Here is a 109,079-nt window from a genome sequence, read left to right as displayed (position 1 = left end):
GCAGCCCGCCCGGCGCCAGCGCCCGCTGCGCTGCCGCGGCCACCACGGCGCGGTCGGCCGGCGGCATGTGCACGAAGACCCAGGCGATCAGGTCGAAACCGGCTTCCGGCCAGTCCCAGCGGGTAAGGTCGGCCACCGCTGTCGTCAGCGGCACGCCCCGCTCGGCGGCGAAGGCGGCGGCGCGGGCCATGCCGGTGGCGGACCAGTCCACGGCGGTGGCGACCAGCCCCTGCTCGGCCAGCCAGACGCCGTTGCGCCCCTCGCCGTCGCCAAGGGCCAGGGCGCGCATCCCCGGCCGCAGCCAGGGCGCGAGACTGTGCAGGTAGCGGTTGGGCGCCTGGCCGAACAGCCAGGCGCCGGCGGCGTAGCGGGCATCCCAGGCGGCGGCCTCGCTCACTGGGAGGGCTCCCAGCCCGGCGGCGCCAGGGTGAAGCCCGCGAAGTCGAAGGCCGGGCTGACGGTGCAGCCCACCAGCGTCCAGGCGCCGAGGCTTTCCGCCGCCTGCCAGCCGCCCGGCGGGACCACGGCGAAGGGCGCCTCGCCGCGGCCGAGGTCCGGGCCGAGCCGGTGCTCGATCCGCCCCCCCGAATCGCCGGCCAGGGAGAGCCGCAGCGAGGCGCCGGCATACCAGTGCCAGGCTTCGGCGGCGTCCACCCGGTGCCAGTGGCTCCGCTCGCCGGCGGCGAGCAGGAAGTAGATCGCCGTGCCCGCCCCGCGCCCGCCATCCGCCGGCCGGTCGCGCCAGATCTCGCGGTAGTGCCCGCCCTCGGGATGCGGGGCGAGGCCGAGCGCCGCGATCACCGCGGCGGCAGGCAGGGAAGGGTCGCGCAGGTCGGGCATGGCTTATGCCGGCGGCGGGGCGGTGCGGCTCAGTGCCGGATGGGCGGAAACCTCCTCATACCACGCCGCCAGCTTCGGATGCGCTTCGCGCCAGGGCTCGTGGCCGAAGCGGAAGTCGAGATAGCCGATGGCGCAGGCCACGGCGACGGCACCGATATCCGCGAGCCCCTTCGGCGGCGCCTTCTCCAGCGCGTCGAGCGAGCGCGCCACGATGTCCTGCTGGCGGGACTGGAAGGCGGTGCGCCCCTCGTCCTGCGCCAGCCCCATGCTCATGCGGCGGGCGACGGCGGCGTCCATGATGCCGTCGGCCAGGGCTTCCATGGTCTTCGCGGCGATCCGCGCAGCGCCCTGGGGATAGAGCGAGGCCGAGTCGCCCAGCCCGTCGAGGTATTCGCAGATCACCGGGCTGTCGAAGATGGCCTGGCCCTCGTCGGTGACGAGGCAGGGCACCTTGGAGAGCGGGTTCATCGCCAGCAGCCCCTCGGGGCTGGTATGCGGGTTGGTGGGGATCAACTCGATCCGGTTCTCCAGCCCCCGCAGCAGCGCGCAGGCCATGACCTTGCGGACGAAGGGGCTGGAAGGCGAGTGGAACAGCTTCATGGCTGGTCTCCCGGGTGGCGGTTCAGCGGAAATTGTCCTTGGCGGTGCGGATGCGCCCGAGCGTCTCGGCAGAGTCGGCGCGGAGGAAGGGATTGGTCTCCAGCTCCTGGCCCAGTGTCACGGGCAGGGTCGGCTGGCCGGCGGCGCGGGCCGCCTCCACCTCGCGGGCGCGCGCCTTGAGCGCGGCATTGCCCGGCTCCACCGTCAGGGCGAAGCGGGCATTGCTGGCGGTGTATTCATGGCCGCAGCAGACCAGCGTGTCAGGCGGCAGGGCCTTCAGCAGGGAGAGCGCGCGGAACATGTCCTCCGCCGTGCCCTCCAGCAGCCGGCCGCAGCCGAGGGAGAACAGCGTGTCGCCGCAGAGCAGCACATGCCCCTCGGGGAAGTGATAGGCGATGTGACCGATGGTGTGGCCGGGGCTGTCGATCACCTGCCCCGCGGCCTCGCCCACCCGCACCGTGTCGCCCGGCGCCACGGCCTGGTCCAGCTTCGGCAGGCGGTGCGCGTCGGCGGCGGCGCCGATCACCTTCGCGCCATAGCGGGCGCGGATCTCCTCGACGCCGTCGATATGATCGGCGTGATGATGGGTGAGCAGGATGATGTCGCAGCGCCCGCCGCCGGCCTCGATCGCCGCGATCGCCGGCTTCGCCTCGCCGGGGTCGCAGATCGCGACGGTTCCACTCGCCGTGTCGCGCAGCAGCCAGGCATAGTTGTCGGACAGGCAGGGCACGGCCTGGACGGTGACGGCCATGGCGGTTCTCCTTCTCGCGGCCCCAAGCAAGGGCGTGTCAGGCTTCGAACAGGGACCTATATCCAGCTTATGAACCCAGAGGTCCACGGGCACCGGGATTTCTATGCCTCCCCCACCGGGCTGGTGGCGGCGCGGCTGCTGCGCGAGCGGCTGCTGAAGCTGTGGCCGGAGCTGCCGGGGCGGGAGATCCTCGGCCTCGGCCATGCCGCGCCCTTCCTGCGGCTGTGGCGGGATGGCGCTGCGCGCATCCTCTGCGCCAGCCTGCCCGAATCCGACGCGGTGCCCTGGCCGCCCGGCGGCCCCGGCCTCAGCCTGCGCGCCGAGGACGACGCGCTGCCCTTTCCGGATCTCAGCTTCGACAATGTCCTGCTGGTGCACGGGCTGGAGCACACGGAGAACGCCCGCCGCATGCTGCGCGAGGTCTGGCGCGTGCTGAAGGATGATGGCCGCCTGCTGGTGGTGGCACCGAACCGGCGCGGCATGTGGGCGCATCTGGAAAGCACCCCCTTCGGCCAGGGCCGCCCCTATTCGCCGGGCCAGCTCGGCCGGCTGCTGGAGCGCAACCTGTTCAGCGTCACGCAGCGCGACAAGGCGCTGTTCATGCCGCCCTTCCAGTCGCGCCTGATGCTGCGCGGCGCCGGCATCTGGGAGGCCGCGGGCCGGGTGGTCGCGCCACGCTTCGCCGGGGTGGTGATCGTGGAGGCGCACAAGGAGCTTTACGGCATCGTGCCCCGGGCTGCGGCGCGGGTACCGGGGCGGCGGGTGCGCGTGGTCGAGGGAGCCTGGGCCACCTGCCGCAACCGATCCGCCAGGGCCGAGGGCATCCAGGAGCGGGAGCCCGCCCGCCCCCCTCCGGCGCAGGGGGCGGGCCGCTAGAGCGGCTTCCGTTCGCCCAGGCTCACTTCAGCCACTCTGGCATTTCTCTTCGAGCATCTTCACCCGTTCCGATGATGCCATCGGAACGGGATCTGCTCTAGCCGATGACCGAGCGCAAGAACCGGACCCGCTCCTCCGCCGCGGCTCTCGGCAGCGGCAGGATCTCGCAGCCCAGGCGGTCAAGGGATGGGTCTCCCTGCCTTTCTGTCCCTGCACCCGGAAGGCGCCTTCACGGCGAAGGGAATGTCGGCGCCTCGGGCCAGGCCGCGCCGGGCGCTGGCCGCGGCGGCATGTGCACGGCGAGCCAGAGCGTCTCCTCCGCCGGCTCCGTCCAGGCGATCCGGTGGCGGCACAGGGCGGGCAGGATGGCGTAGTCTCCTGCCGCCAGCCGGCGCTCGGTACCATCCGGGAAAGCCAGCACGGCGGCACCGGACAGAACGAGCACGAATTCGTCCCACTCCTGTTCGTACCAGAAGCCCGGCGGGCTCGCGGCGCCGCGCGAGAGGATCCGCTCGACCCGGGCGCCACCCGGCGCCGTCAGCAGGTCCTGGAAGCATTCCTCCCCGGGGCCGGGGCGCGGCCCGTGCTCCGCCAGCCGGCCGAAGGAGGGGATCATGGCCGGGTCTCCATCAGCATTGTCTCCCTGCCCGGGCCGTTCCGGCTGGCCGGGGCACCCGGCGATCATCTGGAGGAATGGGTCACCGCCTCGATCTTGTTGCCATCCGGGGCGCGGATGAAGGCGGCATAGTAGTTCGCGTTGTATTCGGGGCGCAGGCCGGGCGCGCCGTCCTCGCTGCCGCCATGGGCCAGGGCGGTGCGGTGGAATTCCTGCACCATCGCCTTGTCCTGTGCCGCGAAGGCGACATGCACCCCATTCCCCGGCGCGGCCGGGCGCCCATCCACCGGGGCGACGAGGCTGAAGAGGATTTCCCCGGTGCCGTAATGCAGGGCGTGCCCGTCCTGCCGGATCAGACGCAGCCCGATGACCGCCAGGACCGGATCATAGAAGGCCCGGGCGCGCTGGACGTCATTGGTGCCCAACGAGATGTGGTGAATCACGAGACGTTCCTTCTGTTGCCATCATCGGGAGGGAGGGCGAGCAGGCTTGGCTCCCCGTCCCCCGTCGGGTCCCTGCCGCCACACGCGCCGATGATTGGCCTTCCCCCGGCAGCCGGCGGCATGGTTCTGCGCGGCTCCGTCCAAGGCGGGGCAGGGAGGAAAGAACATGGACCTGCATCACGTCATGCCGCCCCGGCGTGCCTTCATCGGTGGCGCGCTGGGCACCCTGGTGGCCGCGCCGGCCCTGGCCCAGCGCGATTACGGCCCTGGCATCCCGCCGCAGCGCTACCCCGACCCCGACATCCTCGTGCTCGATCCCAAGCGCTTCAAGGCCAAGCTGGGCAATGCGGCGATCCGCCGCCTGCACACCGGCATGGGCTGGGCCGAGGGACCGGCCTGGCACGCCAATGGCCGCTTCCTCGTCTGGTCGGACATTCCGAACAACACCTGCCTGCGCATGACGGCAGAAGACGAGCATGTCTCGCAGCGCTTCCGCAGCCCCTCCGGTTTCACCAACGGCAACACCTTCGACCGCGAGGGCCGGCAGGTCTCCTGCCGCCACCTGCAGCGGGACGTGGCTCGCTATGAGCCGGACGGGCGGGTGACGGTGCTGGCCGCCAAGGGGCCGGACGGCGAGTTCAATGCGCCGAACGACGTGGTGGTGCACCCGGAGGACGGCAGCATCTGGTTCACCGACCCCGGCTACGGCGCCCTGGTCGAGTACGAGGGCCATCGCTACGACACCGGCAGCCCGCGCCCCTTCATCAAGGAGGCCGTCTACCGGATCGACGGGCAGTCCGGCGAGGTGACCAAAGTGGCGGACCAGCCCTTCAAGCCGAACGGCCTCTGCTTCAGCCCGGATTACCGCATGCTCTACGTGGCGGACACCGGCAGCAGCCACTACCCCGAGGCCCGCAACATCATCTGGGCCTATGACGTGGAGGGCGCCAGTCTGCGCAACCCGCGCACTTTCGCCGACATGACGCTGGACGGGAAATCGGGCCTGGCGGACGGCATCCGCTGCGACACGGAGGGCAATGTCTGGTCCTCGGCCGGCTGGGTGGGGGAGGGGTATGACGGCGTGCACGTCTTCGCCCCGGACGGCACCCGCATCGGGCAGATCCGCCTGCCCGAGATCTGCAGCAACGTCTGCTTCGGCGGCACCCGGCGGAACCACCTGTTCATGACCGCCAGCCAGTCGCTCTACATGGTGCCGGTGGAGGCCCGCGGGGCGCATTTCTGCTGAGGCCGCAGCCCAGGGGGCGCCGCCCCCTGGATCCCCCGCTGGGGTGACAGTGTCACCCCAGACCCCGCCGTCAGTTCAGGCACCCGCGGGTAAAGGGCTGCTGATGTCGGGGTCCGGGGTGGTTCAACCACCCCGGCCGGAGGGGTTCAGGGAGGGCGGAGCCCTCCCTGAAAAAGCCGCCTAGTTGGGGTTCGGGGAGGGCGGAGCCCTCCCTGAAAAAGCCTGCCGAGTTGGGGTTCGGGGAGGCGGAGCCCTCCCCGGGGAGGCGCGGCGTTACGCCGCCTCGACGCACATGGCGACGCCCATGCCGCCGCCGATGCAGAGCGTGGCCAGGCCCTTCTTCGCGCCGCGCGCCTGCATCCCGTAGAGCAGGGTGGTCAGCACGCGCGCGCCGGAGGCGCCGATCGGGTGGCCGAGGGCGATGGCGCCGCCGTTCACGTTCACCTTCGAGGTATCCCAGCCCAGGTCCTTGTTCACCGCGCAGGCCTGGGCGGCGAAGGCCTCGTTGGCCTCGATCAGGTCGAGGTCCTGGACGTTCCAGCCGGCCTTCTGCAACGCCTTGCGGCTGGCCGGGATCGGGCCGGTGCCCATGATCGAGGGGTCCACGCCCGCCGTGGCCCAGGAGGCGATGCGCACCAGCGGCTTCAGCCCGCGCCTGGCGGCCTCGGCGGCGGACATCACCACCAGCGCGGCGGCGCCGTCATTGATGCCGCTGGCATTGCCCGCGGTGACGCTGCCGGTCTTGGAGAAGGCCGGGCGCAGCCTGGCGAGGATCTCGCGCGTCGTGTCGGGCTTCGGGTACTCGTCGTTCTCGACGACGACATCGCCCTTGCGGCCCTTCACCGTGACGGGCGCGATCTCGTCCCTGAAGCGGCCCTCGCGCATCGCCGCGCCGGCCTTGTGCTGCGAGTTGAAGGCGAACTCGTCCTGCTCGTCACGGCTGATCTGGTACTTCTCCGCCACGTTCTCGGCGGTGCTGCCCATGTGATAGCCGTTGAAGGCATCCCACAGCCCGTCGCGGATCATGGTGTCGACCATCTGGAAGTCGCCCATCTTCACGCCGGCGCGGAGCTGCGCGCAGTGCGGCGCCTGGGTCATGCTCTCCTGCCCGCCGGCGACGACGATGCTGGCATCGCCGGTTGCGATCTGCTGCGCCGCCAGCGCCACGGCGCGCAGGCCGGAGCCGCAGAGCTGGTTGATGCCGAAGGCGGTGCGCTCGACCGGGATGCCGGCATTCACCGCGGCCTGGCGGGCCGGGTTCTGCCCGGCGCCGGCGGTGAGGATCTGGCCGAGGATCACCTCATCCACCTCGGCGGCCTCGATCCCGGCGCGGGCGAGGGCGGCCTTGATGGCGGCCTCGCCCAGGGCGTGGGCGGGCAGGTTGGCGAAGGCGCCGTTGAAGGCGCCGACGGGTGTGCGCGCGGCCGATGCGATGACGATGTCGGTCATGAGGCGGGTACTCCCTCGATGTTTCCGCTGCCGGCCTGCTGCCGGGCACCGGCTTGTGCTCAATCCTAATAACTCTGCGCCCTGCGGCGGTCGCCCTACAAGCCCGCCAGCCACCGCCGCAGCGGCTGCCACAGCACCGCCTCGGCGCGGCTGCCGGCCGCCATGCCGACATGCCCGGCGCCCACCATCTCGATATGGCCGGCGGGCAGCCGCTCCGCCAGGGCGAGGGCGGAGGCCGGGGGCACGATGCGGTCGGCGCGCGGCACGGCGGCGAAGGCCGGCACCGCGAGCGTGGCCGGATCCACAATGGCCCCGGCGACGCGCCAGCGTCCCTGACCCGGATCATTGCAGCCATACCAGCCGCCCAGCGTTTCCCGCGCCACCGGGGCAGCGAGCGGGACGCCGTCGTTCAGCCAGTCCTCCAGCGCGACGAAGAGGCGGGCGCGTGGGCTGTCCGGGTCCATCGCGGCGAAGGCGCGGAACTTGGCGGCGATGCCCCAGGGGTCGCGCGCGGCGAACAGCGTCTGGATGACGTCCACCGGCAGGGCGTTGCCGGCCTGCATCAGCGGCTCCAGCCCCGGCAGCAGGGCGGCCAGGGCCTGGGCGCGCGCCGCCTCGCCGGTCTCGCCGGCATGGAAGTCCCAGGGCGTGGCGAGCAGCGCCAGGCCGCGCAGGCGCTCCGGCCGGCGCAGCGCGGCGCCGAGGGCGAGCAGCCCGCCCATGCAGTAGCCGAGCAGCACCACCGGCCCGAGCGGCACCAGGGCAGGGGCGGCCAGCGCCCGCTCCAGCCGCCCGGCGATGTAGTCGGTGAGGGTGAAGCCGCGCTCGGCCTCCTCCGGCCAGCCCCAGTCGAGCAGCAGCACGCGCTGCCCCTGCGCGGCGAGCCAGCGCAGCATCGAATGGTCCGGCAGCAGGTCGAGCACATAAGCGCGGTTGACCAGGGAGGGCACCACCAGCAGCGGCGGGCCATCGCCGCCATAGTCCAGCAGGCGGGAGCCGCCCTCGCGCCAGAGCACCGGCAGATCGGGTGCCGCATGCCGCCAGGGGTGGCGGCGATAGGCGGCGATGCCGGCGATCAGCGCGCGGTCCTGCCGCGCCAGGCGGCGCAGCACGGCGGTGCGGAACTGCTCAGGTGGATGGCCGCCGGCGGCGAGGGCGCTGCTGATCCGGCGCAGCTCCTGCCGCCCGGCCTTCGAGATCGGCCAGGCGTCGCTCCAGCTCGGCAATGCGGCCGAGAAGGACGCCTGCCTCCCCGCCTCCCGGCTCCCCGGTGGGGCTGCCGGCGGCAGGCTCCCCTCTGGCGGCAGGCTCCCCTCTGGCGGCAGGCTCAGGGTCGCGCCCAGGCCGCGCATCAGCGCCAGCCCGAGGTGCAGCGGCAGCGGGCGCGGGCCGCGGCGGAGCGGGGCGCTCACGCGGCGGCTCCGGCTGGGGAAAGGGAGCGCCGAAGCCGGGCCAGGCCGGGGGGCGAACAGGATGCGGCGCGGCCATGGCGCGCATCCAGGCGGCGGCCAGTGCCGCCCAGGCGGACCAGTTCCCGGCCACCTCGCGGTCTGCCGCCAGCGCCGCGATCTCGCTCTGCCACAGTGTGATCCAGTCCTCCGCCAGCCGCTCCAGCGCCTCGGGGCCGCCAGGCGGCTCGTCGGGGCCGTTCCCGGAAGAATTCTCGGGCCCTGCCATTCCATTCCCTGCCATCCGCGCGACGGGCCGCCGCCGGCGCGTGCGGAACATAACGCCCCCTCCGCAGGGGGAAAGGGCCGCCACGCCATCGGCATATTCGCGCCCATGAGGCCATGCTAGCCTCCTTCCATCACGCAGCGGGACGGGAGGGTGCAATGACCGAGCAGGCAGCACAGAAAAAGCTGGACGAACAGCCGAAGCCCACAGTCGTCATCAAAAAATATGCCAACCGCCGTCTCTACAACACGGAAGCCTCATCCTATGTGACTCTCGAGGATCTGGCCGGCATGGTGCGCGAGGGCCGCGACTTCGTGGTCTATGACGCCAAGTCGGGTGACGACATCACGCGCGGCGTGCTGACCCAGATCATCGTCGAGGAGGAGGCCAAGGGGCGCAACCTGCTGCCCATTCCCTTCCTGCGGCAGTTGATCGGGTTCTACGGCGACAGCCTGCAGTCCCTGGTGCCGCGCTATCTGGAATTCACCATGGGCAGCTTCGCGCGCCAGCAGGAGCAGATGCGGCACTCCGTCGAGCAGACGATGGGCAGCTTCAATCCGCTGGTGAGGCTGGAGGAGATGAGCAAGCAGAACATGGCGATGATGGAGCGCGCCATGTCGCTGTTCAGTCCTTTCTCGCGGCGGGATGAGGCCACTTCCACGGCGCCCCAGTCGGCCGAAGCGGAGGAGATTGCTGCCCTGAAAGCAGAAATTCGCCTTCTGCGCGAACAGATGGCAGAAAAGCGCCAAGAACCAAATAGGTGATGTCGTTTCTGTGAGGACTACCGGGATTGCTGTCCCTCACATAGTTTTTAAGAATTTGGAAATGAAATGCGATAAACAGCGTCGCACGGGCTCGTATTTTGGGGTTCGTGCAATTTTTCATCCTGACAGGTAGAGAATGGCCGATACCGACATGGGCGGCGTGCCTCGCGGCGAGGAGCCGGAGGAAACCACTACCCAACGCGCAAGGTTGGCCGACCGTCATGTCGGCGCCCGCATTCGCGAGCGCCGGCTGATGCTCGGCCTGTCGCAACAGCAACTCGCCAGTATGATCGGCGTGACGTATCAGCAGGCGCATAAATACGAACGGGGGCTCAACCGGATTTCGGCCGGGCGCCTGTTCGAGATTGCGCTTGTGCTCGGCGTCCCCGTGTCCTGGTTCTTCGAAGGTCTGCAGGAGACCGGGGCGAGCCAGCCTCTGGGTGTGCGGCAACGCATGTGCCTGGAACTGGCCCGCAACTTCTCCCTGATCAGCAACGAGAAGCATCAGGAGGCGCTGAGCCAGATGGCGCGGGCGCTCGCGGCGCAGTCGCAGGGCCGCACGCTCGACTAGGGGTCCGGCTGCCGCGGGGATCTGCAAAGGCGTGGGACCCCAATGACAGCCGTGCCCTCCTTGCCCCGCTCCGGACCGGGGCCTGCCGGCGTTCCGGGGAATGGCTGTCTGAACCCGCTTGCTGGCGAGCTGCCGCCGGCATTCCGTACCGGCCTGCTCTTCCGGGAGTCGCGTGCGCCAGAAAGGGCGCCCGCCACTCGCGGCGCTTGGTGCTGGGCGCCTGGCGCCCACTGCCCTTCTTCGCCGGACTCATGGAAAGAAGACGGGAGTCCGGGGGAGTTCCTTCCCCCGGTCTTTTTTACGCCGGGTCGCAGGCCTCGATGGCCGGTCCCGCCGCCTCGATGGCGGCGCCCGCCTCCAGCAGCAGGTCTTCGCGATACCGCCCGGCGATCAGCTGCACGCCCACCGGCGCGTCGCCAGCCTGCCCGGTGGTGACGGTCAGCCCCGGTAGCCCCATCAGCGGCAGCCCGACCTGCACGAGCTGCGCCTCGATCACCCGGTCGAAGGCGGCCGGCGACTCGACGTCGAGCTGATCGGGGAAAGGCAGCTCGGCCGAGACCGGCAGCAGCAGCACCGGGTAGTCCTTCAGGAAAAGCTGCCACTGCCGGGTGAAACCGGCGCGGGCCTGCAACGCATCCTGGAAGGCGTTCATGTCCGGGGAGGGGGCCAGCCGCTCCATCTGCGCCAGCACGAAGTTGGCGTCCGGGTCATCCTCCCGTGCGAAGGCGGAGTTCAGGCCGCGGCGCGACTCGCCGAGCCAGAGCAGGGCCTGCAGCCGCGCCGGCTCGCGCAGCGGCGGGCAGGCGGTCTCGATGATGCTCCAGCCCTTCTCCTGCAGCCGCAGCGCCGCGTTGCGCAGCGCCGCCTCCACCTCCGGCCTGGTGTCGAGCCCTTCGGGGCGGACGCAGAGCGCGGCGCGTTTCGGGGCGGGCGGGCCTTCCAGCGGCGCCGGCACCCACCAGGGGTCGCGCAGATCCTCGGCGGCCATGGCCTGCAGCGCCAGCCGCAGATCGGCGATGGAGCGGGCCAGCGGACCGGAGACCGCCATGAGCTGCGCGCCGACCGCCCGCTCCGGGCCGGAGCGGTTCCAGGCCGCCACGCGCCCAAGGGTCGGCCGCAGCCCATGTACGCCGCAGGCATAGGCGGGATAGCGGATCGAGCCGCCGATGTCGGTGCCGTGCGCGATGGCGCCGATGCCCGCCGCCACCGCCGCCGCCGCACCGCCGGAGGAGCCGCCTGGCGTCAGCGCCGGGTTGCGCGGGTTCTTCGTCGCGCCGTGCAGCGAGTTGCGGGTGAACCAGCGCAGCGAGAAGGCCGGCGTGTTGGTGCGCCCGATCACCACCGCGCCGGCGCGCTTCAGGTTGGCCACCACCGGGTTGTCCTCGGTGGCGACGAGGTCCTGCTGGATGCGCAGCCCGTTGGTGGTGGCGAAGCCCTTCTGGTCGGCGTTCACCTTGATGGTGACGGGCACGCCGGCCAGCGGCCCCACCGCCTCGCCGCGCGCCAGGGCGGCATCCACCGCCTCGGCGGCGGCCAGCGCCTGCTCCGGCATCTCCTGCACCACGGCATTGATCGCGGGGTTCACGGCGGCCAGCCGGTCCAGCGCCGCCTGCGTCACCTCCCGCGCCGAAACCTCCCGCGTCGCGACCCGTGCCGCGATCTCGCTGGCCTGCAGTCGCCAAAGCTCGGTCATGCCCTCGTTCTCCGCTCTCCCGTGGAGCGCGGAGTGTCGCGCCGTCCCGCCGCGAAGGGCAACCCACCCGCCGGCCCCGCCGGAGGGACAGCGGCCGCCCAGACCCCGCCGTCAGGTGGCGCTGGTCTCGGGACCGGCGAGGTCGCGCAGCACCGACAGCATGGCCGGGTCATCCCAGGCCGCGGCACCCTCCAACCGGGCCACCTCCTGGCCCTGGCGGTTCACGATGACGCTGGTGGGCAGGCCCCGCGCGCCCAGCGCCCGCGCCGCCGCCCCGCGCGGGTCGAGCCAGACGCCGAGGTTCTTGACCTCGGCGCGGGCGAAGAAGGCCTCCACCACAGGCTTGCCGGCGCGGTCGGAGGAGAGCGCCAGCACCTTCCAGCCCGCCCCGGCCAGCGCCGCCTGGGCGCGGTCCAGCGCCGGCATCTCGGCCACGCAGGGCGGGCACCAGGTGGCCCAGAGATTGATCAGCAGCGGGTGCCCGGCGAAGTCCGCCACCGTCTTCTCGGCGCCCTCGGCGTCGGTGAAGGTGAAGGCCGGCAAGGCCTTCGGGCTGGAGCGGGACAGCTTGCCGAGCCCTTCCGCCACGGGGATGGCCTGCACCCCCCTCGCAATCCCTTGCCGTGCCGGAAGCAGCGTGGTTAGGGTCGCCCCCGCCGCGGAGAGCGAGAGCAGGAAGCGGCGTCCGAGCAACACGAGGCAGATCCTTCCTTGTCCAGTCAGCAGCGAAGCCAGGGCAACCAGCAGTGGGGAGGGCGCTACAGCGCCGGACCCTCGGCGATCATGGAGGCCATCAATGCCTCCATCGGTTTCGACCGCAAGATGTGGCGGCAGGACATCCGCGGAAGCCTCGCCCACGCCGCCATGCTGCGCCATGTGGGGATCATCACCGGCGATGACGAGGCCGCCATCCGGGAGGGCCTGGCCGCCATCGGCGAGGAGATCGAGGAGGGCCGCTTCCCCTTCAGCGAGGCGCTGGAGGACATCCACATGAACATCGAGGCGCGGCTGACCGAGCGCATCGGCGAGGCCGGCAAGCGCCTGCACACCGCGCGCAGCCGCAACGACCAGGTGGCGCTCGACGTCCGCCTCTGGGTGCGCGACGCCATCGACGGGCTGGACGGCCAGATCGCCGACCTGATGCGCGCGCTGACCGACCGCGCCGACGAGCACGCCGCCACGGTCATGCCGGGCTTCACCCACCTGCAGCCGGCGCAGCCCACCACCCTCGGCCACCATCTGCTGGCCTATGTCGAGATGCTCGGGCGCGACCGCTCCCGCCTCGGCGACTGCCGCGCGCGGATGAACGAGAGCCCGCTGGGCGCCGCCGCCCTCTGCGGCACGGGCTTCAGCATCGACCGTCACATGACCGCCGCGGCCCTCGGCTTCGACGGGCCGATGCGCAACAGCCTCGATGCCGTGGCCTCCCGCGACTTCGCGCTGGAGTTCCTCTCGGCGGCCGCCATCTGCGCCACGCATCTCTCCCGCTTCGCCGAGGAGATCGTGCTCTGGACGAACCCGTATTTCGGCTTCGTCGCGCTGTCCGACGCCTATACCACCGGCTCCTCGATCATGCCGCAGAAGCGCAACCCGGACGCCGCCGAGCTGGTGCGCGCCAAGGTGGGCCGCATCTCCGGCGCGCTGATCGGCCTGCTGACGGTGATGAAGGGCCTGCCGCTGACCTATGGCAAGGACATGCAGGAGGACAAGGAGGGCATTTTCGATGCCGCCGAGACCCTGGCCCTGGCGCTGGCCGCCACCGCCGGCATGGTGCGCGACATGAAGCCCGATGTCGGCCGCCTTCGCGAGGCCGCGGGCGCCGGCTTCTCCACCGCCACCGACCTCGCGGACTGGCTGGTGCGCGAGCTGCGCCTGCCCTTCCGCGACGCCCACCACGTCACCGGCCGCCTGGTCGCCAAGGCCGAGGCCAAGGGCGTCGATCTCGCCGCCCTCACGCTGGAGGACATGCAGGCGGAGGAGCCGCGCATCCACTCGGGCGTGTTCCAGGTGCTGAGCGTCGAGGCCTCGGTGGCCTCGCGCACCTCCTATGGCGGCACGGCGCCGGTGAATGTCCGCCGCATGGCCGCCGAGTGGCGGGAGCGGCTGGCATGACGCGCGGCGTCGCGGTCCTGCTGGTCCTGGCGCTGGTGCTGGCCGCCTGCGGGCGGGCCGGCCCGGTGCGGCCGCCCGGCCCGCCGGACCAGGTCACCTATCCCCGCACCTATCCGAGCCGCTGAGCGGGGCGGGAGGGTTTCCCTCCCGCCTCAGGCCTTTCCGTCATCCGCCAGTTCGTCCCGCACCTGGCCATAGGCCAGCAGGGCGAAGAGGGCCGCGCCGCCGATGGTGTTGCCCGCCAGCCAGGGCAGCAGGTGCTGCCCCAGCCCCTCCAGCACCCCGAGGCGCCCCGTGAACATGAGCAGGAACAGCTCCACCGCCCCGGCGATCACGTGGGACAGCTCGAACACGGCGATCAGATAGGTCAGCAGCGCGATCACCCAGAAGCGCGCGGCCTCGGCCAGCGGCAGCAGCCAGACCAGCAGGGCCATCATCCAGCCGGCGAAGATGGCGCGCATGAAGCCGGCTCCCAGCCCGCGCTCGGCCGCATGCGCGGAGACGGCGAGCGCCCCCTCGCGCACGAAGGGCGGCAGGATGCCCTCCAGCGACAGCGCCGCCGCGAAGACCAGGGTGCCGGCCATGTTGGCCAGGAACACCACGGACCAGTTGCGTGCCAGCGCCGCCAGCACCTTGCGCCCCGGCTCGGCCAGGACAGGCAGCACGGCGGTCAGGGTGATCTCGGTGAAGAGCTGCTGCCGGGCCAGGATGACGATCAGGAAGCCGACGGTATAGCCGAGGCTCTCCACCAGCGGCCGCCAGGAGGCGTCGGGCAGCAGGGCGTGGAGCGTTCCCTGCGCGGCGAGCGAAAGGCCGATGGAAAGCCCCGCCGCCAGCCCCGACCACCAGAGGCTGCGCCAGGGGCGGCCCAGCTCCTCCACCCCTTCACGCCGCACCACCTCGTAGATCGCAACCGGGCGGAGCTTTTGGTAGTCCTGGATCTCCTCCTCTTCCTCGGCACTGATCGGGCCGCCGCCGGAATCGAGCTCGTCCTCGATCTTGCCGGTGCCGGCAGGGTCGCGGTGTGGGAAGGAGTGGGAGGGCTGCATGGCTGCTGCAAGCGCCACCTCCCGGTCGCGGTTTCAGCCGCTGAAGCGGAATTGTGCCGCCGCCTCCCAGGGGCCGCCGCGGTAGCGCCAGAGCAGCAGGCTCTCGCCCTGGCCTTCCCAGGGAACGAAGCCCTGCCGCAGCACCTCCAGCAGCGCCCGTGCCGCCTCGGGGGCCACCTTGTTCTGCACCGTCACATGCGGCCGGAAGGGCTGCCGGTCCTGCGCCGAAAGGGTGCCGTGCCAGGCGGCGGCGACAAGGCCCCGCAGCCTGGCGAGGGCGGGGCTTTCCACCGTGAAGGCGGCGCCGCGCCCCAGGCTGCGCAGCCCCTCGAAGCGCAGCGGCAGCGGTGCCGTGCCGGCCGCCAGGGTGGCGAGGTTGGCGGCGACGTCCTCGTATTGCGCGCCGGGCAGCGCATGGAACAGCGTCAGATGCGCCGGCAGGTGGTTCCGCTCGGGCGGGAAATGCGACCGGCGCAGCGCATCCAGCCGGGTGAAGCTGGCGGCGTCCAGGCCGAGGGTCAGGATCAGGGGTGCGGGATCGGGCATGCGCCGGGATATGGCGCCGCCCGCCGTTTCCGCGCCCCTGGTCTCCGGCCTCAGGCTGCCGCGGCCTGCCCGCGCAGCGCCGGCATCACCGATTGCGCCAGGAGCCGCATGCTCTCCTGCTCCCAGGCGCGGTTGGGGCCGCTCCAGTCCATCCCCGCCAGCAACAGGTTGCCGAAGGGGCCGACCCGCTCGCGCAGCGCCACCAGCTTCTCCGTCACGGTGCGCGGGCTGCCATGGATGACGATGCTGTCGATCAGCATTTCCAGCGAGACCTCGGCATCCGGCATCTTCGGGTCCGGCTTCATCGCCACCGAGTAGTTGCCGCGCTGCAGCACCTCCCAGAGATAGCGGAAGTAGTAGTGGGTGCTGCTTTCGGGGCTGAAGGCGCGGTCGCGCGCCTCGGCGTCGGTGGGCGCGATGACGATGTTGCGCGCCACCCGCCAGTTCCGGCCATCCGGCTGGCGCCCGGCGGCCGCGCAACCCTCCAGATACTTCTGCCAGTGGCTGGCCACGCTGTATTCGGGGATGAAATTGGCGCTGATCGGGCTCCAGCCGTGCATCGCGGCGGTCTTCACGCTGCCGGAGAAAGGACTCATCGCCGACATGGCGACCGGCGGGTGCGGCTGCTGCAAGGGCTTGCGCAGGGTGCCGATGCCCAGCTCGGGGATGATCGCCTCGGCGAGCGTGATGTCCCAGTACTTGCCGGCGATGCGGTAGGGCGGGTCCTGCGTCCAGAGCCGCAGGATCATGTCGATGCTTTCCAGCATCTTTTCGCCGCGTGTCTGCGGGTCCTGGTTGCCGAACAGCTCGAAATCGCTGGCCAGGCCGCCCGGGCCGATGCCGAACAGCAGCCGCCCGTTGCTCATGTGGTCGAACATGGCGGCCTCGGAGGCGACGATGGCCGGATGATGGTTCGGCAGGTTCACCACGCCGGTGCCGAGCTTCATCCGCTTCGCCTGCGGCAGCAGGGAGGCCAGGAACATCAGCGGCGAGCAGAGCGGCTCGGTGGTGGCGGAGAAATGCTCGCCCACCCACAGCTCGTCGAAGCCGAGCTGCTCGGCCAGCAGCGCCTTCTCGGTGTTCTCGGCGATGGTGTCCTGCAGGGGCCGGTGCGGCGGATGCAGCGGCATCATGAACAGGCCGAATTCCATGGATCGCTTCCCTCGTGCTGTCACCTCCGGCCGCCGGGGAAGGGGCCGTGGCGTGTCTGACGCGGGCGAGGCTAGGACAGGCCGCGCGCCGATGGCAACGAACGATGAAGAAATTCATTACCGCAAAAAAAATTGCAGAAATGGCGGCACCGCGGCAATTTCCATTGCCGCATGAGCATCCCGCCCGACAGCTTTCCCGCCCTCGCCCTGCGCCTCCAGGAACGCCTGCCCGGCCTCAGCCCGCAGTTCCAGCGCATCGCGCGCTATCTGCTGGCCAATCCGGACGAGGTGGCGCTGGCGCCGCTGCGCGTCCTGGCGGGGCATGTGGCGGCGCACCCTTCCGCGCTGGTGCGCTTCGCCAAGAGCTTCGGCTATGACGGCTTCCGCGAGATGCAGCGGCTGTTCAAGTCGGCCGTCTTCGCCCGTGCCCAGGGCGTCACCGCCGAGGCCTCGCGGCTGCACCGCCGCCTCGCGCCGCATGCGGGCGGGCTGGAAGCCGCCCGCGCCGTGGTGGCGCATGAGATGGCGGGGCTGCGCAGCCTGCTGGACGGGCTGGACGAGGCGGCGCTGCAGGCGGCGGGCCGGCAGCTCGGCCGGGCGCGGCTGGTCTGGATCGGCTGCGACGCCGAAGGCCGCCCGGCGGCCGCGGCCCTGCACCTGCTGCTGGCCCGGCACGGCCGCCCGGCCAGCCTGCTCGACGGCGCCCCGGATTTGGCACGGGCGCAGCTCGGCACCGCGCGGGCGGAGGACGCGCTGCTGCTGATCGGCCTCGGCCCCGCCGCCGCGCGCCAGGGCGAGGCGCTGCCGGGGCAGGCGCGGGCGCTGGGCTGCCCGGTGCTGCTGCTCGGCGCCTGGGGCGGGCTGGCACCGGAGGGAGTGCTGCGCTTCGCGCTGCCGCCGCCGGCGGGCGGGCAGCCGCCGGCCCTCGCGCCGGCCCTGGCCTGGGTGCAGATCCTCGGCGCCTGCCTGGCCGCCGAGGCCGGGCAGGGGGCCGCCCTGGGCGAGCCGCGCTTCGCCGATTTCGACCCGCTCGGCTGGTAGGGCAGGCCCCCCATCCACGCCGCTTTTCTCCGGCCCTCCGGCGCATCACAATAATGCCATGGCCGCTCCGCTCCCCGCCGCCCCTGAGGGCGCCGACCCCACCTTCGCCGACCTCATCGCCGCCCGCCCGGCGCTTTCCGCGCATGCCCTGGACGGGCTGCTGATGGAGGAGGTGCCGCTCGCCCGCATCGCGCGCGAGGTCGGCACGCCGACCTGGGTCTATTCCGCCGGCACCCTGCGCCGCCGCTTCCGCGCGCTGCGCGCCGCGCTCGACGACGCCGGCCTGAAGGCCAGCATCCACTACGCCGCCAAGGCCAATGACAACCAGGCCGTGCTGCGCGTCCTCGCCGCCGAGGGAGCGGGGGCCGACATCGTCAGCGCCGGCGAGTTGCGCGCCACCCTGGCCGCCGGCATCCCGGCCGGGGCCACGGTCTTCTCCGGCGTCGGCAAGCAGCCGGAGGAGATCCGTCTGGCGCTGCGCGAGGGCATCTTCCAGATCAATGCCGAGAGCGCGGAGGAGGTCGAGATGCTCTCCGCCATCGCGGCGGAGATGGGCCTGCGCGCCCCGGTGGCGCTGCGCGTGAACCCCGACGTGGATGCCGGGACGCACGCCAAGATCACCACCGGCAAGGCGGAGAACAAGTTCGGCATCGACTTCGAGGACGCACCCGCCCTCTATGCCCGCATGGCGGTGCTGCCCGGCATCCGGCCGATCGGCATCGCCACGCATATCGGCAGCCAGATCACCGAGGGCGTCGCCGCCTATCGCGCCGCCTATGCCCGGCTGGCCGAGATGGTGCGCGGCCTGCGCGCCGCCGGCCTGCCCATCGAGCGGGTGGATTGCGGCGGCGGCCTCGGCATCCCCTATCGCGACGAGGCGCCGCCCCCGCCCGAGGCGCTGGCCGGCGCCATCAAGGCGACGCTGGGCGAGCTGGGCCTGCCGGTCATGCTGGAGCCGGGCCGCTGGATCGCCGGGCCGGCGGGCGTGCTGCTGGCTTCGGTGGTGCTGCAGAAGCAGGGCCGCGCCCGCCGCTTCGTGGTGGCCGACGCCGCCATGAACGACCTCGTGCGCCCGGCCATGTACGAGGCCTGGCACGGCATCCTGCCGGTCTCGCCCACGGCGCTGGCGGCGCCGTGCTCCCCCGCCGACGTGGTCGGGCCGGTTTGCGAGAGCGGTGACACCTTCGCGCGCGGCCGCGAATTGCCCTCGCTTCCCCCAGGGGAATTGATCGCATTCCTCGACGCAGGTGCTTATGGTGCGGTCATGAGCAGCACCTACAACGCCCGCCCCCTGGCGGCCGAAGTGCTGGTGGATGGCACCCGCTTCGCCGTTGTGCGGCCCCGGCAGACGCCTGAGGACCTGCTGGCGCACCAGCGCCTGCCGGAATGGCTCACCCCGGCCGTCACGGCGGCCCCCCCGGCATGACGGAGCGGCGCGCTCCGCTGGCCCGGCGCCTAGCGCGGGGGCTGCGGCTCGCGCGCCTCGCGCTCGGCTGGGAGGCGCTGTGGCCCCGGCTCTGGCCGGCGCTCGGCGTCATCGGCCTGTTCCTGCTGGCCGCCTGGTCCGGCCTCTTTCTCCATCTGCCGCCCTGGCTGCATCTGGCCCTCCTGGCCGGCTTCGCGCTGGCGCTGGGCGCCGCCCTCTGGCGTGGCTTCCGCGGCTTCGCCTGGCCCGGCGAGGCCGCCGCCGAGCGTCGGCTGGAGACCGCTTCCGGCCTGCGGCATCGTCCGCTCTCCACCCTGCGCGACCAGGCCCTGACCGAGGACCCCGCCACCCTGGCGCTCTGGCGCGCGCACCAGGCGCGGGCGCTGGCCGGCTTGCGCCGGCTGCGCGTCGGCGCGCCCCGGCCCAACCTGGCGGCGCGCGACCCGCGGGCCTTGCGCACCGGCCTGCTGGTCGCGGTCTGCGCCTCCCTTGTCCTCGCCGGCGGCGAGGCGGGCGAGCGGCTGCGCCGCGCCCTCTGGCCCAGCCTGCATGCCGCGCCGCTCGGCGCCGCGCTGAAGCTGGAGGCCTGGGTGACGCCGCCCGCCTATACCGGTGCCGCCCCTCTCTTCCTCGACCTCGCCGGCGGCGCGCTGACCGTGCCGCAGGGCAGCACGCTACAGATCGCCCTCTCCGGCGGCAGCGGCGGCGTGCCCGAACTTCGGGTGGACGAGCACGCCACGCCCTTCCGTGCGCTTGACGCCGGCTCCTTCGCCCTTGAGGCGCCGCTGGCTCGCGGTGCCCGGATCGTGCTGCGCCGCGGCGGCCGCGATCTCGCCGCCTGGACCTTCAGCGTGCAGGCCGACGCTCCGCCGACCGCCGCCTTCACCGAGGCGCCTGCGCCATCGCCGCGCGGGCTGGCGGTACGGCTGCCCTGGCGCGCCGATGACGACTGGGGCGTCAATGCCGCGCAGGCCGAGATCCGCCTCGCCGCCCGGCCGCATGCGGAGCCGCTGCTGCTGGACCTGCCGCTCGCCGGCGGCGAGCCGCGTGCCCGCAAGGGCGTGGCGCAGCCGGACCTTTCGGCGCATCCCTGGGCCGGGTTGCCGGTGCGGGTGCGCGTCCTGGCGCGCGACGGGGCCGGGCAGCAGGGCGCCTCGGAGACGCAGGAGCTGATCCTGCCCGAGCGGCCCTTCACGCACCCGGTGGCACGCATGCTGGTGGAGCTGCGCAAGGCGCTGTCGCTTGACCCGCTGGGGCGCGACGGCGTGCGGCGCGGCCTCGACGAACTCGCCGCGCGCCCGGAGGCCTTCGAGCACGACAGCACCACCTTCCTCGCCCTGCGCGTCGCCCGTTTCCAGCTGATGCGTGACCGCCGCCCCGAGGCCATCGGGGAGGTGCAGAAGCTGATGTGGGACACCGCCGTGGCGCTGGAAGAAGGCCTTGCCGACCGCACCGCCCGCGCCCTGGCGGAAGCCCGCGAGGCGCTGCGCGAGGCCTTGGCCGAGGCCGAGCGCACGCCGCCGGACGCCGGGCAGCGGGCCGAGCTGGAGCGCCGCGTGCAGGAGCTGCGCGAGGCCGTGCAGCGCCACCTGGAGGCCCTGCTGGAGCGCATGCGCCAGCAGGGAATGGAGCCGGCGCCGCTCGACCCGAACCAGCAGGCGATGGAGCAGCGGGAGCTGGAGCGCCGCATGCAGGAGATGCAGGAGACGGCGCGCGAGGGCCGTACCGACCGCCTGCAGCAGGAGTTGGCCCAACTGGAGCAGATGCTGGAGGCGCTGCAGCAGGGCCGCATCGCCGCGCGGCCCGAAGGCGGCCGCAACAGTAGCCAGCAGCAGCAGCAACAGCAGCGCGGCGAGCAGCAGATGGGCGCGGTGCAGGACATGGTGCAGCGGCAGGGCCAACTGCTCGACCGCAGCCATCAGCGCGAGGGTGCGCAGGAGCAGCCGTCCGAGCGGCGCCCGGGCATGCCCCCCGGCCGGCCGCAGCCGGGGGGCCAGCCCTCCGGCCAGCCGCAGGCGGGAAACCCGTCCGGAGAGGAGGCGCGGCGTGATGCGCGCACCCAGCGCGCCCTGCGCCGTGCGCTCGGCGAGCTGATGCAGCAGTTCGGCGACCTGACGGGCGAGATCCCGGAGGCGCTCGGCCGCGCCGATCAGGCGATGCGCCAGGCGCAGGAGGCGCTCGGCCAGGGCGGCGACGCCAGCGGGCACCAGCAGGAGGCGATCCGCGAATTGCAGGAGGGCGGCCGGCAGATGGCGCAGTCCATGCAGCAGCAGTTCGGCCAGGGTCAGGGCGAAGGGCAGGGCGACGGCCAGGGCAATCCTGGCGCGGCGGTGGGCACGCAGGGGGAGGACCGCGTCGCAGGCCAGGGCCAGGGCCGTGATCCGCTGGGCCGCCCGACGCGCGATGCGCCTGGTGCCAGCGACCAGGGCAGCGACACGCAGGTGCCGGAGGAGGCAGAGATGCTGCGCAGCCGCCGCATCCAGGAGGAGCTGCGCCGCCGTGGCGCCGAGCGCGAGCGCCCGCCGAGCGAGCTGGACTACATCGACCGTCTGCTCAAGTCCTACTGACGCGACCGGACGGAAGGAAGGCGAGGGGCCGGAGGAATTCCTTCCTCCGGCCTTTTTCGTTCCGGCCCCTCAGCGCCCCCATTCGATCGCCGGCAGCCGCAGCACGGGAATGCGCGCTGCCGCCAGGGTGCGGTCCTCCAGGGTCACGGGCACCTCGATCTGGGGCGGGCCGCCGGCCGGATCGGGGCGCGCCATCAGCGGCACCAGGCTGCGGGCGAGGCCGGCCGTGCGGGGCGCCAGCAGGCCCGCCCCGGCCAGGGCCTCCAGCCCCTCCGCCGCGCCGGCCACGCGCAGGGTGCCTGCGCCGGTCGGCTGCAGCGCGGCGTCGAGCGCCAGGGTGGCGGCGGCGCTGGCGGCCACCTCGCCCCAGCGCAGCGTCAGGGCGCGCAGTTCCAGCGTGCCGCCGGCATCGCGCCAGGCCGCCGCGCGCCGCGCAGGTTGATATCCGCCCGGCACCGGCTCCATCAGTGCCGCTTCCAGCGAGGCCGTCTCCACCTGCCGGCCGAGCGGCAGGTTCCAGGGCAGCGCCACGCCGTGCAGGGTCAGCGCCAGGGTGAGGGCGGGGCCGTCGCGGCCTTCCAGTTCCGCCTCGGCCTCCGCCACCGTCACCGCGCCCGCCGGAGGGCCCAGGCGAAGCTGCCGGGCCATGATCCGGGCGGAGCCGGGTGACGCGCCCTCGGCGATCGGCAGGGCGGCGGTGAGGTGAGCGGCGGCGAAGGGCAGTTCCTGCGAGTCGGCCACCAGCCGTTGCGGTCCCTGGGCCTCGACGAGCAGCGTTTGCAGATCCGGCGGCACGATGCGCAGGCGCACCGCGGCCGCCTGCCAGGCCAGCCCGCCCAGCGGGCCGCCGGGCGGGGCGGCGATCCGCAGGGCGGGCAGGATGAGGCTGGCGGAGAGCGGCCATCCACCACGGCGCGGCGGGGCATGCGTGACCTGCCAGCCCTGCGCGCGGCGCGCCTCGGCCCAGCGCTCGAAGCCCTGCTCCAGCCGCTCTGTCATGAGGCGCCACAGCATGGTGTGACCGGCGCCGAGCAGCACCAGCAACAGGGCGAGCCCAAGCAGGAGCCGCCCGGGATGAAACCCGCGGCGGCGCGGGGCTTGTGGCTTTCGGGTCATCGTGCTTCAGGATATAGGGTCGATGGCTGCGGGCGGAAACGCTATGCCTTCGCCCCGCGGCCATTCCCGTTCCACCCCTTCCGGACCGGTCGTTCGCCCGATCGCCTTCGCAGGCGGCGGGACAGCGCTGTCCGTTCTCACCGATGGCCCCGCTCCTGCCCCTCAGCCTGCTCGACCCCGACGGAGACCTCTACGTCTTCGGCTACGGCTCCCTGATCTGGAAGCCGGGCTTCGCCTATGCGGCCCGGCATCCGGCCCTGCTGCACGGCTTCCACCGGCGCTTCTGCCTGTGGTCGCGCGAGTATCGCGGCACGCCGGACTGCCCTGGCCTGGTGCTCGGCCTGGACCGCGGCGGCGCCTGCCGTGGCGTCGCCTTCCGTGTGCCGGCCGCCGAGGCTGCCGGGGTGCTGGCCTATCTGGATGCGCGGGAGATGATTGGCGACCACTACCAGCGCCGCCGCCTGCCGGTCCGCCTGCTGGACACGGGCGCGGTGCGGCAGGCCGTCACCTTCGTGGCGAACCGCCGCGGGCAGGCCTATTGCCGCGAGATGACCCCGGAGCGGGCGGCGGTGGCGATCGCGCGGGGCAGCGGCCGGATGGGGCCGAACCGCGATTATCTCCTGAACACCGTGACGCACCTGCGAAGCCTCGGCGTGCGCGACGCGGCGCTGGACCGCATCGCCGCGCTGCTGCCGGCGGCCCTGGCAGGCTGAGGCCGTCGAGTCGCGCCAGCCGTCACAAGGCTCGGGGCTGCTTTTCCGCAGAGTTATCCACAGCTCCCCCTGTGGCCTTCCCGGCACAGGCCAAGCGATTATGCGCTCGGCGCCGCGCAAGCTCTGCAGGCGTTGGGGAAAATCCATGTTTTTCAGGTGATTGAGAGGAATGAGCCGGTCGGGTAACGGAAGCGCCGGCCGCCTCCTGCAGGCGAAATTCAGGTTTGCCAGAGGCTTGCGGGGCGCTACTGGACGCGCTCTGAAGAATGCCCCGCAACTTGTCCCACAGAATTATCCACAGGTGTTGCGCCTGCGCAGGGGTCGCCCGCCGCCGCGACGAGTCGATCCGTTTCGGTTTCGATCGCCGTTTCCAGCTGCTGCAGAAGTTGTGCGCGGGGCAGGCCAGGGGGCAAGGGCGGCAGGATGGCCACGGTGATCAGGCCGGGCTGCTTGGCGAAGGCCCGGCGGCCCCAATACAGGCCACTGTCGGTCGCGGCGGGCACCACGGGGGCGCCGCTGGCCGCCGCCAGCGCCACCACGCCGGGCTGGTAGGGCACGCGGGTGCCGGGGGCCGTGCGGGTGCCCTCGGGGAAGATGACGATCTGGTCGCCCGCCGCCAGCGCCTGGCCCGCCTGCCGCACCATGCCCTTCAGCGCCGCCGCCCCGCCCCGGCGGTCCACCGCCACCGCCCCATAGTGCCGCGCCAGCCAACCCCAGGCAGGAATGCGCAGCAACTCGCGCTTCAGCACATAGACCGGCTCCGGCAGCAGGGCGAACCAGACGATGGTGTCATAGGCCGACTGGTGCTTGGCGGCGATGACCGCGGGCCCGGCCGGCAGGTTCTCCCGCCCCGTCACGCGCAGGCCGATGCCGCAGACCACCCGCAGCAGCCACAGCATCAGCCGTGCCCAGTGCTGCACGTAGCGGCGCAGGACACGACGCGGAAAGGGCAGCAGCAACAGGCCGACGAGGCAGCAGAGGCCGGTCAGCCCGAAGAACAGCAGGTTGAACAGCGCGGAGCGCAACAGGGTCAGGCCCGAGGGCTTCACGAGGGCGGTCTCTCCGAAGTTAGCGCCGACAGGCCGAGCATCGCGCCGATCAGCTTCAGGTACTCACGGGCCAGCAGCGCGAGGCGCGGGCCTTCCGTCTGCACGGGGTGCGGGACCAGCGACACCCCGGGCAGGGTGCGACGCAGCTCCAGCAGGGCACGGGGCATGTGGAAGGCGGCCGTGACGACGCGCAGGGATCTGATCTGCCGCGAGCGGGCCCAATGCGCAATCTCCTTTCCGTTGCCGCGCGTGCTGGTGGCGGCATGGCCCAGGGTGGTGCGCGCCGCCAGCGCCTCGGTCGGCAGTCCGGCGGTGCGCGCCAGGTCCTCCAGGTCCGCCACGGGCGAGACGCCGGAGACGATCAGCCAGCGCGCCTTGCCCTCGGCCAGCAGGCGCATCCCGGCCTCGACGCGCTGCGGCCCGCCGGTCAGCACGGCGACGCCGTCGGTCTGCCGCAGCGGGAATTCGGGGCGGGCGCGGCTCTGCCCGGCGAAGAAGGCGAAGCCGCCCAGCAGCACCAGCAGCAGCGTGGCCGGGGCCAGCCACAGCCGGCTTCTCCGGCCGCGGCGGCTGCCGTCGGGAAGGCTCATGGCAGGCGGCGGAGCCAGCGGCGGACGCTGACCTGGGCGGTTGCCCAGCCGATGCCGCCCGCCACCGGCGGCAGCAGGATCAGGTCCAGCCAGGGCAGGGAGGACCAGGGCTGCACCATGCCGCCGGCCAGCGGCGCGGCGACCCCCGCCAGCGCCGCCAGCGTCGGCACGGCGAGCGCCGCGCCGGCCAGCGCGCCACTGGCCGCCAGCAGCCCGATTCGCCGGGCGAAGCGGCCGGCGATGTAATCCTGCGTGGCGCCGAGGTCGTGCAGGATCTCGATCGCCTGACGGCGGGAGGCGAGGCCGGCGCGCGTCGCCACCGCCACCACCGCGACCCCCACGCCCACGACCAGCAGCAGCACCGCCAGCGCCATGCCCTGCACGCTGCGCGCCAGCGCCGCCAGCCGTGCCACCCAGATGCCGTGCGCCTCGACCTCCGCCCCCGGCACCGCCTCGGCGAGCTGCCGCGCGATCGGCTCGGGATCGATGCCCGGGTTCACCAGCCGCAACTCCAGCACCGAGGGCAGGGGCAGCGGCGGCACCTCGCCCAGCCAGGGGCGCAGCAGCTCGCGCATCCGCTCCGGGCTCACCGCCTCGGCGCTGGCCACTTCGGGCATGCCGCGCAGCAGGGCCAGGGCCTGGTCCATGCGGCCGGACTGCTCGGGCGGGAGCTGCACCGTCACGGCGGCGGCGGCGCCCTGCTGCCAGCGCTCCTTCAGCGCCGCGGCGCCATGCGTGCCGGCCAGCGCCAGCGCCGCGAGCAGCGCCATCGCCGCCACCAGCCCGGGCAGCAGCCGGTCGGAAAGGGCGCGCTTCAGCCCGAGCGGGTCGCGCGCGTAGCGGCTGCGGCGCTCAGCCATGATGCACCACCCGGCCTTCCTCCAGCACCAGCGCGGGGGCGGCGAACTGGGCCACCAGATCCTCGCTGTGGGTCGCCACCACCACGGTGGTGCCGAGCCGGTTCATCTGCGTCAACAGCGCGAGCAGGCGGCGCGCCTGGTACGAATCGAGGTTGCCGGTCGGCTCGTCGGCCACCAGCAGGGCCGGGCGCGTCACCACCGCGCGGGCGATGGCGATGCGCTGCTGCTCGCCCCCCGAGAGCTGCTGCGGCAGCGCCAGCTCCTTTCCCTGCAGCCCCACCCAGCGCAGCATCTCCGTTACGTCCGGCCGCAGGCTGGCCTCCGAGCGGCCGGCGAGACGCAGCGGCAGCGCCACATTGTCGAAGGCGGAAAGGTAGGGCAGCAGCCGGAAGTCCTGGAACACCACGCCGATGCGCCGCCGCAGCGCCGGCAGGGCGGCCCGCCGCTCGCGGCGCACGCGCTCGCCCAGCACCTCCAGCTCGCCGCGCGTCGGCAGCAAAGCGAGGTGCATCAGTCGCAGCAGCGAGGACTTGCCGGCGCCCGAGGCGCCCAGCAGCCAGGTGAAGCTGCCCTCGGGCAGCGTGAAGGTCAGGTCGGCCAGGGCCTCCGGGCCTGTCGCCCCGTCGGGCGAGGGATAGCGCAGGCCGACCGCGGTGAAGCGCACCATGCGGCAGGGGAATGCCACGCTCCGCCGCCGCCCGCCACCCGGGAGGTGTGACGAAGGCTTGCAGCGCGAGCTTTGCCCCGGCATAGCGGGGCCATGCGCATCGAATGTCCGGGCTGCGCCGCCGCCTACGAGGTGCGGGAGGAGTTGCTCCCGCCTGGCCGCGAGGTTCGCTGTGCGCGCTGCGGGCAGGCCTGGGTGCCGCTTGCCCCGGCGGCCGCGCCGCTGCCCGCCGAGGAAAGGCTGGCCTCGCCCTCCGCGGCCCCGCCGGGACGCAGGCCCATGCCGCTGCGCGTGCGGCCGCGGCTGGGCGCGCCCGCCGCACCGCCAGAGCCACCCCCCCGCGCCCTGCCTCCCCCTGAGGAACCGCCCGAGCCGCCGCCCGGCCTGGCCGCGCCGTTGATCGCCTGGGCGGTATCGATCCTGGTGGTGGCGGGGGCGCTCGCGGCGCTCTGGGTGTGGCGGGCCGAGGTCATCCTCCTCTGGCCGCCCGCCGCACGGCTGCTCCAGGGAGATGGCGGCTGACGCCCAGGACGGGCCGGGCTAGCCGTAGAAGACCCCGTCAGAGCGGCCTTCCGCGTAGCCGTGCTCGATGAAGTGCCGGGCTGCCGCCGTCGTGTCTGCCCCCAGCCAGGCCGACAGGTCGGCATAGCGGGCGAGGTAGGCCTGCGCGTCGAAATGGACGGGGTCACGCTGCTCCATGACGCCATGGTGAAAGAAGTGCGACAGCCCGGCGGCCGCATCGACGCCGATGCCCTGAATGAGATCCGGGTAGCCGGCGATGTAGACCAGCCCGTCCAGTTTCCACTGCACGGCCGGATCATGGAAGGCGTCCACATAGGCCTGCCCGGTCTGCGGTTCGGTGCCGTCGGAAAGCAGGCCGGAATAGTTGTCGTCGGAATCCCAGCGTGACTGGAAAGCGACATTGTGCGTGTCGAACCAGTACTTCATGGCATTGATGTAAGGCTCGGCGTTGTTGGTCATCACGCCCCATTCCGAATAGGCCGCAGGCTTGTTGTGGGCGGCGGCGAAGTTCACGTGCCACTGCAGCCCGTACTGCTCGTTCAGCACCAGGTCCCAGGCATGATAGGGATCGTCGCCGAAGAATTCGGTCTTCCAGTAGGCGTCCATGCCGATGACATCGACATAGTTGTCGCCGGGATAGGCGCTGGCGGGGTCCATGGAGCCCTCCCAGGCCTCGTTCACGTTCCACTCGAAGACGAAACGGTCGGAGACGCTGCGGAAGGTATCCACGAACTGCCGGAAGGCGCCGATATAGTCCTGCTGGTGATCGATGGCGGACCAGGGGAACCAGCCGCCGTTGAACTCCCAGCCCACCCGGACATTGAGGGGCTGGCCGGGCAGGCCGCTGTCCTTCATGGCCTCGGCAGCCTGGCGGTAGTAGTCGTTGTAGGCGCCGGTGGCGGCCTCGGCGAGGGTGGCGCCGTTGACGATCAGCGGCACTGACCAGGCGAGGTCGTGCTGCCCATCGCTCCATGCATCGCTGGCGCCCCAACGCGCGCCTGAGAGGAAATCCTCCCAGCTCTGATAGCCGATGACCGTGTGCACGTTGTCGGCGGGCCGGCCCAGCCAGTTCTCGAAGCGTTCGAGATTCTCCCAGTAGTTGCCAACATAAACTCCGACTTGGGCCATCTGGATTTTTCCTTCAAAAATGTTCGGCCGGGAGAGGTCTCCTCTTCTTTAATGGATGCGCCACAGGTGAAAGAAGATTCTTCACTCTCCTGGGCCACGTCTTTGGGAGTTGTGGTTTGGTGCCATTCTGACGTGAAAGTTGCGCATGCACGTCACACGACAATATTTCTGAGCAACCACGCTCTCAGCCGAGATCCGGCAGCAAATCCAGCAGCCAGACGGCACCGATGCCGGCGAGGATCGAGGCGCTGAGATGGCCGGTGCGCCACTGCACCAGCACCACCACGACGGTGCCGAGCAGGCCGGCGGGGCCGGTGCGCGTCAGGGCGAGGGCCACATAGGCCATGAAGATCGGCCCGGGCAGGTTGCGCAGCATGGCGTCCAGGAAGGGCGGCGGTCGCTTCGCCCGCATGATGGCGTAGCCGCCCGCGCGGCACAGGTAGGTCACGGCGGCCATCCCCAGGATGGTCAGCAGAACGTCGCTTCTCATCGGGCGGCGCGGGTTTCCTGCCAGGCCGCCAGCGCCGCGCCGGCCAGCGCGGCGCCGAGCAGCGGCAGCGGCTGCGGCAGGCCGAGCCAGTGCAGTGCCACCGCCAGCGCCGCGGCCAGCGCCCAGGCCATCAGATCCTGCCGCGCCCCGCGCCAGAGCGGCACCAGCAGCGCGGCGAAGGCGGCAATGCCGCCGAAGAACAGGGGATGCCCTGGCGGCAGCCGCACCGCGCCCCCGAGCACATGCCCCGCGCCCACCGAGATGATCCAGCCGACATAGAGCACCAGGGAGGTGCCCAGCAGGAAGCCGGCATCGCGCCCGCCGGAACGGATCTCGGCCATGCTCATGGCGAAGGAATGGTCCACCAGCGTTGCCAGCGTGCCCCAGAGGCGCAGGCCGCGCAGCCGGTCCAGCCAGGGGGCCAGCGCCGCGCCCATCGGCGCCATGCGGATGTTCACCACTGCCGCCGCCAGGGTCGCCGCCAGGACCGGCGCGGGGTCGGCCCAGAGCTCCAGCGCCAGCAACTGCGCCGAACCGGCATAGACCAGGGCCGACATGGCCAGCGCCTCGGCGAGCGAGAGGCCCCGCCCGACCGAGACCACGCCCACCACCAGGCCGAAGGGCAACAGGCCGAGCAGCATCGGCGCGGCCCGGAGCGCGCCGCGCCGGATGCCGTCGCGGGTGAAGCGGACCGGGCCGGCTCTTGTCTCCGCCGCTTGGACCTCAGCCACGACGGGCCGCCAGCAGGCGCTCCTCCGCCTCGGCCGGGTCCATCTCCAGGGCGCGCTCGGCCAGGTCGCGCGCGAAGCCGCCGCGGGCGAGGGCGGCCAGCGCCTTCAACCGTGCCTCGGGCGAGGGCGGCTGCTCCGGCGCGAAGGGGCCGGCGCGGCGGCGGCGCAGATGGCTGAGCGCGGCGATCAGCTCGTCCGGCGGCGCCTCCTCCAGCACGGCGGCGGCCGTTTCCGCACCCACGCCCTTGGCGGCCAGATGCGCGGCGATGGCCCGCTGCGAGCGGCCGGCGCGGTTCAGCCGCCGGGCGCGGGCGGCGGCGAAGGCGGCGTCGTCCACCGCGCCCGAGGTGGCGAGGCGGCGCGCGACCTCGGCTGCGGCGGCCCGGCCGGCGATGACGGTGGCGACGATCTGGTCGGTGGGCTGGCCCTCCGCCTCGGCGCGGCGCGCCCAGCGGTCGATCCGCCGGTGCAGCACGCGCAGCAGCCCGGTCTCGGTGGCGGCGAAGCGCGCCAGATGCGCCAGCGCGGCCTCGTGCAGCCGTGCCGCATCCGGCGCCTTGCCCGCGGCCGGCCGCGCATCCTCCCGCTTTCGCTCCATTCCCTTATTCTGCCATGGGGGGAGCGGGCTGCCCATCCCGCCCTCGACGGCGGCGGGCGCGCGGCGCAAAATACCGGTCCCCCCATGCCCTTCGCGGAGGACCCATGCCGGTTGAAACCTGGATCGCGTTCCTCGCCGCGGCCTCGGTGATGTTGCTGATCCCGGGGCCGACCGTCCTGCTGGTCATCGGCCAGTCGCTGGGCGGCGGGCGCCGGGCGGCGCTGCCGCTGGTGGCCGGCGTTGCGGCGGGAGACCTGGTGGCCATGAGCCTCTCGCTGGCCGGCCTCGGTGCGCTGCTCTCGGCCTCGGCGGCATTGTTCACCGCGCTGAAATGGGCGGGTGCTGCCTATCTGGTCTATCTTGGCCTGCGGCTGTGGCGGGCGCCGGTGGCGGCGGCGGGGGCGGCTCCTGTCGCCGCGCGCGACGCCTGGCGGCAGGCCTTCCTCGTCACCGCGCTGAACCCGAAGTCGATCGCCTTTTTCGTCGCCTTCGTGCCGCAGTTCCTCGATGCCGGCCGGCCCTTCCTGCCGCAGGCGGCCATCCTGGTGGCCAGCTTCGTCGTGCTGGCGGCGCTCAACGCGCTGTTCTATGCGCTGGCCGCCGGGCGCCTCTCCGGCGCGGTGCGGCGGCCCGGCCTGCGGCGGGCGCTGAACCGGCTGGGCGGCGGCGTGCTGATCGGCGCCGGGCTGGCCACGGCCACGCTGCGGCGCGCGGGGTGAGCGCCATGGCCCATTCCCCCGTCTTCACCGCCACGACGCATGGCATCCGCGTCTCGGTCCGGGCCTTCTATCTGGCTGACCAGTCGCAGCCCGAGCAGTCGCATTTCGTCTGGGCCTACCGCGTCACCATCGAGAACCTGAGCGCCCGCACCGTGCAACTGCTGAAGCGGAGCTGGCAGATCACCGACGGGCTGGGCCGCGAGCAGCGCGTGCATGGCCCCGGCGTGGTGGGCGAGCAGCCCGTGCTGGAAGCGGGCGAGAGCTTCGAGTACACCTCCGGCACGCCGCTCTCGACGCCCTCCGGCTTCATGCGCGGCACCTACCACATGGTTGAGCGCGACAGCGGCGAAGCCTTTGACGTCGCCATTCCTGCCTTCAGCCTTGATAGCCCGCACCAGGCCGGCATGGTGCATTGACAGGACGTCGCCCGAGCCCTGCGCAATCGGGCATTGCAACGCCGCACGCGCAGGCACAAGTGGTGCCGCATCAGACGCGCGGACCATGGAGCGGAAGGCCAGAGTGAACATCACCATCCCGCCGGCGAAGAAGCAGGCCGAGTCCAGCCTTTCCGAGGGCCGCCCGAGCCGTGCCGAAGCCGAGGCCGCCGTCCGTACCCTGTTGCTCTGGGCGGGGGACGACCCGGAGCGCGAGGGCCTGCTCGACACGCCCGCCCGCGTCGTTCGCGCCTATGAGGAGTTCTTCGCCGGCTACCGGGAGGACCCTGTCCAGATCCTCGCCCGCTCCTTCGAGGAGACCGAGGGCTATGACGAGATGGTGGTGCTGCGCGACATCCGCCTGGAGAGCCATTGCGAGCACCACATGGTGCCGATCATCGGCCGGGCGCATGTGGCCTACCTGCCCGCCGGCCGGGTGGTCGGCATCTCCAAGCTGGCCCGGGTGGTGGAGGCCTATGCCCGCCGCCTGCAGATCCAGGAGAAGCTGACGGCACAGATCGCCAACAGCATCGACGAGGTGCTGAAGCCGCGCGGCGTCGCGGTGGTGATCGAGGCCAGCCACCAGTGCATGACCACCCGCGGCGTGCACCAGCCCGGCGTCAGCATGATCACCAGCCGGATGCTGGGTGAGTTCCGCACCGATTCCGGGTTGCGGCGGGAGTTCCTCGCCATGACCAGGAGCAGCGCGCCCGTTCCTGAGGCGTGAAAAGGCTGAGGGAATGAATTCCCCCAGACCCCCATCTTTTTTCTGCCAGTTTCGGGCCCCGCCTGTGGCGGCCCCAGTCGCCGGGGCTGCTCCAGCCCCGGCGTGAGCGCATTCAGTCAGTCCCGCCAAAACTGATGAAAAAAAGAAGAGGGGGGTCCGGGGGAGAATTCATTCTCCCCCGGCTCTGCCGCGTCAGGCGATCGCCTCTGCCTCGACTTCCAGCACGAAGCGGGGGTCGGCCAGTCCGGCCACGATCATCAGCGAGCTGCAGGGGGCGTGCTCGCCGAAGACGGCGTCCCGCTCGGTGCGCCAGACCGGCAGCAGGGCGCGGTCGGTCAGCAGGACCAGCACCTTCACGACGTTCTCCGGGCGCATCCCATGGGCCGCCAGCACGGCCACGAGATTGCCCAGGGCCTGCCGCACCTGCGCCTCCGGCGCTTCCGGCACCGTGCCGTCCGGCGCCACACCGATCTGGCCGCTGATGATCAGGCGGCGCCCGGCGCCCTCCACCAGCCCGGCCTGGGAATAGCGCGCCGCCGGGCGATGCACGCCGGGCGGGTTGGAGAAGGTGACCTGCGCCATGGCTCAGCCCGCCGGCTGGCTCAGGTTTTCCTGCTGCACCGGGCCGGGCAGCGGGGCGGTCGGCGTGCCGGACATGATCCAGTCGCGCAGGTTGCGGCGGAGCTGGAACTCGAACTCCACGTTCAGGTCGTCCATCGCCTGCCGCACGATCTGGTCGGCCGCGCGGGCCTGGCTGGCGGCGCCTTCATCGACGACGGTGGCGTTGCGGCGCACCTCGGCCTCGGAGAAGCCGACGCGCCGGCCGTCATCGCCCAGGATCTCCACCCGCACGCGGATATAGACCGCCAGCCGCTCCGTGCGCTGGCTGAACATGCCGCCGGGCTGCGCCACCTCGCGCGTCAGGCTGGCGGCATCCACCAGGAAGCGGGCATGGCCGCTGGTGCCGACCGCCACCAGCCGGTCCCGCCCCATGCGCAGCGCCTGGGTGAGCGGGGAGAGCGGGGCCGGGGGGTCCACCCGGAAGGCCGGGCCGGGCGGTGGCTCCAACGCCTCGACATCCAGCACGTTCAGCCGCAGGGGCGTGAGATGGGTGTAGCCCGGGGGCGGCCGCAGGGGCGGCTGGGCATCGCCGCCGGCGCAGGCCGCCGCCAGCAGCGGCAGCAGCAGGATCGCGCCACGGCGCGTGGTCGGCATCATTCCTCGCTGTTCTCCCCTTCGAGCGGTCCCATCGGACTGGAAACCGTCAGATGGGCGAAGATGCTCGCAAAACAAAGACCGGCCCAGCCCTCTCCGCCGGGGGATGGCCAAAAGCCGCTCAGTCCGCCGCCTGCACCTCGGAACGCCCGAAGCGGAAGGCGACGTTGCAGAACTCGCAGGTCATGGTGATGGTGCCGTCCTCGGCCATGTGGTCGAGGTCGTCGGTGCCGAAGCCGGAGAGCACGGAAGCCAGCCGGGACCGCGAGCAGCGGCAGCCATAGGAAAGCGGCCGCGGCTTGCCGAGCGCAAGGCCCTCGGCATGAAAGAGGCGATAGAGCAGCCGCTCGGGCGGGAGGCCGTCGTCCAGCATCTCCGACTCGGTGAGGGTGGCGGCGAGGGCGAGGGCGGTCTCCCAGGCGTCGTCCTGCGCGGCCTTGTCCAGCTCGGGGTCGATGCCGCCCTCGCCGGCGATGCGCTCCAGGATCAGCGCGGTGGCGCGCCAGCCGGCGGGGGTCTGGCCGGCCGCCAGCCAGACGCGGCTGTCGAGCTGCTCGGACGTGGCGAAGTAGTGGCCCGTCATCTCCGCGAGCGTGCTGCCTTCGATGGCAACGATGCCCTGGTAGCGGTCCATCTCCGGCCCCTGGTCGCAGGTGAAGGCCAGATAGCCCTTGCCGAGCAGCGTGTCGGCGCCGGGCCTCTCCTCCGCCGGCAGCTTCCCGCTATCGGCGCGGATGTAGCCGCGCAGGCCGCCGGCGTCGGTGCAGTCGGCCAGCAGCATGCTCACAGGGCCTTCACCCTTGGCCTGCAGGCTGAAGCTGCCCTGGAACTTGAGCGCCGTCGCCAGCCCCGCGGTGAGCGCCAGCGCCTGCCCGAGCAGGGCGGTGACGGCGGGCGGGTTGTCGTGCCGGGTCAGCAGCGCGTCGGCCAGGGGGCCGAGCCGCACCAGCCGCCCGCGCACCGGCTTCTGGGCGAGGTGGAAGGGCTGCACGCCCCGCGGCACGGTGAGGTGCGGCACGGGCGGGCGGTCATGGTTGAGGAAGTCGGGGGTGGCGGAGGGTTCGGTCGGATCGGTCACGCGACAGGCCTGAAATGCTGCAAAACGCCTAGATAGGGCGCCGCACCCCGCTCTGCGACCGCTGGAGCCCTGTGCCCCGGGAATGGCGGGGTCTGGGGTAACACTGTTACCCCAGCGGTGGGGGGCGGGGGAGGCGGCGCCTCCCCCGGATCAGGCGCCCTGGGTCTCCATGAGATGCCCGACGATGCGCTGCTGCACCGGCCGGAGGTGGTTCCCCAGCCGCAGCGCGGCGTTGCGCAGCAGCCGCGCCGGGAGCGTCGCCTCGGCATAGATCAGCGCCGTGGCGTTGGTGGCGAGGTAGAGCGCGCGGGTCGCCTGCCGGTGCGCATGGGCATAGCGCCGGAGCACGGCGGGGGCGGCGAATTCCGCCCCGCGGCCCAGCGCCGCGCGGATCTCGCGCGCCAGCACCGCCTGTCCGCGCAGGCCGAAGTTGAAGCCGTGGGCGGTGACGGGGTGCATCCCCACCGCCGCATCGCCCAGCAGCACCGCGCGGGTGGTGGCGAAGCGCTCGGCATAGACGGAGACCAGCGGATAGGTGTGACGGGTGCTGACCAGCTCCATGGCGCCGAGGCGCTGGCGGTAGCGGCGGGCGATCTCCGGCCCGACCTCGGCCTCCGGCATGGCCTCCAGCGCCGCCATCGCCTCCGGTTCCAGAGTGATGACGGCGGAGGACATGTCGCCGTTCAGCGGCAGCATGGCGATGGTCTGGCCGTAGTCGAACCACTCGGTGGCGACGCCGTGATGGGGCGCGGCGTGGCGCAGGCGGCAGACCATCATGCGCTTGCCGAAGTCCCGCGTCTCGGCGCCGATACCGAGCGCCTTGCGCAGGCCGGAGAAGCGGCTGTCGGCGGCGACGAGCAGCTTCGCCTCCAGCGTCTCGCCGTCGGCGAGGCGCAGGCGGGCGCCGTCCACGTCGGTCCGCGCCTCATCCACGCCGGTGCCGGCCAGCAGCCGGACATCCGGGCAGGCGGCGGCGACGCGGTAGAGCGCGCGGCGGATGCAGTGGTTGGAGACCAGCCGGCCCAGCTCCGCCTCCGGCCGCCCGCGCGTGTCGAAGCGCAGGGCATAGGCGGAGCCGCCGTTCAGCACACGGGCCTCGCGCAGCGGGGCGATGGCCTCGGGCGGCAGGTGCTCCCAGGCGCCGAGCTCCCGCAGGATGGCCTGGGAGGCGTGGGTGAGGGCGATCTCGCGCCCGTCGAAGGGGGCTTCAGCCAGCAGGGCTTCCGGCTGGCGCTCCACCACAACGATTTTCAGGCCGGTGCCGGAGAGGGAAGTGGCGAGGGCGAGCCCCGCCGGGCCGCCTCCCACGATCGCGACGTCACACTGCATGCTGGCTGCCTGCCTCCTGCATCCTGACAGGTAGGTAGGGCCGATCGGGGCTTTGGCAAAGCGGCGGCAGCAGGAATCCGCCGCCGCCCTGCCCTCAGACGGCGCGCAGCCGGGCCACCACCTCGGAAAGCGCCTGCTGCAGCGCCTGGCCCTGCCGCGCCACCGCGCCAGTGCCGGCGCGCAGGCTTTCCAACGCCGAGGAGGCCTGGTCCACATGGCCGCCGAGCGCCTTGCTCTCCTCCGCCACGCCCCGCGTGCCGGCGGCGGCCGCGGCGGCGTTGCGGGCGATCTCCCGCGTCGCCGCGCTCTGCTGCTCCACGGCGGCGGCGATGGCGGTCGTCACGCCGTCCATCCGCGCCACGGTGGCGGCGATGCCCTGGACCGTCCGCACAGCCTCCTGGGTGGCGTTGCGCATGGCGCCGATCTGGGTGCTGATCTCCTCCGTCGCCCTGGCGGTCTGCGAGGCCAGCGTCTTCACCTCGGAGGCCACCACGGCGAAGCCCTTCCCGGCCTCCCCGGCCCGCGCCGCCTCGATGGTGGCGTTCAGCGCCAGCAGGTTGGTCTGCCCGGCGATGTCGGCGATCAGCTTCACCACGTCGCCGATGCGGTCGGCCGCCTCGGAGAGCCCGGCCACCGAGCCGTCGGAAGCCTGCGCGGCGGCCACCGCGTCGCGCGCGGCAACGGCGCCCTCGGCGACCCGGCGGTTGATCTCGTTGATGCTGGCGGCCAGTTCCTCGGCGGCGGCGGCCACCGCCTCCACGTTGCCGGTGGCGCTGAGGCTGCGCTCCTGCGCCTGGCCCGCCTCGCGCTCGGCCGCGCCCATGCCCTTGCCGGCGCTCGCGGCGGCGGCGTTAAGCCGCTCCACCTCCTCCGCCAGGCCCCGGGCGGTGCTGCCCACGGCCTGCTCCACCGCCTCGGCCAGGCCAAGCTGCATCTGGCGGCGCTCGGCACCGGCCCGCTCGCGGCCGCGCTCGGCCTCGGCCTGCAGCGCCTGCGCCTGACGGGCACTCTCGGCCAGGCTCTCCACGGCACGGCCGATCTCGCCAAGCGGGTCGCGGCGGTCGGTGCAGGGGATGTGCACGTCGAACCGGCCGCCGGCGAGCGCGCGGACCACCTCGGCGAGCCGGCGCAGCGGCCGCATGGAAAGGCCGACCAGCAGCCAGGCCAGCAGGCCGACCGCAAGGGTGGCGGCGCCGGCGACCAGCAGGGCGCGGGTCTGCATCTCCTGCAGCACGGCATTGACGGCGGTGAGCGGCAGGCCGACGAAGAGCAGGCCGATCACCTTGCCGCCCGCATCACGGATCGGCTCATAGATGGTCAGGTGCTCGCGGCCGAGGATGGTGTTCGCGCCGCGATAGGCCACGCCCTGCCGGAAGACGGCCTCGAAGGCCGGGCCGGGGGCGAGGCGGGTGCCGACGGCCCGCGTGCCGTCGGGCTTCGCCACGTTGGTGGCGATGCGGAGATCCCCGGCGAAGATGGTGGCGACGCCGCCGGCCACGGACTTCACCGTATCCACCTCGTCGAAGCGCCCGTTCAGCGGGGTATCGCCCAGCAGGAGCTGATCGCCTTCCAGGCGCCAGGCCTGGCCCCGCTGCGCCAGCAGGGCCTTCAGCATGCCGAGGCTGATGTCGAGGTCCGTCTGCGACTGCTGCATCACGTGCCGGCGGCTTTCCGCCAGCAGCACCTGCGAGACGGCGCCGCCCGTCACCAGGACGGCGGCCAGGGTCAGCAGCACCAGGGCCGGGACGATGCCGAGGCGACGGGGGAGCGCGTGGAGGATATTCAGGGCAGCGGACAAGGAAACCCCCTTACTCCCGAATCACAATTGCGGGAGGGGAGGGTGCGGCAGCGTCGCTGAATGCGGGGTTAAGGCCGGGGCGGCGAAAGCCCCCCGGCCCGCGCTCAGAGCCCCGCGAGCGCCCAGAGCAGCACGCCCTTCTGGGCGTGCAGGCGGTTCTCGGCCTCGTCGAAGACCACGCTCTGCGGCCCCTCGATCACCTCCTCGGTGATCTCCTCGCCGCGATGCGCGGGCAGGCAGTGCATCACCACCGCGTCCGGCGCCGCGTGCTTCAGCAGCGCCGCGTTGAGCTGGTAGGGGGCAAGCAGGTTGTGCCGGGCGCTCGGTCCGCCATCCTTCTCGTCCGACATGCTGACCCAGGTGTCGGTGACGACGCAGGCCGCGTCCTTCACGGCCGCCACAGGGTCGGAGGTCAGCTCGATCTTCGCCCCCTCGCGCCGCGCCCAGTCCACCAGCTGGGCGGGCGGGGCCAGCTCCGGCGGGGTGGCGAGGCGCAGCGTGAAGCCGAAGCGCGCGGCGGCCTGGATGAAGCTCTGCGCCACGTTGTTGCCGTCGCCCGTCCAGGCCACGACCTTGCCGGCGATCGGGCCGCGATGCTCCTCGAAGGTGAGGATGTCGGCCATCAGCTGGCAGGGGTGGGAGACGTCGGTCAGGCCGTTGATCACCGGCACGGTGGCGTGCTGCGCCAGCTCGCGCAGCTTCGCGACGCTGTCGGTGCGCAGCATGATGGCGTCCACGTAGCGCGACAGCACGCGCGCCGTGTCGGCGGCGGACTCGCCGCGGCCGAGCTGCATGTCCTTGGCCGAGAGCACCACCGCATGGCCGCCGAGCTGGCGGATGCCGACCTCGAAGGAGACACGGGTGCGCGTCGAGGGCTTCTCGAAGATCAGCGCGATCGACTTGCCGGCCAGCGGCTGGCCCTCGACCTTGCCGCCCTTGGCCTGGGCGGCGAGGTCGAGCATGCGCCGCAGGGTCGGCGCGTCGAAGTCCGAGAGTTCGAGGAAGTGGCGGGGGGCATTGGCCGCCCCGCCCGCCGGCCTGAGGGCGGCGCTCACTTCGCCGCCACCTTGGCATTCGCCGGGGTCATGCGCAGCGCCGCGCGGTCGAGCATGGCCAGCGCCTGGTCCACCTCGGCCTCGGTGACGATCAGCGGCGGCGCCAGGCGCAGCACGTTCTGCCCGGCGGCGACCGTCAGCAGCCCCTCCGCCACGGCGGCGGCCTGCATCTCGGCGTTCGAGACTTCCGGCGTCAGTTGCAGGCCGAGCAGCAGCCCGGCGCCGCGCACGCCGGTCGCCACCGTGGGGTGGCGGGCGGCGAGCTCCTGCATGCCCTTCCAGAGGTGGCGCGCCACGCGGTCCACCTGCTCCAGGAAGCCCGGCGCCAGGATCACGTCCAGCACGGCATTGCCGGCGGCGCAGGCCAGCGGGTTGCCGCCATAGGTGGTGCCATGGGTGCCCGGCTTCAGGTACTGGGCCACCTTCTCCTTGGCCAGGATGGCGCCCAGCGGAAAGCCGCCGCCGATGCCCTTGGCGGAGGACATCACGTCCGGCTCGATGCCGGCCCACTGGTGCGCCCAGAGCTTGCCGGTGCGGCCCATGCCGGTCTGCACCTCGTCGAGCGCCAGCAGCAGCCCGTACTCGTCGCAGACGGCGCGCAGCTCCTTGAGGAAGCGCAGGTCCGCCGGGCGGACGCCGCCCTCGCCCTGGATCGGCTCGATCATGATGGCGGCGGTGTTCGGGCCGATGGCGTCGCGCACCGCGTTCATGTTGCCGAAGGGCACGTGGTCGAAGCCCTCGACCACCGGGCCGAAGCCGGCGAGATACTTCTCGTTGCCGGTGGCGGCGAGCGTCGCCAGGGTGCGGCCGTGGAAGGCGCCCTCGAAGCAGATGAGGCGGAACTTCTCGGGGTGGCCGGTCTCGGCATGGTACTTGCGGACGGCCTTGATCATGCCCTCGTTCGCCTCGGCGCCCGAGTTGCAGAAGAAGACGCTGTCGGCGAAGGAGTTCTCGACCAGCCGGGCGGCGAGGCGCTCGGCCTGCGGCACGCGGTACAGGTTGGAGGTGTGCATCACCTTCGCCGCCTGCTCCGCGATGGTCTTCACCAGGTGCGGATGGGCGTGGCCGATGGAGGTGGTGGCGATGCCGCTGCCGAAGTCCAGGAATCGTCGTCCGTCCACCGTCCACAGCCAGGCGCCCTCGCCCCGCTCGAAAGCGAGGTCGGCGCGGTTGTAGGTCGGCATCAGGGCGGGGATCACGCTGATCATTCTCCGTGGGTTCCGCGGGCCGCGCCCTTCGCGCGGCCTTCGGCGGAAGGGACGACAGTGCCGCAAAGGAGCCGCGCGGTCAAAGGCGCAGGCGGGCAAATCCGCGGGCAAATCCGCCGCCCCCGCGCGATGGCGGCCTTTCCTGCACCGCAACCGCGGCGATGCAGGGCGGTTCCTTCCGGCAAGCGGCGCGCAGGGCGCGCCCTGGAGCATCCGGAGGAGAAAGCCATGTCCCGCTCATCGACCGCTCGCCTGCTGCCGCTGGCGGCTGCCGGGCTCCTGACCTGCGCCACCGGCGCCCTCGCCCAGGGGCAGCCGACCACCCGGCCGCAGCATGATGGATCGCAAAGCCAGCAGACGCTGCAGAACAATGAGGCGACCCGTGCGCTGGACCGCGCCGCCGGCAGCAACGTCTCCGGCGCCTATCCGAGCCAGGGCGATGGCACGCCCGGCAACCCGCCCGGCACCGCGGCCACGCGGGCGCTGGACCGCGCGGCGGGCACGAATGTCTCGGGCGCCTATCCCGGCAACGAGAAGGGTGAGGGCAAGGCCGGGGACCCGCCGGGCACCGAGGCGACCCGTTCCCTGGACCGCGCGGCCGGTACCAACCAGTCCGGCGCCTATCCCGGCCAGAGCGACGGCACGCCCGGAAACCCGCCCGGCACGGCTGCCGGCCGCGCCACGGACCGCGCCACGGAAGGCACCGCGCCCGAGGCCAGGCCGGAGCCGCGCCGGCCGGACCAGCGCTCCGACAGCGGCCGGCTGCTGCTGGCGCAGAACGCGCTCGGCACCGAGCCGGGCGTGACCGACCGCGGCGCGACGCTGAAGGGCCCCGAGGCGCAGGGCGGGACCGGCAACAACAGCGGCCGCATTCCGGGCCCGCGGACGGGCACGGCCGGCAATGGCGCCAGCGTGCCGGAAGGCCAGGGGCGGCAGATTTCCCCGGGCTCGCCCACGGGGAACGTCACCGAGGCGCCTTCCCTCGGCACCCGGCAGGTGGCGCCGCCGACTACCAGCCCCAGCCTGCAGGAGCGCCCGAGCAGCGCCAGGTGAGCAGGGCGGGCCGGTCCGCAGCCGCACTGCCCGGAAGCCTCAGGAGGAAGAAAGCCATGAACCGTTGGACCCGTATCCACCTGCTGCCGCTGGCCGCCGTTGCCCTTCTTGCCGGCAGTGGCGCCGCGCTGGCGCAGAACCCGCTGGGCACGACGCCCGGCCTGAGCGACGGCGAGGCCCTGCGCGGGCCCGAGGCGCAGGGCGGCGTGGCCAACAATGCCGGCCGCATGGACGCACCGCGCACCGGCACCGCCGGCAATGCCGCCACCCAGCCGGCCCGCCCTGGCAGCCAGCCGGCCACACCCTCGGGCACCACCACCGAGGCGCCGACGCTCGGCCTGCGCGAGGTGCAGCCGCCGACCACGGATCCGAGCCTGAAGCAGCGGCCGAGCAGCGCCAACTGAGCCGGGCCAGCGGAAAACGGGCAGAAAAAAGAAGGGGGGTCCGGGGGAATTCCTTCCCCTGGGCTTTTCTCCCGCCGCGTCAGAGCCCGCGCAGCCGGGCGGCGAGGTAGGCGGCGTAGTTGTCGGTCATGCCGGCGACGAAATCGACCGCGCAGCGGATCGTCTCGCTGGCCGTGTAGCCCTGCTTCGGGTGGTAGTCCTGCATGAGGGAGAGGGCCTGGCGCGGCCGCAGTTCCGCCCCGGCCGCGCCACCGCTGCGGGCGTAGGCGAGGCAGGCTTCGAGGAAGACCGTGAGGGTCTTCTCCAGCACGTCCCGCGCGCCGATCTCGAACTCGATCTTGCGGCTGTGGAAATAGAGCGCGTCGTGGTTCTTGCGCTGCACGGCGGCGAAGGCGGTGCGCAGCGCCGGGTCGCAGAGCCGGATCAGCGACTGGCCGGCCGGCAGCGCGCCGGCCATGATCGCCGCATGATGGTCGCAAAAGGCCTTGGCGACCCCCTCGATCAGCCGCCCGATGGCGCGGGAGCGCAGCAGCGCCACCTTCTGCACCTCGGTATCCTCGCGCGCCAGCCGCTCGGCGGTGGCGCCGGCCAGGGGCGCCACCAGCGCCTCGTAGGTCGCGTAGGGCACCATCTCCAGCTCGACGGCGTCCTCCAGGTCGGCCAGGCCGTAGGTGATGTCGTCCGCCGCCTCCATCAGCCAGACGGCCGGGTGGCGCGGGTGCTCGCCTGCAAGGCCACAGGCCGCTTTCACCTGGGCGAAGGCCGCGGATTCGGTGGCGAAGTGGTTGAACTTGACGCCTGGCCGCCCGTCGCGGACGGCGCGCGGGTCGGCGCCGCCCCAGGGATACTTCACGAAGGCGCCGAGGCTGGCATAGGTCAGCTTGAGGCCGCCCCGCTCGCGGTAGCCGTCGGCCCGCGTCAGGATGCGGAAGCCCTGGGCATTGCCGTCGAAGTGGCGCAGGTCGTCATCGAGGTCGAGCCCGCTGGCGCGCCCCACCGTGTCCAGCCAATGCCCCATGAAGGTGGCGATCACCTCCTCGCCGGCATGGCCGAAGGGCGGGTTGCCGATGTCATGCGCCAGGCAGACCGCCTGCACGAGGTAGCCGAGGTCGTCCGGCGTGTGCTCCGCCGCGCGCAGTTCCTCGGCCAGCAGCGTGCCGACGCTGTAGCCCAGCGAGCGGCCGACCGAGGCCACCTCCAGCGTGTGCAGCAGGCGGTTGCGGATATGCGCGTTGAAGGGGAGGGGATGGACCTGCGTCTTCTGCTGCAGCCGGCGGAAGGGGCGGCTGAAGACGATGCGATCCTGGTCGATCTGGTAGGCGTTGCGGTTGAGCGCCTGCTTCGGCCGCTCGTCGAGGAAACGCCGCGTCTCGAACAGCGTCTCCCAGCGCATCATCCGGCTCAGCCCCGCAGCCGCGCCACGGTGGCGGTGGTGGAATTGCCGGGCAGCAGCTCGGCCAGCTTCACCACGCCGCCCCATTCCTGCAGCAGGTCGGCGCCCACCACCTGGTCCACCGTGTAATCGGCGCCCTTCACCAGCACGTCGGGACGGAGCAGGCGGATCAGCTCGACCGGGGTGTCCTCCTCGAAGATCGTCACCAGGTCCACGGTGGCGAGGGAGGCCAGCACGGCGGCGCGCGCCGCCTCGGGCTGGATCGGCCGCGTCGGGCCCTTCAGCCGGGCGACCGAGGAATCGGCGTTCACCCCCACCACCAGCCGGTCGCACCAGGTGCGCGCCTGCTCCAGCAGGTGCACATGGCCGGGGTGCAGCAGGTCGAAGCAGCCATTGGTGAAGCCGACGCGGTAGCCGCGCTGGCGCCAGCGCTCCACCTGCTCGGCCGCGGCGGCGCGGCGCACCACCTTGCGCAGGGCGCCGCGCTCGGGGGTCAGGGCCTCCAGCAGGTCCGCCTCGCGGGCGACCGCCGTACCGACCTTGCCGACCACGATGCCGGCGGCGATGTTGGAGAGCCGCGCGGCGAGCGGCAGCGGCAGCCCGGCGGCATAGCCGGCCGCCAGCACCGCGACCACCGTGTCCCCGGCGCCGGAGACGTCATGCACCTCCGGCGCCTCGGCCGGGAAGTGGTGCAGATCGTCGCCCTCGAGGAGGGTCATGCCGTCCTCGCTGCGGGTGACCAGCACGGCGCCGAAGCCGTGCCGCTGCTGCAGGGCGCGGGCGGCGGCGGCGATGTCCGCCTCGGTCTCCACCGGCATGCCGCTGGCGAGCGCCAGCTCGGCGCGGTTCGGCGTGATGACGTCGGCGCCGGCATAGCGGGAGAAATCGCGCCCCTTCGGGTCCACCAGGACCCGGCGGCCGGCCGCCTTGGCGGCGGCGATCAGCCGCTCCGGCGTGTCGCCGGCCAGCACGCCCTTCCGGTAGTCGGAGAGCACCATGACGCTGGTGGCCGCCACCGTGTCGGTGGCGATGCGCACCAGCCGGTCGGCCAGCCGCTGGTGGATGGGGCGGATGATCTCGTGGTCCGCCCGCAGCATCTGCTGGCCGCTGGCGATGAAGCGCGTCTTGGTGGTGGTGGCGCGGCCACCCTGCACCAGCAGCCAGGGCTCCACGCCGGGCTGGCCGCCGATCAGGCCGGTCAGGTCGCTCCCGGCCTGGTCGTCCCCCACCACCGAGAGGAAGGCGACCGCCGTGCCGAGCGCCGTGAGGTTGCGCACCACATTGCCGGCGCCGCCCGGCATGGCCAGCTCGCGCTCCACCGCCAGCACCGGCACCGGCGCCTCGGGGCTGATCCGGTTGACATGGCCATAGACGTAGCGGTCGAGCATGGCGTCGCCGACCACCAGGACCGTGCCGCGCTTGAGCTGCCGGACGCCCTCGATCAGGTCGGGGTTGATGGCCGGCGGCGTGGCGGCATGCGAGGTGGCGCCCCCGGCCGGCGGGCCGCTGGCGGGAGAAGCGTCGGAGGGGCTGGCGGGAGCCGCCGAGGGGGGCACGGGGCCTTGCATCGGCAAGGTGCCTAGCGCAGCCTTGCCAGGACGCGCAAGGCGCCCTGCTCGCCGGGCGCCGCTCAGGCGTGCAGGAAGCGCAGCTGCTTCCCCTCCAGCACGAGGCAGGTGAGCGGCCCGCCGGCGACCGCGCCGGTGTCGATGCCGATGCGGTTGCTGCGCAGCTCAGGCACACGGCAAGGGGTGTGGCCATGCACCACGATCATCGGCAGCGGGCGCGGCCAGGAGAGGAAGGGCTCCCGGATCCAGAGCAGGTCCTGGCTGCGCTGGGCCTCCAGCGGACGGCGCGGGTCGATGCCCGCATGCACGAAGAAGTAGCTGCCGGCCTGCCAGGTGAGCGCGGTCCGCTCCAGCAGGGCCCGATGCGCGGCGGGCGGGGTGAAGCCGGCGTCCTTCGCGCCGTAGCTGGCCAGGGTGGCGTCGCCGCCGTTCCACAGCCAGAGGTCCTCCGCCGCGGTGCCGGGGCCGGCGGCCAGGCTGCCCATCATCATGGCCTCGTGGTTGCCGCGCAGGAGCACCATCTCCGCACCCGGCATCGGGCCGGGGCCGCAGAGCCGCTCCAGGACGGCGGCACTGCCCGGGCCACGGTCCACGTAGTCGCCGAGATGCACGACGGCACAGCGCGCAGCCGGCCGCGCCGCCCAGTCGGCCGCGATGGCCGCGTGCAGGGCGCCGAGTCGCGGCGCGCAGCCATGCACGTCACCGATCGCATAGACCCTGAGCCCGCTCGGCAACTGACCTGGTGCCGGTATCTGCATGCCGACGGAACCTCCGGCCGGGCCTGCCATGCGACAGCCGCGCGACAGCCTGGCAACCATTCTACAACGTGGCGCCAAGCCATGCGATGCGCGGGGCGATGCGCGGACTGGGCCGGATCAGGGCGCGTCACCCCCCCGTGATGGATGCGCCGCCCGGCAACCGCCTGCGCCGCGCGGGCGTTTCCTCGTTGGGCCGACCAAGCCCGAAACTGCGCAGGAGATGCCGCATGAAGCGTTGGAACAAGCCGCGAATGGTCGAGATCTGCACGGGCATGGAAATCAACTCCTACGCCAGCGCCGAGTGATCGTGGCGGGGGATGCGGTTCATCGTCCTGGGAGCGGCGGCAGGTGGCGGATTCCCGCAATGGAACTGCGCATGTGGCAACTGCCGCCTCGTCCGGGAGGGTGATCCGCGCCTGCGGCCGCGCACCCAGTCCTCCCTCGCGGTGGAACTGGCGAATGGCGAATGGCTGCTGATCAATGCCTCGCCGGACATCTTGCGGCAGATCGCCGCGACGCCCGCCCTGCACCCCCGCCGCGGCCCGCGCGACAGCCCCATCATGGCGGTGCTGCTGACCAGCGGGGAGGTGGATCACGTGGGCGGCCTGCTGTCGCTCCGTGAGCGCCAGCCGCTGGCCCTGCGCGCCACGCCGCGCGTGCTGCGTGTCCTGGACCGCAACAGCATCTTCGGCGCGCTGGACCGGCGCCATGTCCGCCGCGAGGCCCTGCATCTGGAGGAGGAATGGAGCCTGCCCGGCCTGCGGCTGCGCCTCTTCGCCGTGCCCGGCAAGGCGCCGCTCTACCTGGAGCACGAGGCGGGGGCGGCGGAGGATACGGTGGCCGTCGAACTCACCAGCCCCGAGGGGCGGCGCGCCTACTACATCCCCGGCTGCCATCAGGTGACGCCGGAACTGCGCAGCCGGATCGAGGGCGCGGCGCTGCTGCTCTTCGACGGCACCGTCTGGACCGATGACGAGTTGTGCGAGGCCGGCGTCGGCGAGAAGACCGGGCGCCGCATGGGCCACCAGCCGCTCTCCGGCACCGATGGCTCGCTGGCCGCGTTGGCATGGCTCGGCGTGGAGCGCCGGGTGCTCGTGCACATCAACAACACCAACCCGCTGCTGATGGACGGCTCGGAGGCGCGGCAGCATGCCGAGGCCGCCGGCTGGGAGGTGGCCGAGGATGGCCTGGAACTGACATGGTGAGCCGCCTGCTTTCGCCCGACGAACTCGAAGCCGCGCTGCGCCGGATCGGCGCCGAGCGCTACCACAACCTGCACCCCTTCCATCGCCTGCTGCATGACGGGCAGCTCAACCGCGGCCAGGTGCAGGCCTGGGCGCTGAACCGCTACTACTACCAGAGCCGCATCCCGCTGAAGGACGCCGCCTTCATGTCCCGCGTGGAGGACCCGGCGCTGCGCCGCGAATGGCGCCGCCGCCTGGAGGACCATGACGGCACGGAGCCCGGTGCCGGCGGCATCGCCCGCTGGCTGGTGCTGACCGACGGACTCGGCCTCGACCGCGCCGATGTCGAGGCCGGGCGCGGCATCCTGCCGGCCACCCGCTTCGCCGTGGACGCCTATGTCCGCTACGTCCGCGACATGCCGCTGCTGCAGGCCGTCGCCTCCTCGCTGACCGAGCTGTTCTCGCCGAACATCATCTCCGAGCGGGTGGAGGGCATGCTGCGGCACTACGACTTCATCAGCCCGCGGACGCTGCAGTATTTCAGCCATCGGCTGGAACAGGCGCCGCGCGATTCCGACTTCGCGCTGGACTTCGTCAAGCGCGAGGCGCGCACCCCGGAGCAGCAGGAGCAGGTGCTCGAGGCGCTGCGCTTCAAATGCGACGTGCTCTGGGCGCAGCTCGACGCACTGCACCACGCCTATGTCGCGCCCGGGCTGATCCCGCCGGGCGGCTTCCGCCCGGAATGAGCGCGGTGCCCAGCCTCGCCCCGCAGGTGCGCCTGCGGCACGACGCGGCGCGCGGCCAGTGGGTGCTGCTGGCGCCTGAGCGGGTCGTCGTGCTGGACGAGATCGCCCATGCCATCCTCAGCCGCCTGGACGGCCGCACCGGCATCGACGAGATCGCCACCGCGCTGGCGCGGGAATACGAGGCGCCGGTGGCGGAGATCGCCGCCGATGTGCGGGAGGCGCTGGAAGACCTGCAGCGCAAGGGACTGGTGCGGTTGTGAGCGCCATCCCGCCGCCGATCGGCCTCCTGGCGGAGCTGACGCACCGCTGCCCGCTCGGCTGCCCCTATTGCTCCAACCCCGTGGCGCTGGAGAAGCGCGCCGGCGAGCTGGACACCGCCACCTGGCAGCGGGTGATGCGCGAGGCGGCGGCGCTCGGCGTGCTGCAACTCCACCTCTCCGGCGGCGAGCCCGCCGCGCGGCGCGATCTCGAGGAAATCCTCGCCACGGCGGCGGAGGAGGGGCTCTATACGAACCTCATCACCTCGGGCGTGCTGCTGGACCGCGCACGGCTGGACGCCCTGGCGGCGGCGGGGCTGAACCATGTCCAGCTCAGCATCCAGCACGCCGAGGCCGAGGCCGCCGACCGCATCGCGCATTTCCAGGGCGCCCATGCCCGCAAGCTCGCCCTCGCCGGGCAGGTGCGCGAGGCCGGGCTGGCGCTCACCCTCAATGCTGTGCTGCACCGGGGCAACCTGGACGCGGTGGCGGAGATGATCGCGCTTGCCGAGCAGCTTGGCGCCGGTCGGCTGGAGATCGCGCACACACAATATCACGGCTGGGCGCTGCGCAACCGTGCGGCGCTGATGCCGGCGCCGGCACAGGTGGAGGAGTCCCGCCGCATCGTCGCCCAGGCCCGGCAAAGGCTGGAAGGCCGCATGGTGATCGACTTCGTGGCGCCCGACTATCACGCCACCCGCCCCAAGGCCTGCATGGGCGGCTGGGGGCGGCGCTTCCTCAACGTCTCGCCCAGCGGCGTCGTGCTGCCCTGCCACGCCGCCGAGACCATCCCGGGAATGCGCTTCGAGCGCGTCACGGAACATAGCCTTTCCGACATCTGGTACGGTTCCCAGGCCTTCAACCGCTTCCGCGGCACCGGCTGGATGCCTGAGCCCTGCCGGAGTTGCGACCGCCGCGAGATCGACTGGGGCGGCTGCCGCTGCCAGGCCCTGGCACTGACCGGGGATGCGGCGCGCACCGATCCGGTCTGCGCGCTTTCACCGGATCATGCGGCGGTGGCTGCGGCCATCGTGGAACCGTCGGGTGAGGTGCTCGCCTGGCGGCGGTGAAAGGCCAGGGGCGCCGCCCCTGGAACCCCGCTGGGGGGACAGTGTCCCCCCAGATCCCGCCATCAGTGGCCTGAGCCTGCACGGCCCTTCGCCGCGCGCGTTCAGGCGGGACGGAGCGAGGGAGAGAGAGGATGAAGGGTCATTGGTTGGCGTTTGGCATCGGCCTCGTGGCCGGGATGCGCAGCATGACGGCTGGCGCCGCGCTGAGCTGGGCTGCCGCGCGCGGGCAAACGCGATCCGGCTGGATTCCGGCCGGCACCGGGGGGCGGGCCATCGCCACGGCGGCGGCGCTGGCCGAGATGGCGGGCGACAAGATGCCCTTCGCGCCTGACCGCCGGATCGTGCCCTCCTTCCTGGGCCGCCTCGCCATCGGCGCCCTTGGCGGCGTGGCGCTGGCCGGGCGGGATCGCCCGCTGCTGGAGGGCGCCTTGCCCGGGGCCGCGGGCGCCGTGCTGGGCACCCTGCTGGGCCGCGCGGCGCGGGGAGCGACGACGCGCTCCGGCGCCGACTGGGCACGCGCCCTGACGGAGGACGCGGCGGCGGCCGGCCTGGCCGCAGCCCTGCTATGCTGGGCGGGTCATGCTTCCGAACGGCGGGGTCCGGGGTGACACTGTCACCCCGGCGGGAGGGCTGCAGGGAGGGCGGCGCCCTCCCTGACCCCGGCTGGGCCTGATCAGACCCGTTCCAGCACCATGGCGATGCCCTGCCCGACGCCGATGCACATCGTGACAAGGGCGTAGCGCGCCTCCCGGTGATGCAGCTCGGCCACGGCCGTTTGCACCAGTCGGGCGCCCGACATGCCGAGCGGGTGACCGAGGGCGATGGCGCCGCCGTTCGGGTTCACGTGCTCGGCGTCGTCGGGCAGGCCGAGGTCGCGGGTCACGGCGAGGGCCTGGGCGGCGAAGGCCTCGTTCAGTTCGATGACGTCGATGTCGTCGAGGCTGAGGCCGGCCTTGTCCAGCACCTTGCGGGTGGCCGGCGCCGGGCCGAAGCCCATGATGCGCGGCGGCACGCCGGCGGTGGCGGTGGCCAGCACCCGGGCGCGCGGTGTCAGGCCGTGGCGCGCCGCGGCTTCCTCGCTGGCCAGGATGATGGCGCAGGCGCCGTCATTGACGCCGGAGGCATTGCCGGCGGTGACGCTGCCGCCCTCCTTGCGGAAGGGGGTGGGCAGGCGGCCGAGGGCTTCCAGCGTGGTCTCCGGGCGCGGGTGCTCGTCCTGCGTGACGATGATCGGGTCGCCCTTGCGGCGGCGGATCTCGACGGGGACGATCTCCTCAGCGAAGCGGCCGTTCTCCATCGCCTGCTGCGCGCGCTGCTGCGAGCGCCAGGCGAAGGCGTCCTGGTCGGCGCGCGAGATCTGGAAGTCGGCGGCGACGTTCTCCGCCGTCTCGGGCATCGAATCGACGCCGTACTGCGCCTTCATCAGCGGGTTGACGAAGCGCCAGCCGATGGTGGTGTCGAAGATCTCGGCCTTGCGGCCGAAGGCCTCCGCGCTCTTGCCCATGACGAAGGGCGCGCGGGTCATGCTCTCGACGCCGCCGGCCAGCATCAGCTCGGCCTCGCCGGACTTGATGGCGCGGGCGGCGATGCCGGTGGCGTCCATGCCGGAGCCGCAGAGGCGGTTCACCGTGGCGCCGGGGATGCCGTCCGGCAGGCCGGCGAGCAGCGCGGCCATGCGGGCGACGTTGCGGTTGTCCTCGCCGGCCTGGTTGGCGCAGCCGAGGATGACGTCGTCCAGCGCGCCCCAGTCGAGCCGGGGGTGGCGGGCCATCAGGGCGCGGATCGGCACCGCCGCGAGGTCGTCGGCGCGGACGGCGGCGAGGGCGCCGGCATAGCGGCCGATCGGCGTGCGGGCGGCGTCGCAGATGAAGGCGTCGCGCATCAGGCGGGCTCCGCCATGCGCAGCCTGGCGCCGGTCTTCGCCTGGAGCTCATCGAAGCCGAGGCCAGGGGCCATCTCGACCACCTCGAAGCCGCGCGGGGTGACGTCGATCACCGCCATGTTGGTGTAGATGCGGCGCACCGAGCGCATCGCCGTCAGCGGATAGGAGCAGGACTCCACCAGCCGCGGGCGGCCGTCCTTGGTGACATGCTCCATCACCACCCAGAGGCGCTTGGCGCCGGCGGCGAGGTCCATCGCGCCGCCGACGGCGGGGGCGGTGTCATTGGCCGAGGTCGCCCAGTTAGCGATGTCGCCGTTCTCCGCCACCTCGAAGGCACCGAGCACGCAGAGGTCCAGATGGCCGCCGCGGATCATCGCGAAGCTGTCGGCGTGGTGGACATAGGCGCCGCCGCGCCGCAGCGTCACCAGCTGCTTGCCGGCATTGATCAGCCAGGGGTCGGCGTCGTCCGGTCCGGGGGCGGGGCCCATGCCCAGCACGCCGTTCTCGGAATGGAACACCACCTCGCGCTCCAGCGGCACGTAGTCGGCCACCATGGTGGGGATGCCAATGCCGAGATTGACGTACCAGCCCTCGGGGATGTCCTGCGCCACGCGGCGCGCCATGTCCTTGCGCGACAGCGGGGTGAAGCTCGTCTCGCTCATGCGGATGTCCTCCTTCAGCCCGCGGCCAGCGGCACGCGGATGACGCGGCTCACGAAGATGCCCGGCGTCACGACGGCCTCCGGGTCCAGCGTGCCGAGCGGCTCCACCTCGTCCACCTGGGCAATGGCGAGCTTGGCGGCCATGGCCATCACCGGGTTGAAGTTGCGGCCGCTGCGGCGATAGGTGAGGTTGCCCCAGCGGTCGGCATGGTGCGCCTGGATCAGCGCCACATCGCCCGGGAGGGCCTTCTCCAGCACGCAGGGGGTGCCGTCGAACTCGGCGGTCGGCTTGCCCTCGGTCAGCAGGGTGCCGTAGCCGGTCGGCGTGTAGAAGGCCGGGACGCCGGCGCCGGCGGCGCGCATCCGCTCGGCGAGCGTGCCCTGCGGCACGATCTCCAGCTCCAGCTTGCCGGCCTTGTACAGTTCCTCGAAGACCACCGAGCCGGCCGAGCGGGGGAAGGAGCAGATGATCTTGCGGACCCGGCCCAGTTCCATCAGCTTGGCCAGGCCGACGCGGCCGGTGCCGGCATTGTTGGCGACCACCGTCAGATCCGTGGCGCCCTGCTCGATCAGCCCCTCGATCAGCGCGTCCGGCTGGCCGACCGAGCCGAAGCCGCCCACCAGCACGGTGGAGCCGTCGGCAATGCCCTGCATGGCCTCCGCCATATCCCGGACGATCTTGTTGATCATGCCGCCTGTCCCTGCTCGGGCATGGGTTCCTCCGTCATTTGCATGCGCCTCCCCTGGATGGCTCCCGGAGGCAGGGCGCCACAGTAGGTCGTGCGGGGCGGGGGCCGCAATGGCGGGCGCCGCAACAGCGCCAGGGCTGGGGCGTTACCTCGGCGGGCGCCGGAGCGGCGCGCCGCCTGGCTTTCCGGCCGGGCCCGGCCATCGCATGGAGAGCACCCCGACATGGCATCCCCTCCATCCACCCCGCCGCGTGGCACGCGGACCCTGGTGAAGGCCATCCTGGCGGCGCTGGAGGCCGTTCCCGAGGTGAACCGCAAGGCCGCCTTCCGCCATGCCAGCATGGCGGTGCGGGAGAAGCTGATCGCGCAGTCCGAGAAGGCCAAGGCCGCCTCCCGCCAAGCCCCGGCCGTGCCGGGTGCCAAGCGGCGGGCCGCCGTGGCGGCGATCCGCGGCAGCAGCAGCCTGAAGCGCCCGACCCGCGCCAAGGCGGCGCCCGAGGCGCCCGCGGGACGCGCCCGCCGCTCGTCCGTGCTGCTGCCCGGCGGCACGTGAGAACAGCCCCGGATGGCCCCACGAAGACGCGGTTCCCTACTCCTGCAGTTTCGAAGTTTCTTTGCGGATGAAGAACAATTTGGAATTCGTGATCTGGTGGTGGGGAACGTTCAGGCGGGTTCATCTGTTTTCCGGCCAGGCACACAGCCAAGAAAGAAGGAGAAGCGCCAATGGCGGTGATCGTGGGTTCCGAAGTTGCTGACCGTATGGTCGCGCCTGACGACCGCGCGGACGACATCATCTATTCTCTCAGCGGAGACGACTTCGTCGAGGCGCGCGGAGGCACCGACCTGATTGCCCCGGGGCCCGGCAACGACCGGATCGAGGGCGGTGACAGCCGCGACACCATCCTGCTGTCCGGCAGCCTGGGCGACTACCAGCTCTTCCGCCACGACAACGAAGCCATCATCCGCGGCCCCGAGGGTGTCGACCAGTTGCTCGACGTCGAGGCCGTGCGGACCGACATCAGCGGCACGCGCGACCTCAGCGACGTGCCTGAGTTTTCCAGCTACGCCTACCTTGCCTCATACCCCGACCTCGCCGAAGCCTACGGCGCAACGCAACTCGGCTTGCCCTTCAGCATCAACGAAGAAGGGGCCTGGGCCCATTTCTACCTGCACGGAGCGTATGAGGGCCGGAGCGTCACCTTCGACGAGTACAACTACGTCGCCGCCAATACCGACCTGATCGGCAGCTCGATGTATGGCCTCTCCGTGGAGAACGGGCCGGCGCTGCACTACCTGACGCATGGCCGCGCGGAAGGCCGCACGACGGACTTCGACGGCGTGGCCTACATCGCCAGCTATGTCGACCTGATCAACGGCTACGGCAATGCGGGCGACGCGGCCGCCGTGGACGCCGCCGGCGCGCAGCACTTCGCGCAGTTCGGCTTTCAGGAAGGCCGGCAGACCGACCTCTTCAACGAGGCGGCTTATTCCGCACAGAACCCGGATCTCGCGGCGGGCGGGCTGATGACGGAGGAGCAGCTTGCGCTCCACTGGGTCCAGCACGGGATCTTCGAAGGCCGCACCGGCGCCTACGATCCCGTGATCGCCTGACGGCAAGGCGCTTCCGGTGCGGTTCCGGACGGGGAGGGCCTTGGCCCTCCCCGTCGCCGTTTGAGGGTGGCCCGACGCTTCGCGCTGCCGCGCAACCGTGAAGCTGCCGCTCCCTGTGCGCTGGCTGACGGCGGTGCTAAGCCCGTGGAAACGCAGCAAAGGGGGAATGGCTATGTCTGCCACCGCTACAGGGTCGCAGCCGCCCGACGATACCAGCCTCGCGGGCTTCTTCCGCGGCATGACGCCGCCCGAGCGCAAGACCTTCTGGGCCTGCTTCTTCGGCTGGGCGCTCGATGCGATGGATTTCATGATCTACCCGCTGGTGATCGGCACGATCATCGCGCTCTGGCAGGTGGATCGCGGCATGGCCGGCCTTGCCGTGACGGTGACGCTGCTCTTCTCCGCGGTGGGCGGCTGGATCGCGGGCTACATCTCGGACCGGCTCGGCCGGGTGCGCACGCTGCAGATCACCATCATCTGGTTCTCGGTCTTCACGCTGCTCTGCGCCTTCGCTCAGGATTTCACGCAGCTCATCATCCTGCGCGCGCTGCTCGGCCTCGGCTTCGGCGGCGAATGGGCGGCGGGCGCGATCCTGATCGGCGAGACCATCCGCGCGAACTACCGCGGCCGCGCCGTGGGCTCGGTGCAGTCCGGCTGGGCCTTCGGCTGGGGTGTCGCGGTGCTGCTGCAGGCCGTCACCTTCAGCCTCGCGCCGCCGGAAACCGCCTGGCGCATCATGTTCGCGCTTGGCGCGGTGCCGGCGCTGCTGGTCTTCTTCCTCCGCCGGCATGTGAAGGAGCCGGATGTCGCGGCGCGCGCGCGCGCGAACACCTCCGGCGATCATCCCAGCATCTGGGAGATCTTCTCGCCCGGCATCCTCCGCACCACCATCCTCGCCGCCATGCTCGGCACCGGCGCGCAGGGCGGCTACTACGCCGTCACCACCTGGCTGCCGACCTATCTGCGCGTGGACCGTGGCCTCACGGTGCTGAACTCGACCAGCTACCTCGCGGTGCTGATCGTCGGCAGCTTCACCGGCTATATCGTCGGCGCCTGGCTGGCCGACCGGATCGGCCGGCGGAAGCTGTTCATCTCCTTCGCCATCCTCGCCTCGCTGCTGGTGCTGGCCTATACGGAGCTGCCCATCTCGGACAGCGTGATGCTGGTGCTGGGCTTCCCGCTCGGCTTCTGTGCCTCGGCCTATTTCTCCGGCCTGGGTGCCTTCTTCACCGAGCTGTTCCCGACGCGGCTGCGCGGCTCCGGCCAGGGCTTCGCCTATAATTTCGGCCGCGGCATCGGCGCGCTGTTCCCCACGCTGGTCGGCTATCTCTCGGCCTCGATGTCGCTGGCCACCGCGATCGCCATCTTCGCCATCCTGGCCTATGGCCTCATGCTCCTGGCGGCGCTGCTGCTGCCGGAAACCCGTGGAAGGGTGCTCGACGCCAATGACTGATCCCTCCGTCGGCCCCCGCGACGCCAGCGCGCTCTGCCCGGCCCCCGACCCCAAGCCGCACGGCCCCAGCCGCTTCGCCGTGCCGGCGGGCGCGGTGGACACGCATGCGCATGTCATCGGCCTGCCGCCGGACTGGCCGCTGGTGCCGAACCGCAGCTACACGCCGCCCGCCGCGCCGCCCGAGGCCTATCTCGCCATGCTGGACGCCACCGGCATGACCTATGGCGTGCTGGTGCAGGTCAGTGTGCACGGCACCGACAACCGGCTGATGGTGCAGACGCTGCGTGCCGACCCGCAGCGGCTGCGCGGCGTTGCGGTGGTCGCGCTCGGCCGCCCTGACAGCGAGTACCGCGCGCTGAAGGAGGCGGGCGTTGCCGGCCTGCGCGTGAATGTGCTGTTCGGCGGCGGCGTCAGCATGGACGATCTCGAATCCTACGGCGCCCTCTGCCGCGAATACGGCTGGCACCTGCAGTTCCTGCTCGATGCGCGGGAGCTGCCGCAACTGGCGCCGCGCTTCGCGCGCCTGCCGGTGCCCTTCGTGGTGGACCACATGGGGCATTTCCCCGCCGCCGAAGGCGTGGGCCACCCTGGCTTCCAGACGCTGCTCGGCATGGTGCGGGACGGCGCCTGGGTGAAGCTCTCCGGCGCCTACCGGCTCAGCGACGCGGCACCCGCCTATGCGGAGGCCACACCCCTGGCGCGCGCGCTGCTGGCGGCGGCGCCGGACCGCTGCGTCTGGGGCTCGGACTGGCCGCATGTGGCGAACTGGGGCGCGATGCCGAATGTCGGCGATCTGCTCGACCTGCTGGCCGACTGGGCGCCCGATGAAGCCACCCGCCACCGCGTGCTGGTGGAGAACCCGGCGCGGCTCTACGGCTTCCCGCCCGTCGCGGGCTGAGGGCAAGCACCGGGGGAGAATGAATTCTCCCCCGGGCCCCCTCTTCTTCTTTCTGTCCGTTCCCGGTTCTTGCGGAGAGCGCCCGCGCCATCGGCGGAGCCGGAAACGAACAGAAGAAGGAGGGGGTTCGGGGGAGTTCATCTCCCCCAACTTGCCTTCCTGCCTTCTGGGCAAACGGCCCGCCGCCCCCTAATCCTGCGGCATGACCCCCGATGCGGCGATCCAGGCCGAGGGCCTGACCAAGCGCTACGGCGAGACCACCGCCGTGGATTCGCTGAGCTTCACCCTGCCGCGCGGCGCCACCTGGGGGCTCCTGGGCGGCAACGGCGCGGGCAAGAGCACCACCATCGCCATGCTGCTCGGCATCCTGGTGCCCACTGAGGGCCGGGTGCGGGTGCTGGGCCACGACATGGCGCGGGACCGCTTCGCCGCGCTGGCGCGGATGAACTTCTCCTCGCCCTATGTGGCGCTGCCGCAGCGCCTGACGGTGGCGGAGAACCTGCGCGTCTACGCCCATCTCTACGACGTGCCGCAGGCCGAGGCGCGCATCGCCGAGTTGGCCGAGGCCCTGCAGCTGGAGGATATCCTGAACCGCCCCGCCGGCCAGCTCTCGGCCGGGCAGAAGACGCGGGTGGCGCTGGCCAAGGCGCTGGTGAACCGCCCGGACCTGCTGCTGCTGGACGAGCCCACCGCCAGCCTCGACCCCGACACCGGCGACTGGGTGCGCTCCTGGCTGGAGCGCTACCGCGAGGAAAGCGGCTGCGCCATCCTGCTGGCCAGCCACAACATGGCCGAGGTGGAGCGGCTCTGCGGCCATGTGCTGATGATGAAGCGCGGCCGGCTGGTGGCCGAGGGGGCCCCGGCCGAACTGGTGTCCCGCTTCGGGCGGGACAATCTGGAGGACGTGTTCCTCGACATCGCGCGGGATCGGAGGGTAGGCGCATGAGGGCCTCGCTGCGGCGCATCTGGGGGCTGGTCTACCGGCACCTCGCGCTCTACCGCCGCTCCTGGCCGCGGCTGCTGGAGCTGATGTACTGGCCGGTGCTGCAGATGCTGGTCTGGGGCTTCGTCACCGCCTACCTGGCGGGGGTGCAGCAGAACACCGCCAGCGTGGCGGCGGGCGTGCTGCTCGGCGGCGTGCTGCTCTGGGAGGTGGCGCTGCGCAGCCAGATGGGCTTCGCCATCACCTTCCTGGAGGAGATCTGGAGCCGCAATCTCGGCCATATCTTCGTCAGCCCGCTGCGGCCGGGCGAACTGGTCGCCGGGCTGGTGGTGATGGCGACGCTGCGCATGCTGGTCGGCGTGCTGCCGGCGGTCGGGCTGGCCTGGCTGCTCTATGGCTTCGGCCTGTTCGCGCTTGGCCCGGTGGTGGTGCTGTTCTTCGCGGCGCTGATGATGATGGGCTGGGCGGTGGCGCTCGGCGTCACCGCGATGATCCTGCGCCACGGCGCGGGGGCGGAGCCGCTGGCCTGGTCGGTGCTGTTCGGCCTGACGCCCTTCGCCTGCGTGTTCTACCCGCTCAGCACCCTGCCGGCGGCGCTGCAATGGGTGGCGCAGGCGATCCCCGCGGCGCATGTCTTCGAGGGAATGCGGGCGGCGCTGCTGCAGGGCCGGGTCGACCTCTGGCATCTCGGCGCCGCCTTCGTGCTGGACCTGCTCTGGCTGGCGCTGCTGGGCCGGGTCTTCCTCGGGCAGTTCGAGGCGGCCCGGCGCAGCGGCGCCCTGCTCAGCATCGGCGAATAGGCCGCTCAGCCGTACCAGATGGCGTCCGGGTCGGGGGCGCTGCGCCGCAGGGCCAGCGCCAGGGCCAGCGCGACATCCTCCTGCGCGGCGGGAGGGGGCAGCTCCTCCGCCGCCTGCAGGGCGGGCTCGAAGACAGGGGCGCCATGATCGAGGCCGATGCCGTGCGGTTCGTGCAGCCTGAGCTGCAGGGCGACATCGGCCGCCAGCCGCAGCAGCGTCTCAGGCGCGGGGGCCTCCCGCCATTCCGGCAGGCGTGTGGAGAAGGCGAGGCGGCTGGCGAATTCCAGCAGCCCCTGCGCATCGCCGATCCAGGGGGGAGGGGCGGCGCTCTCGGAAGGCAGGGCGTAGGCGGACGGCATGCTCGGGCTTTCCTGCGCCCCATCCTGGGGCAGTGCGAGGGACAACCACGCGCGGCCGGCCGGGAGGCAGGTTCCGCCGCGCGGTCGGCAGCATCGGCCGGGCGCCTTGAACAAAGCGTGAAAATCGTCGGCTGCACCCGGAGAATTTCGCTCCGGCCGGAAAGGCGCTACAGCAGTCCGGGTGAACCCGACCCGTTTTTTCCTGATCCGCCACGCTATCGTCGAGCCTTCGGCGCGCGTGATGATGTATGGCGACATGGATGTCGCCGTCTGTGCCATGGCCATGACGCAGGAGACCGCCGCCTATCGCTGGCTGGCCCAGCGGCTGCCCCGCGAGGCACGCTGGTTCCACACGCCGCTCAGCCGCACCCGCTCGACCGCCGCCGCGATCGTCGCGGCCGGCTACCCGGAGCCGGAGATGGCGGTGGAGCCGCGCTTCGCCGAGCAGCATCTCGGCGAATGGCAGGGTGTCAGCTACGAGACCTTGACCGAACTGCTGCGGGACCCGCCGCATCCCTTCTGGCCGCATGGTGCCTTCGAGCGCCCGCCTGGCGGCGAGAGCCTGGAGGACGTGATCGGCCGCATCGGCCCCACGCTGGACGAGATGGCCGAGCAGCGGGCCGGGGAGAACCTGGTGATCGTGGCGCATGGTGGCTCCATCCGCGCGGCCGTGGCCCATGCCCTGAAGCTCGATCCGCACCAGGCCTTCCAGCTCTCGGTGAAGAACCTGTCGCTGACGCGGCTGGAGAATCATGATGGCCACTGGCGCGTCGCCTCGATCAACGAGGAGCCGCCCTCGGCCAGCAGCGCCTGAAGCCGGGGCGGGGAGGCGCGCCGCGCGGCCGGGCTTTTTTCCGGCCCGGCGGGGGCGCGGAAGCCACGGAAAAGCCGCGGCATCGGGCGGCATCGCTGGCGCTGTCCGGGCGAACTCCCCGCAAGTTGGGCTTGCCAGGGCGCGGCCATGAGGTCATTCCTTCGCAAAGGCTTGGCGGAGGACCCTCATGCGGCAATTCATCTTCGCTGCGATGCTCTTCGCCACGGCAGCCCTGGGCGCGGTCGCCACCGCGCGCCCTGCCGTGGCCCAGGTCGAGCAGCAGGCCCTGGTGGATCGCTCCACCCTGGCCATGCAGGAGATGCTCGGCGCCGCCGGCGGCGCCAACGCCGCGCATTTCAACGACGCCATCACCCTGCTGCGCCGGGCGCGCGCGGTGATGATCTGCCCCCGCGTGTTCCGCGCCGGCTTCATCTTCGGCGGCCAGGGCGGCTCCTGCGTGCTGCTGGCGCGGGACGGTGCCGGCTCCTGGTCCTCGCCGGCCTTCTACGGCATGGGCAGCGGCAGCATCGGCTTCCAGATCGGCGTGCAGGACGCCATGGTCATGATGGTGATCCTGACCGACAAGGGCCTCTCCGCCCTGATGGACAGCCAGTTCAAGATCGGCGCCGACGCCTCCATCGCGGTGGCGACCATCGGCGGCGGCATTGCCGGCTCCACCACGGCGGCGGTGGGCGCCGACATCGTCACCTTCGCCAAGACGCGTGGCCTCTTCGCCGGCATCGCACTGGACGGCTCGCTGCTGAGCGGCCGCAGCGACTGGAACCGCGCCTACTACGGCCAGAGCTACGGCGCGCGACAGATCGTGGTGGACATGGCCGCGCACAATCCGGGCGCCGACCCGCTGCGCGCGGTGCTGATGCGCTTCGGCTCACCCAACCCCCAGGCGGCGCCGCAGCAGAGCTATGCGCCCCAGCAGGGCTACCAGCCACCGCCGGGCGGCGGAGTGCAGGCCGAGCCGCTGCGCTGAAGCCAGGGGACGTTGAAGCCAGGGGGCGCTGCCCCCTGGACCCCCGCCGGGGTGGTTGAACCACCCCGGACCCCGACTTGCTGGGCCGAAGGAATGTGGAGGCAGCGTTCCTCCGGGCGTCGGCCGGGAGAGGAGCCCCACCCCTATACCCCCGCCGCCAGCCCGGCGCGCAGCCGTCGGCCCTCGGTGCTGGCAGCGTCGACCAGCCCTTCGCGCAGAAACAGGTCGATCAGAACCAGGTTCACGTTGAACTTGAAGTCCTCGCCGTCACGCACCGCCTCCAGCACGCGCTGCGCCGGCCAGAGTTCGAAATGCTCCACCTCGTCGTCATGCGGAACGGGGGTGAAGTCCTCGGGCAGTTCCAGGTCGAAGACGTGCAGCACGTCACGCCGCAGCCCCTCGTCGTTCCGCATGATGTAGGAAACGCGCCCCGCCGGCCGCGCCTGCCCGGCCAGCTCGGGCGGCAGGCCGGCCTCCTCGCTGCCTTCCTTGATCAGCGTCTCCTGCGGCGTCAGCCCGGCGGGGCAGCCGCCGGCCACCATGTTGTCCCATTGGCCGGGCGCCACCGCCTTGTCCCGCGCCCGCTTGCCCAGCCAGATGTGCAGCCCATCCGCCCGGCGCACCAGCCCGTTCAGATGCGCCCCCTGGGAGATGATGCCGAAGGGCGGGATGGCAGCCCGGTCCAGCCGGGCCAGCACGGCGCCTTCCGGCGTCGCGCGCACGTCGAACAGCTCGTCCCGCAACGTCAGGAAACCGGCTTTCTCCAGCCCCTTCGCCGCATCGGCCAGCACCCGCTCGCGCGCCGCCGCGCCACGCAGCCCGGCAGGGAGCGAAACGCCCTGGCCGTCGAAATGGAAGTCGCGCGGGCGGAAGGCCAGCCAGCGGGCCAGTTCCGGGCCGAGCCAGCCGACCTGCTCCGCCCCGATGCGGAACGGCACCAGCCCGGCGGGGGAGGGGACGTTGTTGCAGGCGGCGATGTGGCGGGCGAGGTCCTTCATGCCCTTTTCTTGCCGCCGCGCCGCGCGGCCGGCAATGGCCGATGCGGGCTTTTGCCACCCGCCGCGTTGTCAGCCGGGGCCGCCGCCGTCATCTAACCGGTGACCCTGTGGAGAGACGCCTCTTGCCCCCCGCTTCCGATCCAGCCGCGCCGCCTCGCCAGCGCGGCCATTTCCAGACCCTGCTGACGCTCGCCCCCTATCTCTGGCCGCGCGGCGAAACCGGGTTGCGCATCCGCGTCGTCATCGCCCTGATCTTCATGGTGCTGGCCAAGGGGGCCAACGTGCTGGTGCCGATCGCCTATGCGCGCGCCGTGGATGCCCTTGGGCCGCAGGAGGGCGCGGCGGCGCTGATGACGGCGCCGGTGGCGCTGGTGCTGGGCTACGGCCTGTTGCGCGTCACCAGCGCCTGGTTCGGCGAGCTGCGCGACGCGGTCTTCACCCGCGTGCAGGCGCGGGCGGGCCGGGTGATCGCGCTGCAGGTGTTCCGCCACCTGCACACCCTCTCGCTGCGCTTCCACCTGGACCGGCAGACCGGCGGCATGTCCCGCGTCATCGAGCGCGGCACGCGGGGGATCAACTTCGTCCTCGACTTCATGCTGTTCAACATCATCCCCACGCTGATCGAGATCCTGCTGGTGGCCGGCATCCTGTGGGGAATGTTCAACATCTCCTTCGCCGCGGTGACGCTGCTGACCATCGGCCTCTACATCGCCTTCACGCTGATCTTCACCGACTGGCGCCTGCGCTTCCGCCGCGCGATGAACGCGATGGACCAGGAGGCCAACACCAAGGCCATCGACAGCCTGCTGAACTACGAGACGGTCAAGTATTTCGGCAATGAGGGCCACGAGGAGCGGCGCTACGATTCCACCCTGGCGCGCTACGAGCACGCCTATACCCGCTCCGAGGTGACGCTGAACTACCTCAACATGGGGCAGTCGGCGATCATCGCCATCGGCCTGACGGCAGTGATGCTGATGGCGGCCTATGGCGTCTCCGACGGGCGCATGACGGTGGGCGACTTCGTGCTGGTGAACACCTATCTCATCCAGCTCTATCTGCCGCTGAACTTCCTGGGTTTCGTCTATCGCGAGATGAAGCAGGGCCTGGTGGACATGGAGGCCATGTTCACCCTGATGCGTGAGCATCAGGAAGTGGCCGACGCGCCGGATGCGAAGCCGCTCGCCGCCGGTCCGGGCGCGCTGGCCTTCCAGGATGTCCGCTTCGGCTACCGGCCCAACCGCACCATCCTGAAGGGCGTCTCCTTCGAGGTGCCGGCGGGGCGGACGCTGGCCATCGTCGGGCCGACGGGGGCCGGCAAGTCCACCATCTCCCGCCTGCTGTTCCGCTTCTACGACGTGCAGTCCGGCCGCATCCTGCTCGACGGGCAGGACATCCGGCAGGTGACCCAGGCCAGCCTGCGCGCCGCCATCGGCGTGGTGCCGCAGGATACCGTGCTGTTCAACGACACCATCCGCTACAACATCGCCTATGGCCGCCCGGATGCCTCGGAAGCCGAGGTTGTCGAGGCGGCGAAGCTGGCCCAGGTGCATGACTTCGTGATGCGGCTGCCGGAGGGCTACGACACGCGGGTGGGCGAGCGCGGGCTGAAGCTCTCGGGCGGCGAGAAGCAGCGCGTGGCGATCGCGCGGACCATCCTGAAGGACCCGCGCGTGCTGATCCTGGACGAGGCGACCAGCGCGCTCGACACCCGCACCGAGCAGGAGATCCAGGCGGCGCTGCGCGGCGTCTCGGCCGGGCGCACCACGCTGGTGATCGCGCACCGCCTTTCCACCGTGGTGGAGGCGGACGAGATCCTGGTGCTGCAGGAGGGCCAGGTGGCCGAGCGCGGCAATCACAGCGTGCTGCTGGCGCAGGACGGGCTCTATGCCCAGATGTGGCGGCGGCAGTCCGAGGCGGTGGCCGCTGCCGAGGCCGCCGCGGCGGCGGCGCAGGCCGCCATCGCCGCCGGCGTGGCGGCGGATGAGGGCCGGCGCCAACCCGCGCATGACCCGCGCGACTGATCCGTGCGCCGGGGGCCTTTCGCCGGGTCGCCGGCGTGACTATGTGACCGAACCGTAGCAGGAGGGCACCAGATGCAACTCGATCCGCAGGGGGTGGCCCCGGAAGATCTCAGCCACGCGGGTTCCGTGGTGGACAAGGCCATCGAGTACATGATCGAGCAGAAGATCGCGCCGATCTCGGTCGCCTCCGCCCTGCTCGGCGGTGCGCTGGGGCTGATGGCCCGCAGCATGGAGGACCGCGCCATCGCCAATGTGCTGCGCAGCGCGCTGATGTCGGTCGAAGCCGGCGAGCTGCGCGAGATGCGGCACGGTCCGGCCTCGGACCGCGAGGGGCTCTGAGGAAGCAAGGCTGGGGGAGATGAATTCCCCCAGACCCCCTTCTTCTGTCTTCGAGTTTCCCGCCCTGGCGGCGGGCGCAACACCAAAACTGACAAAAGGAAGATGGGGGTTCGGGGGAATTCATTCCCCCGACCTTTTCCGTGCGGGGGGGGGGAATCCTTGACTCTCGCCGGATGGCGGGCCATACGCCCCGTCTGATTTTCACTCTGGGTGTGCGGTCGCTGCCGCGGCCCCGGTTCCATCTTGAAGGGTAGCACCATGGCTCGCCGTTGCGGCATCACCGGCAAGGGCGTGTTGACGGGCAACAACGTCAGCCACGCCAACAACAAGACGCGTCGCCGGTTCCTCCCGAACCTGCAGGAGACCTCGTTCTTCTCCGACGTGCTCGGCACCTCCGTGCAGATCCGCCTCTCCACCAACGGCATCCGCACCGTGGAGCACAATGGCGGGCTCGACTCCTTCCTGCTCGGCACGGCCGACCGGAAGCTTCCGGAAGAGGCGCTGGTTCTGAAGCGCCGCATCCGGAAGGCCCAGGCGAAGCGGGCCGCGGCGGCAGCGGTGGCTGCCTGAACTGCCCGCCCGCGCCAAGCGGGCAGGATTGTAAAAAATGAGACGCGTCGTGCTTTGCACGGCGCGTTTTTTACGTCTGGATAAGCTCCGTCGCGCAGCATGAGCGCATGGCAAACTCCATGCTCCTTCTTGCGCTGACGAACGCCTGTACTGCGGCGGGGCTCATCTTCTGCCTGCTGGCCTGCTCGCGCCGGCGGCGGGCGGAGCGCCGCGCCGCCGGGCTGGCGGTGGAACTGGCCGCCCGCAACCGGCAGCTCGACCTCTTCGCCTCCGAGCTCCAGTCCCTCGGCCTCACCATGATGGGCCAGGCGGCGGCCATGCCCGCCAGCGGGGTGGAGGGGCATGGCCGCGCCGTGCTGTGCCTGGCCGCCGACGTGCATGACGCTGCCGCCCTGGCGGCCGGGCCGCGCGTGCTGAAGGAAGAGGCGCTGCAGCTTGGCTCCGTGCTGCAGGAGGCGCTGGAGCAGGTGACGCTGGCGCTGTCGCCAAGCCGGCGGCACTGGTGCGTGGCGCCCGAACTGCACATGGTCACCATCCTGGCCGACCGCCGTGCGCTGCGCGGCGCCCTGGCCCAGGTGCTCACGCGCGCCGTCCGCCATACCCGGAACGGCGATCCGATCGAGCTGCGGCTGGTCCGTGCCGACGAGACCGTGGCCATCGTCGTGGAGGACGAAGGAGCGGGGCTGGCCGCCGAGGACCTCACCGGCGCCAGCACTGGCACGCGCGGCCTCGGGCTGGGGCTGATGGTGGCCCGGCAACTGCTGCACGCGCATGATGGCGAGCTGACGGTGGAGGCGGTGAAGGGCATCGGCGCCCGCACCTGGCTGACCCTGCCGCGGCGCCGGCTGCTGGAGGCTGCGCCGACGTCTAGCGCAGCGTGAACAGCAGCAGCAGGCCGCGCTGAAAGAACATCTCGTTGTCGTCCGCCATGAGGGCCACCCAGAGGCGGCCGGCATGGCGGAAGCAGGAGACGCCCTCCCAGTTCTCATGCGGCAGGTCCAGCAGCAGCGGCTCCGGCTCCAGGACGTTCTCCGGCGCCGGATGGGCGAGCTGCGCCGCCGGGATGCGCAGCAGCCGCCCGCTGAACCCGCCTTCCCGGAGCTTGAAGCGCCGCTCCACCACCAGGGCGCCGCCCTCGGGCAGCGCGCAGAGGTCGGTCGGGACGAAGCCGGGGGAGGGGCGGTAGCGCAACGGCGTCCAGCGGCCCGGCTCCCCGATCCAGCCGCGCCGCAGCGGCCCCGCGCCGGCGAGCAGCCCCTCGGTGATCGCCAGCCAGCGTCCGTCGGGCAGCACGGTCAGGCTCTCCAGCCCTCCGTTGACGGGGGCCTGGCTGAGGCCGGGCGGCGGCGCGGCCAGCACTTCGCAGGGCTCGTCCAGCCGGCGGTAGAGGCAGATATGGTGCCAGCGCTCGAAGCCGACGAGCCAGGTGCCGTCCGGCAGCCGCGCCAGCGACTCCGCGTCGCGCCGCAGCGGCGCCGGGGGAGGAAGGACGAAGCCGCTGCGCAGCCGGCCGGTGCGGATGGCCTCCAGCGTCCGGGGCTGCGCCGTGGCATCCAGCACCAGCCGGGCCTGCAGCCAGTAGCCGAGATCGCTGATGGCCGTCAGCGTCAGGTCGTCGGCGATATGCAGCCCGGAGAGGCCGCCGAAGCCGATGGCATGACGGTTGAGCAGCAGGCCGCCCCGCGACTCCAGCCCGGCATCGGGCGGCAGGGAAAGGGGGGGCTGCGGCAGGGCGGGATCGGTGCCGAAGCGCAGCGCGGCGCAGGCGCCCAGCCCCGCCAGCGCCAGCCCGCCCGCCAGCAGGGCGCGCCGGCGGGAGCCGATCACGCCACCAGCGGCGCCCGTTCCGTGGCGGCGCGCTGGAAGGCGGCAGCGGCGTCTTCGTCGAACAGCTCGGCGAGCTTCTTCATCATGGTGCCGCCCAGCTCCTCGGCATCCACGATCGTCACGGCGCGGCGGTAGTAGCGGGTGACGTCATGGCCGATGCCGATGGCGATCAGCTCCACCAGGTCGCGCTGCTCGATGTCATGGATCACCTTGCGCAGGTGGCGCTCCAGGTAGTTGCCGGGATTCACCGAGAGCGTGCTGTCATCCACCGGCGCGCCGTCGGAGATCACCATGAGGATGCGCCGCCGCTCCGGGCGTGCCATCAGGCGGCGGTACGCCCATTCCAGCGCCTCGCCGTCGATGTTCTCCTTCAGCAGCCCCTCGCGCAGCATCAGGCCCAGGTTCTTGCGGGCGCGGCGCCAGGGCGCGTCGGCGGGCTTGTAGATGACGTGGCGCAGGTCGTTCAGGCGGCCGGGGTTGCGCGGCTTGCCCTCCTGCACCCAGCGCTCGCGGCTCTGGCCGCCCTTCCAGGCGCGGGTGGTGAAGCCGAGGATCTCGACCTTCACCGAGCAGCGCTCCAGCGTGCGCGCCAGGATGTCGGAGCACATGGCGGCCACCGAGATCGGGCGCCCGCGCATGGAGCCCGAGTTGTCGATCAGCAGGGTGACGACGGTGTCGCGGAAATCCGCCTCCCGCTCGCGCTTGTAGGAGAGCGAGAGCAGCGGGTTGACGACGATGCGGGCCAGGCGCGCGGCATCGAGCGTGCCTTCCTCCAGGTCGAACTCCCAGGCGCGCTGCTGCTGCGCCAGCAGGCGGCGCTGCAGCCGGTTGGCCAGCTTGGAGACGACGCCCTGCAGATGGGAAAGCTGCTGGTCGAGTTGCTGGCGCAGGCGCGTCAGCTCCTCGGCGTCGCAAAGGTCCTCGGCGAGGATCTCCTCGTCGAACTGCTTGGTGAAGGCGCGATAGAGGCTGGAATCGTCGGCCGGCGGCACCTCGCGGCGCTGCTGCGGGCCGCCCGGGCGGTCCTCGCCCTCGGCGGCGACGCCCTCCTCCTCCTCCTGGCCCTCGCCCTCGTCCTCGGCGGCCTCGCCCTGCATGCTCTCGGGCTGGGCGCCCAGCGTCTGGTCGGACTCGCGCGACTGCGCCTCGCCCTCCGCCGAGTTGTCCTGCTGGCTGCTGGTCTCGGTGCCCTCGTCGCCGGCCTCATCCTCCTCCGCCTCGGCCTCCACCTCGGCCTCGGCGAGGTCGAGGGCGGAAAGCAGCTTGCGGGCCGCGCGGGCGAAGCGATCCTGGTCGGCCTGGGTCTCGGCCATCTCGAGCAGGGCGGCCTCGGCCTTCTCGCCAAGGGAGTCACGCCAGAGGTCCAGCACGCGCTGCGCGGCGGCGGGGGCGGGCTGGCCGGAGAGCCGCTCGCGCGCCAGCAGGGAGAGCGCCGCGGGGAGCGGCAGCTGGTCCTTGCGGGTCATGCGATCATAGCCCTCGGCCTCGCAGGTCTCGGCGAGGCGGGCCTCCAGATTGGCGGCCACGCCGGGCATATGCGCGCTGCCCACCACCTCGACGCGGGCCTGCTCCAGCGCGTCGAACACCTCCTTGGCCTCGCGGCGGGCGGGGGTGCGGGCGGCATGGGCGGCCTCGTCATGGTGGCGCAGGCGCAGCGCGATGGAATCCGCGGCGCCGCGCAGCCGCGCCATCTCGGCCGGCGGCAGGGCGCGGGTCGGCATCGGCAGGCGGGCGCGCTTGCCGGCCAGGCCGGAGGGGCCGGGCTGGTAGGCCACCTGCACCTCGGCATTGCGCGCAATGGCGCGCAGCGTCCCGGCGGTGGCCCGCTTGAACTCTTCCTGGCGCGTCTGGTCCTTGTTGCCGCTCATCCGCTCCGGCTCCCCGCGAAAGAATGGGGGCGCTGCCCCCATGCCCCCGCCGGGGAGACAGTGTCTCCCCGGACCCCGCCGTCAGCTTATGGCGGGGTCCGGGGTGGCACGGCCACCCCGGCGGAGGGGTCCAGGGGAGGCGGCGCCTCCCCTGGCCAAGGTCTCAGGCCTTCCGGACCATCAGGCCGGTCGGCACTTCCTCGTTGAAGCAGCGCTGGTAGTACTCGGCCACCGTCGAGCGCTCCGCCTCGTCGCACTTGTTGAGGAAGGAGAGGCGGAAGGCGAAGCCGACATCGCCGAAGATGCGCGCGTTCTCCGCCCAGGTGATGACCGTGCGCGGCGACATGACGGTGGAGATGTCGCCCGCGATGAAGCCGGCGCGGGTCAGGTCGGCCAGCGCCACCATGGCCTCGATCCGCTTCTTCGCCGCGGCGTCCTTCGGGTCGATGCCAAGCTTGGCGGCGACGATGCTGCTCTCCTGCGCATGCGGCAGGTAGTTCAGCGTGGCCACGATGTTCCAGCGATCCATCTGGCCCTGATTGATCTGCTGGGTGCCGTGGTAGAGGCCGGTGGTGTCGCCCAGGCCGACGGTATTCGCCGTGGCGAAGAGGCGGAAGGCCGGGTGCGGGCGGATCACGCGGTTCTGGTCCAGCAGCGTCAGCTTGCCCTCGACCTCCAGCACGCGCTGGATGACGAACATCACGTCCGGCCGGCCGGCGTCGTACTCGTCGAAGACCAGCGCGCAGGGGTGCTGCAGCGCCCAGGGGAGGATTCCCTCGCGGAACTCCGTGACCTGCTTGCCGTCCTTCAGGACGATGGCGTCCTTGCCGATCAGGTCGATGCGGCTGATGTGGCTGTCCAGGTTGATGCGGATGCAGGGCCAGTTCAGCCGCGCCGCCACCTGCTCGATATGGGTGGACTTGCCGGTGCCGTGATAGCCCTGGACCATGACGCGGCGGTTGAAGGCGAAGCCGGCCAGGATGGCGAGGGTGGTGTCGCGGTCGAACTTGTAGGTGTCGTCGGCCTCGGGCACGTGCTCGGTGCGGACCGAGAAGGCGGGCACCTCCAGATCGCTGTCGATGCCGAACACCTCGCGCGCGTTCACTGTGATGTCGGGCAGGTCAATGGCGCTGGTGCTGCGGGGTTCGGTAAGGGTAGCGACCTTGCTCATCGGGCTCTCTCTGCTGTCGGCACTCGTGTCGCGGTAAGTCTGAAGGCTGCCCCATCAGGCTCAAGTGGGGGCTCAAGCGGGCGAGGCTCAAGCGGCCCGGCTGGAGGAGGCGGAAGGCTTCGCCGGGGCGTGCTCCGCCGCCATGACGGCCAGCCGCTTGCGCAGCAGACTGTAGGCGCGGTTGATATCCTTCAGACGGTCCTCGGCGGACTTGTCGCCGCCGTTCGAATCCGGATGGTAGCGCTTGGCCAGCTCCTTGTAACGGGCGCGCAGCGCGTCTTCCTCCAGCGGCCAGCCCAGCCCCATCACGTCAAGTGCGGCGCGCAGCTCGGGCGGCGCCTCCTTGGCGCTCTTGCGCGGGGTCGGCGGTGCCTGGCCGAAGAGGCCGAGCGGATCGCGGAAGATCTCGGGATTGAGCTTGGTGTTGCCAAGCCGGCCGAGCGGCCAGGTCGGCCGCTGCCAGCCACTGTCTTCCCGGAGATTCTGCTCGATCTCGTCGGTGCTCATGCCCTTGTAGTAGTCCCAGGCCTGATTGTAGGCGCGGACATGCTCAAGGCAGAAATGATAGTAGTCACGCAGCCGCGAGCGGTCGCGCGGTGCGCGGAATTCTCCCGCGGCCTCGCAGCCGGGCGCGTCGCACGGCTGGCTGGGGGAGGTGCTGTCGGATCGGAGACGGTCGCCGCGACGGGCCATTTGTCGGTTTATGGGCGCGGATCGCGGGGGCCGCAAGCCGCCAGATGCCAAACCTTTCGCTTGGCAGGCTGCCAGCGACATGGAAAACCTCCTTGCATGTCGATACGCGCGGAACGCATGCGGAATGTCCTGATTTCGGCCTTCGCCCCGGCGGAGGTCGCCATCCTGGATGAGAGCCATCGTCATGCCGGCCATGCGGGGGCGGCACCGGGCGGCGAGACGCACTATGCCGTGCAGGTGATCAGCCCCGCCTTCGCCGGCCAGAGCCGCGTGGCACGCTCGCGCGCCGTGCATGCGGCACTGGCGGGCGAGTTCAGCTCCGGGCTACACGCGCTCTCGCTGCGGCTGCTCACGCCCGACGAGGCGGCCAGCGCAGCCTGAACCAGGCAGCCCGCACGACAATGAAGCACGCGATCCTGTATGAGGACGAACATTTGGTGGTGGTGCATCACCCCGCCAAGGGTTCCCCCACCCTCATCACCTTTGCCGACCTCACCTTCCGCCCGCAGGAGACGCGGATCTGGGGCGAGGAGGTGGCGGCCAAGCTCGGCGTCAACGCCATCGGCTTCGTGGCGCGGCGAGAGAACTGGTACCCGACGGCCTCCGTCGCCGCGGCGGCGCCCGCCGTGCGCGCGGCGCTGCGGGGGCCGGCCATCACCTATGGCTACAGCATGGGCGGCTATGCGGCGCTGAAGCACGCGGCGCGGCTCGGCGCCGCCTTCGCCTTCGCGGTCTGCCCGCAAAGCTCCATCGCCCCCGCCGACGTGCCCTGGGACACCCGCTTCCACCGCTACTACCGGCCCGAGCAGCACCCCGGCATGCCGGTCCGCGCCGGCGAGGCCGGGCAGTTCAGCGTGCTGCTGGCCGATCCCTACATGCCGGAGGATCGCGGCCACGCCGAGCGGCTGGTGTCCGAGGCCAGTGTGCACTGGCTGCGCACCCCCTTCATGGATCACGCCTCGATCTGGCTGCTGGTGGACAGCGCCTTCCTGGCGCAGGTGCTGCAGCACATCCAGGCGCGTGACCTGGTGGGGCTGACCCAGCTCATGCGCGGCCGGCGCCACACCAGCCCGCACTGGTTCCGCCACGCCGGCAATGCCGCCTTCCGCCACGGGCATGTGGCGATGGCCAACCGGCTGTGGCAGCGCGCGCTGGAGCTTGGCCTGCCGCCCATCGTGCTGGAGCAGGATATCGGCCATCTGCTGCCGCAGCGGATGAACGAGCTGCGGCAGGCCGGCCGGCTGCAGGTGGCGCGCGAGCTGGCGCTGCAGCAGGCGGCGCTGCGGCCCGGCGACTTCGTCAGTCAGGCCAATGCCGGCCACGCGCTGCTCGCCATGAACGAGTCCGAGGCGGCAGAGGAGCCGTTCCGCGCCGCCCTGGCGCTGCGGCAGGATGTCGGCCATGTCTATCAGGGGCTGAGCCTGGTGCTCGCCAACCTGGGCCGGCTGCCGGAGGCGGTGCATCTCTGCCAGCGCGGCGTCAAGACGGTGCCGGGCGACCTCGGCCTGCAGATGCACTACGGCCATCTGCTGCTCAATGCCGCCAAGGTGAACGAGGCGGAGGCGCAGTTCCGCGCCGTGCTGGAGAAGGAGCCCGCCAGCCGGCAGGCCCTGCTCGGCCTCAGCCACACCCTCGCCGCCCGCGGCGACCGCACCGAGGCCATCGCGGCGGCCCGTCAGGTGATCGCGGAGGGCGAGACCGATATCGGCGCCTTCCTGTGGCTGGGCCAGCTCCTGCTCTATGTCGGCGAGCCGGCCGAGGCGGAGCCGGTGTTCCGCGACGCGCTGGCTGCGGGGCCCGAGATCGGCGCCGCGCATATCGGCCTGGCCCGCGCGCTGGAGCGCACCGGGCGGCTGGAGGAGGCGCGGCGCGTCGCCGCCGAGGCGGCCCGGCTGCTGCCGCAGGACGAGAAGGTGCAGGCGATCGCCAGCCGGCTGGGCCCACCCCATGAGGTGACGCCGGAGGAGGAGGCTGTTCAGGCCTCGCCGATGCGGCGCTGGCTGCACGCCTTTTTCAGCCGCGACGACGACTGAGGCCGGAAAAGGCCGGGGGAAGGAATTCCCCCGGACCCCCATCTTTTTTCTTCGGGTTTGCGCCCTGGCGGCGGGCGCAGCCTGAAGCCGGCAAAAAGATAAGAGGCAGGTTCGGGGGAATCCCTTCCCCCGGTGTTTTCTACTCTGCCGCCCGCGCCGGCTTGGCGTAGTCCGGCCAGCGCTGCGCCACGATCGGGCTTTCCTCGCCATAGGCGAGGCAGGTGTTGAGCAGGGCGGGCGGCTTGCGCGGCCCCTCGGCCGCCGCCTCCTTCCTCCGGCGCTCCTGGCGGGCGGAATAGGTGGTCTGGAAGGCGACGGTGGCCATTTGCGCCAGCATCTCGCGCAGATGCGTGCAGCCCACCGGCCCGCCGACCCGCTCCTGCACCGCACGGTTGAAACCCGGCCCGATGCGCAGCCCGGCCAGCCGGGCAAAGTTCGGCGCGGCCTGCGGGCAGATGCTGTAGGGGCTGAAATCGGTGCTGGCCTCGCATTCCTGGATCACCAGGTCGGCATCCACCGTCAGCCGGATCCACATGCCGTGCAGCGCATCGCCGGGCGCGACATGCCGGTTCTCGGTCTCGAAGCCGTAGCTCTTGGTGTCGACGAGATGCCCCTCGATGTCGAACAGCCCGTCCTCCCGCTGAAAGCCCTGCATGTCGAGGACACGGCGGTGCAGCGGCTCACGGGCGGCGGGCGCGGAGAGGGGCATGGGCAGGTCTCCCGGCATGGTGCGGTGCGGCAGCAACCTTCCGCATATGGCACGAGGGCGCCAGGGCCAAAAGCCCGGGCATGGCTGCCATCCCCCCGCCGGGAGGCCGCTCAGCCCTCGCAGCCGGCCTCGCGCAGCAGCGCCTCGACCTCGGCAGGCCCGACATCGCCCTTGGTGAAGGCCTGGCCGGCGCCGTGCAGCAGCACGAAGCGCAGACGGCCGTCGCGCACCTTCTTGTCCTTGCGCATCCGCCCCATCAGCGCCTCGACCGTGAAGCGGCGGGGCAGGTCGGTGAGGCGCGCCGGCAGCCCGACCGCCGCCAGATGCGCCTCCACCCGGCCGGGAAGCGCGGCATCGCAGAGGCCGAGCCGGGCGGAAAGCCGGGCGGCAAGGCCGAGCCCGAGCGCCACCGCCTCGCCATGCAGCAGCGTGCCGTCATAGCCGCACTCGGCCTCCACGGCGTGGCCGAAGGTATGGCCGAGGTTGAGCAGGGCGCGACCGCCCTCGGCGCTCTCCTCCCGCTCGTCGGCGGCGACCACGGCGGATTTCAGCCGGCAGCTCTCCAGCACGGCGTGGCGCAGCGCCGCGGCATCCCCCGCCACGGCCCGGGCGCCCTCGGCCTCGCACCAGTTCCAGAGCGGCCCTTGCAGCAGGCCGTGCTTGGCCACCTCGGCATAGCCGGCGCGCAGCTCACGGGCGGGGAGGGTGGCCAGCACGCCGGTATCTGCCAGCACGATGCGCGGCTGGTGGAAGGCGCCGGCCAGGTTCTTGCCGGCCTTGAGGTTGATCCCGGTCTTGCCGCCGACGGAGGAATCGACCTGCGCCAGCAGCGTGGTCGGCACCTGCACGAAGGGCAGGCCGCGCATCGCCGTGGCGGCGACGAAGCCGGCGAGGTCGCCAACCACGCCGCCGCCGAGCGCGACGACGGCGGTGTTGCGGTCGATCCCGGCCGCCAGCAACTCCTCCATCACCACGCCATAGGTGGCGAGGCTCTTGCTGCCCTCGCCGGGCGGCACGGTCAGGCTGGCGCGGATCTCGATCCCGGCATCCTCCAGCCCGGCGCGCAGGCTGGGCAGGTGCAGCGCGGCGACGCTGGCATCGCTGACCACCGCCACGCGGCGCGCCGGCAGGGCCGGGGCGATCAGCCCGCCCGCCCGTTCCAGCAGGCCTTGGCCGATCACCACGTCATAGCCGCGCCCGGCCAGCGCCACCGGCAGGCGGGCGGGGGCGGTGAAGGCGCTGATCGCGTCCTGCACGCGGTCGGTGGTCGCTTCGGGGGCTTCGTCCATGCAGTTCACCACGAGGTCGGCTTCGGCGTAGAGGGGATGGCGGGTGGTCATCAGCCGCTGCAGCACCGCGGCCGGGTCCTGGTTCAGGAACATCGGCCGGGTGTCGCGCCCGGCGACGCGCGGCAGCAGCACGGGAATGCCGACCCGCAGCCACACCGTCAGCGCGCCCGAGGCGCGGATGGCCTCGCGGGTCTGCGCGTCGGCATAGGCGCCGCCGCCGGTGGCCAGCACCATCGGCGGCCCGGCCAGCAGGCGGGCGATGACGCGCCGCTCGCCCTCGCGGAAATGCGGCTCGCCATAGCGGGCGAAGATCTCGGTGATGGGCTGGCCGGCCGCCGCCTCGATCTCGGTATCCGCGTCGCGGAAGGGCACGCCGAGGCGCTGCGCCAGCCGGCGCCCGATCGAGGACTTGCCGGCGCCAGGCAGGCCGATCAGCACGATGGAGCGCAGGGCGGCCTGCGGGGCGGCCTGCGGGGCGGAGCGGGGCGGCGATGGTGTGGCGGGCGGAATGATGGTGAGGCCGAGGTTGCGTGTCACAGGGGCGGAAGGTAGCACATCAGGCTCCGCGCGCGAGGATACCCCCGGTTATCATGTTCCGCCGTCCATTGTTTCTCCTGATCCTGGTTCTGATTGTCGCCGCCCTGGGCGGGCTGCTGGTGATGGCCGCCTTCCCGCCGAAGGTGACGCCGCAGGCGGTCGAGCGCACCCTGCCGAACGACCGCTTCGGCACGCGCTGATCCCGACTCCGGGAGGAGGGGGGATGGACCGCCATCTCGAGGCCTTCCTGGAGATGCTGGCTGCCGAGCGCGGCGCGGCGCGCAACACGCTCGCCGCCTATGAGGCGGACCTCGCCGACCTCGCCGGCTCCCTGCGCGGCCGCGGCGTCCGGCTGGCCGAGGCGCCGCCCGCGCTGCTGCGCGCCTATCTGGCGGGGCTGACGGATGCCGGCCTCTCGCCGCGCACCGCCGCACGGCGGCTGGCGGCGCTGCGGCAGTTCTACCGCTTCCTGGCGCGTGAAGGGGTGCGCGCCGACGACCCGACCGAGTTGCTGGACAGCCCCCGCCTGCCGAAATCCTTGCCGAAGGCGCTGCGCCCGGCGGAGGTGACGGCGCTGCTGGAGGCAGCCGCCCGCCTGCCTGGCCGGCGCGGCCCGCTGGCGGTGGCGCTGCTGGAACTGCTCTACTGCTCCGGCCTGCGTGCCAGCGAGCTGGTCGGCCTGCCCGCCACCGCCCTGGCGGATGGCAGCCCGCTGATCCTGGTGCGCGGCAAGGGCAACAAGGAGCGGCTGGTGCCGATCTCGGCCCGCGCCCGCGCCGCCGCGGGCGCCCTGCAGGACCCGGCAAAGCCCTCCAGGTGGCTGTTCCCCTCGCGCGGCGCCTCCGGCCACCTGACGCGGCAGAGCCTGGTCCTGCTGGTGAAGGAGGCGGCGCTGGCGGCCGGGCTCGACCCCGCGCGCGTCAGCCCGCATGTGCTGCGGCACTCCTTCGCCAGCCACCTGCTGGAAGGGGGCGCCGACCTCCGCGCCCTGCAGATGCTGCTCGGCCATGCCGACATCGCCACCACCCAGATCTACACCCGGGTGATGGAGGAGCGGCTGCGCCAGCTCGTCGAAACGCACCACCCGCTTGCCGCGGCGCCCGCGCCGGAGGGCCGGGCCGGCTGAGGGGAAGGGGGCGCGGCCGGGGAAACCCCGCCGCCGGTCCGCCGGGTTCGGCGTGCCGCGGGCGCGCCCCCTGGCCACGGCGCCCGGCTTGCGCTAGGCCAGCGCCGCGCCGCCTGCTCTCTTCCTGGCGCGAGCCACGATACGGAATCGCGATGCGTCACTTCCTGGAATTCGAGAAGCCGCTTGCCGAACTGGAAGGCAAGATCGAGGAGCTGCGCCGGACCACGGATGCGGGCGGAATCGATGTGGCCGAGGAGGTCGGGCGCCTGTCCGACAAGGCCGAGAAGCTGCTCGCCGCCACCTACGCGAAGCTGACGCCGTGGCAGAAGGCGCAGGTGGCGCGCCATCCGGACCGGCCCAAATGCCTCACCTACATCGAGGCGCTGATCGAGGAGTTCACGCCGCTGGCCGGCGACCGCGCCTTCGCCGACGACGCGGCGGTGGTGGGCGGCCTCGGCCGCTTCCGCGGCCAGGCCGTGATGGTGCTGGGCACCGAGAAGGGCACCGATACCGACAGCCGCATCAAGCACAACTTCGGCAGCGCCCGGCCGGAGGGCTACCGGAAGGCGCGCCGGCTGATCGAGCTGGCCGGGCGGTTCGGCCTGCCCATCCTCTCCTTCGTGGACACCGCCGGCGCCTTTCCGGGCATCGAGGCCGAGGCGCGCGGGCAGGCGGAGGCCATCGCCCGCTCCATCGAGGCCTGCCTGGACGCGCCGGTGCCCTTCGTCGCCACCATCATCGGCGAGGGCGGCTCGGGCGGCGCCATCGCGCTGGCCGCCGCCGACCGCGTGCTGATGCTGGAGCACTCGATCTATTCGGTGATCAGCCCCGAGGGCTGCGCCAGCATCCTCTGGCGCGACGCCGCCCAGGCCAGCACCGCCGCCGACGCGCTGAAGCTGACGGCGCAGGATCTGAGCCGGCTGGCACTGATCGACGCCGTGGTGCCGGAGCCGCTCGGCGGCGCGCACCGGGATGCCGGGGCGGCCGTCCGTGCGGTGGGCGACAAGGTCTGGGAATGCCTGGAGCCGCTGCTGGCGCTCGACGGCGGGACGCTGCGGGCGCGCCGGCGCGAGAAGTTCCTGGAGATGGGCCGGCACGGCGTGGCCTGAGCCGCGCCCTCACTCCGGCGGGGCTTGCTCCAGCGGGAAGGTCAGGCGGCTGACGGTGCCCTGCGGCGCCGCCTGCATTTCGAACCGGCCGCCGACCTGCTGCGCCAGCGCCGCGACGATCTTCAGGCCAAGGCTCTCGCTGCGCGCCGGGTCGAAGTCCTCGCGCAGCGGCGCGCCATCATTGGCGACGGTCAGCCGGGCCATGCCGCCCTCCGCCTCCCGCGTCAGGGCAAGGTGGATGCGTCCGGGCCGCTGGCCCTCGGCAAAGCCGTGCTCCAGCGCGTTGGACACCAGCTCCGTCACGATCAGCGCCACCGGCACGGTCTGCTCGGGCGACAGGACCAGCGGCTCGGCCGCGACCGCGACCTGCACCCGCGTGGCGCCGGCCGCCTGCAGGACGTCGTCGCAGAGGCTCTCCAGGAACAGCCCGAAGGCGATGCGCTGACCCGAGGGGTCGTGCAGCCGGCGATGGATGCGGCCGAGCAACTCCAGCCGCTCCGTCGCCTGGTCCAGGATGCGCTGCGCCGCCACGTCGCGCACCGCGCCGCGGCGCAGCGTCATCAGCGCCGCCAGAACCTGCAGGTTGTTGGAGATGCGGTGCTGCAGCTCCTTGAACATCACCTCCCGGCTGGCGGCCAGCTGCTGGCTCAGCTCCCGCTCGCGGGACTGGCGCGCCGATTCCGCCCGCAGGCGGCGCAGCGCCAGGTGCATGATGTGGATCAGCAGGATGTCCACTGCCACGATGACGCTGAAGAAGCCCAGGGCCAGTATCGTCGCGCCGGTCACCACGAAGGTGTGGACCGGCTCCATGAAGAAGTACCAGGAAGCCAGGCCCGAGGCGATCGCCACCGCCACGCCCGGCGCCACCCCGTAGATGAAGGTCGTGACGATGACCGCCGGAAAGAAGGTGAGATAGGGAAAGCCGGGTGGCAGCATGTCGTCCACCGCCAGGCGCACGCCCAGCGCGACGGCGAAAGCCAGCAGGGCGAAGCCCCAGCGCAGGGCCAGGGAATGCTCCTCGATGCCGAAGTCCAGCAGGCGTCTCATGCGGGTCAGCATCGGCGGCCGGGGCGGTCCTTCCTCCAGAATGGCGCGCCTGGCGCCACTGCCTTGCACAAAGTCTGGATCGCCTCGGAGCCGGTAGGCCCGCGCCCGGCAGATATAGGACAGGACCGGCCTGCCATGCCGGCAGGCCTTTCTCTCCGAAATGATTGCGGTGCGACCCGTTGCCGTCAATATAGCCGCGCATCAGGTTGCAGGTCCATGCGGCAGCCTCGCCTCCGCAGGGGTTGCTGTCCATCACGGCTGCCCGGGCCTGTTCGCCCCTGTGCGATGGAGGCTTGCGGTCTCCCGCAGCGGGCGGCCATTCAGGCCATCGCCAAGATCGAAGCCCGACTTGGCGAGACGTTACGCATCCGGGGCGTGATGCCGTTTCTCCCCGCAATGATCCTGCGCCTGCCTGCTGATCATCCCTTCCCGCGGATCGCGCTCCTCATCCCCGAGCCATGCGGGACTGAACTGCATGCACCGACCGGCCCCGGGGGAGGCGGGCAAGCCTGGGCCATGGCCGGGTGACGGTGCGACCTGCGCCGCCGGCCGGCCATGCTCCAGCTGGCCGGCTCAGGACCGGTAGGACCCGTTGATGTCGATGTAGCCGTGCGTCAGGTCGCAGGTCCATGCGGTGGCCTTGCCGCGGCCGAGGCCGATATCCACCGCGATCTCGATCTCGCGGCCCTTCATGTGGGCGACGACCGGCGCCTCGTCATAGCCCGGCACCACGCCGCCTTCCCGGGCCATCCAGACACCACCGACGGCGACGGAAAGCAGGTCCCGGTCCGCCGGCTCGCCCGCCTTGCCCACCGCCATGACGATGCGGCCCCAGTTGGCGTCCTCGCCGGCAATGGCGGTCTTGACCAGCGGCGAGTTGGCGATCGCCATGGCGATCTTCTGCGCCGAGCGGGTGGTGGTGGCACCGGTGACGTCCACCCGGATCAGCTTCTGCGCCCCTTCGCCGTCGCGCACCACCTGCAGGGCCAGGTCGAGCAGCAGCTCGTTCAGCGCCTTGGCGAAACCGCGGAGCATGGTTCCGCCCTCGGCCGGCACGCGCGGGTGCTTCACCTGACCGGTGGCGAAGAGCAGCACCGTGTCGCTGGTGGAGGTGTCGGAATCGACCGTGGTGCGGTTGAAGCTGGCATCCACCCCCTTCTTCAGCAGCGCCTGCAGCGCGGCGGCAGGGATCTTGGCGTCGGTGGCGATGAAGCTGAGCATGGTCGCCATATCCGGCGCGATCATGCCGCTGCCCTTGGCGATGCCCGCGATGGTCACCTCGACGCCGCCGATCTCGGCCTTGCGCAGGCAGGCCTTGGGGAAGGTGTCGGTGGTCATGATGCCACGCGCCGCCTCGGCCCAGCCATTCTCCGAGAGCTTGCCATGCAGGGCGGGCAGGGCGGCGGTCAGCTTCTCATGCGGCAGCGTCTCGCCGATGACGCCGGTGGAGGCCAGGAAGACCTCGCGCGGCTTGCAGCCGACCAGGGCGGCGGCGGCCTCGGCGCTGGCCTTCACGGCGTCGCGGCCCGGCTTGCCGGTGAAGACATTGGCATTGCCGGCATTCACCACCAGCGCCCGCGCCTTGCCGCCCTTCAGCGCCGCACGGCACCAGTCCACCGGGGCGCCCGGGCACTTGTTGCGGGTGAACACGCCGGCCACGGTGGTGCCGGGCGCGAACTCCATGAAGGTGAGATCGTTGCGGCCCTTGTAGCGGATGCCGGCGGCCGCGACGCCGAGGCGCACGCCGGCGATGGGCGGCACCTCCGGCAGGGGAACGGCGAGAGGGGAGACGGGCAGGTCCTTACCGGCCATTGGGCGACGTCCTTCCACTGGAGCGCGGAAGCGTTACCGCAAAGGCCGCGCCGGTTGAAGCGGGCCGGGGAAGAAGATGCCGCGCCGACCCTCCCCTGGCCCCTCCGGCTCAGCGCCTGGGCTGGGCGGGCGGCGGGGTGGCGCCCTCCAGCAGCGAGGGGGTGGAGGAGCCGGCCGGGCGCGGCGAGCCGTCCATGTTGAAGCGCTCGACCTTGGCGGCGCTCTGGTATTTCTCGACGGCGCCGCTCACCGCCTCCTCGAAGGCGGCCTGGCGCAGCGACTCCGCGCTCTCCTCGAAGCTCGGCACCGGCGCGGTGCGGCGCTCCACCACCTTGATGACGTGCCAGCCGAAGGGGGTCTTCACCGGCTCCTGGCTGATCTCGCCCGCCTTCAGGTCGAAGGCTGCCTCGGCGAATTCGGGCACCATGTCGGACTTCTTGAAGAAGCCGAGATCGCCGCCCTGCTTGGCGGAGGGGCCGGTGGAGAGGCGCTTCGCCAGGGCCGCGAAGTCGGCGCCCGGCTTGCGGGCCTCGGCCAGGGCGGCGCGCGCCTCGGCCTCGCTGCCGACCAGGATGTGCTGCGCGTGCACCTCATCCTCGCCCGGCTTGCCGGCGATCTCCTTCTGGTAGCGCTCGCGCAGCGCCTCCTCGGTGAGGGCAGGGGCGATCTCGCGGCGCAGCAGGGCCTGCTGAAGCTGCTCCTCCTCGGCGCGCTCGATGGCCGCCTGCACCGCCGGCTCCTTGTCGATCCCCTGTGCGCGGGCAGCCGTCACCAGCGCCTTCTGGGCGATCAACTGGTCGAGGATCAGCGGGAACAGCATCGGCAACGGCGCGCCGCGCATGTCGGGGGGCAGCTGGGTGATGGCGGCCTGCACGTCGGTGAGGTGCAGCGCCTCGCCATCCACGCGGGCGACCACCGGATTGGCCGCCTCGGGCGCGGCCGCCGGGGGCTGGGCCGGCGCCGGGGCAGGTGTCGGGGCGCCTGGGGCCTGGGCCATGGCGGTCGAGGCCACGAGGAGGGCGGAAAGGGTGAGGACGGTAAAACGCATTCGCGGGATTTGCCTTTGCGGCTGGACGGTTCAAGATGCCTGATCGACCATCACCCTACAATTCCGCGGGGGTGACGGAGTGTGACCGCCTGCGCGCCCCTTTGGCCGTCCCTTCTGTCGGGCTCCGCCGGGAGGCTTTCCGGCCTGTCATGCCGGGTTTCGTTGACCCTGGCGCGGCCCCCGCCTATCTGTGCGCGTGACGCAGCCTGTTGCCTGCCATCCGCCCGGTCCGCCGGATGACCCCGGCCGCCGCCGACCCCGGCGCCACCCCGGTCGGGCGCCGGTGCAAGGGCGGCCCACGGAGAATATCGCAGCCCCATGTTCGCTCGCCTCGCCCGCGCCGTATTCGGCACCTCGAACGACCGCGTGCTGAAGCAGTTCAGCGCCCGGCTGCCCGCCATCGCGGCCCTGGAGCCGAAGGTGCAGGCCCTGTCGGACGAGGAGCTGCGGGGCCAGACCGCCCGCTTCCGCGAGCGCCTGGCGCAGGGGGAGAGCCTGGACGACCTGCTCCCCGAGGCCTTCGCCACCGTGCGCGAGGCCTCCAAGCGGGTGCTCGGCATGCGTCACTTCGACGTGCAGATGATCGGCGGCATGGTGCTGCATTCCGGCCGCATCGCCGAGATGAAGACCGGCGAGGGCAAGACGCTGGTCGCCACGCTCCCGGTCTACCTGAACGCGCTCGCCGGCAAGGGCGTGCATGTCATCACCGTGAATGACTACCTGGCCAGCCGCGACAGCGCCCAGATGGGCCGACTGTACAACTTCCTCGGCCTCAGCTGCGGCTGCATCGTGCATGGCCTGACCGATGGCGAGCGGCGGGACGCCTATGCGCGCGACATCACCTACGGCACCAACAACGAGTTCGGCTTCGACTACCTGCGCGACAACATGAAGTACCGCCTGGACGAGATGGTCCAGCGCGACTTCAACTATGCCATCGTCGATGAGGTGGACAGCATCCTCATCGACGAGGCGCGCACGCCGCTGATCATCTCCGGCCCCGCCGAGGACAGTTCTGACCTCTACCGCAAGGTTGACGTCGTCGTCGCCGAGCTGGTGAAGGACAAGGAGACCTACGAGAAGGACGAGAAGCTTCGCACCGTCGCCCTCACCGAACAGGGCGCCGAGACGGTGGAGCAGATGCTGCGCGACGCCACGCTGCTGGAGGAGGGCGACCTCTACGACTTCCACAACGTCGCGCTCGTCCATCACGTCAACCAGAGCCTGCGCGCGCACACGCTCTTCGCCCGTGACGTGGACTACATCGTCAACCGCGAGGGCAAGGTCGTCATCATCGACGAGTTCACCGGTCGAATGATGGAAGGCCGGCGCTACTCCGAGGGCCTCCACCAGGCGCTGGAGGCGAAGGAGCATGTCGAGATCCAGCCCGAGAACCAGACGCTGGCCTCGATCACCTTCCAGAACTACTTCCGCCTCTACCCGAAGCTGTCGGGCATGACCGGCACCGCCGCCACCGAGGCGGACGAGTTCGCCGAGATCTACAAGCTCGAAGTGGTCGAGATCCCGACCAACGTGCCGGTCATCCGCCAGGACAGCGATGACGAGGTGTACCGCTCCGCCGAGGAGAAGTATGCCGCCGTGGCGGGGCTGGTGAAGGAGGCGCAGGCACGCAATCAACCGCTGCTGGTCGGCACCACCAGCATCGAGAAGTCCGAGCTGCTCAGCACGCTGCTGAAGAAGGAGGGCGTGCCGCACAAGGTGCTGAACGCGCGCTACCATGAGCAGGAGGCGGGCATCATCGCCCAGGCCGGCCGCCCTGGCGCCGTCACCATCGCCACCAACATGGCCGGCCGCGGCACCGACATCAAACTCGGCGGCAATGCCGAGATGCTGGCCGAGGCGAGCTTCCCCGGCCCGCATGAGGGGCCGGAATACGAAGCGCATCTGGTGCAGATCCGCGAGCAGGTGAAGCGCGACGAGGAGATCGTGAAGCAGGCCGGCGGCCTCTTCGTGATCGGCACCGAGCGCCATGAATCGCGCCGCATTGACAACCAGCTGCGCGGCCGTTCCGGCCGTCAGGGCGATCCGGGCGCATCCCGCTTCTTCCTCAGCCTCGAAGACGACCTGATGCGCATCTTCGGCAGCGACCGCATGGGCGGGATGCTGCAGAAGCTCGGCCTCAAGGAAGGCGAGGCCATCATCCACCCCTGGATCAACCGGGCGCTGGAGAAGGCGCAGAAGAAGGTCGAGGCGCGCAACTTCGACACGCGCAAGAACCTGCTCAAGTACGACGACGTCATGAACGACCAGCGCAAGGAGGTGTATGCGCAGCGGCGCACCTTCATGCAGGCGGCGGACGTCTCGGAGACCGTCGAGGAGATGCGGCGCGAGACCATCGCCGCGATGGTGGCGAAGGCCATCCCCGAGAATGCCTATCCCGAGCAGTGGGATCTCACCGGCCTGCAGCAGCAGGTGCAGGAAACGCTCGGCCTCGACCTGCCGATCGAGGCCTGGGGCAAGGAGGAGGGCATCGACGAGGTGGCGGTGCGCGAGCGCATCGAGTCCGAGGCCGACCGTGCCGCCGCCGTCCGCGCCGCCGATATCGGGCCCGAGTTCATGCGCGCCGTCGAGAAGTCGGTGCTGCTGCAGGTCTTCGACGCGGTGTGGAAGGAGCACCTGCTGAACCTGGACCATCTGCGCCAGGGCATCGGCCTGCGCGCCTATGGCCAGCGCGACCCGCTGAACGAGTACAAGAGCGAGGCCTTCAACCTCTTCAACACGATGCTCGACGAGTTGCGCGAGCGCGTGACCTCGCTGCTGCTGCGCATCCAGATCAGCCCGGCTTCGCCGCTGCCGGAGCCCGAACCGGTGATGGTGACGGACATGCGCCACCCCGAGCCGGACATGGCCGGCGCCGCCGGCGACCCCTGGACCCATGCCCCGGCGGATGCCGCCTTCGCGCCAGCCACGGCGCGCGCGGTGGACGGCGTGGACCCGCAGGATCCCTCGACCTGGTACCGCACGCCCCGCAACGCTGCCTGCCCCTGCGGCTCGGGCAAGAAGTACAAGCACTGCCACGGCCGGCAGGCCTGACGGGAAAAAGATCGGGGGAAGGAATTCCCCCGAACCCCCATCTTTTTCTGCCAGTTTTCGGCGACGCCCATGGCGGTTCCCCACCACCGTCGCCGGGGCTGCTTCAGCCCTGTCGTGCGCGCGCTTCGCCAGCACTCCAAGGCGGATAGAAAAAAGAAGAGGGGGTCCGGGGGAGAATTCATTCTCCCCTGGTTTCGCCAACAGGCCGAAATCCTCCGGCCTCTTTTGTGTCAGCCGCTGCTGATCAGCCCCGCCTGATGCCGCGCCAGCCAGCCGTTGACGGCGAGCGCCAGGGCCTTGGCCACCTGGGCGCGATGGGCGGGCCGTTTCAGGGCCGCCTCGTCGCGCCGGTCGCTGAGGAAGCCCATTTCCACCAGCACGCTCGGCACGTCCGGCGCCTTCAGCACGGCGAAGGCGGCCTGCCGGTGGGTATTGGGCAGCAGCGGCACGCTTTCCCCCAGCGATTCGACCACGAACTGCGCCAGCCGGGCGGAGCCGACCTTGGTCTCCTGCCGCACCAGGGAATAGAGGATGCGCTCCACCTCGGGGGAGACCTCCGGCAGGTGCAGCCCGCCCTTGGCGTCGGCCTGGTTCTGGCTCTGCGCCAGCCGGGCGGAGAAGGTGTCCGAGGCGCGGTCGGAGAGGGTATAGACGCTGGCGCCGCGCGCTCCTGGCGCCGAATCGGCATGCAGCGAGATGAACAGCGTCGCCTGCCGCTTGCGGGCGAACTCCACCCGGCCGGCCAGCGGGATGAAGACGTCGCGCGAGCGGGTCAGCGCCACGCGGCAGCGGCCGCCGGCTTCGATCTGCCGCTTCAGCTCCAGCGCCGCCGGCAGGGTGATGCGCTTCTCATAGGTGCCCGTGGCGCCGATGGTGCCGGGGTCCTTGCCGCCATGGCCGGGGTCGATCACCACCAGCGGCAGGGGGCGGGAGGCCGTGGCCGCCCCGCCGGCGCGGCCCTGCGCAATGGTGCCGCGCGCCAGGCGGGCGAAGCCGGCGGCGGTGCCGGGCGCGACCTCCAGGACCAGCCCGTCCCCCTGGGCGGCGGCGCGAACGACCGAGACGGGACCGCTGAGGTCCAGCAGCAGGCGGCGGTTCGGCGCATCCCAGCGGGCCTGCCGCACGGGCCCTGCGCCGGCCAGCCGCAGCGGTCCGCGCCAGGCGGTGCCGGGCAGGTGCAGGATCAGCCGGGCCGGGCGCGCCTGCGCCGTCAGCCGCCAGCTGGCGGCGGCGCTGAGGTCGAGCGTCAGCCTTGCGTGGCGCTCCGCCCGCTGCAGCCGGACGGCGGTGACGGCAGCCTCGGCCAGCGTGGGCGCGAGGCCCGACAGGCCCGCCAGCAGCCCGAGCGTCATCTGCAGCAACTGCCGCCTTTGGGGTGCGAGAGACATGGTGCGACTTCCCCCCGTACATCGCGGTGGCCCGGTGCCCGCGGCGATTTCCCCCTGCCGCGGGGCACCCTTGGCGTGGCCGGCCGGTGGCCGCGCCGCCATTGCCGGGAAGGACCGCTGTCCGGCCCGCCGCACCGTCCCCACGGCGCGGCCTTCCCTGGCAGGCGGGCTTTATCATGGCCGCCCGGCGCGATCACGGCATTACTTCATGTAACATCGCGACGCGGCAATGGCTTGTGGAAGACGTGGGGGGCGCCTATGGTGCCTTGCCCCGGCGGCGAACGCTGCCGGTGGAGGTTCCGGGCGCGGCCGCCCGGCCTTGTGCTGGCCTTTCCGCTGTGCGGTGGGCCGGAGTTCGGCGCGGCCCGAAGGACCTGGCAAGGGATCGCCCCCATTGATGGGGGCCACGTGCATCCCGGCTGCGCCAGGACCCTGCAGCCCGCTCCACCGGTGCGGAGATCACGGCGCGGAAGGGTGGCCCCGGCATCATCGCCTGCCATTCCGGCCCGCGCCTGCCGCTGGCCCGTTCGTGCCCGATGGATGTCGCATTGCGATGCCGGGGGTGCGCTTCCGGGGCCTGCGCGCGGCGCGCTCAACAAGGGCCCCCCTTCGGGGCGCGGCCCGCCGAGACGAGAGGTCGAGACCAGAGCCGCATGGCACGCCATACGCCACGCCGCCTGCGCGCGACCCCGCTGCCTCGGGCCTGCCCACTTATTGCCGCCGCCGGCAGCGCGATCGCGCCGGTGGCCCGGAGCATCCCGATTCATGACCAAGCGCATGCTGATCGATGCATCCCACGCCGAAGAGACGCGGGTGGTGGTGCTGGACGGCAACCGGATCGATGAGTTCGACATCGAGACCGAGAACAAGCGGCCCCTGAAGGGCAACATCTACCTGGCCAAGGTGGTCCGGGTCGAACCCAGCCTGCAGGCCGCCTTCGTCGAATACGGCGGCAACCGCCACGGCTTCCTCGCCTTCAGCGAGATCCATCCCGACTACTACCAGATCCCCGTCGCGGACCGGGAGCGGCTGCTGGCCATGCAGGCGCAGGAGGCCGCCGAGGACGAGGATGACGAGGATGAGGTGAGCGACGCCGAGGCGGAGGCCGTCGCCGCCGCCATCGAGCAGGTGGCCGACGCCGACGAGCGTGCCCAGGCCGCGCCTCCCTCCAGCTTCAGCGAATCCCACGAGCCGGAGCACCCGCGCGAGGTCGAGCCCGGCCAGGTGACGCCGCGCTCCCAGCCGATGGCGATGCGCGGCGAGCGCCGCTCCGCCAGGCCGGAGGACCTGATGGCCGCCGAGGCCGCCGCCGCCGAGGCCACCGTGCCGCATGAGGGCATGCCGGTGGAGGAGGAGGGCCCGGCGCCCGAGACGCTGGGCGGTCGCGACAAGGACGAGGCCGAGGATGTGCGCGGCGAGCGCCGCATCCCGCCGCGCTTCCTGCGCCACTACAAGATCCAGGAAGTGATCCGCCGCCGGCAGATCATGCTGGTGCAGGTCGTCAAGGAGGAGCGCGGCAACAAGGGCGCGGCGCTGACCACCTATATCAGCCTCGCCGGCCGCTTCTCCGTGCTGATGCCGAACTCCCCGCGGGCGGGCGGCATCTCCCGCAAGATCACCTCGATCGCCGATCGCAAGCGGCTGCGCGAGGTGATCCAGGAGCTCGGCATGCCGCGCGGCATGAGCCTGATCGTCCGCACCGCCGGCGCCGGCCGCCCCAAGCCCGAGATCCTGCGCGACTGCGAGTATCTGCTGCGCCTGTGGGACGACATCCGCGAGCGCACGCTGGAATCCGTGGCGCCGGCGCTGATCTACCAGGAAGCCGACCTCATCAAGCGCTCGATCCGCGACGTCTTCGGCCGTGACATCGAGGACATCCAGATCGAGGGCGAGGACGCCTACCGCCAGGTGCGCGACTTCATGCGGATGCTGATGCCGCAGAACGAGCGCAAGATCCGCCTCTACCGCGACGGCAGCGTGCCGCTCTTCGCGCGCCACGGCGTCGAGGCGCAGCTCGACGCGATGATGTCGCCCACCGTGCAGCTTCGCTCCGGCGGCTATATCGTCATCAACCAGACCGAGGCGCTGGTCGCCATCGACGTGAACTCGGGCCGCAACACGCGCGACCGGCACATCGAGGACACCGCGCTGCGCACCAACATGGAGGCGGCGGAGGAGATCGCCCGCCAGCTGCGGCTGCGCGACCTCGCCGGCCTCATCGTCATCGACTTCATCGACATGGAGTCCTCGCGCAACGACGCGCAGGTGGAGCGCCGCCTGAAGGAGGCGCTGAAGAGCGACCGCGCCCGCATCCAGGTCGGCCGCATCAGCCATTTCGGCCTGCTGGAGATGAGCCGGCAGCGGCTGCGCCCCTCCGTCACCGAGCACTCCTTCATCACCTGCCCGCACTGCCAGGGCCTCGGCATCGTCCGCAGCGCCGAGAGCGCCGCGCTGCAGGTGCTCAGGCAGATCGAGGAGGAGGGCGCCAGGCGCCGCGCCGCCGAGATCTGCGTGCGCATCGCGCCGGACATCGCCATCCACCTGCTGAACCGCCGCCGCGACCGCCTCTCGGAAATCGAGGCGCGTTACAACATGGCGGTGGTCTTCGAGCCGGATGCGCAGCTCAGCGGCCCGGCCATCCAGATCGAGCGCACGCGCGCGCCGATCGTCGCCGAACCGGCCGCCGCACCCGCCGCGCTGCGCATGGACTATGCGCCGGAGGCGGAGGTGGAGGCGGAGGCCGAGCCGGTGGTCGCGGTGCCCGAGGCGCCGGCTGCCGCCGCGCCGGCCGAGGTCAGCGGCGAGGCGCCGTCCGGCCCCGCCGAGGAGGATCGTGGCAACGGCAATGGTGAGCGCCGCCGCCGCCGCCGCCGCCGCCGCCGGGGCGGGCGCCGTGAGGAGATGAACGGCGCGCCGGGTGCCGAGGCCGCCGAGGCGGATGCGACCGAGGCCGAGGACGAAGGCGAGGAGGATGAGGCTGAAGGCACCGCGCCGGCCGCCGCCGAGCCGGAGGCTGCCCCCGAGGCCACGCCGGAGTCCGAGGAGGACCGGCGCCTGCCGCGCCGCCGAGGCCGCCGTGGTGGCCGTCGCCGGCCGGGCGAAGGGACGGCGGAGCCGCGTCCGGTCTATGCCGGCCCGACCCCGGCAGATCCCTTCGCGGGCACGCTCGACGACATCTTCGACGCCATGGCGGCGGCGGAGGAGGCAGCCCAGCAGGGTCCCGTGCCCAGGCAGCCGCCGGCCTTGCCGGCCGTCGATGCCGAGGTGGCGCCCGTCGCCTCCGCAACCCCCGAGTCGGCGCCGGTGACCGAGCCGGGGCCGGTGGTCGAGCCGGAACCGGTGGCCGAGGCGGAGCCGGAGGCCCCCGCGGAGGCGCCGCAGCCGGAAGCTGCGCCGCAGGACAAGGTGGCGCAGGCCGCCGGGCTCGCCCCGGAGCAGACCGCTGCCGAGGCGCCGGCCACGGGGCCAGCCACGGGGGAGATGCCCGCTGCGGAGACGCCGGCCAAGCCGCGCCGCACCCGTGCCAGCCGGGCCAAGGCCGCCGCCACTGAGGCGTCCACCACCGAGGCGCCCGCCGCCGAGGCACCCCCCACCGAGGAGGTGGCCCCGGCCAAGCCGCGCCGCACCCGCCGGACCAAGGCCGCCGAGGCGGCGGCCACCGAGGCGGTGCCTGCTGCGGAGACGCCGGCCAAGCCGCGCCGCACCCGCCGGACCAAGGCCGCCGAGGCGCCGGCCACGGAGGCCCCGGCGACCGAGCCTGCGGCTCCGGAGGCCCCTGCCGCCGCGGCGCCGGATGAGGAGCCGCAGGCCGCGCCGCCGGTGCAGCCGGTGCTGGTGGACCTCGCGCCGGAAGCCCCGCGGAAGCGTGGCTGGTGGAAGCGCTGAAACCCGTGACCCCGTGGCGTGCCGCGCCACGGGGTCCGGACAGCCCCGCATGACGGCCGAATTCGCTCCTCTCCGGACCGAGCGCCTGACGCTCCGCCTGCTGCAGCCCGAAGACGCCCCGGACCTGCACCGGCTGATCAATGACTGGGATGTGGTGCGCTGGCTCAGCCGCGTGCCCTTCCCCTATCCCCGCGAGCTGGCGGATGAGTGGATCGCCTCCACCCATCGTCAGCTTGCGGAGGGCGCTGCCTGGCATCTCGCCATCGTCGGGCAGGATGGCGATGCCGAGGTGCTGGTTGGCTGCGTCGGCCTGACCCGCCAGCCGGAGACCCGGCGCGCGGAGCTGGGCTACTGGGTGGGCCGCCGCTTCTGGGGCTTCGGCGTCGCCGCCGAGGCCGCCGGGCGACTGGCCCGCTGGGGCCTCGCCCATCTCGACCTGGACCGCATCTTCGCGCATGTGCTGGAGGAGAATGCCCGCTCCGCCGCCGTGCTGCGACGCATCGGGCTGGTCGAGAGCGGACGGGGCGAGGCGCAGTTCCTGGCGCGCGGCGCCAAGCTGCCCGTGCTGCTGTTCGAGGGCGGCCGCGAGGACCTGACGGCGCCCGTCCCCGTGCCTGACCCGCCCGCGCTGGCCGAGCCGCCGCCCGGCGCCAAGCCCATGCTGCTGGTTGCCGCCTGTGCGCTGGTCGACAGCGATGGCCGCGTGCTGCTCGCCCGCCGGCCCGAAGGCAAGCCGATGGCGGGGCTGTGGGAGTTCCCCGGCGGCAAGCTCGACCCCGGCGAGACGCCGGAGGCTGCGCTGATCCGCGAGCTGAAGGAGGAGCTGGGCATCGACGTCTCGGCGGCCTGTCTGGCGCCCTTCACCTTCGCCAGCCATGATGCGGGGCGCTTCCACCTGCTGATGCCGCTCTATCTCTGCCGGCGCTGGGAGGGCACCGTCACCGCGCGGGAAGGGCAGGCGCTGGCCTGGGTACGGCCGGGCAAGCTGTCCGACTATGCCATGCCGCCCGCCGACAAGCCCCTGGTGGCGCTGCTGCGCGACTTTCTCTGAGGCGGCCGGGGGGACTCCGCCGCCGGCCCCCCCGGTCTCAGGTCCGCAGCAGGTGCCAGATGGCGATCGCCGCCTGGCAGGAAACCACCAGCGTCACCATCCCGAGCACGGCCCGGTGCGGCAGGATGCGCAGCAGGTAGCCCGCCAGCGGCGCCGCCAGCGCGCCGCCGAGGATCAGCCCCAGCACCACGCGGCCGAGCTGGCTGATGTCCAGATGCAGCACCAGCGTCACCGAGACCGCCACGGTGACGAAGAACTCGGCGCAGTTCACCGTACCGATCGCGCGGCGCGGGTCGCTGCCGCTGGCGAGCAGGGTGGAGGTGACGATCGGCCCCCATCCGCCGCCGCCGATGGCGTCGAGAAAGCCGCCGCTGGCCCCGAGCAGCATCACCGGAGGGGGGCGGGTGGAGCGGATATGCCCCAGCGCGCGCCCCAGGATCAGCAGCGCCATGCAGACGAGATAGACGGCGACGAAGCCGCGAACGGCGCGCTCCGGAAGGCCGATCAGCAGGAAGGCGCCCGCCACCCCGCCGAGGACGCCCGCCACGGCCAGCCGCAGAAACAGCCGCTTCTCCACATTGCGGTGGTAGAGGTGCGACAGGCCGGAGAGCCCTGTCGTCACCACTTCGGCGGTGTGGACGGCGGCGCTGGCCACGGCCGGCGTCAGGCCGAAGGCCAGCAGGCTGGACGAGCAGATGATGCCGAAGGCCATGCCGAGCGCGCCATCCACGAGCTGCGCCAGGAAGCCGATGGCCGCGAAATACAGGAGATCCGTTCCCATGGCGGCTCCGTGCCGGGCCAGGGCCTGACTCCAGCATGGGCGCCCCCTGAAGAGAAAGGCAAATATCGGCCGCCGCGCGGCACCCTTCCCGCCAGCGTGGCGCCGGGGGATGATGGGGCTGACCGCTCCCGCCCGCCGGCGCGAGCCGAGCCCTGCGAGGAGCCTGCCCGTGACGAATCCCACCGCCTGCCTGCTCATCATCGGCAACGAGGTGCTCTCGGGCCGCACCCAGGACGCCAATCTGAAGTTCCTGGCGACGCGGCTCGGCGAGATCGGCATCCCGCTGCGCGAGGTGCGCGTCATTCCCGATGTGCGGGAGACCATCATCGCCACCGTCAACGAGGTGCGGGCGAAGTTCGACTACGTCTTCACCACGGGCGGCATCGGCCCGACGCATGACGACATCACCGCCGAGTGCATCGCCGCCGCCTTCGGGGTGCCCTGGGAACCGCACCCCGAGGCCTGGGAGCGGCTGGCGGCCCACTACGCCCGCCAGACCCCGCCCGGCGACTTCAACGCCGCCCGCCAGCGCATGGCCACCATGCCGCGCGGCGCCACGCTGATCGACAACCCCGTCTCGGTGGCGCCGGGCTTCATCATCGGCAACGTGCACGTGATGGCCGGTGTGCCGCGCATCATGCAGGCGATGTTCGAGGGGCTGGCGCCGAAGCTGCAGGGCGGTGCGCCGGTCGTCTCGCGCGCGCTGCACGCCCATGGGCTGATGGAAGGACAACTCGCCGAGGGGCTCGGGCGCATTCAGGCCGATTTCCCGGAGATCGATATCGGCTCCTATCCCTATTACCGGCCCACCGGCAACGGCGTGGCGCTCGTCGCCAAGGGCGTGGACGCGGCGCGGGTGGAGCAGGCCATCGCCGCTATCGGCGACTTCATGAAGTCGCTGGGCTTCCCGCCGATCGAGGGCGAGCCGGTGTGAGGAAAAGATCGGGGGAAGGAATTCCCCCGAACCCCCATCTTTTCTTTGTCAGTTTGGCGGTCGCTGCGAGAGGGCGCGGGAACTGACAGAAGAAAGAAGGGGGTTCGGGGGAATTCATTCCCCCAGCCTTGTTTCACGCGAGTCCCGAAAGTTCCGCCACCAGCTCGCCCAGCGCGGCCGAGTCCTTTCCGCCGCGCCCGCTGTTGACCAGCGCCTCCAGCATCTGTGCCGCCATGGCGGTGCCGGGCGCGAAAACGCCGTGGTCCCTTACGGCGCCGAGGGCCAGGCGCATGTCCTTGCGCATCAGCTCGGCGCGGAAGCCCGGCTGGGTGGCACCGTCGATGTAGCGCTTGGCATGGGCCTCCAGCACCGCCGAGCGCGCGGAGCCGCCGAGCAGCGCCTGCCGCATCGCCTCCGGATCGAGCCCCGCCTTGCGGCCGAGGGCCAGCGCCTCGAACACCATCTGCATCGTGCCGCTGATGATGAGCTGGTTGGCCGACTTGCAGACCTGCCCGGCGCCGGGCGAGCCGAGATGCGTCACGCTGCGCCCGACCGCGGCGAAGACGGCCTGCGCGGCGGCGAAGGCCTCCGCCTCGCCGCCGACCATGCAGGTCAGGGTGCCGTCCCGTGCCCCGGCCGGGCCGCCGGAGACCGGGCTGTCCAGCAGGAAGGCGCCGCGCTCCTCCCGCAGGCGGCGGGCGAAGCCGGCGGTGGCGCTGGCGGCGATGCTGGAGAAGTCCACCACCACCATGCCAGGGGCGAGAGCCTCCGCCACGCCCTGGGGGCCGAACAGGACGGCTTCCACATCCGGCGTGTCGGGCAGGCAGAGGGCGACGGCGGCGGCCCCGCGTGCGGCTTCGGCGGGGCTGCCGGCCCAGACGGCGCCGGCCTGCTCCAGCGTCGCTGCCTTGCCGCGGCTGCGGTTGTGCACCGTGAGTTCAAAGCCGGCGCGCCGCAGGTTGGCGGCCATGGAAGCGCCCATGACGCCGAGGCCGACGAAGGCAAGGCGGGCAGGAGGCGTGATCGGCTGCATCGCGTGTTCCCTTTCAGGCCGGGCGTGCGGCACCGGGCAGGTCCTCCAGCAGGTACTCGGCGCCGCAGCGGGCGCAGATGTCGCGCACATGCCGCGCCAGGCTCTCCGGCACCGGAATGCCCCCGGCGCTGCGCGCGGCATGCTCCATTCGCTCCGGGTCGCCGGGAATCAGCACCGGCCGGTCCGGCCGGGCGGGCGGCGTCTGGCGCAAGGTGTCCAGCAACGCGCCGAGGTCCTGGTGGAATTCCTCGGGCGGGCGGAAGGCGGCCGGGTCGATGGCCAGGAAGAAATGGCCGATATTGTCCGGCGCTCCGGGCGGCGCCGTGCGGTTGCGCAGGAAGGAGAAGGCGCCGCCGGTCAGCGTGCCGGCCAGGATCTGCACCATCACACCGAGGCCGTAACCCTTGTGCCCGCCGGTCTCGACGGTGCCGCCGAGTGGCGTCAGCCCGCCCTCGGCGCGCTTGTACAGATAGGCCATGCCCTCCGCGGCATCGGTGACGGGGCGGCCCTCGCCATCCATCACCCAGCCCTCCGGCATCGGCTTGCCGTTGAGGTCGTAGACCTTGACCTTGTTGCCGGCGACGGTGGTGCTCGACATGTCCAGCACGAAGGCCGGCTCGCCATCGGCATCCGGCGCGGCCAGGGCGATGGGGTTGGTGCCGAGCATTGGCGCCGCACCACGCGCCGGCACCGCCATCACGCTGCGCGCGGTGGTCATCACCATGCCCAGCACGCCGCGCCGCGCGGCGATCCGCGCGTAATGGCCGGCGGCGCCGAAATGGTGCGAGTTGCAGACGCCCACGGCGCCGATGCCGGCGGCCAGCGCCTTCTCCACCGCCAGTTCCATGGCCATGGTGGCGACAGGATGGCCCAGCCCGGCGCCGCCATCCACCAGCGCCGTGCAGGCGTTCTGCCGCAGCACGCGCGGGCGGGCCTGGAGGTGGAGTTGGCCGCCGTCCCGCAGCTTCTCGTACATCATCAGCATCGACAGGCCGTGCGAGTCGATGCCCATGAGGTCGGTCTGCACCATGGCCTCGGCCGTGGTGGCGGCGAGGTCCGGGTCCATGCCCCAGGCCAGCAGGATGCCGATGATCTGCCGGCGGACGCTCTCGGCGGTGGCGCGCATGGCGGATCTTCCTTCCGGCGTGGTCAGCGGGTGACCGCGCACCCCTTGGCGGCCAGCGTCTCCTCGACCCAGCCGCGCTCCCAGCCCGCGCCACGGATGGCGGCGGTGATGGCGCCCTCCTTGGCCGCATGGGCCTCGGCGGCGGCGACCACCGACTCGGCGGCGGCCAGCGGCACCACCACCACGCCATCCTCATCGGCCACGATCAGGTCGCCGGGGCTGACCACCAGCCCGCCACAGGCGAGCGGATAGCCGATCTCGCCGGGACCCTCCTTGTACGGACCGGCCGGGGTGGCGCCACGCGCCCAGACGCCGAGCTGCATCGCCGCCAGTTCCCTGATGTCGCGCACCGCGCCATCGATCACCAGCGCGGCGATGCCCCGGGCGGCGGCGTGGCTGCACATCAGGTCGCCGGCGACGGCGATGGAGAGGTCGCCGCCGCCGTCGCAGACCACCACATCGCCGGGCTGGGCCAGGTCGATCGCCCGGTGCAGCATCAGGTTGTCGCCGGGGCGGACGCGCACGGTCAGCGCCGGGCCGGCGACGGCGCGGCGGCCGCCATAGGCGAGGAAGCCGCCGCGCATGGCCTGCATGCGGTTCATGACGTCGCCGATATTGGCCACCGGCAGCTTCGCGGCGCGCTCCGCCAGCGCCGGTGAGACACGATCCTGCCGTTCGGCGATGCGCAGCCCGATGGTCATTCCTGTCCGCTCCCTCGATGCGCCGTTCCGGCGCCGTGGCCTCAGGCTGCCTCATATGTCAACTGTCTGCAATCGTCCCTCCGCACCCTGCGGCGCCGGGGCGGCTCAGATCTCGCCCGGCGACAGGAAGCGGGCCAGCCGCACGGCGGTATGGCCGCGCATGGTGCGCGGACTCGGCATCACCAGCAGGCAGTCGTCATGCGGGGTGCGGATCTCGGTCTCGCCATCCAGCGCCAGCAGCGTGTTGCGGACGGGGACCACGGTGCCGCCGCGGAAGGGCTGCACGAAGGCGAAGCCATGCGTGCGCGCCACCACCGTGCGCGTCACTTGCGCGAGGCGTGGCGGCGCTGCGAGCGGAGGGGGCGGCAGGTCCAGGCAGCCGCTTTCGCGCAGCAGGGCGGTGGCGCAGCCCTCCAGCGTCTCCAGCGTCGCCGGCGCCCAGTGCTGGCCGCCCTCCACCAGCAGCGCCGTGCGGTTGCCGGCAGGGTCGGCGAAGCCGGGGCGGTCGATCAGCCGCAGCCCGGTGCTGTGCCCCTCATCCGCCACCACCAGCGGCGGGATGCCGAGCCGCGCCCCCATGCGCAGCGCGTGGTGCGGCGTGCCGGTGATGATCAGCGGGTCGGAGGGCCAGAGCATGCTGTGCAGATCGAGCAGCAGGTCGGCGCTGTCGAGCACCGGGCAGAGCTCGCGCGCGCGGTCCAGCTCCCGGCTGCGGCGGTGGCCCTGCAGCACACGGTCGCTCCAGACGCGGTTCATGTCCTCGTCGAGGAAGCGGCTGAGGGTGGGGTCGGCGGGGTTGAAGCGGGCGAAGGCGGCGAAGTTGGCGAAAACCAGCGTCAGGCGCCCCCGCAGGGGCCGCAGCCCCTGCTCCAGCCAGCGCGACAGCAGCAGGGCGCCGGCGAACTCGTTGCCATGGATCAGGCTGACCAGCACGACATGCGGTCCGGGCGCGGCGGCCGTGAAGCTCCAGACGCCTTCCATCAGGTTGCCGCGCAGCCAGGGCCGAAGATCCGGAACCGGAAGCTGCACCGGAAAATGCGGCAGGAAGTCCGGCGCCGCCGCCTCGCTCACCTCTGGAGCCCCCCGCGACCGGGCAGCGGTGCATGGCCCGCCCCCGGAAGCGCATTCCTCTGCGCCGCCACGGCCATCTCCCCGTTGTCTCCCGTGGCACTCTTATACACGGGGGCGGGATGGGCAACCGCACGGCGGCGCGAGGCTCAGCCGGGCTTCGCCGCCTGGCGCGCCTCCGCGACGAGCTGCCGCAGCGTCGGCAGGTCCACCGCGCCCGGCACCAGCCTGCCGCCGATGACGAGCGCCGGCGTGCCCTCGATGCCGAGCGCGCGGGCCAGTGCCACATGGTCCTGCAGACGGGCCTTCAGCGCCGGGTCCTGCATGTCGCGTTGCAGGCGCGGCCAGTCGAGCCCGGCGCGCTGCGCCTCGGCCTGCAGCGCCGCCTCGGTCGGCTCACCCTTCAGCCGCATCAGCGCGTCCTGCAGGGCCGCGTACTTGCCCTGGCGCTGCGCCGCCAGCAGGGCGCGGCTGGCGAGCACGCTGTTCGGGCCGAGGATCGGCAGGTCCTTCAGCACCAGCCGCACCTGCGGGTCCTCGCGCAGCAGCGCCTCCATGGTGGGATGCAGCGCCTTGCAGTAGCCGCAGCGGACGTCGAAGAACTCGACGATGGTCACGTCGCCGCGCGGGTTGCCCTTCACCGGGTCCGCCGGGTCGCGCAGCAGCAATTCCTCATGCGCCGCGATGGCGGCGCGCTGGCCGGCGCTGCGGTCCTCCTGCTCGGCCTGCTGCAGCGCCATGAGCGCGTCGCGCAGGATGGAGGGGTCGCTGCGCAGCGCGTCCCGCACGATGCCGACCACCTCCTCCCGCTGCTGTGGGGAGAGCGCCTGGGCGGCAAGTGGCGGCGCCATGCCGAGCAGCAGGGCCGCACCGAGGGCGAATCTCGCCGCCATGAACCGGATTCTCGTCACGTCGTCATCGTCTCCGTCGTTGGGCCTGTTCGGCCTCGCGCTGCTCCGGCGTCATGTTCTCCGGCCGCGCGGCGTTGCGCAGGTCCTGCGCCCGCAGCCGGGCGGGTCCGGGAGGGAGGGCTTCCGCGGCCCGGCGGGCCAGGAAGCGGGCATCGGGGAAGTTCTCCTTCAGCATGGCCTCCTCCGCCAGGGCCAGGTCGGCCATCGGCAGGTTGCCGAACCGGCCCTGCGCCACCCCGAGCTGGTGCCAGGCGAAGCCAGCCTCGCGGTCGAGCGCCAGGCTGGCCTCCAGCTCCCGCACCGCGGCGCGCAATAGCGCGGGTGTGCCGAGCTCGATCATCACATGCGCATGCGCGGTGCGGATCAGCGGCTCGCCGGGGGCCAGGCGCGCCGCCTCGGCATAGGCGGGCAGCGCCGCCTGCGGGCGATGGCCCTCGAACAGGATCTGCCCCTTCATTTCGTGCAGCCAGGGGCTGCCCGGCTGCTCCCGCAGCAGTTCCTCCATCAGGGCGACCGCCTCGGCGATCCGCCCGCTGCGGTACAGGGCGATGCTCCGGGCATAGCGGGCCGGGGCCGAGCCGTCACGCTCCGGGTAGAGCCGGCGCAGCGCCTGCGGGCTGCCGAGGAAGCCGTTCAGCTTCGCCCTCACCATGGCGAAACGGGCCTCGAAGTCGGGCGGCAGCGCCGTGTGCTCCGCCCCGGCGCGGGCGATGCGCTCCTGCACGAAGGCCACCCGGTCCTGCGAGAGCGGATGGGTGCGGAAATACGGGTCCTGCCGCCCGACCGCGAGAAGCTCCTGGTCCAGCAGGCGGCGCAGCAGCCGTTCCAGCCCTTCCGCCGGCCAGCGCCGGATGGCGAGATAGCTGAGGGCGGCCTGGTCCGCCGCCTGCTCCTGGCCGCGGCTGAAGGCGTAGAATTCGCCCATCGCGCTGGCCTGCCCGCCCATGGCGATGGCGCCCAGCGCCTCGCCATGCCCCGTGGCCGCCGCCGCGGCGCCGCCGGCCAGCAGGGCGGCGACGGCGCGCAGCATGGCGAGGTGCATCTGCTCCGGCAGCTGCGCCAGGTGGCCGCCGGCGATGTGGCCGGTCTCATGCGCCAGCACGCCGACCAGTTCCGCCGCCGAATCGGCCTGCTGGATCAGGCCGGTGTGGATGAAGAGGCGGTTGCCGGTGGTGACGAAGGCGTTTATGGCCCGGTCCTGGATCAGTGTGATGCGCACCAGCGCCGGATCGACCCCTGCGGCCCGGAACAGGGGATGCGCGAAGTCGCGGATCATGCTTTCCGTCTCGGCGTCCCGGATCAGCACGACGCCGCGGCCGCCCTGGTTCCCGGCCTGGGCCTGCACGGCCCCGGCGAGCAGCAACGGAGTGAAGAACGCCAGCATGAGCAGCAGCGCGCGGAACGGGGCCGACAGGCTTCGCATGGGCGGCAGCCTAGCCCGGGGTGGGCGGAAGCGGCCAGCATCCTGGCCCGCTTTGCTGGCGGCGGCCGGATTCCTCGGCCTCTCCGGCTGCGGCACCGTCGGCAGCGCGGTGAACAGCGTGGTCGGCGACAACACGCCGCCCGAAGGGCAGCCCGGCCATGTCCGCGGCTTCCTCGGCGGCGTGGTGGCGGACGAGCCCCGCGCCGCGCTGGTGGGGCGGGAGGTGCTCTCCGCCGGCGGCACGGCGGTGGATGCGGCGGTGGCGGCCGGATTCGCGATGGCGGTGACGCTGCCTTCCCGCACCGGGCTGGGCGGCGGCGGCGCCTGCCTCGTTTTCAATCGGGAGCGCGGCAACACCGAGGCGGTGCTGTTCCCCGCCACGGCGCCGGCGCCGCAGGGCCCGGTGGGCGACCGCCCGGCGGCGGTGCCGATGCTGGCGCGCGGCCTCTTCGCCCTGCACACGCGCCTGCCGCGCCGACCCTTCAACGAGCTGATCGCGCCCGCCGAGCAGCTCGCCCGCTTCGGCGCCACCACGTCCCGCGCCCTGGCGCAGGACCTCGCGGCCGTGGCCGGGCCGCTGCTGGCCGACCCGCAGGCGCGCGCCGCCTTCACCGGTCCCGACGGCCAACCGCTGACCGAGGGCGCGCAGCTGGTGCAGCCCGACCTCGGCGGCACGCTTTCGGCGCTGCGCGTCGCCGGCGTGGGCGACCTCTACCAGGGCGCCATGGCCCGGCGCCTCGTGGAGTTTTCGGCCCGGGCCGGCGGCCCGCTGACGCTTGAGGACCTGCGCCCGGCCGTGCCGGTCGTGGCGAAGCCGCTGGAGATGCGGATCGGTTCCGACCTGCTCGCCTTCCTGCCGCCGCCGGCCGATGGCGGCCTGGCCGGCGCCGCCGCCTTCCAGGCGCTGCAATCCGGTGCAGGGGTGGACGCCGCCTCGCAGCGCGGCCTCGCCGTCTCGCGGGTCTGGCGCGAGCGGGGCGGCGACCCGGCCAGCCTGCTCGCCAGCCCGCTGCCGCTGGAGGGGCCGGTGCCGGCGCTGCCGGCCTCGGCGAGCCTCGTGACGCTGGACCGGGAGGGCAACGCCGTCTCCTGCGCCTTCACGCTGAACAACCTGTTCGGCACCGGGCGCGTGGTGCCGCAGCTCGGCTTCGTTATGGCCGCCGCGCCCAACCGGGGCCGCGTGGAGCCGCCGCTGCTCGCCGCCACCCTGGCCTACAACGCCAACCTGCGCGCCTTCCGCTATGCCGGGGCGGCGACCGGCCAGGGCGCGGCGCCGATCGCCCTGGCGCTGCCGGCGGCGCGCGTGCTGCTGAACGGCTCGCCGGTGAACGAGGCGGTGGCGGCCGTCCCGGCGCCGGGAAGTGCCAACGCCATCAGCTGCCCGCGCTATCTGCCGGGCCGCGAGGACCGCTGCGCCGCCGCCGCCGACCCACGTGGCTTCGGGCTGGCGCTGATCGGCGGCCAGTAAAAAAGTCCGGGGGAAGGAATTCCCCCGGACCCCCATCTTTTTTCTTCGGGTTTCCTGGGCGAGCCGCAAGCGCAGCCCAAAACTGACAAAAAGAAGAAGGGGGGTCGGGGGAATTCATTCCCCCGACCTTGGTTTCTTCGGGAAGGCCTCATGCTCAAGACCGGACGAGGCGCCGAGGCGCCGCCCTTCCTGGTGATGGACGTCATCGCCGCCGCCAATGCGGCCGCGCTCAGCCTGCCGCCCGGCGCCCCCGGCGTGCTGCGCATGGAGGTGGGCCAGCCCTCCACCGGAGCGCCGCGCGGCGCCGCCGAGGCGGCGATCCGTGCCCTCCAGGCCGGTGCGCCGATGGGCTACACGGAGGCTTTCGGCCTGCGCTCCCTGCGCGAGCGCATCGCCCGGCATTATGCGGAGAAGTACGGTGCAGCCGTCGCTGCGGAGCGCGTGGCGGTGACGGTGGGCGCCTCCGGGGCCTTCCCGCTGGCCTTTCTCGCCGCCTTCGACCCGGGTGACCGCGTCGCCATGGCCGCGCCCTACTATCCGCCCTATGCGAATATCCTGACCGCCCTCGGCATGGTGCCGCAACTGCTGCCCTGTGACGCCACGACCCGCTTCCAGCCGACCATCGCCATGCTGGAGGCGCTGGACCCGCGGCCCGACGGGCTGATCGTCGCCTCGCCCTGCAACCCGGCCGGCACCATGCTGGCGCCCGAGGAACTGGCGGCGATCGCCCGCTGGTGCCACGCGAACGGGGTGCGGCTGATCTCCGACGAGATCTACCACGGCCTCTCCTACGGCATGTCCGAGAGCACCGCCGCCGCCTTCAGTCCCAGCGCGGTGGTGGTGAACAGCTTCTCCAAGTACTTCTCGATGACGGGCTGGCGCATCGGTTGGCTGGTGCTGCCGGAGGATCTGGTCCGGCCGGTGGAGTGCCTGGCGCAGAACCTGTTCATCAGCGCGCCGCATGTCTCCCAGGTGGCGGCGGAGGCGGCCTTCGACTGCACGGCGGAGCTGGAGGCCAACAAGGCCGCCTATGGCCGCAACCGCGATGCGCTGCTGGCCGGCCTGCCCGCCGCCGGCTTCGACCGGCTCGCCGAGGCAGATGGTGCCTTCTACCTCTGGGCCGATGTCAGCCAGTTGACCAATGACAGCGTGGAGTTCGCCGCCCGCATGCTGGCCGAGGCCGGCATCGCCGCGACGCCCGGGGTGGACTTCGACCGCGCGCGGGGCCAGCGCTTCCTGCGCTTTTCCTATTGCGGGGCGGAGGCGGCCATCGCCGAGGCGCCGGAGCGGCTGCGCCGCTGGCTGCGGCGCTGACAGGGCGGCGGGCCGGCCTGACGGTCCTGGTCCGCAACCCTCGACCTGTCCGTTTGTTCACCTCGCCGGAGGCGGCGCATGGCCGCCCCATGCCAGCCGGGGAGATGCATGATGACCATGGGCAGCCGCAGTCCGCAGCCCCTGCCGGGCTTCCTCACACGCCGCATCTTCCTGCGGCACTCCGGCGGCGGCGTGGCGGCGGGCGCCCTGACGGTCGCTTCCCGGCCCGTGGGCGCGCAGCCCGGCGCCGGCCAGCCCTCCGCGCCAGACGACCGGCCGGACCGCGCTACTGCGGCGAAAAGAAGTAGTGTTGCAGGCGCTGGATCATCTCGCGCAGGTTGAAGGCCGGCGGGGGGGTGTCCGCCTGCTCCGGGGGCACCTCGGCACGGAAGGCGGCCAGCGCCTCCGGCGTCTGCGAGAGCGGCAATTCGTGTGGTGCGGATTCGGCGGTCGCGCTGCCGAAGCCGAGCACGCGCACCAGCACCTGGTCCGCTTTCGGCAGTTCCTCGGCGGCGCGGGCGGCGTCCTCAGGGCGCGGGGCGCAGACGACGGAGCGGCCCTCCAGCCCGCAGGGCATCTCGAACAGCGGATTGGGCGGGAAGCGGAGCTGCGCCGTGCCGGTCAATGCCAGCAGGCCGCGCAGGGCGCCTTCCAGGTTGAGGTCCCGTGCCGTCACCACCGGCACCAGCCGGCCCCGCCGCGGCGCGATTTCCAGCGCCAGGGCGGGCATGTGCTCGGTTGCGGGCTCCACCGGCTGGGCATGGGTCATGCGGCAGGTGGACTGGTCGGTCATCGGGTCGGTGGAGCAGTTCAGGATCCAGGATCCGAACTGGTCGGGTGCCGCATGCGCCGGCAGGGCGGCCAGCAGCACGAGGGCGGCGATCGGCGGCAGGGTGGCGGTTGGGCGCATGTGGCGCAAGATAGGGACGGCATCGGGAGCTTGCCATGAACACTGTCACCTTTCCGGATGAAACCAGCGTTCCCGCCCTCGGGCAGGGGACCTGGAAGATGGGCGAGCGGGGCTCCGACCGTGCCGCCGAGGCGCGCACCCTCCGACTCGGGCTGGACCTGGGCCTCACCCTGATCGACACCGCCGAGATGTATGGCGAGGGCGGCGCGGAGGAGGTGGTGGCCGAGGCCATCGCCGGGCGGCGGGACGAGGTGTTCCTCGTCACCAAGGCCTATCCGCAGAACGCCTCCCGCAGCCGCCTGCCGGAAGCCTGCGCGCGCAGCCTGAAGCGGCTGAAGACGGACGTGATCGACCTCTATCTGCTCCACTGGCGCGGTAGCGTGCCGCTGGCGGAGACGGTGGAGGCGATGGAAAAACTGGTGCGGGAAGGCAAGATCCGTCGCTGGGGCGTCTCCAACCTCGACGTCGCCGACCTGGAGGAACTCGGCCCGGCGCTGTCCGGCTGTGCCACCGATCAGGTGCTCTACAACCTGGAGGCACGCGGGGTGGAGTTCGACCTGCTGCCCTATGCGGCGCGGATGAAGATGCCGGTGATGGCCTATTCGCCGGTGGGGCAGGGCGGCGCGCTGCTGCGGCACCCGGCACTGAAGCATATCGCGGCGCGGCAGGGCATCTCGCCCGCTCAGGTGGCGCTGGCCTGGACGCTGCGCGGCGGCAACGTCATCAGCATTCCCAAGGCGGCAGGCGAGGCGCATCTGCGCGAGAACGCGGATGTCTGGAAAGTGGTGCTGACGCCGGAGGACCTGGCGGAACTCGATTCCGCCTTCCCGCCGCCGAAGCGCAAGCAGCCGCTGGAGATGCTCTGAAAAGGTCGGGGGGAATGAATTCCCCCCAAGCCCCCCATCTTTTTTCTGTTCATCGCAGGCCGTGCGCGCCTGAACCCGAAGAAAAAAGATGGGGGTCCGGGGGAATTCCTTCCCCCGGTCTTTTCCCGCCAGCCTCCGCCAGGAAAGTGGCCCGCCGGATTGCGGCTTCCGGCCCGGCGGGCCTCTGCCTATCCTCACCACCGTGACCGTGGCCCTCGCCTTTCTCCTGCTCGGCCTCCTGCTGCTGGCGCCGCTGGGCGCGCTTGCCGGGAGAGGCGCGCGGCTGGTGCATGGGGGCGGGATCGCCGCCTCAGCCGGCTTCGTGCTGCTGGCGGTCGCCGGGCTGGCCCTTGGCGATGGCGCCGTGCTGCTGCTCCCCGTCGGCCCGCCCTGGGCGCCGCTGACCCTGGCGCTGGACGGGCTCTCCGCCTGGTTCCTGCTGCTGCTCGGCCTGGTGGGCGTCGCCTGCGGCCTCTACGCCTGGGTGCATGAGGCGGCCGCGCCACCGCGCCGGCTGGTGCCTTATCCGCTGTTCCTTGCCGGCATGGCGCTGACCCTGCTGGCCGCCGACGGCTTCACCCTGCTGCTCGGCTTCGAGGCCATGTCGCTCGCCTCCTGGGCGCTGCTCGCCGCGCAGCAGGGCGAGGCGGAGCGTGCGGCGGCGCGGCTCTATCTGGGTTTCGCGCTGTTCGGCGCCGCCTGCCTGATCCCCGCGGTCGGGCTGCTGGCCGGCCTCACCGGGGATCTTTCCTTCGCCGGGATGCGCGCCACCCCGCCGCAGGGCTGGGTGGCGGGCGTGGTGATGGCGCTGGTGCTGCTCGGCGCCGGCTCCAAGGCGGGGCTGGTGCCGCTGCATGGCTGGCTGCCGATCGCGCATCCGGTGGCGCCGAGCCATGTCTCGGCCCTGATGTCGGGCGCCATGACCAAGGTGGCGCTCTATGTCGTCGCCCGGCTGGCGCTGGACCTCGGCGGCCCGGCGCAGCCGCTCGCCTGGGGCGTGCCGCTGCTGCTGCTGGGCACGGCCTCGGCCCTGCTCGGCGCCCTGCGCGCCACCCAGGAGACCGACAGCAAGACGCTGCTGGCCTGCTCCACCATCGAGAATATCGGCTTCATCGCCATGGGCTTCGGCCTCTCGGCGGTGCTGCGCGCGGCCGATCTCGGGCCGCTGGCGGCGCTGGCGGCGGGGGCGGGGCTGCTGCACGCGCTGGGCCACGCGCTGTTCAAGACGCTGCTCTTCCTGGCGGCCGGTGAGGTGCAGCACAGCGCCGGATCGCGCCGCCTGGACCGGCTGGGCGGGCTGATCCACGCCATGCCGCTGGTCGCGCTCTGCGCCCTGGCCGGCGCCGCCGCGGCCGCGGCCCTGCCGCCGCTGGCGGGCTTCGCCGGCGAGTGGCTGCTGCTGCAGGCGCTGCTCTCCGCCTGGCGGGTGGGGTCGCTCGGCCTGCAGGTGCTGGTGGCGGCCTGCACGGCGGTGGCGGCGCTCTCGGCCGCGCTCGGGGCGGCGGCAATGCTGCGCCTCTGGGGGCTTACCTTCCTCGGCCGCCCGCGCACCCCGCGCACCATGGGCGCGCAGGACGCCGATCCGGTCTGCCGTGCGGCGCTGCTGGGGCTGGCGGCGCTGGTGACGGCCGTTGGGCTGCTGCCGGGCGCGCTGCTGGCGCTCGGCGCGCCGGCGGTGGCGCGGATCAGCGGGCATGACGGGGTGGCGGAGGCCTCCTTCTGGCTGGTTGGCCCCTCGGCCTCCGGCTCCGGCTACCGGCCGCTGGCCCTGGTGATCGTGGCGGCGCTGCTGCTGATCGGGCTGGTGGCGCTGGTGCGGCACCTCTCGCCGCGCCCGGCGGCACGCGGTCCGGTCTGGGATGGCGGCTTCATCGCCCCGCCGGCGCACCTGCCCTTCGGCGACCCGGCCACGCAGGCCAGCGCCGCCGGCTTCGCCCAGCCGCTGCGCCGGATGCTCGGCGGGCCGCTGCTGGCGGCGCGCGAGGCGGTGGAGCGGCCGCCGCCCGGCAGCCCGGACCCCGCCCGGCTGGAAAGCGGCTTCCATGATCCCCTCTTGCCGGCATTGCTGCGCCCGTTGCTGCGGCTGCGCGACAGGCTGGCGGTCGCGGCGGAACGGCTGCGCGACCTCACCATCCGCCAGTTCCTCGGCCTCAGCTTCGGCATGCTGGTGCTGCTGCTGGTGCTGCTGGCCTGGCTCGGCGCGGGGGGAGCGCCGTGACGCTGCTGCCCGCCATCCTTTCCCAGCTCCTGCATCTCGCGCTGATGCTGGCCGCGGCGCCCCTGCTGGTGGGGGTGGTGCGCTGGCTGAAGGCGCGGCTGATGGGGCGGCAGGGGCCGAACCCGCTGCAGCCCTGGCGGGACCTGCGCAAGCTGGTGCGCAAGCAGCCCCTGCTGGCGGAGAACGCCTCGGTGGTCTCGCTCGCCGCGCCCTATGCCGCGCTCGGGGCCACGGCGGCGGCGGCGGCGCTGGTGCCGGGCTTCGCGCATGGCATGCTGCTGGCGCCGATGGCCGACCTGATCCTGGTGGCGGGGCTGCTGGCGCTCGCGCGCTTCGCCCTGGCGCTGGCGGCGATGGATGTCGGCACCGCCTTCGGCGATCTCGGCGCCGCGCGCGAGATGAGCTTCGCCGCCTTCGCCGAACCGGCTTTCGTGCTGGCGGTGCTCGCCTTCGCCATCCTGGCCGGCACCACCAATCTCGACGCCATCGGCACCCTGCTGCAGGAGGGCATGGTGGGGCTGCGCGTCACGCTCGGCCTGGCATTGCTGGCGCTGCTGGCGGTGGCGCTGGCCGAGAATGGACGCCTGCCGGTGGACAACCCCGCCACCCATCTGGAACTGACCATGGTGCACGAGGCGATGCTGCTGGAATCCTCCGGCCGGCAACTCGCGCTGTGGGAGATGCAGGGCGCCCTGCGGCTGACCCTCTGGCTGACGCTGCTGGCGGCGCTTTTCTTCCCCTTCGGCACGGCGGGGGCGGATGCCGGGCCGCTGGGGTGGCTGCTCGGCCTGCTGGCCTGGGCCATCAAGCTCGGCGTGCTGGCGGTGGCGCTGGCGGTCTTCGAGAGCGCCATCGCCAAGATGCGCGTCTTTCGCGTGCCGGAATTCCTCGGCGCGGCGCTGCTGCTGGCGCTGCTGGGGGCGGTTTTCCTGTTCCTCTCCACCGGATTGGCCTGAGGAGGGGCGCGGGATGGGCTTTGGGCAGCTTCCTTACGACGTGGCGCATCTGCTGGGCGGCGCGGTGCTGCTGCTCTCCTTCGTGCTGCTCTACCAGCGGCGCATGGCGGCGGTGATCAACGCCTTCGCCACCCAGGGGGCGCTGCTGGCGCTCGCCGTGGCCTGGCAGGGCTGGGCGCAGGGGGCGCCGGGGCTCTACGTGACGGCGCTGGTCGCCGCCGCCGCCAAGGCGGTGCTGATCCCGCTGGCGCTGCGCGCGCTGGTGCGCCGCTTCGGCCTGCACCGCAGCGCGGAGCCGGCGCTGGGTATCGGGGCGGGGCTGATCGCCGGGGTGGCGCTGGTGGCGCTGGCCATCCTGGTGGTGCTGCCGGCCACCACCGGCGCCGGCGCCCTGGCGCGGGAGGATCTGGCGATGGCGCTCTCGGTCGTGCTGCTGGGAATGCTGATGATGATCACCCGCCGGCAGGCGATCAGCCAGGTGATCGGCTTGCTGAGCCTGGAGAACGGGCTGGTGCTGGCCGCCGCCGGGGTGCGCGGCCTGCCGCTGGTGGTGGAGCTCTCCACGGCCGCCCTGGTGCTGGTGCTGGCGGGGGTGGCGGGCTTCTTCGCCTTCCATCTGCGCGCCCGCTTCGAGAGCCTGGACCTCTCCCTGCTGCACCGCCACCGCGGCGAGCGTGCCGAGGCGGAGCAGCCATGAGCGTGGGGATGCCGCTGAGCCTCGGCCTGCCCCTGCTGCTGGTGGCGCTGCCCTTCCTGGGCGGTGTGGTGCTGGCGGTCCTCCCCTCGCTGCGGGTTGCGGCGCTGCTGAACATCGCCCTGGCGCTGGCCGGCTTCCTGCTGGCGCTCGGCCTGCTGGCGCTGCCGCGCGGCGGCGAGGAGGCCGTCTGGCTGCTGCACCTCGACGCGCTGAACCTGCCGCTGCTGCTGCTCGGCGCCTTTGTCGGGCTCACCACCGCCTGCTTCTCCGCCGCCACGGTGGGCGGGGAGGGCTTCAGCCCACGCGCCGGGCGCGCCTACCACGCCGCCTTCCAGGTCTTCCTCGGCGCCAACCACCTGGCGCTGCTGGCCGACAATCTCGGGCTGATGTGGGTGGCCATCGAGCTGGCCACCTTCGCCACGGTGCTGATGGTGGCGCTGCACCGCACGCCCGCGGCGCTGGAGGCGGCCTGGAAGTTCCTGATCCTCTGCGGCGTCGGCATCGCCCTGGCGCTGTTCGGCACCATCCTGCTGGCGATGGCGGCGCTGCCCTTCGCCGGGGACGGGGGGGCGGCGCTCTCCTTCGCGGTGCTGCTGCGGGTGGGGCGGGAGGCCGATCCCAGCCTGCTGACGCTGGCCTTCATCTTCCTGCTGGTCGGCTACGGCACCAAGGCCGGGCTGGTGCCGCTGCATTCCTGGCTGCCCGACGCCCATGCCGAGGGGCCGATGGCGATTTCCGCCGTGCTCTCCGGCCTGCTGCTGAACGCCGCGCTGCACGCCGTGCTGCGCGCCAAGGCGGTGGTGGCGCTGAATCCCGGCCCGCTGCCGCCTGGCGCGCTGATGATGGCGATGGGGCTGGCCTCGCTGCTGCTGGCGGCCTTCGCGCTCTGGCGGCGGCGCGATGCGCGGCGCTTCTTCGCCTGGAGCAGCATCGAGCATATGGGCCTCGCCGCCTTCGCCTTCGGGCTGGGCGGGCCGGCGGCGCTGGCCGGGATGCTGCACCTGCTCGGCCACTCCCTGGTGAAAAGCGCCATCTTCTTCGGCCTGGGGCGCGCGACGATGCTGCGCGGCAGCCAGAGCCTCGCGGGGCTGGGTGGGCTGGTGAAGTCGCATCCGCGCCTGGGCTGGTCGCTGATGCTGGCGATGCTGGCGATCGCCGGGCTGCCGCCCTTCTCGCTCTTCGCCAGCGAGTTCCTGCTGGTGCAGCAGACGGTGGCGCGGCTGCCCTGGCTGACCCTGCCGCTGGGCATCGGCCTGCTGGTCGCGGCGCTGGCGATGGCGCAGGCGATGCAGGCGCTGGGTCTTGGCCCGGCGCCGGCCGCCGTGCCGCTCCGCGCGGTGCCCTCGCTGCTCGGCCCGCGGCTGGACGCCTGGGCGGCGCTGGCGCCGCTGCACCTCCATCTGCTGCTGGCCCTGCTGCTCGGGCTGGCCTTGCCGGCGCCGATCCTGGCGGTGCTGCTGGATGCCGCGAGGATCGCCGGATGAGCGGTCCTGCCACCCGCCTGATCCTCGCCGGCGCGGAACGCGCGCCCTCCCGGCGCGAACTGACCCCCGCCGCCTGGGCCGACCTGCCCGGGGCGCTGCGCCAGGAGGCGGAGCTGGAGCTGCTGGCCCTCTGGGCCGGGATCGGCGCCGTGCATGCCGCCTTCCGCCCTGCCGGGGGTGGCGCGCTGCTGCTCGCCAGCACGGCGGCCGAGGAGAGCTATCCCGCGCTTTCGCCGGCTCGCCCGGCGGCGGCCTGGTTCGAGCGTGCCATCGCCGACCTCTGGGGCCTGCGGGCCGAGGGCGGGGTGGATGGGCGGCCCTGGCTGGACCATGGGCGCTGGGGCTTCACCGCACCGCTTTCCGGCCGCGCCGTCGCACAGGCGAGCGAGCCGCCGCAGCCGGAGTTCCTGCCGGCCGAAGGGGAGGGGGTGCACCAGATCCCGGTGGGGCCGATCCATGCCGGGGTGATCGAGCCCGGCCATTTCCGCTTCCACGTGCAGGGCGAGACCATCGTCCGGCTGGAAACGCGGCTGGGCTATGCACACAAGGGAACGCTGGGGTTGATGCGCGGCAAGTCGCCACGGGCGGCGGCGCGGCTGGCGGCGCGGCTCTCCGGCGACTCGACGGTGGCGCATGCCTGGGCCTTCGCGCGAGCGGCCGAGGCGGCGCTCGGCGTGGCGGTGCCGCCCCGCGCCACGCTGCTGCGCGGGCTGATGGCGGAGCTGGAACGGGTCGCCAACCACCTGAGCGACTGGGGCTTCATCTGCAACGATGCCGCCTTCGCCTGGCCGCATGCGCGCTGCGGCGCGCTGCGCGAGGTGGTGCTGCGGGCCAACGAGGCCGCCTTCGGCCACCGGCTGCTGATGGACCGCGTGGTGCCGGGCGGGGTCTCGATCGACATCGCTTCTTCCGGCATGGCGGCGATCCGCGAGGCGCTGGCGCTGGTCGCGGCGGAGATGCCGGCGCTGCGGCGGGTGACGGAGGACCATGCCAGCCTGCAGGACCGGCTGGCCGGCACCGGCGCGCTGCGTCCGGCCTGGGCGGCGCTGTTCGCGGCGGGCGGCTTCGTCGGCCGTGCCTCGGGGCGCGACTTCGACGCCCGGCGGGACCTGCCCTATGCGCCCTATGACGCGCTGCCCTTCGCCGTGCCGCTGCTGCAGGCGGGCGATGTGGAGGCGCGGCTGACGATCCGCATGGAGGAACTGGCGCAGAGCCTGGCGCTCGCCGCCGCGCTGCTGGACCGACTGGAGCCGGGCGAGACGCTGGTCTCGCTGCCCATCCGTGGCGGCGAGGGGCTGGGCGTGGTGGAGGGCTTCCGCGGCGAGGTGCTGTGCTGGATGGCGCTGGCGGAGGACGGGCTGATCCGCGGCGCCTTCCTGCGCGATCCGTCCTGGCTGCAATGGCCGCTGCTGGAGGTGGCGGTGGAGGACAACATCGTCGCCGACTTCCCGCTCTGCAACAAGTCGTTCAACTGCTCCTACAGCGGGGTGGACCTGTGAGCGTTCCACCGCGCCGAAACCTGACGGAAAAAAGATGGGGGTCCTGGGGAATTCCTTCCCCCGGCCTGTTCTCCTGCTCCGGGGAGGTGCCCTGATGCTCTGGCCGAGCCTGGCCCGCGGCCTGTTCCGCCGACCGCTCACCGAACCCTCGACGCCCCCACCCCCGACCACCGTCGCCGCCCTGGCCGAGCGCCTGGAAGCGGCCGCGCAGGCGCGGCTGGGCCGCAGTCTGGCCATCCGGCACGTCGATTCCGGCTCCTGCAACGGCTGCGAGCTGGAGGTGAACGCGCTTTCCGGCGTGGTCTACGACCTGGAGCGGTTCGGGCTGCGCTTCGTCGCCTCGCCGCGCCATGCCGACGTGCTGCTGGTCACCGGCCCGGCCTGCCACAACATGACGGAGGCGGTGCAGCGGGCCTTCCTCTGCACGCCGGACCCGAAATGGGTGGTGGCGGTGGGCGACTGCGCGCTGGATGGCGGCGTGTTCCGCGACAGCTATGCCGTGGCGGGCGGCGTGGAGCGCGTGCTGCCGGTTGACCTGGTGATTCCGGGCTGCCCGCCCAGCCCGACGATGCTGCTGGAAGGGCTGCTCTCGCTGCTGGCGGTGCAGGAGGAGGGTGCGGCGGAGGACCCGCCGCCGCCGGCGGCGGCGGGCGGCTGAAACGGAATCGGGCCGGCAGGACCATCCTGCCGGCCCGAAACGCCGGGCTCCCATGGAGCCGGCGGACCGGACGACGTCCTGCCGGGAAAAAGGCCGTCGCCCGGTATCCTCAGCCGACCGGGCGATGCGCGCGGCGGGCGCGGACGGCATGCCGCGCGCGCGTGGGGCGCTTCACATGCGCATGGCGGCGATGACGCGGGTGCTGTGCCGCGGCATGCTGCGCCGGCCGGGCGGTCTGGTGCTGCGGGGAGGCGGCCTCCGCGGTGCCGGAGAGGCCGGCGAGGGCAAGCGGCGCGGCCAGCGCGAAGGCGGCGAGCAGAAGGCGGAACGACCGGAGCATGTCCATGGATTTCCTGATGCGGGGAGCCGCGAACCCGCGCCCCTCAGGATCAGCATGGCGGCCGGCGGCTCTCGCCCGCATGGGCCAGAGCTAAAATCGCCGTTAACCGGACGGGGAAACGGAGAACCTCAGAGCAGCGCC

The 109,079-nt window shown here is 72.3% G+C and carries 110 protein-coding genes (2 of these 110 only partly in view); 52 read left to right on the top strand and 58 right to left on the bottom strand.

The window, feature by feature from the left end; genetic code table 11:
* The 4 genes in view from QMO56_RS01070 to gloB are tightly spaced (at most 22 nt apart) and all read right to left on the bottom strand, a layout consistent with a single transcriptional unit that may run on beyond the window.
* A protein-coding gene (locus QMO56_RS01070) for a bifunctional 2-polyprenyl-6-hydroxyphenol methylase/3-demethylubiquinol 3-O-methyltransferase UbiG (protein WP_283523168.1) crosses the window boundary here: on the bottom strand, positions 1-397 show its 5' portion. It extends 212 nt beyond the left edge of the window; only the first 397 of its 609 coding nucleotides appear in the window; the start codon lies at positions 395-397; its stop codon lies off the left edge, out of view.
* Entirely contained in the window at positions 394-840 is a 447-nt protein-coding gene (locus QMO56_RS01065; RefSeq protein WP_283523167.1) for a cupin domain-containing protein, read from the bottom strand. The genes QMO56_RS01070 and QMO56_RS01065 overlap by 4 nt, the downstream gene beginning before the upstream one ends.
* Positions 841-843: 3 nt before the next feature.
* A complete protein-coding gene (locus tag QMO56_RS01060; RefSeq protein ID WP_283523166.1) occupies positions 844-1,440 on the bottom strand; it encodes a glutathione S-transferase N-terminal domain-containing protein in 597 nt (198 codons plus the stop codon).
* Positions 1,441-1,462: 22 nt separating this feature from the next.
* Complete coding sequence (gloB, locus tag QMO56_RS01055) at positions 1,463-2,191, bottom strand: hydroxyacylglutathione hydrolase (RefSeq protein WP_283523165.1); 729 nt, start codon at positions 2,189-2,191, stop codon at positions 1,463-1,465.
* 69 nt (positions 2,192-2,260) lie between these two features.
* On the opposite strand from gloB, the gene QMO56_RS01050 reads away from it, so the two are divergent.
* A complete protein-coding gene (locus QMO56_RS01050) occupies positions 2,261-3,067 on the top strand; it encodes a class I SAM-dependent methyltransferase (RefSeq protein WP_283523164.1) in 807 nt (268 codons plus the stop codon).
* A 229-nt stretch (positions 3,068-3,296) separates the two neighbouring features.
* On the opposite strand, the gene QMO56_RS01045 is transcribed toward QMO56_RS01050, so the two are convergent.
* Positions 3,297-3,683, bottom strand: a complete 387-nt coding sequence (locus tag QMO56_RS01045) for a cupin domain-containing protein (protein WP_283523163.1) — start codon at positions 3,681-3,683, stop codon at positions 3,297-3,299.
* Positions 3,684-3,748: 65 nt separating this feature from the next.
* Entirely contained in the window at positions 3,749-4,126 is a 378-nt protein-coding gene (locus QMO56_RS01040; protein WP_283523162.1) for a VOC family protein, read from the bottom strand.
* A 166-nt stretch (positions 4,127-4,292) separates the two neighbouring features.
* Here QMO56_RS01040 and QMO56_RS01035 point away from each other — a divergent pair, with 166 nt between their 5' ends.
* A complete protein-coding gene (locus QMO56_RS01035; protein ID WP_283523161.1) occupies positions 4,293-5,372 on the top strand; it encodes an SMP-30/gluconolactonase/LRE family protein in 1,080 nt (359 codons plus the stop codon).
* A 273-nt stretch (positions 5,373-5,645) separates the two neighbouring features.
* On the opposite strand, the gene QMO56_RS01030 is transcribed toward QMO56_RS01035, so the two are convergent.
* Both QMO56_RS01030 and QMO56_RS01025 read right to left on the bottom strand, forming a co-directional pair.
* Complete coding sequence (locus QMO56_RS01030) at positions 5,646-6,821, bottom strand: acetyl-CoA C-acetyltransferase (RefSeq protein WP_283523160.1); 1,176 nt, start codon at positions 6,819-6,821, stop codon at positions 5,646-5,648.
* 95 nt (positions 6,822-6,916) lie between these two features.
* Positions 6,917-8,233 (bottom strand): alpha/beta fold hydrolase, encoded by a 1,317-nt coding sequence (locus QMO56_RS01025; RefSeq protein WP_283523159.1) that lies wholly within the window; start codon positions 8,231-8,233, stop codon positions 6,917-6,919.
* Positions 8,234-8,653: 420 nt separating this feature from the next.
* On the opposite strand from QMO56_RS01025, the gene phaR reads away from it, so the two are divergent.
* Both phaR and QMO56_RS01015 read left to right on the top strand, forming a co-directional pair.
* Positions 8,654-9,259: a polyhydroxyalkanoate synthesis repressor PhaR gene (gene phaR / locus QMO56_RS01020; RefSeq protein WP_283523158.1), complete on the top strand. Its 606-nt coding sequence runs from the start codon at positions 8,654-8,656 to the stop codon at positions 9,257-9,259.
* A 136-nt stretch (positions 9,260-9,395) separates the two neighbouring features.
* Positions 9,396-9,830, top strand: coding sequence for a helix-turn-helix domain-containing protein (locus tag QMO56_RS01015; protein WP_408906491.1), 435 nt, complete (start codon positions 9,396-9,398; stop codon positions 9,828-9,830).
* 298 nt (positions 9,831-10,128) lie between these two features.
* On the opposite strand, the gene QMO56_RS01010 is transcribed toward QMO56_RS01015, so the two are convergent.
* Together QMO56_RS01010 and QMO56_RS01005 are read right to left on the bottom strand one after the other, a co-directional pair.
* Complete coding sequence (locus tag QMO56_RS01010) at positions 10,129-11,523, bottom strand: amidase family protein (RefSeq protein ID WP_283523157.1); 1,395 nt, start codon at positions 11,521-11,523, stop codon at positions 10,129-10,131.
* 111 nt (positions 11,524-11,634) lie between these two features.
* Positions 11,635-12,219, bottom strand: coding sequence for a TlpA disulfide reductase family protein (locus QMO56_RS01005; protein ID WP_283523156.1), 585 nt, complete (start codon positions 12,217-12,219; stop codon positions 11,635-11,637).
* 15 nt (positions 12,220-12,234) lie between these two features.
* On the opposite strand from QMO56_RS01005, the gene argH reads away from it, so the two are divergent.
* Together argH and lptM are read left to right on the top strand one after the other, a co-directional pair.
* Positions 12,235-13,635, top strand: a complete 1,401-nt coding sequence (argH, locus tag QMO56_RS01000) for an argininosuccinate lyase (protein WP_283523155.1) — start codon at positions 12,235-12,237, stop codon at positions 13,633-13,635.
* Positions 13,632-13,760, top strand: a complete 129-nt coding sequence (gene lptM / locus QMO56_RS00995) for an LPS translocon maturation chaperone LptM (RefSeq protein WP_283523154.1) — start codon at positions 13,632-13,634, stop codon at positions 13,758-13,760. The genes argH and lptM overlap by 4 nt, the downstream gene beginning before the upstream one ends.
* Before the next feature lie 27 nt (positions 13,761-13,787).
* Here the strand turns inward: lptM and QMO56_RS00990 are convergent, their stop codons facing one another.
* The 3 genes from QMO56_RS00990 to QMO56_RS00980 are packed head-to-tail and all read right to left on the bottom strand — an operon-like array spanning position 13,788 to position 16,381.
* Entirely contained in the window at positions 13,788-14,684 is an 897-nt protein-coding gene (locus tag QMO56_RS00990; RefSeq protein ID WP_283523153.1) for a formate/nitrite transporter family protein, read from the bottom strand.
* Positions 14,685-14,717: 33 nt separating this feature from the next.
* Complete coding sequence (locus tag QMO56_RS00985) at positions 14,718-15,230, bottom strand: 2'-5' RNA ligase family protein (RefSeq protein WP_283523151.1); 513 nt, start codon at positions 15,228-15,230, stop codon at positions 14,718-14,720.
* Positions 15,231-15,280: 50 nt separating this feature from the next.
* Positions 15,281-16,381, bottom strand: a complete 1,101-nt coding sequence (locus QMO56_RS00980) for an LLM class flavin-dependent oxidoreductase (protein WP_283523150.1) — start codon at positions 16,379-16,381, stop codon at positions 15,281-15,283.
* Positions 16,382-16,552: 171 nt separating this feature from the next.
* On the opposite strand from QMO56_RS00980, the gene QMO56_RS00975 reads away from it, so the two are divergent.
* From QMO56_RS00975 to QMO56_RS00965, 3 genes are read left to right on the top strand one after another with little or no spacing between them, the layout of a single operon-like run.
* Positions 16,553-17,422: a MurR/RpiR family transcriptional regulator gene (locus tag QMO56_RS00975; RefSeq protein ID WP_283523149.1), complete on the top strand. Its 870-nt coding sequence runs from the start codon at positions 16,553-16,555 to the stop codon at positions 17,420-17,422.
* Between the two features lie 58 nt (positions 17,423-17,480).
* Positions 17,481-18,848, top strand: a complete 1,368-nt coding sequence (lysA, locus tag QMO56_RS00970) for a diaminopimelate decarboxylase (protein ID WP_283523148.1) — start codon at positions 17,481-17,483, stop codon at positions 18,846-18,848.
* Complete coding sequence (locus QMO56_RS00965; RefSeq protein ID WP_283523147.1) at positions 18,845-21,415, top strand: TIGR02302 family protein; 2,571 nt, start codon at positions 18,845-18,847, stop codon at positions 21,413-21,415. The genes lysA and QMO56_RS00965 overlap by 4 nt, the downstream gene beginning before the upstream one ends.
* A gap of 69 nt (positions 21,416-21,484) precedes the next feature.
* On the opposite strand, the gene QMO56_RS00960 is transcribed toward QMO56_RS00965, so the two are convergent.
* Positions 21,485-22,531 (bottom strand): DUF2125 domain-containing protein, encoded by a 1,047-nt coding sequence (locus tag QMO56_RS00960; protein WP_283523146.1) that lies wholly within the window; start codon positions 22,529-22,531, stop codon positions 21,485-21,487.
* Between the two features lie 143 nt (positions 22,532-22,674).
* On the opposite strand from QMO56_RS00960, the gene QMO56_RS00955 reads away from it, so the two are divergent.
* On the top strand, positions 22,675-23,244 hold the full coding sequence (locus tag QMO56_RS00955) for a gamma-glutamylcyclotransferase (protein WP_283523145.1): 570 nt from the start codon (positions 22,675-22,677) through the stop codon (positions 23,242-23,244).
* Positions 23,245-23,489: 245 nt separating this feature from the next.
* Here QMO56_RS00955 and QMO56_RS00950 read toward each other — a convergent pair whose 3' ends face one another.
* Genes QMO56_RS00950 through QMO56_RS00935 form a run of 4 tightly spaced genes read right to left on the bottom strand, consistent with a single transcriptional unit; the run spans position 23,490 to position 26,410 of the window.
* Complete coding sequence (locus QMO56_RS00950) at positions 23,490-24,278, bottom strand: 1-acyl-sn-glycerol-3-phosphate acyltransferase (RefSeq protein ID WP_283523438.1); 789 nt, start codon at positions 24,276-24,278, stop codon at positions 23,490-23,492.
* Positions 24,279-24,289: 11 nt separating this feature from the next.
* Complete coding sequence (locus tag QMO56_RS00945) at positions 24,290-24,883, bottom strand: YdcF family protein (RefSeq protein WP_283523144.1); 594 nt, start codon at positions 24,881-24,883, stop codon at positions 24,290-24,292.
* On the bottom strand, positions 24,880-25,743 hold the full coding sequence (locus QMO56_RS00940; RefSeq protein ID WP_283523143.1) for an ABC transporter permease: 864 nt from the start codon (positions 25,741-25,743) through the stop codon (positions 24,880-24,882). Before QMO56_RS00940 ends, QMO56_RS00945 begins: the two co-directional genes overlap by 4 nt.
* The gene (locus tag QMO56_RS00935) at positions 25,736-26,410 is read right to left on the bottom strand and encodes a cell division ATP-binding protein FtsE (RefSeq protein WP_283523437.1); all 675 of its coding nucleotides are present in this window, start codon (positions 26,408-26,410) and stop codon (positions 25,736-25,738) included. Before QMO56_RS00935 ends, QMO56_RS00940 begins: the two co-directional genes overlap by 8 nt.
* A 93-nt stretch (positions 26,411-26,503) precedes the next feature.
* On the opposite strand from QMO56_RS00935, the gene QMO56_RS00930 reads away from it, so the two are divergent.
* Positions 26,504-26,932 (top strand): zinc-ribbon domain-containing protein, encoded by a 429-nt coding sequence (locus QMO56_RS00930; RefSeq protein WP_283523142.1) that lies wholly within the window; start codon positions 26,504-26,506, stop codon positions 26,930-26,932.
* Positions 26,933-26,950: 18 nt separating this feature from the next.
* Here the strand turns inward: QMO56_RS00930 and QMO56_RS00925 are convergent, their stop codons facing one another.
* From QMO56_RS00925 to QMO56_RS00910, 4 genes are all read right to left on the bottom strand, one after another.
* Positions 26,951-28,060: a glycosyl hydrolase gene (locus tag QMO56_RS00925; RefSeq protein WP_283523141.1), complete on the bottom strand. Its 1,110-nt coding sequence runs from the start codon at positions 28,058-28,060 to the stop codon at positions 26,951-26,953.
* Between the two features lie 184 nt (positions 28,061-28,244).
* Positions 28,245-28,550, bottom strand: a complete 306-nt coding sequence (locus QMO56_RS00920) for an AzlD family protein (protein ID WP_283523140.1) — start codon at positions 28,548-28,550, stop codon at positions 28,245-28,247.
* Positions 28,547-29,281, bottom strand: coding sequence for an AzlC family ABC transporter permease (locus QMO56_RS00915; protein ID WP_283523139.1), 735 nt, complete (start codon positions 29,279-29,281; stop codon positions 28,547-28,549). Before QMO56_RS00915 ends, QMO56_RS00920 begins: the two co-directional genes overlap by 4 nt.
* The gene (locus QMO56_RS00910; RefSeq protein WP_283523138.1) at positions 29,274-29,879 is read right to left on the bottom strand and encodes a RecX family transcriptional regulator; all 606 of its coding nucleotides are present in this window, start codon (positions 29,877-29,879) and stop codon (positions 29,274-29,276) included. The genes QMO56_RS00915 and QMO56_RS00910 overlap by 8 nt, the downstream gene beginning before the upstream one ends.
* Before the next feature lie 104 nt (positions 29,880-29,983).
* Between QMO56_RS00910 and QMO56_RS00905 the strand changes: the two genes are divergently transcribed.
* The 3 genes from QMO56_RS00905 to folE all read left to right on the top strand — a co-directional run bounded on the left by QMO56_RS00905 (position 29,984) and on the right by folE (position 31,759).
* The gene (locus QMO56_RS00905) at positions 29,984-30,598 is read left to right on the top strand and encodes a LysE family translocator (RefSeq protein ID WP_283523137.1); all 615 of its coding nucleotides are present in this window, start codon (positions 29,984-29,986) and stop codon (positions 30,596-30,598) included.
* Positions 30,599-30,603: 5 nt separating this feature from the next.
* Entirely contained in the window at positions 30,604-31,014 is a 411-nt protein-coding gene (apaG, locus tag QMO56_RS00900) for a Co2+/Mg2+ efflux protein ApaG (protein WP_283523136.1), read from the top strand.
* A 103-nt stretch (positions 31,015-31,117) separates the two neighbouring features.
* Positions 31,118-31,759 (top strand): GTP cyclohydrolase I FolE, encoded by a 642-nt coding sequence (gene folE, locus QMO56_RS00895; protein ID WP_283523135.1) that lies wholly within the window; start codon positions 31,118-31,120, stop codon positions 31,757-31,759.
* Between the two features lie 192 nt (positions 31,760-31,951).
* On the opposite strand, the gene QMO56_RS00890 is transcribed toward folE, so the two are convergent.
* The 7 genes from QMO56_RS00890 to QMO56_RS00860 form a co-directional block, all read right to left on the bottom strand.
* Positions 31,952-32,341, bottom strand: a complete 390-nt coding sequence (locus QMO56_RS00890; protein ID WP_283523134.1) for a RidA family protein — start codon at positions 32,339-32,341, stop codon at positions 31,952-31,954.
* 3 nt (positions 32,342-32,344) lie between these two features.
* A complete protein-coding gene (locus QMO56_RS00885) occupies positions 32,345-32,977 on the bottom strand; it encodes a hypothetical protein (RefSeq protein ID WP_283523133.1) in 633 nt (210 codons plus the stop codon).
* A 118-nt stretch (positions 32,978-33,095) separates the two neighbouring features.
* Positions 33,096-34,052, bottom strand: coding sequence for an Hsp33 family molecular chaperone HslO (locus QMO56_RS00880; RefSeq protein WP_283523132.1), 957 nt, complete (start codon positions 34,050-34,052; stop codon positions 33,096-33,098).
* 150 nt (positions 34,053-34,202) lie between these two features.
* Entirely contained in the window at positions 34,203-35,381 is a 1,179-nt protein-coding gene (ubiM, locus tag QMO56_RS00875; protein WP_283523131.1) for a 5-demethoxyubiquinol-8 5-hydroxylase UbiM, read from the bottom strand.
* Positions 35,382-35,475: 94 nt separating this feature from the next.
* Positions 35,476-37,179, bottom strand: a complete 1,704-nt coding sequence (locus QMO56_RS00870) for a methyl-accepting chemotaxis protein (RefSeq protein ID WP_283523130.1) — start codon at positions 37,177-37,179, stop codon at positions 35,476-35,478.
* Between the two features lie 104 nt (positions 37,180-37,283).
* Positions 37,284-38,234 carry an ornithine carbamoyltransferase gene (gene argF / locus QMO56_RS00865; protein ID WP_283523129.1) on the bottom strand — a complete coding sequence of 317 codons (951 nt, stop codon included), beginning with the start codon at positions 38,232-38,234 and terminating at the stop codon, positions 37,284-37,286.
* Positions 38,231-39,433, bottom strand: coding sequence for an aspartate aminotransferase family protein (locus QMO56_RS00860; RefSeq protein ID WP_283523436.1), 1,203 nt, complete (start codon positions 39,431-39,433; stop codon positions 38,231-38,233). The genes argF and QMO56_RS00860 overlap by 4 nt, the downstream gene beginning before the upstream one ends.
* A gap of 237 nt (positions 39,434-39,670) precedes the next feature.
* On the opposite strand from QMO56_RS00860, the gene QMO56_RS00855 reads away from it, so the two are divergent.
* Together QMO56_RS00855 and QMO56_RS00850 are read left to right on the top strand one after the other, a co-directional pair.
* Positions 39,671-40,495, top strand: a complete 825-nt coding sequence (locus tag QMO56_RS00855) for a hypothetical protein (protein WP_283523128.1) — start codon at positions 39,671-39,673, stop codon at positions 40,493-40,495.
* Between the two features lie 56 nt (positions 40,496-40,551).
* The gene (locus QMO56_RS00850) at positions 40,552-40,899 is read left to right on the top strand and encodes a hypothetical protein (protein ID WP_283523127.1); all 348 of its coding nucleotides are present in this window, start codon (positions 40,552-40,554) and stop codon (positions 40,897-40,899) included.
* A gap of 79 nt (positions 40,900-40,978) precedes the next feature.
* On the opposite strand, the gene dgt is transcribed toward QMO56_RS00850, so the two are convergent.
* From dgt to QMO56_RS00830, 4 genes are all read right to left on the bottom strand, one after another.
* The gene (gene dgt, locus QMO56_RS00845; RefSeq protein ID WP_283523126.1) at positions 40,979-42,295 is read right to left on the bottom strand and encodes a dGTP triphosphohydrolase; all 1,317 of its coding nucleotides are present in this window, start codon (positions 42,293-42,295) and stop codon (positions 40,979-40,981) included.
* A 5-nt stretch (positions 42,296-42,300) separates the two neighbouring features.
* The gene (gene rfaE1, locus QMO56_RS00840; protein ID WP_283523125.1) at positions 42,301-43,860 is read right to left on the bottom strand and encodes a D-glycero-beta-D-manno-heptose-7-phosphate kinase; all 1,560 of its coding nucleotides are present in this window, start codon (positions 43,858-43,860) and stop codon (positions 42,301-42,303) included.
* 62 nt (positions 43,861-43,922) lie between these two features.
* A complete protein-coding gene (locus tag QMO56_RS00835; RefSeq protein WP_283523124.1) occupies positions 43,923-44,618 on the bottom strand; it encodes a metallophosphoesterase in 696 nt (231 codons plus the stop codon).
* A gap of 127 nt (positions 44,619-44,745) precedes the next feature.
* Positions 44,746-44,892 carry a hypothetical protein gene (locus QMO56_RS00830; protein WP_283523123.1) on the bottom strand — a complete coding sequence of 49 codons (147 nt, stop codon included), beginning with the start codon at positions 44,890-44,892 and terminating at the stop codon, positions 44,746-44,748.
* Here QMO56_RS00830 and pqqA point away from each other — a divergent pair.
* The 6 genes from pqqA to QMO56_RS00805 all read left to right on the top strand — a co-directional run bounded on the left by pqqA (position 44,870) and on the right by QMO56_RS00805 (position 48,483).
* On the top strand, positions 44,870-44,923 hold the full coding sequence (gene pqqA, locus QMO56_RS26950; RefSeq protein WP_367614491.1) for a pyrroloquinoline quinone precursor peptide PqqA: 54 nt from the start codon (positions 44,870-44,872) through the stop codon (positions 44,921-44,923). The two genes, QMO56_RS00830 and pqqA, sit on opposite strands and share 23 nt — an antisense overlap.
* 12 nt (positions 44,924-44,935) lie before the next feature.
* Positions 44,936-45,823 (top strand): pyrroloquinoline quinone biosynthesis protein PqqB, encoded by an 888-nt coding sequence (gene pqqB, locus QMO56_RS00825; protein ID WP_283523122.1) that lies wholly within the window; start codon positions 44,936-44,938, stop codon positions 45,821-45,823.
* Positions 45,817-46,548: a pyrroloquinoline-quinone synthase PqqC gene (gene pqqC, locus QMO56_RS00820; RefSeq protein WP_283523121.1), complete on the top strand. Its 732-nt coding sequence runs from the start codon at positions 45,817-45,819 to the stop codon at positions 46,546-46,548. The genes pqqB and pqqC overlap by 7 nt, the downstream gene beginning before the upstream one ends.
* A complete protein-coding gene (gene pqqD, locus QMO56_RS00815; RefSeq protein WP_283523120.1) occupies positions 46,545-46,808 on the top strand; it encodes a pyrroloquinoline quinone biosynthesis peptide chaperone PqqD in 264 nt (87 codons plus the stop codon). Before pqqC ends, pqqD begins: the two co-directional genes overlap by 4 nt.
* Positions 46,805-47,875: a pyrroloquinoline quinone biosynthesis protein PqqE gene (gene pqqE, locus QMO56_RS00810; RefSeq protein WP_283523119.1), complete on the top strand. Its 1,071-nt coding sequence runs from the start codon at positions 46,805-46,807 to the stop codon at positions 47,873-47,875. Before pqqD ends, pqqE begins: the two co-directional genes overlap by 4 nt.
* A 146-nt stretch (positions 47,876-48,021) precedes the next feature.
* Positions 48,022-48,483, top strand: coding sequence for a hypothetical protein (locus QMO56_RS00805; protein WP_283523118.1), 462 nt, complete (start codon positions 48,022-48,024; stop codon positions 48,481-48,483).
* 65 nt (positions 48,484-48,548) lie between these two features.
* Here the strand turns inward: QMO56_RS00805 and pcaF are convergent, their stop codons facing one another.
* From pcaF to QMO56_RS00790, 3 genes are read right to left on the bottom strand one after another with little or no spacing between them, the layout of a single operon-like run.
* Positions 48,549-49,757 (bottom strand): 3-oxoadipyl-CoA thiolase, encoded by a 1,209-nt coding sequence (gene pcaF / locus QMO56_RS00800; RefSeq protein ID WP_283523117.1) that lies wholly within the window; start codon positions 49,755-49,757, stop codon positions 48,549-48,551.
* Positions 49,757-50,419, bottom strand: a complete 663-nt coding sequence (locus QMO56_RS00795) for a 3-oxoacid CoA-transferase subunit B (protein ID WP_283523116.1) — start codon at positions 50,417-50,419, stop codon at positions 49,757-49,759. Before QMO56_RS00795 ends, pcaF begins: the two co-directional genes overlap by 1 nt.
* Before the next feature lie 14 nt (positions 50,420-50,433).
* Complete coding sequence (locus tag QMO56_RS00790; RefSeq protein ID WP_283523115.1) at positions 50,434-51,108, bottom strand: 3-oxoacid CoA-transferase subunit A; 675 nt, start codon at positions 51,106-51,108, stop codon at positions 50,434-50,436.
* A gap of 222 nt (positions 51,109-51,330) precedes the next feature.
* On the opposite strand from QMO56_RS00790, the gene QMO56_RS00785 reads away from it, so the two are divergent.
* The 6 genes from QMO56_RS00785 (at position 51,331) to QMO56_RS00760 (ending at position 56,812) form a co-directional block, all read left to right on the top strand.
* Entirely contained in the window at positions 51,331-51,660 is a 330-nt protein-coding gene (locus QMO56_RS00785; protein WP_283523114.1) for a hypothetical protein, read from the top strand.
* 206 nt (positions 51,661-51,866) lie between these two features.
* A complete protein-coding gene (locus QMO56_RS00780; RefSeq protein ID WP_283523113.1) occupies positions 51,867-52,718 on the top strand; it encodes a hypothetical protein in 852 nt (283 codons plus the stop codon).
* Positions 52,719-52,890: 172 nt separating this feature from the next.
* Entirely contained in the window at positions 52,891-54,171 is a 1,281-nt protein-coding gene (locus QMO56_RS00775; protein ID WP_283523112.1) for an MFS transporter, read from the top strand.
* A complete protein-coding gene (locus tag QMO56_RS00770; protein WP_283523111.1) occupies positions 54,164-55,069 on the top strand; it encodes an amidohydrolase in 906 nt (301 codons plus the stop codon). The genes QMO56_RS00775 and QMO56_RS00770 overlap by 8 nt, the downstream gene beginning before the upstream one ends.
* Positions 55,070-55,271: 202 nt before the next feature.
* Positions 55,272-56,015, top strand: coding sequence for an ABC transporter ATP-binding protein (locus QMO56_RS00765; protein ID WP_283523110.1), 744 nt, complete (start codon positions 55,272-55,274; stop codon positions 56,013-56,015).
* Entirely contained in the window at positions 56,012-56,812 is an 801-nt protein-coding gene (locus tag QMO56_RS00760) for an ABC transporter permease (RefSeq protein ID WP_283523109.1), read from the top strand. The genes QMO56_RS00765 and QMO56_RS00760 overlap by 4 nt, the downstream gene beginning before the upstream one ends.
* A 5-nt stretch (positions 56,813-56,817) precedes the next feature.
* On the opposite strand, the gene QMO56_RS00755 is transcribed toward QMO56_RS00760, so the two are convergent.
* A complete protein-coding gene (locus tag QMO56_RS00755; RefSeq protein WP_283523108.1) occupies positions 56,818-57,171 on the bottom strand; it encodes a hypothetical protein in 354 nt (117 codons plus the stop codon).
* A 181-nt stretch (positions 57,172-57,352) separates the two neighbouring features.
* Here QMO56_RS00755 and QMO56_RS00750 point away from each other — a divergent pair, with 181 nt between their 5' ends.
* Entirely contained in the window at positions 57,353-57,985 is a 633-nt protein-coding gene (locus tag QMO56_RS00750) for a histidine phosphatase family protein (protein WP_283523107.1), read from the top strand.
* Positions 57,986-58,172: 187 nt separating this feature from the next.
* Positions 58,173-58,973 (top strand): lipid-binding SYLF domain-containing protein, encoded by an 801-nt coding sequence (locus QMO56_RS00745; protein WP_283523106.1) that lies wholly within the window; start codon positions 58,173-58,175, stop codon positions 58,971-58,973.
* Positions 58,974-59,116: 143 nt separating this feature from the next.
* On the opposite strand, the gene QMO56_RS00740 is transcribed toward QMO56_RS00745, so the two are convergent.
* Positions 59,117-59,971, bottom strand: a complete 855-nt coding sequence (locus tag QMO56_RS00740; protein WP_283523104.1) for an NUDIX hydrolase family protein — start codon at positions 59,969-59,971, stop codon at positions 59,117-59,119.
* Between the two features lie 41 nt (positions 59,972-60,012).
* Here QMO56_RS00740 and QMO56_RS00735 point away from each other — a divergent pair, with 41 nt between their 5' ends.
* The 4 genes from QMO56_RS00735 to QMO56_RS00720 all read left to right on the top strand — a co-directional run bounded on the left by QMO56_RS00735 (position 60,013) and on the right by QMO56_RS00720 (position 63,785).
* On the top strand, positions 60,013-61,995 hold the full coding sequence (locus tag QMO56_RS00735; RefSeq protein WP_408906490.1) for an ABCB family ABC transporter ATP-binding protein/permease: 1,983 nt from the start codon (positions 60,013-60,015) through the stop codon (positions 61,993-61,995).
* A 72-nt stretch (positions 61,996-62,067) separates the two neighbouring features.
* Entirely contained in the window at positions 62,068-62,334 is a 267-nt protein-coding gene (locus QMO56_RS00730) for a hypothetical protein (protein WP_283523102.1), read from the top strand.
* A gap of 258 nt (positions 62,335-62,592) precedes the next feature.
* Positions 62,593-62,904 carry a 50S ribosomal protein L28 gene (gene rpmB, locus QMO56_RS00725; RefSeq protein ID WP_283523101.1) on the top strand — a complete coding sequence of 104 codons (312 nt, stop codon included), beginning with the start codon at positions 62,593-62,595 and terminating at the stop codon, positions 62,902-62,904.
* A gap of 107 nt (positions 62,905-63,011) precedes the next feature.
* Positions 63,012-63,785 carry a sensor histidine kinase KdpD gene (locus QMO56_RS00720; RefSeq protein ID WP_283523100.1) on the top strand — a complete coding sequence of 258 codons (774 nt, stop codon included), beginning with the start codon at positions 63,012-63,014 and terminating at the stop codon, positions 63,783-63,785.
* On the opposite strand, the gene QMO56_RS00715 is transcribed toward QMO56_RS00720, so the two are convergent.
* The 4 genes from QMO56_RS00715 to QMO56_RS00700 form a co-directional block, all read right to left on the bottom strand.
* A complete protein-coding gene (locus tag QMO56_RS00715; protein WP_283523099.1) occupies positions 63,772-64,731 on the bottom strand; it encodes an esterase-like activity of phytase family protein in 960 nt (319 codons plus the stop codon). The genes QMO56_RS00720 and QMO56_RS00715 overlap by 14 nt on opposite strands.
* Positions 64,728-66,599, bottom strand: coding sequence for a cobaltochelatase subunit CobT (gene cobT / locus QMO56_RS00710; RefSeq protein ID WP_283523098.1), 1,872 nt, complete (start codon positions 66,597-66,599; stop codon positions 64,728-64,730). The genes QMO56_RS00715 and cobT overlap by 4 nt, the downstream gene beginning before the upstream one ends.
* A gap of 163 nt (positions 66,600-66,762) precedes the next feature.
* On the bottom strand, positions 66,763-67,770 hold the full coding sequence (cobS, locus tag QMO56_RS00705) for a cobaltochelatase subunit CobS (RefSeq protein ID WP_283523097.1): 1,008 nt from the start codon (positions 67,768-67,770) through the stop codon (positions 66,763-66,765).
* Between the two features lie 87 nt (positions 67,771-67,857).
* Positions 67,858-68,463, bottom strand: a complete 606-nt coding sequence (locus QMO56_RS00700) for a J domain-containing protein (RefSeq protein WP_283523096.1) — start codon at positions 68,461-68,463, stop codon at positions 67,858-67,860.
* A 96-nt stretch (positions 68,464-68,559) separates the two neighbouring features.
* Between QMO56_RS00700 and QMO56_RS00695 the strand changes: the two genes are divergently transcribed.
* Positions 68,560-68,844, top strand: a complete 285-nt coding sequence (locus QMO56_RS00695; protein ID WP_283523095.1) for a BolA family transcriptional regulator — start codon at positions 68,560-68,562, stop codon at positions 68,842-68,844.
* 20 nt (positions 68,845-68,864) lie between these two features.
* The gene (locus tag QMO56_RS00690) at positions 68,865-70,496 is read left to right on the top strand and encodes a tetratricopeptide repeat protein (protein ID WP_283523094.1); all 1,632 of its coding nucleotides are present in this window, start codon (positions 68,865-68,867) and stop codon (positions 70,494-70,496) included.
* A gap of 139 nt (positions 70,497-70,635) precedes the next feature.
* Here the strand turns inward: QMO56_RS00690 and QMO56_RS00685 are convergent, their stop codons facing one another.
* Positions 70,636-71,205, bottom strand: a complete 570-nt coding sequence (locus tag QMO56_RS00685; RefSeq protein ID WP_283523093.1) for a DUF2889 domain-containing protein — start codon at positions 71,203-71,205, stop codon at positions 70,636-70,638.
* Positions 71,206-71,315: 110 nt separating this feature from the next.
* Positions 71,316-73,049, bottom strand: a complete 1,734-nt coding sequence (gene aroB, locus QMO56_RS00680; protein WP_283523092.1) for a 3-dehydroquinate synthase — start codon at positions 73,047-73,049, stop codon at positions 71,316-71,318.
* Between the two features lie 35 nt (positions 73,050-73,084).
* Between aroB and QMO56_RS00675 the strand changes: the two genes are divergently transcribed.
* The 3 genes from QMO56_RS00675 (at position 73,085) to QMO56_RS00665 (ending at position 75,266) form a co-directional block, all read left to right on the top strand.
* The gene (locus QMO56_RS00675; RefSeq protein WP_283523091.1) at positions 73,085-73,231 is read left to right on the top strand and encodes a hypothetical protein; all 147 of its coding nucleotides are present in this window, start codon (positions 73,085-73,087) and stop codon (positions 73,229-73,231) included.
* A 23-nt stretch (positions 73,232-73,254) separates the two neighbouring features.
* A complete protein-coding gene (locus QMO56_RS00670; RefSeq protein WP_283523090.1) occupies positions 73,255-74,157 on the top strand; it encodes a site-specific tyrosine recombinase XerD in 903 nt (300 codons plus the stop codon).
* Positions 74,158-74,309: 152 nt separating this feature from the next.
* A complete protein-coding gene (locus tag QMO56_RS00665; RefSeq protein WP_283523089.1) occupies positions 74,310-75,266 on the top strand; it encodes an acetyl-CoA carboxylase carboxyltransferase subunit alpha in 957 nt (318 codons plus the stop codon).
* A 9-nt stretch (positions 75,267-75,275) separates the two neighbouring features.
* Here the strand turns inward: QMO56_RS00665 and QMO56_RS00660 are convergent, their stop codons facing one another.
* The 3 genes from QMO56_RS00660 to QMO56_RS00650 form a co-directional block, all read right to left on the bottom strand.
* Positions 75,276-76,313: a sensor histidine kinase gene (locus tag QMO56_RS00660; RefSeq protein ID WP_283523088.1), complete on the bottom strand. Its 1,038-nt coding sequence runs from the start codon at positions 76,311-76,313 to the stop codon at positions 75,276-75,278.
* 573 nt (positions 76,314-76,886) lie between these two features.
* Positions 76,887-78,125 (bottom strand): bifunctional glutamate N-acetyltransferase/amino-acid acetyltransferase ArgJ, encoded by a 1,239-nt coding sequence (gene argJ / locus QMO56_RS00655; protein ID WP_283523087.1) that lies wholly within the window; start codon positions 78,123-78,125, stop codon positions 76,887-76,889.
* A 109-nt stretch (positions 78,126-78,234) separates the two neighbouring features.
* Complete coding sequence (locus QMO56_RS00650) at positions 78,235-79,173, bottom strand: peptidylprolyl isomerase (protein ID WP_283523086.1); 939 nt, start codon at positions 79,171-79,173, stop codon at positions 78,235-78,237.
* A 318-nt stretch (positions 79,174-79,491) separates the two neighbouring features.
* Between QMO56_RS00650 and secA the strand changes: the two genes are divergently transcribed.
* Positions 79,492-82,227 carry a preprotein translocase subunit SecA gene (gene secA / locus QMO56_RS00645; RefSeq protein ID WP_283523085.1) on the top strand — a complete coding sequence of 912 codons (2,736 nt, stop codon included), beginning with the start codon at positions 79,492-79,494 and terminating at the stop codon, positions 82,225-82,227.
* Positions 82,228-82,457: 230 nt separating this feature from the next.
* On the opposite strand, the gene QMO56_RS00640 is transcribed toward secA, so the two are convergent.
* Positions 82,458-83,615, bottom strand: a complete 1,158-nt coding sequence (locus QMO56_RS00640; protein WP_283523084.1) for an N-acetylmuramoyl-L-alanine amidase — start codon at positions 83,613-83,615, stop codon at positions 82,458-82,460.
* A gap of 765 nt (positions 83,616-84,380) precedes the next feature.
* On the opposite strand from QMO56_RS00640, the gene QMO56_RS00635 reads away from it, so the two are divergent.
* Together QMO56_RS00635 and QMO56_RS00630 are read left to right on the top strand one after the other, a co-directional pair.
* The gene (locus tag QMO56_RS00635) at positions 84,381-87,500 is read left to right on the top strand and encodes a ribonuclease E/G (protein WP_283523083.1); all 3,120 of its coding nucleotides are present in this window, start codon (positions 84,381-84,383) and stop codon (positions 87,498-87,500) included.
* 49 nt (positions 87,501-87,549) lie between these two features.
* Complete coding sequence (locus tag QMO56_RS00630) at positions 87,550-88,551, top strand: bifunctional GNAT family N-acetyltransferase/(deoxy)nucleoside triphosphate pyrophosphohydrolase (protein WP_283523082.1); 1,002 nt, start codon at positions 87,550-87,552, stop codon at positions 88,549-88,551.
* Positions 88,552-88,588: 37 nt separating this feature from the next.
* Here QMO56_RS00630 and QMO56_RS00625 read toward each other — a convergent pair whose 3' ends face one another.
* On the bottom strand, positions 88,589-89,332 hold the full coding sequence (locus QMO56_RS00625; protein WP_283523081.1) for a sulfite exporter TauE/SafE family protein: 744 nt from the start codon (positions 89,330-89,332) through the stop codon (positions 88,589-88,591).
* A 169-nt stretch (positions 89,333-89,501) separates the two neighbouring features.
* Between QMO56_RS00625 and QMO56_RS00620 the strand changes: the two genes are divergently transcribed.
* Positions 89,502-90,266, top strand: coding sequence for a molybdopterin-binding protein (locus tag QMO56_RS00620; RefSeq protein ID WP_283523080.1), 765 nt, complete (start codon positions 89,502-89,504; stop codon positions 90,264-90,266).
* Positions 90,267-90,399: 133 nt separating this feature from the next.
* Here QMO56_RS00620 and QMO56_RS00615 read toward each other — a convergent pair whose 3' ends face one another.
* From QMO56_RS00615 to QMO56_RS00590, 6 genes are all read right to left on the bottom strand, one after another.
* Positions 90,400-91,299, bottom strand: a complete 900-nt coding sequence (locus QMO56_RS00615) for an NAD(P)-dependent oxidoreductase (protein ID WP_283523079.1) — start codon at positions 91,297-91,299, stop codon at positions 90,400-90,402.
* Between the two features lie 13 nt (positions 91,300-91,312).
* Positions 91,313-92,425: an Ldh family oxidoreductase gene (locus QMO56_RS00610; RefSeq protein WP_283523078.1), complete on the bottom strand. Its 1,113-nt coding sequence runs from the start codon at positions 92,423-92,425 to the stop codon at positions 91,313-91,315.
* A gap of 23 nt (positions 92,426-92,448) precedes the next feature.
* Positions 92,449-93,126 (bottom strand): RraA family protein, encoded by a 678-nt coding sequence (locus QMO56_RS00605; RefSeq protein WP_283523077.1) that lies wholly within the window; start codon positions 93,124-93,126, stop codon positions 92,449-92,451.
* A gap of 105 nt (positions 93,127-93,231) precedes the next feature.
* Positions 93,232-94,197 (bottom strand): succinylglutamate desuccinylase/aspartoacylase family protein, encoded by a 966-nt coding sequence (locus QMO56_RS00600; protein WP_283523076.1) that lies wholly within the window; start codon positions 94,195-94,197, stop codon positions 93,232-93,234.
* Between the two features lie 146 nt (positions 94,198-94,343).
* The gene (locus tag QMO56_RS00595) at positions 94,344-95,105 is read right to left on the bottom strand and encodes a DsbA family protein (RefSeq protein WP_283523075.1); all 762 of its coding nucleotides are present in this window, start codon (positions 95,103-95,105) and stop codon (positions 94,344-94,346) included.
* 4 nt (positions 95,106-95,109) lie between these two features.
* The gene (locus QMO56_RS00590) at positions 95,110-96,528 is read right to left on the bottom strand and encodes a M48 family metalloprotease (RefSeq protein WP_283523074.1); all 1,419 of its coding nucleotides are present in this window, start codon (positions 96,526-96,528) and stop codon (positions 95,110-95,112) included.
* 52 nt (positions 96,529-96,580) lie between these two features.
* On the opposite strand from QMO56_RS00590, the gene QMO56_RS00585 reads away from it, so the two are divergent.
* Positions 96,581-97,996: a gamma-glutamyltransferase gene (locus QMO56_RS00585; protein ID WP_283523073.1), complete on the top strand. Its 1,416-nt coding sequence runs from the start codon at positions 96,581-96,583 to the stop codon at positions 97,994-97,996.
* A 150-nt stretch (positions 97,997-98,146) separates the two neighbouring features.
* Complete coding sequence (locus tag QMO56_RS00580) at positions 98,147-99,310, top strand: pyridoxal phosphate-dependent aminotransferase (RefSeq protein WP_283523072.1); 1,164 nt, start codon at positions 98,147-98,149, stop codon at positions 99,308-99,310.
* Positions 99,311-99,596: 286 nt separating this feature from the next.
* Here the strand turns inward: QMO56_RS00580 and QMO56_RS00575 are convergent, their stop codons facing one another.
* Complete coding sequence (locus QMO56_RS00575) at positions 99,597-100,220, bottom strand: hypothetical protein (RefSeq protein ID WP_283523071.1); 624 nt, start codon at positions 100,218-100,220, stop codon at positions 99,597-99,599.
* Positions 100,221-100,255: 35 nt separating this feature from the next.
* Between QMO56_RS00575 and QMO56_RS00570 the strand changes: the two genes are divergently transcribed.
* The 7 genes from QMO56_RS00570 (at position 100,256) to QMO56_RS00540 (ending at position 108,598) form a co-directional block, all read left to right on the top strand.
* Positions 100,256-101,086, top strand: a complete 831-nt coding sequence (locus QMO56_RS00570; protein ID WP_283523070.1) for an aldo/keto reductase — start codon at positions 100,256-100,258, stop codon at positions 101,084-101,086.
* Between the two features lie 202 nt (positions 101,087-101,288).
* Positions 101,289-103,304: a proton-conducting transporter membrane subunit gene (locus QMO56_RS00565; RefSeq protein WP_283523069.1), complete on the top strand. Its 2,016-nt coding sequence runs from the start codon at positions 101,289-101,291 to the stop codon at positions 103,302-103,304.
* Entirely contained in the window at positions 103,301-104,260 is a 960-nt protein-coding gene (locus QMO56_RS00560; protein WP_349362328.1) for an NADH-quinone oxidoreductase subunit H, read from the top strand. Before QMO56_RS00565 ends, QMO56_RS00560 begins: the two co-directional genes overlap by 4 nt.
* 13 nt (positions 104,261-104,273) lie before the next feature.
* Positions 104,274-104,957 carry a hydrogenase-4 component E gene (locus QMO56_RS00555; RefSeq protein ID WP_283523068.1) on the top strand — a complete coding sequence of 228 codons (684 nt, stop codon included), beginning with the start codon at positions 104,274-104,276 and terminating at the stop codon, positions 104,955-104,957.
* On the top strand, positions 104,954-106,441 hold the full coding sequence (locus QMO56_RS00550) for a proton-conducting transporter membrane subunit (RefSeq protein WP_283523067.1): 1,488 nt from the start codon (positions 104,954-104,956) through the stop codon (positions 106,439-106,441). The genes QMO56_RS00555 and QMO56_RS00550 overlap by 4 nt, the downstream gene beginning before the upstream one ends.
* A complete protein-coding gene (locus QMO56_RS00545) occupies positions 106,438-107,940 on the top strand; it encodes a nickel-dependent hydrogenase large subunit (RefSeq protein WP_283523066.1) in 1,503 nt (500 codons plus the stop codon). The genes QMO56_RS00550 and QMO56_RS00545 overlap by 4 nt, the downstream gene beginning before the upstream one ends.
* 94 nt (positions 107,941-108,034) lie before the next feature.
* On the top strand, positions 108,035-108,598 hold the full coding sequence (locus tag QMO56_RS00540; protein WP_283523065.1) for an NADH-quinone oxidoreductase subunit B family protein: 564 nt from the start codon (positions 108,035-108,037) through the stop codon (positions 108,596-108,598).
* Positions 108,599-108,707: 109 nt separating this feature from the next.
* Here QMO56_RS00540 and QMO56_RS00535 read toward each other — a convergent pair whose 3' ends face one another.
* Both QMO56_RS00535 and QMO56_RS00530 read right to left on the bottom strand, forming a co-directional pair.
* Positions 108,708-108,938 (bottom strand): hypothetical protein, encoded by a 231-nt coding sequence (locus QMO56_RS00535; protein ID WP_283523064.1) that lies wholly within the window; start codon positions 108,936-108,938, stop codon positions 108,708-108,710.
* 128 nt (positions 108,939-109,066) lie between these two features.
* Positions 109,067-109,079: the final stretch of a DUF1489 family protein gene (locus tag QMO56_RS00530; RefSeq protein ID WP_283523063.1), read on the bottom strand. Its footprint extends 461 nt past the window's final position; 13 of the gene's 474 nt are visible here — the last part of the coding sequence; its start codon lies beyond the right edge, outside the window — the gene reads right to left on this strand; the stop codon is at positions 109,067-109,069.

It is taken from the genome of Roseomonas sp. E05 (assembly GCF_030063475.1).
GTDB lineage: Bacteria > Pseudomonadota > Alphaproteobacteria > Acetobacterales > Acetobacteraceae > Pseudoroseomonas.
Note: the sequence above shows the minus strand (reverse complement) of the source record. Positions and strands in the feature narration are given on the sequence as shown.

Coding starts and splice junctions, on each gene's coding strand:
- QMO56_RS00625 (WP_283523081.1), bottom strand. CDS start 89,332: ATGGGAACGGATCTCCTGTATTTCGCGGCCATCGGCTTCCTGGCGCAG.
- QMO56_RS00610 (WP_283523078.1), bottom strand. CDS start 92,425: ATGCGCGCCACCGCCGAGAGCGTCCGCCGGCAGATCATCGGCATCCTG.
- QMO56_RS00990 (WP_283523153.1), bottom strand. CDS start 14,684: ATGCAGCCCTCCCACTCCTTCCCACACCGCGACCCTGCCGGCACCGGC.
- phaR (WP_283523158.1), top strand. CDS start 8,654: ATGACCGAGCAGGCAGCACAGAAAAAGCTGGACGAACAGCCGAAGCCC.
- QMO56_RS00935 (WP_283523437.1), bottom strand. CDS start 26,410: ATGGTGCGCTTCACCGCGGTCGGCCTGCGCTATCCCTCGCCCGACGGG.
- QMO56_RS00590 (WP_283523074.1), bottom strand. CDS start 96,528: ATGCGAAGCCTGTCGGCCCCGTTCCGCGCGCTGCTGCTCATGCTGGCG.
- rfaE1 (WP_283523125.1), bottom strand. CDS start 43,860: ATGCAAGGCCCCGTGCCCCCCTCGGCGGCTCCCGCCAGCCCCTCCGAC.
- gloB (WP_283523165.1), bottom strand. CDS start 2,191: ATGGCCGTCACCGTCCAGGCCGTGCCCTGCCTGTCCGACAACTATGCC.
- QMO56_RS00955 (WP_283523145.1), top strand. CDS start 22,675: ATGGCCCCGCTCCTGCCCCTCAGCCTGCTCGACCCCGACGGAGACCTC.
- QMO56_RS01010 (WP_283523157.1), bottom strand. CDS start 11,523: ATGACCGAGCTTTGGCGACTGCAGGCCAGCGAGATCGCGGCACGGGTC.
- QMO56_RS00700 (WP_283523096.1), bottom strand. CDS start 68,463: ATGGCCCGTCGCGGCGACCGTCTCCGATCCGACAGCACCTCCCCCAGC.
- lysA (WP_283523148.1), top strand. CDS start 17,481: ATGGCCGCTCCGCTCCCCGCCGCCCCTGAGGGCGCCGACCCCACCTTC.
- QMO56_RS00570 (WP_283523070.1), top strand. CDS start 100,256: ATGAACACTGTCACCTTTCCGGATGAAACCAGCGTTCCCGCCCTCGGG.
- QMO56_RS00790 (WP_283523115.1), bottom strand. CDS start 51,108: ATGATCAACAAGATCGTCCGGGATATGGCGGAGGCCATGCAGGGCATT.
- QMO56_RS00575 (WP_283523071.1), bottom strand. CDS start 100,220: ATGCGCCCAACCGCCACCCTGCCGCCGATCGCCGCCCTCGTGCTGCTG.
- QMO56_RS00855 (WP_283523128.1), top strand. CDS start 39,671: ATGTCCCGCTCATCGACCGCTCGCCTGCTGCCGCTGGCGGCTGCCGGG.
- secA (WP_283523085.1), top strand. CDS start 79,492: ATGTTCGCTCGCCTCGCCCGCGCCGTATTCGGCACCTCGAACGACCGC.
- QMO56_RS00985 (WP_283523151.1), bottom strand. CDS start 15,230: ATGCCCGATCCCGCACCCCTGATCCTGACCCTCGGCCTGGACGCCGCC.
- pqqD (WP_283523120.1), top strand. CDS start 46,545: ATGAGCGCGGTGCCCAGCCTCGCCCCGCAGGTGCGCCTGCGGCACGAC.
- QMO56_RS01045 (WP_283523163.1), bottom strand. CDS start 3,683: ATGATCCCCTCCTTCGGCCGGCTGGCGGAGCACGGGCCGCGCCCCGGC.
- QMO56_RS00910 (WP_283523138.1), bottom strand. CDS start 29,879: ATGGAGCGAAAGCGGGAGGATGCGCGGCCGGCCGCGGGCAAGGCGCCG.
- pqqC (WP_283523121.1), top strand. CDS start 45,817: ATGGTGAGCCGCCTGCTTTCGCCCGACGAACTCGAAGCCGCGCTGCGC.
- ubiM (WP_283523131.1), bottom strand. CDS start 35,381: ATGCAGTGTGACGTCGCGATCGTGGGAGGCGGCCCGGCGGGGCTCGCC.
- QMO56_RS00580 (WP_283523072.1), top strand. CDS start 98,147: ATGCTCAAGACCGGACGAGGCGCCGAGGCGCCGCCCTTCCTGGTGATG.
- rpmB (WP_283523101.1), top strand. CDS start 62,593: ATGGCTCGCCGTTGCGGCATCACCGGCAAGGGCGTGTTGACGGGCAAC.
- QMO56_RS00665 (WP_283523089.1), top strand. CDS start 74,310: ATGCGTCACTTCCTGGAATTCGAGAAGCCGCTTGCCGAACTGGAAGGC.
- QMO56_RS00830 (WP_283523123.1), bottom strand. CDS start 44,892: ATGCCCGTGCAGATCTCGACCATTCGCGGCTTGTTCCAACGCTTCATG.
- QMO56_RS00920 (WP_283523140.1), bottom strand. CDS start 28,550: ATGAGAAGCGACGTTCTGCTGACCATCCTGGGGATGGCCGCCGTGACC.
- QMO56_RS00615 (WP_283523079.1), bottom strand. CDS start 91,299: ATGCAGCCGATCACGCCTCCTGCCCGCCTTGCCTTCGTCGGCCTCGGC.
- QMO56_RS00850 (WP_283523127.1), top strand. CDS start 40,552: ATGAACCGTTGGACCCGTATCCACCTGCTGCCGCTGGCCGCCGTTGCC.
- QMO56_RS00745 (WP_283523106.1), top strand. CDS start 58,173: ATGCGGCAATTCATCTTCGCTGCGATGCTCTTCGCCACGGCAGCCCTG.
- QMO56_RS00605 (WP_283523077.1), bottom strand. CDS start 93,126: ATGACCATCGGGCTGCGCATCGCCGAACGGCAGGATCGTGTCTCACCG.
- QMO56_RS00670 (WP_283523090.1), top strand. CDS start 73,255: ATGGACCGCCATCTCGAGGCCTTCCTGGAGATGCTGGCTGCCGAGCGC.
- QMO56_RS00650 (WP_283523086.1), bottom strand. CDS start 79,173: ATGCGTTTTACCGTCCTCACCCTTTCCGCCCTCCTCGTGGCCTCGACC.
- QMO56_RS00630 (WP_283523082.1), top strand. CDS start 87,550: ATGACGGCCGAATTCGCTCCTCTCCGGACCGAGCGCCTGACGCTCCGC.
- lptM (WP_283523154.1), top strand. CDS start 13,632: ATGACGCGCGGCGTCGCGGTCCTGCTGGTCCTGGCGCTGGTGCTGGCC.
- QMO56_RS00740 (WP_283523104.1), bottom strand. CDS start 59,971: ATGAAGGACCTCGCCCGCCACATCGCCGCCTGCAACAACGTCCCCTCC.
- QMO56_RS00555 (WP_283523068.1), top strand. CDS start 104,274: ATGGGCTTTGGGCAGCTTCCTTACGACGTGGCGCATCTGCTGGGCGGC.
- QMO56_RS00940 (WP_283523143.1), bottom strand. CDS start 25,743: ATGGCTGAGCGCCGCAGCCGCTACGCGCGCGACCCGCTCGGGCTGAAG.
- QMO56_RS01065 (WP_283523167.1), bottom strand. CDS start 840: ATGCCCGACCTGCGCGACCCTTCCCTGCCTGCCGCCGCGGTGATCGCG.
- QMO56_RS00775 (WP_283523112.1), top strand. CDS start 52,891: ATGTCTGCCACCGCTACAGGGTCGCAGCCGCCCGACGATACCAGCCTC.
- QMO56_RS00930 (WP_283523142.1), top strand. CDS start 26,504: ATGCGCATCGAATGTCCGGGCTGCGCCGCCGCCTACGAGGTGCGGGAG.
- QMO56_RS01030 (WP_283523160.1), bottom strand. CDS start 6,821: ATGACCGACATCGTCATCGCATCGGCCGCGCGCACACCCGTCGGCGCC.
- QMO56_RS00635 (WP_283523083.1), top strand. CDS start 84,381: ATGACCAAGCGCATGCTGATCGATGCATCCCACGCCGAAGAGACGCGG.
- apaG (WP_283523136.1), top strand. CDS start 30,604: ATGGCCCATTCCCCCGTCTTCACCGCCACGACGCATGGCATCCGCGTC.
- QMO56_RS00980 (WP_283523150.1), bottom strand. CDS start 16,381: ATGGAATTCGGCCTGTTCATGATGCCGCTGCATCCGCCGCACCGGCCC.
- QMO56_RS00755 (WP_283523108.1), bottom strand. CDS start 57,171: ATGCCGTCCGCCTACGCCCTGCCTTCCGAGAGCGCCGCCCCTCCCCCC.
- QMO56_RS00925 (WP_283523141.1), bottom strand. CDS start 28,060: ATGGCCCAAGTCGGAGTTTATGTTGGCAACTACTGGGAGAATCTCGAA.
- QMO56_RS00795 (WP_283523116.1), bottom strand. CDS start 50,419: ATGAGCGAGACGAGCTTCACCCCGCTGTCGCGCAAGGACATGGCGCGC.
- QMO56_RS00550 (WP_283523067.1), top strand. CDS start 104,954: ATGAGCGTGGGGATGCCGCTGAGCCTCGGCCTGCCCCTGCTGCTGGTG.
- QMO56_RS00760 (WP_283523109.1), top strand. CDS start 56,012: ATGAGGGCCTCGCTGCGGCGCATCTGGGGGCTGGTCTACCGGCACCTC.
- QMO56_RS01060 (WP_283523166.1), bottom strand. CDS start 1,440: ATGAAGCTGTTCCACTCGCCTTCCAGCCCCTTCGTCCGCAAGGTCATG.
- QMO56_RS00540 (WP_283523065.1), top strand. CDS start 108,035: ATGCTCTGGCCGAGCCTGGCCCGCGGCCTGTTCCGCCGACCGCTCACC.
- QMO56_RS00720 (WP_283523100.1), top strand. CDS start 63,012: ATGGCAAACTCCATGCTCCTTCTTGCGCTGACGAACGCCTGTACTGCG.
- QMO56_RS00690 (WP_283523094.1), top strand. CDS start 68,865: ATGAAGCACGCGATCCTGTATGAGGACGAACATTTGGTGGTGGTGCAT.
- QMO56_RS00965 (WP_283523147.1), top strand. CDS start 18,845: ATGACGGAGCGGCGCGCTCCGCTGGCCCGGCGCCTAGCGCGGGGGCTG.
- QMO56_RS00735 (WP_408906490.1), top strand. CDS start 60,013: ATGCGGGCTTTTGCCACCCGCCGCGTTGTCAGCCGGGGCCGCCGCCGT.
- QMO56_RS00890 (WP_283523134.1), bottom strand. CDS start 32,341: ATGGCGCAGGTCACCTTCTCCAACCCGCCCGGCGTGCATCGCCCGGCG.
- cobS (WP_283523097.1), bottom strand. CDS start 67,770: ATGAGCAAGGTCGCTACCCTTACCGAACCCCGCAGCACCAGCGCCATT.
- QMO56_RS00960 (WP_283523146.1), bottom strand. CDS start 22,531: ATGACCCGAAAGCCACAAGCCCCGCGCCGCCGCGGGTTTCATCCCGGG.
- QMO56_RS00545 (WP_283523066.1), top strand. CDS start 106,438: ATGAGCGGTCCTGCCACCCGCCTGATCCTCGCCGGCGCGGAACGCGCG.
- QMO56_RS00685 (WP_283523093.1), bottom strand. CDS start 71,205: ATGCCCCTCTCCGCGCCCGCCGCCCGTGAGCCGCTGCACCGCCGTGTC.
- QMO56_RS00660 (WP_283523088.1), bottom strand. CDS start 76,313: ATGAGACGCCTGCTGGACTTCGGCATCGAGGAGCATTCCCTGGCCCTG.
- QMO56_RS00885 (WP_283523133.1), bottom strand. CDS start 32,977: ATGATGCCGACCACGCGCCGTGGCGCGATCCTGCTGCTGCCGCTGCTG.
- pqqB (WP_283523122.1), top strand. CDS start 44,936: ATGCGGTTCATCGTCCTGGGAGCGGCGGCAGGTGGCGGATTCCCGCAA.
- QMO56_RS00835 (WP_283523124.1), bottom strand. CDS start 44,618: ATGCAGATACCGGCACCAGGTCAGTTGCCGAGCGGGCTCAGGGTCTAT.
- QMO56_RS00975 (WP_283523149.1), top strand. CDS start 16,553: ATGAGCATCCCGCCCGACAGCTTTCCCGCCCTCGCCCTGCGCCTCCAG.
- QMO56_RS00785 (WP_283523114.1), top strand. CDS start 51,331: ATGGCATCCCCTCCATCCACCCCGCCGCGTGGCACGCGGACCCTGGTG.
- cobT (WP_283523098.1), bottom strand. CDS start 66,599: ATGAGCGGCAACAAGGACCAGACGCGCCAGGAAGAGTTCAAGCGGGCC.
- QMO56_RS00675 (WP_283523091.1), top strand. CDS start 73,085: ATGTTCCGCCGTCCATTGTTTCTCCTGATCCTGGTTCTGATTGTCGCC.
- QMO56_RS01035 (WP_283523161.1), top strand. CDS start 4,293: ATGGACCTGCATCACGTCATGCCGCCCCGGCGTGCCTTCATCGGTGGC.
- pcaF (WP_283523117.1), bottom strand. CDS start 49,757: ATGCGCGACGCCTTCATCTGCGACGCCGCCCGCACGCCGATCGGCCGC.
- QMO56_RS00780 (WP_283523113.1), top strand. CDS start 51,867: ATGGTCGCGCCTGACGACCGCGCGGACGACATCATCTATTCTCTCAGC.
- QMO56_RS00640 (WP_283523084.1), bottom strand. CDS start 83,615: ATGTCTCTCGCACCCCAAAGGCGGCAGTTGCTGCAGATGACGCTCGGG.
- QMO56_RS00770 (WP_283523111.1), top strand. CDS start 54,164: ATGACTGATCCCTCCGTCGGCCCCCGCGACGCCAGCGCGCTCTGCCCG.
- dgt (WP_283523126.1), bottom strand. CDS start 42,295: ATGATGCGCTGGGAGACGCTGTTCGAGACGCGGCGTTTCCTCGACGAG.
- QMO56_RS01015 (WP_408906491.1), top strand. CDS start 9,396: ATGGCCGATACCGACATGGGCGGCGTGCCTCGCGGCGAGGAGCCGGAG.
- argJ (WP_283523087.1), bottom strand. CDS start 78,125: ATGGCCGGTAAGGACCTGCCCGTCTCCCCTCTCGCCGTTCCCCTGCCG.
- QMO56_RS00945 (WP_283523144.1), bottom strand. CDS start 24,883: ATGAGCCTTCCCGACGGCAGCCGCCGCGGCCGGAGAAGCCGGCTGTGG.
- QMO56_RS00695 (WP_283523095.1), top strand. CDS start 68,560: ATGTCGATACGCGCGGAACGCATGCGGAATGTCCTGATTTCGGCCTTC.
- QMO56_RS00765 (WP_283523110.1), top strand. CDS start 55,272: ATGACCCCCGATGCGGCGATCCAGGCCGAGGGCCTGACCAAGCGCTAC.
- QMO56_RS00905 (WP_283523137.1), top strand. CDS start 29,984: ATGCCGGTTGAAACCTGGATCGCGTTCCTCGCCGCGGCCTCGGTGATG.
- QMO56_RS00730 (WP_283523102.1), top strand. CDS start 62,068: ATGCAACTCGATCCGCAGGGGGTGGCCCCGGAAGATCTCAGCCACGCG.
- QMO56_RS00535 (WP_283523064.1), bottom strand. CDS start 108,938: ATGCTCCGGTCGTTCCGCCTTCTGCTCGCCGCCTTCGCGCTGGCCGCG.
- QMO56_RS01050 (WP_283523164.1), top strand. CDS start 2,261: ATGAACCCAGAGGTCCACGGGCACCGGGATTTCTATGCCTCCCCCACC.